The organism is Nodosilinea sp. FACHB-131 (genome assembly GCF_014695395.1).
Lineage (GTDB): Bacteria > Cyanobacteriota > Cyanobacteriia > Phormidesmidales > Phormidesmidaceae > Nodosilinea.
Genome location: NZ_JACJOF010000032.1, coordinates 1 through 114,307, shown reverse-complemented (window position 1 = coordinate 114,307; position 114,307 = coordinate 1). Strand labels below are relative to the sequence as shown.

The following is a 114,307-nucleotide window of genomic DNA, read 5'->3' as shown; positions in this document are numbered from 1 at the left end:
AGCGACGCGCTAACTCATCTACTGCTAGATGGGCCACAACTTGTACTTGCTTAGGCATTGCACAGTTCTGATTGCAATTCCTCTAATTATGCTCCTCCAGACGGACTCGATATAACTTCTATTTCCGGCCGAAAAAGCCGAGTACGACCTGCACCAGAATCACAGACCTTTGATTGGCTGGCTGTCCGCTAGCGGGTAAAACTAACAATTTTGGGGCAGGACATAAGTTCACTGCGTAAGCAGTAGTGAGCCTGCGGTGGCTTTCTCCTTTAGAGACACGGGTGAACAGCTTCAATCAGGGTGCAGATTGAGAGGCTAACCCACCACCGACTCCACCTTGGCCGCTTCATCCTCTGCCGCTGCTAGCAGCTCAGGGGCGGCGGGTTCCCGGTGGTCAAATGCCAGCTTCCCATCCTGCAAGTTCACGGTGATGGTCGCGCCCTGGGCAAAAGTGGTCTCTAGAATCTTGGTGGCGATCGGGTTCTCCAGCAGCCGCTGAATAGCACGCTTTAGGGGACGGGCACCATACACTGGGTCATAGCCGCTCTCGGCGATAAAGTCGATCGCCGGTTTGGTAATTTCCAATCCAATGGTCTGGTCGGCCAAGCGGCGCTGCACCCGACGGATTTGCAGGGCCACAATCTTGCGCAGCTCGCTCTTGCGCAGCGAGTGGAAGAGGATGAGGTCATCCACCCGGTTGAGGAACTCAGGGCGAAACTGCTTTTGCAGCGCCTTGAGCACCTGGACGCGCATTTCGTCGTAGCGATCGTCGTCGCCCGCCAGCTCGAGAATGTGGTCGCTGCCCAGGTTGCTGGTCATGATTACCACGGTGTTGCGAAAGTCGACTCGGTGACCCTGGGAGTCGGTGATGCGACCGTCGTCGAGCACCTGCAAGAGAATGTTGAACACGTCGGGGTGCGCTTTCTCTACTTCATCGAGCAGCACCACTGAGTAGGGGTGGCGACGCACCGCCTCGGAAAGCTGGCCGCCGTCCTCGTAACCTACATAGCCGGGGGGGGCTCCTACCAGCCGCGATACGGCGTTTTTCTCCATGTACTCCGACATGTCGATGCGAATTAGCGCATCTTCGGTGTCGAAGAGAAACTCGGCTAGGGCGCGGGCCAGTTCGGTTTTGCCTACCCCAGTCGGCCCCATAAAGAGGAAGGAACCCAAGGGACGACCCTGGTCGTTCATGCCAGCGCGGGCGCGGCGAATGGCGGCGGCCACGGCCTCAACAGCTTCATCCTGGCCGATTACCCGCTCGTGCAGGTGGCCTTCGAGCTGGAGCAGCTTTTGCCGCTCCGACTCCATCAGTCGATTGACGGGGATGCCCGTCCACTTGGCGACGATTTCGGCAATGTCGGCTTCGGTGACCTGTTCGCGCAGCAGGGTATTGCCCTTGGCCTGTAGTTCGACTAGCTGGGCCTCTAGGGTTTCGCGATCGCGCTGAATCTTCTCTAGACTGTCGTACTTGAGTTTGGCGGCCTTATTGAGGTCATAGGCCCGTTCGGCCTGCTCAATTTGCAGGCGAATCTGATCCTCTTCGTCCTTGAGGGTATGAATGGCGTCGAGGGCCTGCTTTTCGCTCTGCCACTGACCGCTGAAGGACTGCTGCTTGGTCTGGAGTTCGGCAATCTCTTGCTCAATGCGGCTGAGACGTTGGCGCGAGGCTTTGGTCATGGAGCCGTTTTCGGCCTCTAGAGAGAGCTTTTCCATCTCGATCTGCATGAGGCGGCGCTCGATGCCCTCCAGCTCCTCGGGCTTGGAGGTGATTTCCATTTTGAGCTTGGCGGCGGCTTCGTCAACCAGGTCGATGGCCTTGTCGGGCAAAAAGCGATCGGCAATGTAGCGGTCCGAGAGCACCGCCGCCGCCACCAGGGCGCTGTCGGCAATATCGACGCCGTGATATGACTCGTAGCGTTTTTTCAGCCCCCGCAAAATGGAGATGGTGTCTTCGGCGCTGGGCTGGCCCACGTACACCTGCTGAAAGCGACGCTCTAGGGCAGCATCTTTTTCAATGTGCTTGCGGTATTCGTCGAGGGTGGTGGCCCCAATGCAGCGCAGCTCGCCCCGCGCCAGCATCGGCTTGAGCAGGTTGCTGGCATCCATGGTGCCCTGGCCTGCCCCGGCTCCAACCACCGTGTGCAGCTCATCAATAAATAGCACCACCTGCCCCGCGGAGTCGGTGACTTCCTTGAGCACCAGCCGCAGCCGTTCTTCAAACTCGCCGCGAAACTTGGCCCCGGCAATTAGCCCGCCGATGTCGAGGGAAATCAGCGTGCGGCCCTTGAGCGATTCGGGCACCTCGCCATTGATGATGCGCTGGGCTAAGGCTTCGGCGATCGCAGTCTTGCCCACCCCCGGTTCGCCAATCACCACGGGATTGTTTTTCGTGCGCCGCGACAGCACCTGAATCACGCGGCGGATTTCGTCGTCACGGCCAATTACGGGGTCGAGCTTGCCGTCGCGGGCGAGCTGGGTGAGGTCGATGCCAAATTTCTCTAGGGCGTCGTACTGCTGCTCAGGGTTTTGGTCGGTGACTTTTTGGCTGCCGCGCACCGCCTGCACCGCCGCCATCAGCTCGGGACCTTCAACGTTAAAGCCCCGCAGCAGTCGCCGCCCAATTCGCTCGTCTTCCTGAAAACCCAGCAGCAGGTGCTCGACCGAGATGAATTTGTCTTTGAGGGTTTGACGCGCCGCCTCGGCCCCATCGAGCATGCGATCGAGACTCTGGCCCAGGTAGAGGTTGCTGTCGACACCGGGGCGCACGCGGGCCTGGCGCTGGGCAAATTTCTCTAGATCGTCGAGAATTTGGTCGCTGTCGAGGCCTGCCTTGTCGAGAATCTTGTGGGCCAGCCCGTCTTCTTCCTGGTCGAGCAGCGCGATCAGCACGTGCTCGACCTCCATATATTGATGTTTGCAGCGGCGGGCCACATCCTGGGCCTCAACGATGGCGTCCCAAGCTTTGGCGGTGAACTGATCCGGATCGGTTGGCTGCATAATCTCCGTGGGCGGGCAGGCTGCGCTTTGCTTTTTGTAACGGTTGGACGTTCAGTATATCAGTTGGCGCTTGGGGTGGCTGTGCTGTCCTCTGGGGTCAGCATAGAGTGATTGCCCGCCGCAAACTGTTCAGTCTTCACGACTCCTGGCCCTCTGTCCGATAAACCTCCAGGGCAACTCATGGCGTCCTAAAGGCTAACTCAGGGGTGGTAGGGCAGACTTTGGCTCGGGGTGAGACATCGTCGGATCAAACACCACCGAGCGATTGCGTCCCTGCTGCTTGGCTCGGTAGAGGGCTTGATCTGCCTGCTGAGTGAGCACCGTGGAGGTTGATTTCTGGGAGGGGATAAGGGTACTGATGCCTAAACTAATTGTAATCTGGGAACCCACCGCTGAGGCACGGTGGGAGATGGCTAGAGCCGCGATCGCTTGATGGATGTGGCGAGCTACCGCGATCGCCCCTTTCTGAATCGTGTTGGGCAAAATGATGGCAAACTCTTCGCCGCCGTAGCGAGCCAGCAGATCGGTGGGGCGACCTAATACCTTTTGGGCCGCCTGGGCAATGGCGTAGAGGCAGTCATCGCCCGCCTGATGGCCGTAGGTGTCGTTGTAGTACTTGAAGTAGTCGACATCAAACAGCAGCAGTGAGAGGGGCAGGCGATCGCGGCTGAGGCGAGCCCACTCTTGCCCGAGGCGATCGCTAAAGCGGCGACGGTTGGCTACTTGAGTCAGCGGGTCGATGTGGGCCAGCTGATCCAGCAGCCCCGTGGCGCGGCGCAGTTCAGCGTTGATCTGAGTCATGTGAACCTCGGCCCGCTGGCGCTCTTGCAGTTCAGTTTGCAGCCGTTGAACCAGGTCGGCTTGGTGAATGGCGATCGCTAGCTGCGCCGCAATATCTTCTACCAGTTCGATCTCAACCCCCTGCCAATAGCGCGGCCCTGAGCAGTGATGGATGACAATCAGCCCCCACAGGTGGTGCCCCTTTTGCAGGGGCACCACCAGGCTGGCCTGTACCTGAAACTGGCTGAACAGCTGGCTGTGCTCATCCAGCAGCCTCATTTCGTGAATATCGCGAATGGCCAGGGTGCCAGCGTTGTGGCGAATGCCCCGATAGTGATCGCCGAACCCCTGGTGCGGCATCTGGGTCACCATAACCGAGTCAACCCCCGGGGCTACCGCCTCCGACACAAAATTACCGCCCGCTGCCTCATCGGCGGGGGTGAAGCGGTAGACACCCACCCGGTCAGCGGCCAAGCACTGGCGAATTTCCTGGGCTGCTACGGCGAAAATCTGCGTCAGGTCAAGGGATTCTCGAATGTGTTGGGTAATTTGCCCCAGCGCTATGGCCCGCTCGTACTGATGCTTAAGGGTGGCCTCGGCCTGCTTTTGGGCGCCAATCGCCGCCTCGGCCTGCTTCTTGGCCCGCAAAATTTCGTCTTCGTACTGCATGCGCTGGCGAATGGGAATCACCACACAGTCGTTGATGGCGTCTCCCTGGCGCTGCCGCCGCACCCCATTGGCCAAAATGGGAATGTCTTGCCCCGATCGCGATCGCAGCGAAAAGTAAATTTCCGTCACCGCTCCCTGCACTCGCAGCATAGGAAACACGTGGGTCTGATAAAAAATGCGGCTGGCCACCGGCAAAATAGCCACAATATTTTGACCCTGCAACGCCGTTCGCTCCCAGCCCAGCAGGGTCAGCAGCGTGGCGTTAGCGTACTCAATCACGCCGTCGTCGCGTACCGACAAAAACCCGCAAGGAGCCTGGTCGAGCAGGGGGTCTACGCCCTGGGGCGCAGATCTTGGGGTAGAACTTCGGTTAACCATAGGTTGGACTCAGACTGGCCGCCTCTAAATAAGTTTTGATTAGCTGAATGGTTTCGTCTGGATGGCTCATGTGGGGGCAGTGACCCGTCGCCGCCATCAGGGCCAGAGTGCTGTGGGGTAAATGCTGATGCAGGTACTGCCCCACTTCAGCCGGGGCGATCGCATCGTCTTTGCACTGCAAAATTAGGGAGGGCACCGGCACCTTGGCCAAATCGTCGCGGTTGTCGCTATAGAAAGTAGCTTTAGCAAACCGTGTGGCAATGGCGGGGTCGGTGGAGCAAAAGCTCTCCTCTAGCTCCTGGGTGAGCTGGGGGCGATCGGAGTTCTGCATCACCACCGGAGCCAAGAGGTGCGCCCAGCCAATGTAGTTTTTCTCCATGATGTCGAGCAGCTGATCAATATCCTGCCGGTCAAAACCGCCGACATAGGATTCGTCGTTGATATAGCAGGGCGATGGGCCAATCATCACTAGCCGCTCAAAACGCTCGGGGGCCGCGATCGCCGCCAACAGGCCAATCATGCTGCTCACCGAGTGGCCCACAAAGATCGCCTGCTCCAGGTTCAACGCCGCACAGATGTCTAAAATATCTTGGGCATAGCCCTGAAGGTGGCTGTATCGTTGCGGCTCGTAGGCGGCCAAGTCTGACTCACCAAACCCTACATAGTCAAACAAAACCAGTCGATAGTCGGCGGCAAAGGCAGGGGCGACAAACCGCCACATCTTTTGATCGCAGCCAAAGCCATGGGCCATCACCAAAGGTCGCTGCCCTTGGCCCATGACCTTGACGTTGTTTCGGCTTAAAACATCCACTGACATGATCTACCTTTGCGCTGAACCCCCGTATCGGTTTAGCGTGCCCAATTGCCAAAGCGCAAAAGAAGACGCATCAATCTCTAAACTTGTCTTCAGAAGACGTTAACTATCGTTGATTGTCTCAACAATTAGTTATCAATCTTGCGGCCAAGGGTATTAAAAAACACGTCCTCTCCTCACTGTCTTACCCCACTATTCCTAGGCTACACCTCGGGTTACCCAATGGGGTAAAACGCCCAAAATAGAGGGTTATAGCAAAAGAACGGAAACTCAAGAGCGAAAGATGGAAAAAATACCCGCTAGGCTTGAATCACGGCATTTTGAAGTGGAACAGCCCAGATTTTACTGTCTACAGCTAAATGTTGGATTAGCCGAATGGTAGAACAGCTAGAGGACTGGCTAGGACGATTGGGAAGGTGCAGTTCATATCGTTAAGCCCTCCACACTTCCAAGGGTCAAAGCCAAGCCCTTTGTCGTTCTTAACACTTTTTCTTTTGCTAGGTTGCGATCGCAGTCATCAGGCTCCTAGCTAACCTCAGTTCGGGTTAGGCATAGTTAGCGATGTTTCTCGGCAGCCCTCTCCCCAAGCCCCTCTCCCACGAGGAGAGGGGAGCCAGAAGCGCTCAAAGTCCCTCTCCCTCAGGGAGAGGGATTTAGGTGTAGCTTGCTTCCCGCAGGGTGGGCCACAACGCCAGCCAAGCGAAGGCACGCAGCGGTTGCAATGCCGGGCTTATCCCGAACTCAGGCTAGCTAACCAGCCAAAGCCCAACCGCTATAGCCACGTTAAGACTTGCTCAACTCCAAAAAAAAGGATTTGCCTGAATGGGCTAACTCAGCCTATTCCATTCATTTAGTAGCGAATACGAGGATCAATATAGGCATTCAAAATATCGATCGCGATGCTGATTACCGCTACGATCATGGCAAAAAATACCATCAGCCCCTGCACCACTGGGTAGTCGCGTTGAGAAATCGCTTCATAGAGGCGATTGGCCAGCCCTGGCCACGAAAACGTCACCTCCGTAAGCACTGCGCCTCCCAGCATTGAGGCAAAGGTCAGCCCCAAAATTGTAATCACCGGAATCATGGCATTCTTTAGCGCGTGCACCAGCACAATGCGCCGCTCTGGAATGCCTCGCGCTCTAGCCGCCTCCACATAGTCTGCTGTTAAGGTCTGCTTCAGGTTGACCCGCACCATGCGCTCAAATACCCCGCTGATTAAAATCCCTAGGGTAAGACTGGGCAGAGCCAGGTAATACAAGGTGGTAAAGAAGGCTTCCAAATCCAACGACAGCAGGCTATCTAGCAGATACAACCCGGTTGGCCCAGTTGGGGGCGCGGCCCGTAGCGGGTAGCGAGTGCCAATAGGGAACCAGCGCAGCTGCACCGCAAAAATGAGCTGCAAAATCATGCCAAACCAGTACATGGGAATGGCGTAGGTAATAATGCCAAACAGCCGCCCTCCCGCATCCAGTGGCGAGTTGGGTCGCGAGGCCGCCAGGGCACCGACGCCGACGCCCACTACCGTGGCGACAATCATGCCGCACACCGTCAGCTCTACCGTCGCCGGAAAGTGGGCCCGAATAATTTGCCACACCGTTTGTCCCTGGGTTGCTAGCGACGATCCCAAATCCAGTCGCAGCAGATCCCCCAGGTAGCTCAGGTACTGAATGAACAGGGGCTGGTCCAGGCCGAGCTGTGACCTGAGCGCATCCTTCGCCGCCGCCGGAGCCCGTGCTCCCAGCAGCGCATCTACCGGATCGCCCGGTGTCGCCCGCAGCAGCAAAAACACCACCGTAGTGATGGTCAAAATCATCAGCGGGGCCAGCAGCAGCCGAGTGAAGATGTAGTAGCGCAGGGCGGCAGAGCGAGAGGCCATGGGGAGTAGGAGGAGATGGGAAAGAGAAAGTTTTGAAGGTTTAGTTTTGAGTTTTAACTGAGGCTTGAATTCAAAACTCAGAACTCAAAATTTAGAACTCACGGTCTTCACCAGCTCATCCTCTCGAAATTTTCCATAGCAAAAACTGCTGGGTTGGCTCCACGGCCACGCCTTCTATGCCGTCTTGGGCAAAGACGTAGTCTTTGTTTTGCCACAGGGGCACGTAAGGCACATCATTGACCATCATCTGCTGGAGGTCGGCGATCGCCTGCTGGCGGGCGGCGGGGTCTTGCTCGGCCTGCTGTTTGGCCACGAGCTGATTGGCTTCGGGGCTGTAGTAAAACGAGCCGTTAGCTTGAGAAGGCCCCTCTTCACAGAGATTGTTGCTGCCTTTCTCACAGCTCATAAAGGGTTGAATAAAGGTGTCGGGGTCGTAGTAGTCGGGGTACCAGTTGGACAAAACGATGGGGTAAATGCCTTTGCCCACGTTTTCCCAGAGGGTGGCCCCTTCGGTATTTTGCACGCTTACCGTCACCAGCCCCGGCAAGCCCGCCTCGATCGATTCTTTGAGGGTGTTGGCGACAATGCTGCGGGTAGTAGAAGCCGAGGGATACCAGATTTCTAAAGTTAGCGGATTAGCCTCTGAGAAACCAGCTTCGGCGAGCAGGGTTTTGGCTTTGTCAAAGTCGCCGTCGCCGTAGGCGTCCTTAAACACCGGCTTAGCAATTTCAAAGCTGGCGGGAATCAGGCTGTAAAGCGGCTCGGCCTGACCTTGAAAGACGCGCTCGTTGAGCAAAGGGCGATCGATCATGGCGGCGATCGCCTGCCGTACCTTGACATCGTCTAGCGGCGCAATCTTTTGGTTGAGCGCCATGTAGTTAATCACGTTGGTGCCTGCCTCGATCACCTGCCAGCCGCCGGAGCTTTCTTCCCGCTCTAGGGCCGCCACCTGCTCGGGGTCGAGGGTTTGGTAGGCGATATCGAGGCCGCCAGTTTTGAAGGTGTTATAGAGGTTGGCGGGGCTGGTAAAAATTTGAATATCGATGCCCTGGTTGGCGGGAGCATCGCCCCAGTAGTCGGGGTTGACGTCGAGTTTAATCGAGTCGCTGGTGAAGCCCGACAGCTTGTAGGGACCGGTGCCCACAAAGCTGTCGGGCTTGAAGCTGCCGGTGCCAATCTCGTAGCTTTCGGGTGAGATCGGAGTGACGCCCGAAAAGCTCAGCAAGGCCGGAAGCGCCGCAAAGGGCGTTTTGAGGGTCAGGGTGAGTTCGGAGTCACCGGTGGCCTCGACGGTAGCAATTTTGTCAGACAGCAGATAGGCGGGACGGCCACCGTTTTCCATAAACCGCTGGATGGAAAAGGCCATCACCTCGGCATTGAAGGGGGTGCCGTCGTGGAGGGTGACGTCGTCCCGCAGGGGGATCGTGTAGGTTAGGCCGTCATCGCTGACAGTGGGTAGCTCGGTGGCGAGCTGGGGTACCAGGTCGGTGGTGCCGGGCTCATAGGTGTAAAGGCGATCGCCCAGGTTGTAGAGCAAAATGCCGGGGAAGGTCTCGTAGGCGTCGGCGGGGTCGAGGGTGCGGGCGGTGAGGGTGGTGCCAATGGTAATGCGGCCATCACCACTGTCAGCAGGGGCATCGGCAGCGGGTTGGTCGTTGCCGGCACAGCCCAGGGCGATCGCAAATACTAGTCCAAACAGCCCCACAAACTGCACTATCCGGCGCCAAGGCTGCCGTGCCCAAATTCCCTTGCCTTTACCCATCCACGACACCAAAGAACTCATCAGGTTTTATTCAACTAACTGGCCAACACTGGGATAGTTGTATCACCCTTTGGGGACTAGGGGGAGTGGGGAAGTGGATGGGTAGGGGGTGGATGGGGAGGTTGCCCTCTTTGCTCCTTACCCCTCAGTCCCTACGGCCTCACTGACCTTGCCAGTTGCAAACCGTTGCCACAATGCGTCTGTGACTAGGTGCGACAGCAGCCCCAGGGGGCCAGCAAAGAAACACAAGGCGAGGGAATGGCGGGTGAAGACGCCGCTTTCCTGGCCTTGCCAGTAGATCCAGCGACCAACAAATAGGTCGAAGGCGAGAAAGTGTACCCAGCCGGTGGCGGTGACGTGGGGCTGGGCAAAGACAGCTGCTAAGCCGCTCAGGCTGAGGTTGGGGTCGGAGAGGGCTTCGATACCTTCGACGTTGGTAAAGCTGGTAACAAAGAGGAACAGGTACAACCCCGCTAGGGCAGCAAAGGGGAGCAGGGAACCCATGACGGTGCGGGTGAGTTTGGTGTTGGGCACTAGTATCATCAAAGTCCAAAAGGGCAGCACGAAGAGGTTGGCACCGCTAAACAGTAGCTCTAGCAGGTTGGCATCAACGGTCATAGTGGAGATATGGCTTAAAAGAACTGCCTTCTAGTGTAAGCAGTTCCCGTAGGGTGCATTCGCGCAGCAATGCACCATCCACCTGAGCTATGAGTCCCTAGGGAACCCAGCTATTGGTAAGGTGGGCACTGCCCCCCACGCTTGGGCGGACGGTAGACCTAGGACAAAGCCAGATTGACCGCTGGGGACATTTCGATTGTCCCCAGACCCCGCTCGACCAGGGCCGTGCCGCCGCCCTGAACCCAACGGAAAGGAGCGGTTGATTATTGGTTTAAACCTCTGTTTTGCAAATGGGCCTGCGGGCAACCTTAGACCTTGTAGTTACAACCCTCAGCCTCACTCTTTCTTCCTCATCTCCCTCACCTTCCCCATCTCCTTATCTCCTCACCCACTCCCCTACACCATCTCCTCGATCTCCTCGGCCTGGGGATGAAAGTACTCATAGATCTGCTGGGCCAGCTGGGGGCCAATGCCAGGGACGGTGGCGAGCTGTTGGGGACTGGCTTCGCGGATGTAGTCGATGGAGCGGAAGGCAGCGAGCAGCTCTTTTTGGCGGTGCTGGCCCAGACCGGGAATCTCGGAGAGGCGCGATCGCCGCATCCGATCCGTCCTTTTCTTGCGGTGAAAGCTGATGGCAAAGCGGTGGGCCTCGTCGCGCAGGCGGCGCAACAGCTGCACACCGGGCTGCTCGGCTTCGGTAGGCAGCGGAATGGATTCGCCGGGCAGGAAAATCTCCTCGCGCTTTTTGGCCAGGCTGACGACGTTAATGTCTTGCATTAGGTTGAGTTCCCGCAGCACTTCGACCACGGCGGAGAGCTGGCCCTTGCCGCCGTCGATCATCACTAGGTCGGGCCAGTCTGGGTTGCCCAAGCGCGGTTTGGTGGGGTCGGTGGCGTAACGGCGAAAGCGGCGGCGAATTACCTCGGCCATGCTGGCGAAGTCGTCGGAGTGGCCCGGTTTGACCTCGGGATTCTTGATTTTGTAGTGGCGGTAGTGCTGCTTGGCGGGCATGCCATCGACAAACACCACCTGGGAAGCAACGGCGTCGGACCCCTGGATGTGGGAGATGTCATAGCCTTCGATGCGCTTGGGCAGGTCGGGCAGGTCGAGGGCGATCGCCAGATCTTGCAAGGCCTGAATGTTGCGATCGGCGGCGGCCTGGGTTCGAGCTAGCTCGTACTGAGCATTGCGCTCGACCATGTCGATCAGCTCAGCTTTAGTTTGGCGCTGGGGCACTTCGACGGAAACTTTGCGGCCCCGCCGCTGGGTGAGGTATTGGGTCAGCATGTCGCCCTCGGGCAGCTCGTGCTGAGCGAGAATCAGCGCCGGAATTTCGACCGCTTCTACAGTCTGGTAGTGATCCTCTAGCACTCGCTGGAGAATTTCGCCCGGTGTGCCCGACTCAGCATCGGCAGTGAAGCCCAGGCGGCCCACTAGGCGACCAGCCCGCACCTGAAAGATCTGCACGCAGGCGTGTTTGTCATCGGCAGCTAGGGCGATCGCATCCCTCGACACCGTATCGTCGGGCAGGGCCACCTTTTGATCGGCACAGAGCCGCTCTAGTCCCCGAATTTGATCCCGCAGCCGGGCTGCCAGCTCAAACTTGAGGTCTTCCGCCGCCTTCTCCATTTGGGCGGTGAGAATATCCACCAACTCGGTAGTGCGGCCTTGAAAGACCATGACGACGCGCTGAAGAGTCTTGTGGTAATCCTCTGGTGAGATGAGCTGCTGGCAGACGCCGGGGCAGCGGCCAATGTCGTAGTTGAGGCAGGGGCGATCGCGGTGCACTGGCTGGGGCCGCTGCCGCAGCGGAAAGATGCGCTTGACCAAGTGCAGAGTGCTGCGCAGCAGACCGACATCGACATAGGGGCCGTAGTAGCGATCCTTCAGGCTCTTGCGCCGCTTGCGGGTAATAAAAATACGGGGATAGTCCTCTGACCAGGTGACGCAGAGGTAGGGATACTTCTTGTCATCCTTCAGCAGCACGTTGAAGTGGGGCTGGTTCTGCTTGATCAGGTTGGCTTCTAGCGCCAGGGCCTCAGCCTCGGTGTCGGTAACGATAAATTCGATATCGACAATCTGCATCACCATCACGGTAATGCGCGGCATGTGGCCATGAAAGTCGCGAAAGTACGATCGCACCCGGGTGCGCAGACACTTCGACTTGCCGATGTAGAGCGTCTGGTCGCGGCCGTCCTTCATAAAGTAGACCCCCGGCTCCTTAGGGATCTCTTTGAGCCGGGCCTCGAGGCGCTCGGGGTCGTTAACCAGAGTAATGGGTTGAACCGAAGTCACAGGCGCTAGGGGCTAAACCTCTGTACTAACCAGGATAGCGGCAATTTCATGCCGCAAAATTCTCCTGGGCAGACGGTTTTCCGCCACAAGAAGGAGTGATATGTTTGGATGACATGTCGGCCCGTTGTCGGCCTCAGTATATGTGCGTATTCGAGCAGGTTGTTTATATACCTGCTTCACGGACACTTGCGATCCCGACCAGAACTGTAAAGATTGATTTTGTAAGCGATTCTTTCTGGAAACCTCTCACCCTTGATGTAGTTAGTATTACATCTTGTTCCTGATCGTTCCCGTCACTATATCTTGCCTACATGACTCCCCAAGAATTTGAAACTCGCTATCGCGAGCAAATTAAAGATATTCTCAATCAGCTCCAGTCCGCCATGGCGACCTCGTCCCAGCTTGAGCACACCATCACCGATATTGGCGTCGCCGTTCAGCTGTTAAGCCGAGATGTAGAGCGCTATCTGGCCGAGCAACAGTCGGGGTCGGGGGGCGGCAGCCTGTCGTAGCGTCGGTTCGCGTTTAAGAAAGAGTTGAAGGTGCTAGGAGAGCGTTGGCGGGTCGAAACGTTGAAAAACTAACGTTCCAACCCGCGAGCCTTTCAACTATTAGGTCACTAAGCTCGGCTTCAATTCGGTTGCTCACTCTGACTGGGGCGATCGCAAAACTGTGTGAATCGCCTGGGTGAGTTGCTGAAGGGCAATGGGCTTGACCAAGTACTGCTGTGCCCCCAATGCCAGGGCGCGCTGCTGGTCTTCGGCGAAGGCATAGCCCGACACAACGATGACGGGCAAATGTTGCCATAGAGTAGACGATCGCAGCTGTTGGAGCAGGGTGTAGCCATCAATTTCGGGCAGCCCTAGATCGAGCAGCAGCAGATGGGGTTGAAACTCCTTTAAATGCTGCTGTAGGTCTAGCCCGTGGGGCAGCGCCAGCACCCGAAACCCAGAATAGGTCAGGTAGTCTGCAAAAAACAGACGGTTGCCCCGGTCGTCTTCTACCACAACGACACGAAGCTGACCATCAGCAGTGCTGAATGGAGATGTCACCATTACCCTTAGATCCTACTCTGAGAACTGGCACCACCAGAACCGTGAGTCGTTCTGATAACCCAATGAGTTGCACCCTGGATACTAATGAATGGCGTAGCCCGGCATGAGAACAAAGCCGGGCAAGTTAATGCAATCCTTAACTCGGTTACTCCCATCTTAATGGGTGCTTTACTGGTGGCTCAGTTGCTGTAGCGACTTCTGTAGGTTTATTTACAGCGTTACCCCAGTTTTGTATCAAATGTGAATTCAAACATCGCCGCTTCGGGCGAGGTATCAATGCAACTCGTTGGAGGTATTGGCGCAGCCCCAGTTGGGCCGTAGTGTGTTTGTCCTAACTGGTCGACGGAACAAAGAGGATTTAACCTCGTGCCGAGATGAGACTACCCACCTCACCGGATCAAATGCTTAGGGGGCGCCTGGCAAAAACTCAGCGATGCGATCGATCGCCGCTTCTAGCACATCTGGCGAATGCACGAGGGCAATGCGCACATAGCCCTCGCCCGCCTTGCCAAAGCCTATGCCAGGAGCCAGGGCCACTCCGGTCTGCTCGACCAGTCGCAGGCAAAACTCTTTAGAGCGCTCACCCCGGGGGTCGGGCAGCTTGGCCCAGAGATACATCGTGGCTGCGGGCTTGGGCACCGCCCAGCCAATGCGATTTAACGCCGCCACCGCCGTGTCGCGCCGCTGGCGAAAGGTGGCAACCATATTGTGCACGGTGTCTTGGGGGCCGGTGAGGGCGGCGATCGCCCCCCGCTGAATGCCGGGATACTGATTGAAATCTACGTTGGCCTTGATCTGGCGCAGAGCGGTAATGATCGCTGCGTTGCCGATCGCGTACCCCACCCGAAAGCCGCCCATGTTGTAAGACTTCGACATGGTGAAGAACTCGATGGTGCAGGTCTTGTCGGGGTCAGCCTGGAGAGCCGATACTGCTGGCTTCCCAGTAAAGGTCAAGTCAGCGTAGGGAAAGTCGTGGGCCAGCACTAGGTTGTGCTGCTGGCAAAAGGCCACTGCCTCTTGCCAAAACTCAAGCGAGGCGGTGGCAGTGGTGGGGTTGTGGGGATAGCTCAGCACCATCAGCCGCGACTGCTCCAGCACCGCCAGAGGAATGTCGGCAAAGCGGGGTAAGAACCCATCCTCCGCATGCAGGGGCATGGGATAAATCTGTCCGTTGGCCAGGTACACGCCCCCGGCGTGGGAGGGGTAGCCGGGATCCATCAGCAGAGCAAAGTCGCCGGGATTGAGCACCGCCAGAGGTAGGTGGGCGGTACCCTCCTGAGAGCCGATCAGCAGCAGCACCTCGGTTTCAGGATCGACAACGACATCAAACTTATCGGTATACCAGCGCGCGGCGGCTTCACGAAACGCTTGGGTCCCCGAAAACAAGCAGTAGCCGTGGGTGCTGGGATCGCTGAGGGCAGCGGCGATCGCCTCTAACACGTGAGGCGGCGTTGCTAAATCTGACGACCCCAACGACAGATCGACAATCGATTGGCCCGTCGCTCGAGCCGCTGCCTTAGCCCGATCCATATCGGCAAACACGTTGGCCTGTAAAGGCCCCATCCGCTGGGCAATTTGCATAGTGCTGGGGAAGTTAGGTCAGTCTGTCGCTGGTGAGACAGAGTTAATCGGAACAAATTGATTGGGGAATACTCATTATAAAACCTTTGTTTTAGCCCCGGTCTTTAGGAATTACTGAAGGGATTCCTGGATCAGTCCTAGTCAAATGTCACCTCCCATTTCGCCGAGGGCGGCAGCTCAAATCGATCTGCATAATACAGTCATCGGAGATCAGGTCCTCTACAGCCTTTTTATAATCTTTTATCCTGGTGGTCTCTCTACCATGAACCAAGTTCAACCTACGTCTTTAGGAGATGCCTACCCAGCCCTGTGCAACTTTTTGCGGCTCACCTCACTGACCCTGTCTGCCCCTCAGCTAGCACTAACAGTCCAAGTAGGCGACGACTGGCGCCACGGCGGGGTGATGAACTACGGTCAACTGCCCGCTGCCACTCTGCGAGAGGTGCTGTCGAGCCAGCCGATGGAACCAACATTTCTCGAATGCGATCAGCTTTCCCTGAGTACCCACAGCCAATCCGGTCTACATTCCGAAGCCAACCCGATACCAGTGCTGGTAGGGCGTCTACACAGCACCGACGACCGGTATCACTTTACGATTTATGTGCCTGGGCTGACCGTAGATCGGCTGAGTGAGGTGCAGGTTAAAACCCTCCAGTACCTCACCCAGCAGATGCTTTTGTGCCTGGCTCTAGCCCAACCCGCTACCCCATCACCTTCGCTGGCGACGCCCAAACTGAAAGCGAGTGAGCCCTCTGACGGCGTCGATTTTCTATCGCGAGTGGTGGCGCTAAACCCCAGTGGCGCTGTCTACGATCGCGTCCAGCACGGCCATCCTCGCTTGGCAGATCTGGTGGCTCAGCTCCAGTCGTGCCTGTCCTACAAACAGTTGGGTCAGCTGTTGGGCACCTACTTACCCTATTTCTTCCCACATCAGTCGGGGCGGCTGGTGCTGTTTTCGAATCCCCCTGAAAGCTTTACAGTGCTCACTGAGTGGGGCGATCCTAAGCCCTTAACAGCGGTAGAACAACAGTGCTGCTATTCTCAAAGCCAGCTATCGGCTCCGCTGCCTAGAGTTGGTCAAGAGTGCCACCAGTGCCAGGTGACCCACTGCCCTCAACAGGTCACCAAATGCATTGTGCTCGGTATGGTAAATGACACCACCTGTATTGTGCAGCTGGTGCAGGCAGAGGCAGCACCCTTTACCTTGGTGCAAACGACGCTGCTAAAAAAGCTGTCGGAGCAAATTTTGTTTGTGATGCAGCGGCTGCTTCTACTCGAAGATTTACAAGATCAAGCGCTCAAGGATCCGCTGACGGGTTTGCTCAACCGTCGCCATGCCGAAACCGTGCTCAACAGCCTGTGCCAGGCCGGCAAACAGCAGAATATCAGCATCATTCTGATCGACATCGACCACTTCAAAGCCATCAACGATACCTACGGCCACCAGGCAGGCGATGCCGTGCTCAAAAATATCGGCATGCTGCTGCGGGGCCACGTGCGCGCTCAGGATATTGTCTGTCGCTATGGTGGTGAAGAATTTTGTATGGTGCTGCTCGACACTACCCCTGAAGTCGCTCTAAAACGAGCCGACAAAATCCGTCGGGCTGTGAAGTATGTCACTAATTCCTTTAATGGCCAGGCGCTACCACCGATCACGATTTCCCTGGGTGTAGCGAGTTTTCCTCACCACGGTGAAACCCCGCACACTCTAGTTACCCTGGCTGATAAGGCACTGTATTGGGCCAAAAACCACGGGCGCGATCGCGCCATCAGCGTCGACCACATGCTCTCTGGCGCTGAGTGCTCTTGAACCCCTGGCTCTGGTTTGAATTAGGCATAGCAGGTACAAGGTTTAGGGTTCAAGGGGCTACCTTTGACCCTAAACCTTGTACCCGCCTAAAGGTCTAGTCAAGCTTGTCAATCTGCGATCGCAGTTGCTCTAGCTCGGCATCCACTTCCGTCGACTCGGTGGCGGGGATTGCTGTTCCAGCAGCGGGCAACTGCCCCTGGTCAACGGTGCCACCCGCCAGCTGGGCCTTCATTGCCTCCAGCTCTAGATCGACATCGCCACCGGCTTCTAACCTGGCAAACTGGCTTTCTAAGTCAGACCCAGCTAGCTCTACCGCCGCTTGGGATCTAGCCTCCATTTGCAGCACCTTTTCTTCCATGCGCTCAAAGGCCGCCATAGCGCTGCCGGTGTTGAGACTGCTGGTGGTGTTTTGCAGTTGCTCGTTGGCCTTGGCGGCACTGGCCCGTGCCTTGAGCATATCTTTTTTGGTCTTGGCCTCAGACAGCTTGCTCTCTAAGCCAATCAGGTTGCGTTTGAGCTGATCCACGGTGGCGCTTTGGCCATCTAGCTGAGTCTTGAGGGCAACGGCGGTTTCGGCCTGGGTTTTCTTGCGCAGCAGCGCCTGTTTGGCCAGTTCGTCATCGCCCTTTTGCAGGGCTAGCTGAGCCCGCTGCTGCCAGGTGTTGGCTTCACTGCTAGCCCGCTCATACTGCTGCTGCACCCGCTTCTGGCTGGCGATCGCGCCCGCCACCGCCTGGCGCATTTGCACCAGGTCTTCCTGCATATCGATGATGGCCTGGTCCAAAATCTTCTCTGGATTCTCCGCCGAACTCACCGCCGCATTCAGGTTAGAGCGAACCACTCGGCTAACGCGATCAAATAACCCCATGACGTGCTGCTTCCTTAATCTATGGTGTTGCGATGGTCTCTACCTAGTTTACAGAAAGTGAGGGGAGATCGGGTTCAGGTAGGGGGATCGAGGTTTAAGGTTTAAGGTTTAGAGCCGCCCCTGTGAACCTTAAACCTTGAACCCCAAGCCCTTATCCCTCCAAATTCTCCGCATCCCACTTCAACACCGACGCATTAACCCCCTGCTCACGCTTGAGCTTGGCATCTTTTTCAAACCACTGGATAATCTGTACGGCGGTTAGGGCCTCAATTGGGGTATTGGTATCGGCGGCAATGACTCGTAGTAGCTTGCCCGTGGAGATGGTGAGCCGGGCCAAAAATTTCTCGGGGGATGACAGCAGCGCCTTGTCGACTTCCGCCGATTCTTCTGGGGTGAGAAACTGGAGCGATTGGTCAAGCATGGTTCAAGGCGAGGAAATATTAAAGGACAACTATAGCGATCGCACTGCCTCCTCGGTTTTTGCCGAGGGTAAGGACTCCCCTAAGCACGGTGGTCACTATACATTCATAGTGTCAGACCCTACTGAGGTTGGCAAAAGCCCTGCAAAAAAGAGAAAAGCGGCTGCCAGGAATGTCCCAGCCGCCGCCTTTATTTGGAGAGGGTTGTTCTAGATCTACGTTTCGGGCAGAACTTTGGATGCTTCTAGATCTCAAACTGCTGAGCCAGGCCCCCAGCTAATCGCCCACCGTACGCAGCAGGCCGCATACAATTTACCCTCCGAGCCACGGCGTACTGCCCGCTGACGGTATTTACCAAGGCTAGGAAGACGGGGTACCAATGACGTTTTTGGCCAACCACAGTCCGCCAAACATCTCTGGTCGGAACGCGAGGTGAAAGCTCAAGGCACCGGCTTTGGGCAAAAAGGCCAGGTGAAAGATGCAGGTTAACCCTATGGGACCTCAGTTCTAAGAGACAAAGCCCCGCCTTGAAGCTCGTACGGCTTAAATCTCCTAGTCGCGCCCCTGCACCAGGTAGCCGCAGCGATGCTCACCTCTCACCAGCCAGTGGGTACGCTGCACCGTGCAGTCGGTCAGCGCCACCTGAAACATCTCTAGCTCATGGCCGCAAACGCTAGGGAACGACTCCGCAATGTGAGAAATAGCGCAGTTATATTCGGTGATGATGTAGCCAGGGCCGGTCTGACGCACATCGCCATCGCTGACCTCGTGCCACTCAGACATATAGCCCTCGGCCTGGCGAATCTGCACCAGTCGAGCCACCCGTTCGCCTAAGCTGCCGGTGCCGACGCGATCGCGATACTCCAGGGCCTTGCGCTCCCACTGTTTGCGCAGCATGGTGCCCACCTGCTCCTGGCCCATGGTGGCAGACAGGGTATCGAGCAGAGAAATCGCAAATTCATCGTACTTAGCGGGGTAGCGATCGCGCCCCTTGGCGCTGATCTGATACAGGTGGTTAGGTCGTCCCATGCCCTCCTGCACCGCTCGGTGCTCGATTAGCGCTTCTGCTTCCAAATCCTTTAGATGGCGACGAATGGCCTGGGCACTCACCTCAAAGTGCTCTGCCAGATCATGGGCTGTCGCTTCGCCCTGCCTGAGCAGGTACATCAAAATGTCGTCTTTTGTAGAGGTAGAGGGTTGCTGCACAGAGGTCATGGCGTTGGCCCACAGTAAGACTTATAGAGGACATAGTCACAGGAGACTATACCTACCTAGACCAGGATTATCCCAGTCCATCGGACGATAATCTACTTTGACAACCTTTATGTTGTTAAACTAGTCTAAGATTCAGTTAGACAACTTAAAAGTTGCTTTAATTGTATAAAATTATTGGGCTGTGTAGCGTACCAATCCCGTAATGACTGACCTCAAACCCAATCAGGCCACCGACAAGAACCTAGAGCTCATGCGCAACTTTGCCCAGAGCTACGCCAAGCGCACTGGCACCTACTTTTGCTCCGATGCTGGTGTGACTGCGGTGGTGCTTGAAGGTCTAGCCAAACACAAAGATGACCTCGGCGCGCCCCTGTGCCCCTGTCGCCATTACGAAGACAAAGGGGCTGAGGTTAAAGCCATCTACTGGAACTGTCCCTGCATCCCCATGCAGGAGCGCAAAGAGTGCCACTGCATGCTCTTTCTCACGCCCGACAACCCCTTCGCGGGCGAGCAGCAAGACATTACCTTCGAAACCATTCGTGCCGAAACCAACAAGTTTTAAGCTTCTGCCCGTCCCGCCAGATTCCTGTCTAACCCCGATTGTGCAGCCCGTTTACAGAGTCGCGTCATGAGTGCTTCCGTTCAAACCCTTGTTAGCCAACCCTATAAGTACGGCTTCACTACCAATATTGAGGCCGACGCCATTCCTCGCGGCCTCAGCGAAGACGTGGTGCGCATGATCTCAGCCAAGAAGAACGAGCCAGCCTTCATGCTGGAGTTTCGGCTGAAGGCCTACCGCAAGTGGCTGACGATGAAAGAGCCTGCTTGGCCCAACGTCAAGTATCCGCCCATCGACTACCAGAACATCGTCTACTACTCGGCCCCCAAGACCCAGCCCAAAAAGCTCGGCAGTCTGGACGAAGTAGACCCTACTCTGCTCGACACCTTCGAGAAGCTGGGCATTCCCCTCTCGGAGCAAAAGCGGCTGGCCAACGTAGCCGTTGATGCCATCTTTGACAGCGTGTCGGTGGCCACCACCTTTAAAGAGAAGCTGGCTGAATCAGGCGTTATCTTCTGCTCGATCTCCGAGGCGCTGCAAGAGCACCCCGACCTGGTGGAGAAATACCTGGGCAGCGTCATTCCCATCGGCGACAACTACTTTGCGGCGCTGAACTCGGCGGTGTTTAGTGACGGGTCGTTTGTGTACATTCCCAAAGACACCCAGTGTCCGATGGATTTGTCGACCTACTTCCGCATCAACAACGGCGACTCGGGCCAGTTTGAGCGCACGCTGATTGTGGCCGAAGCGGGCAGCTCGGTGACCTACCTGGAGGGCTGCACCGCCCCCATGTATGACAGCAACCAGCTCCACGCTGCGACCGTCGAATTGGTGGCCATGGATGACGCGAGTATCAACTACTCCACTGTGCAGAACTGGTACGCCGGGGATGAGAACGGCAAGGGCGGCATCTACAACTTCGTCACCAAGCGTGGCCTCTGCGCCGGGAAGAATTCTAAAATCTCCTGGACCCAGGTAGAAACCGGCTCGGCCATCACCTGGAAATACCCCAGCTGTGTGCTCGTGGGCGACAACTCTGTGGGTGAGTTTTACTCGGTGGCGTTGACCAACAATATGCAGCAGGCCGACACCGGCACCAAGATGGTGCACGTGGGCAAAAATACCCGTAGCACCATTATCTCCAAGGGCATTTCGGCGGCGAACTCAAAGAATAGCTATCGAGGCCTGGTGAAAATTGGGCCAAAGGCTACTGGGGCGCGCAACTACTCCCAGTGCGACTCGATGCTGATTGGCGATACTTCCAGCGCCAACACCTTCCCCTACATTCAGGTGCAGAACAGCACTGCTCAGGTTGAGCATGAAGCCTCGACCTCTAAGATTGGCGAAGACCAGCTGTTCTATTTTGCCCAGCGGGGCATTTCGCCGGAGGATGCGGTGTCGATGATCATCAGCGGGTTCTGCCGCGATGTATTTAACAAGCTGCCCATGGAGTTTGCCGCTGAGGCGGATAAGCTGCTGGCGCTGAAGTTAGAGAACTCGGTGGGGTAGATGGATGAACTCCCTCACCCCCAACCCCTCTCCCTTAGGGAGAGGGGAGCTGAAAATCCCGGTAGGGTGGGCACTGCCCACCACTTGAGAATCCTTACAAGCGGGAAATTCACCAACAGGGAATCTCCAAAGTCGACAGAGGTAGATGGTGGGCAATGCCCACCCTACAAAAACGAAAGTTCGAAACTTCATCGCGCAGGAGCATGGTGGGCGGTGCCCACCCTACGGGAAAGGAACCATGATTAACGACAACAGCGAAATTATTCTCTCGGTGCGCGACCTCCGTGCCACTGTGGACGGCACCGAAATTCTCAAAGGCCTCAACCTGGAGGTGCGGGCTGGAGAAATTCACGCCATCATGGGTCTCAACGGCTCGGGTAAGAGCACATTTTCTAAGGTGCTAGCGGGTCATCCCGACTATGAGGTGACGGCGGGAGAGATCCACTTTAAAGGACAGGACGTTCTTGAGCTAGATCCCCACGATCGCGCCACCGCCGGTATTTTTCTCGCCTTCCAGTACCCGCTAGAAATTCCTGGGGTGAGCAACCGCGACTTTTTGCGGGTAGCTTTCAATGCCCACCGTAAGGCTCGGGGCGAAGACGAAATTGACGTATTTGACTTCGACGACCTGATCGAAGAAAAGCTGGACGTGGTGAAGATGGATGCGTCTTTCTTAGATCGCAGCGTCAACGAAGGCTTTTCGGGTGGCGAGAAAAAGCGCAACGAAATTCTGCAAATGGCGCTGCTAGAACCGGCCCTGTCCATTCTGGACGAAACCGATTCAGGGCTTGATATTGACGCGCTCAAAACTGTGGCCGGTGGGGTAAACCAGCTGGCCAACGCCGACAACGCCGTAGTGCTGATTACCCACTACCAGCGGCTGCTCGACTACATCGTGCCCGACTTCGTCCACGTGATGGCTGATGGTCGCATTATCACGACCGGCGGCAAAGACCTGGCTAAGCAGCTAGAGTCGCGCGGCTACGAATGGGTGCTGGAGGAATTTCGCGCGGGGGTGACGGCGTAATGGCGACTGTGTCTGACGTGAGCGTGTTAAGAACGGCTGATCAGCGCGATGCTTACCTGAAGGGGCTGGTGCAGATTGCCCAGGCAGCTGTGCCCGAGAACCTGGCTCTAGAGGAGGTGCGCTCGCGCGCCGCCTCCTTCCTCAACGAGCAAACCTTTCCTTCGACTCGACAGGAAGACTGGCGCTTCACCGACCTATCGGCAATGTTGGCCATCGACTTTGCCACCACTGGAGAGGCTTCTGTCACCGAGGCTGATATCGCTGAGCTGCGCCTGCCAGAGACCGCTGGCGCTCAGGTGGTGGTCGTTAATGGACGGGTGAGTCGCGAGCTGTCTCAGCTTGGTAGCTTGCCAGAGGGGGCAGTTGTTGGTTCGCTAGGCGATCGCCCCGAACTTCAGAGCCAACTGGCTGACCGCCTCGCCCAAGCCAGCGGCAACCACGAAGTGTTTACGGCTCTAAACACCGTGGGCTTTACGGATGCTGTGGTGGTTTGGCTGCCCCGCAACCAGGTGGTTGAAACCCCAATTCAAATTATCTATGTGTCTCAGGCCCAGGGCGATTCCCTGCTTGTTCAGCCCCGCTGTTTAGTGGTTGCTGAGTCGGGTAGTGCCCTCACCCTGGTAGAAGATTACTGGGGCAACTCAACGGCAACCCACTTCACCAATGCCGTCACTGAGCTGTGGCTCGACGCCAACGCCCAGATTACCCATAGCCGCATCGAGCGAGAGGGCACAGGTACCTTTCACATCGGCAAGACTGTAGTGACCCAGGCTCGCGATAGTCAGTACATTGGGGTTGCTGCCGGGTTTGGGGCCAAACTGGCCCGCCACAACTGGGAAATTTACCAAACCGGCGAACAAACTACCACCAGGATCTATGGGTTGGGGGCTATCTCCGCTACCCAGCACGCTGACACCCACAGCCTGGTGGCCCTGAGCCATCCCCACGGGATTGTGGAGCAGGAGCACAAGGCGATTGTGGATGGCAAAGCCCACAGCGTTTTTAACGGACGCATGGCTGTAGCCCAAAAAGCCCAGCTCACCAATGCCAGCCAGCTCAACCGCAACCTGCTGCTGTCTGACCAGGCGCGGATAGATACTAAACCCCAGCTCGAAATCGTGGCCGATAACGTCAAGTGCGCCCACGGAGCAACGGTGAGCCAGCTTCAGTCGGACGAGATTTTTTACCTGCAAAGTCGCGGCATTAGCGCTCCCCAAGCCCAGCGATTGCTGATCTATGCTTTTGCTATGGAGATTTTAGACAGGATACCGGTTGAGACGCTGCGATCGCGCCTTGCCGAAGCAATCACCCAGTGGCCCTGACCCCCTACCCATCCACCCCCTCACTCCTATGACCGTCGCCCAGGAACTCACCCTCGCCGCTAAGGTTCGTGCCGACTTCCCGATTCTGCATCAGGAGGTGAATGGTCAGCCGCTGGTTTACCTCGACAACGCTGCCACCTCGCAGAAGCCCAAGGCGGTGCTAGATGCGCTACAGCACTACTACCAAAACGACAATGCCAACGTGCATCGAGGGGTGCACAACCTCAGCGCTCGGGCCACTGAGTCCTATGAGGGCGCGAGGGATAAAGTGGCTGCCTTTGTTAAGGCTACCAGCCGTGACGAGATTGTCTTTACCCGCAATGCCAGCGAAGCCATCAACTTAGTGGCCTACGCTTGGGGCATGAGCACGCTGAAAGCAGGGGATGAAATTATTCTCTCGGTGATGGAGCACCACAGCAACCTGGTGCCCTGGCAGTTTGTGGCCCAGCGCACTGGAGCGGTGCTTAAGTTTGTAGGGCTAACTGCCGACCAATCCTTTGACCTCGATCAGTATCGTGAGCTAGTCAACGACAAGACCCGACTAGTGGCCGTTAACCACGTTTCTAACACCCTGGGCTGCATCAACCCAGTAGAAGAGATCATCGACCTTGCCCACCGCCACGGGGCCAAAGTGCTGATTGATGGCTGTCAGAGCGCGCCTCACCTGCCGCTCAATTTGCCTGCCCTAGGCTGCGACTGGTTCGTTGCCTCGGGCCACAAGATGTGTGCCCCTACCGGCATTGGGTTTCTCTACGGCAAGCTGGAAGTGCTGGAGGCTATGCCTCCATTTATGGGTGGTGGCGAAATGATCGCCGACGTGTTTTTAGATCACTCCACCTACGCCGCGCTGCCCCACAAGTTTGAGGCAGGGACTCCGGCAATCGCAGAGGCGATCGCTCTTGGGGCAGCCGTAGACTATCTCTCGACCCTGGGCATGGACAACATCGCTGCATACGAGCATGAGCTAACGGCCTATCTGTACCAGCAAATGCAGACCATTCCTGAAGTCACCCTCTACGGCCCGCTTCCCCAAGCCGACGGCGGCGGACGGGCAGCCCTAGCTACCTTCACCGTTGAGGGCGTCCACGCGCAGGACTTGTCTACCCTACTAGATCAGTCGGGCATTGCCATTCGCTCGGGCCATCACTGCACCCAGCCTCTGCACCGTGTTTTGAACGTAGACTCTACCGCTCGGGCTAGCCTCTATTTTTACAACACCAAAGCCGAGATCGACAGCTTTATCGCTGTGCTCAAAGACACTATCGAGTTCTTCAAAAGCGTGTTTGAAGAACTCGATTGACCGCTACTTGTAGGTCGCCAAGGAGTCTGTTTAAGCTATGTGAATTTCATCAGTTCTTCTGGGCATGCTAAAAGCCAGATTGAACGCATCACAACTTAGACAGGCTTCAAACTTCTTCCCATCACCCCTCCAGAATGTGTAGGGCCCAAAATCATCCTTCTCACCTCTTAGTAGGGTGGGGTTAGAGAATTCATTTGAGCTGCTCTTCGTCACTAGCGTTGCAGCTTTTTCCTCGCAGGTATTCCTAGCTAAATATCTTGTGAAACAACATAACGTGACTATATAGCTTTCTAGTCACAAGCGTTGGAGCTTACTTCACAAATCAGCGTTTAGACTATGGAGTTGGTGAAAATTTATTCCTGTCAAGAAATCCGTTCTCCTTCGTCCTATAGAATATGTTGACTAAAACCAGCTGTCACATTTCATCAGATCCTAACTATGAGTGTAGAAGAAATTTCGGGAGAGGTGTTTGAGTATAAGAGCTACCCTAAAAACATTTTTTATTTGCTGAATATTTTCGCTCTTCTAAAAGTGGCTACAGAAGCCATGATCAAAGTATCAAGAGTTAGTCTGAGTGAGGTGTATAGTATGGTCGCCCATCCTTTTAGGGATGAGGGTGGCCGCATCAGTGGCGTTGTTGGGTTGTCTTATCCATTTCTGTTGTTGGCTAGCCTGATTTTTATATTTGCTTTTGAGAAATTTGAATTTGGCATATTTACTGGGTTCTGCATTTGCTTTTTGTTAGACAATTTTATGTCTAAAAATCTGATTAGAAAGGCCTCGACATATTTGCCTTTAGACGTCGAGATTTTAAGCTTGAATATTCAACCAGAAGTTGTTAGATCTCAAGTGTTTAGAAATAGTCTATTTACGGCTTGGCGAGTTGTCCTGCTTTATAGGAGTAAAGTAACCAAAGATTGCCCTGCTCTAGATGAGGCTGAACAAGATATTGAAGGAACTATATTCTACGAAAGTGAAAATTTGCAGCTTACCTACAGTAAAGCTTTAGCTCTGTCTAAAGCCTACGGTGTCTCCATATGCTTCCAAGACAGCGACGGGGCAAATCCAGAACTCGCTCTCAAGAGCCATGACTTTGAGGAGTATAAAACTTTAAGGCGCAAATTTAGACAAGTTATCAAAGACTCTGAGATTGCCGAATGCCGTGATCTAATCGTAGTTAAACATAAAGCAATTCCATATACGATTGAATCTCATTGGAACTTGCAGAGCTACATGCAAATGACCTGTGAGATTTTTATTATTTTGGTGAAGTCTTTTGTTCTGGTTATTGGTATTAATTTTTTGAGCTTTATAGGTGAACTGGCTTGGGGGTTACTAGGGTCAAGCCCTGTTCAAAATATGGGTCAAAGTTTACAGAGCATACAGGGAACCCTATTTTTTTGGAATTACTCTAATTTTCTTCTCGGCAATTTTGTTGACGTCTTCGAAATGCTAATTATTAGTGGGTTTTTGCTTTCGAAGTCGTTAGATGTAAGCATGTCCGAGATTTTTAGGATAAACAATGAGAGATTGATTTATTCTCTGCGTTTTAGTTTTTGGGGGCGTGAAAGACACCAAGGCTCATTGGCAGTGCGTGAAATTAAAGACATATTTTTTATAAAAAATCCTTACTCCGCAATCATTATTTCTGACTCTAAAAATGTAATAGAGATTACTGGCCTGCAAAAGATTTCTGAATTTAAGGTTTTGCTTATGCGTCTAGCAGAGGCCATAGGTTTTATGAGATACAAAAGCCGCAACTCTACGCCATAGAAATTGCTTTAAAGGTTTTGCCAACGCAGAAGGAGTTGAGACTTTTCTTGGATTCTCCTGCTCTGCGGAAGCTATAGACGTCTGTGAGAAGCACTTTGAGCTTGAAAACTTACCCTTTAAGCGGCAGAAGGGGTCTCAAGCCACGACAAATCTTTTTCAAGCAGCTTCTTAAGCTATGAGCTAAAGTTTGAGTTTTGCGCGTTGAAGCGAATCAAGCGAGATGTTTCAGTAAATTTAACTCTGAAGCAGATTTGGTATTTATTATTAGCCGTCTAGCTAAGACTAGGAATTCAAGGGTTTTGTTGCCGCATAGGTCTAGCCGATGGGAATGCAGTAAAGCAGCCGTGAGCTGGGGTTGGCAGCGAATCGGTTGATCCTCTTGTACCTGTCTAGCCTTAGGGACATTGTGAGTGTTGGGGCGGATCTGATTGCTCAAAATGAGCCCAAACTTCTGGCCATGCGGTACTTTGAGGATAGGTGAGCATTTTACGCTGTGCCCACTAGGGCTTGAAAGAGACGTTGGGGAGAAACCGCCGTGGCCAGCAAAATCGTTAACCAAGCGCTTCAGGCTTACCGGGCCGATTTGGATCATCTGCTGGAGCGGGTGCAGGCCCTGGCTACCAACATTAACAATCCTGATTTGCAGCGCACCACCCACAGCCTGCGCCGCAACATCAACGAGCCATTTTTGTTTGTGGTGGTGGGCGAGGTCAAGGCGGGCAAAAGCAGCTTCGTCAATGCCCTGCTCGACGCTGAGGTGTGCGCCACCGATATTGAGCCCTGCACCGACTCGATTCAGCAGATTATTTATGCTGAGCAAGAATTCGTCGAACAGGTAGAGCCTAACCTGCGCAAGATTGGGCGGCCCATCCCCATCCTGCAAGACATCTCGATTGTGGATACGCCGGGCACCAACACGGTGGTAGCCGAGCACCAGATTATTACCGAGCGCTACATTCCCAATAGCGACCTGACGTTCTTTGTGCTGTTTGCCAAAAACCCCTACCAGAAGAGCGCTTGGGACTTTTTAGATTTCGTCAGTGCTGAGTGGCGCAAAAAGGTGGTGTTTATTCTTCAGCAGGCAGATCTGCTGCGCCCCGCTGATTTGCAAACCAACATCGATCGCGTTAAAGAATACGCCTACCAGAAGCAGATCAAAGCCCCGATCATCTTTCCTACCTCGGCAGCGCTAGAGAATGAGGGCGACACCGCCAATAGCGGCTTTGAGCCGGTGCGCCAATACATTCAGGCGATGGTGTCGTCGGGGGAGAGCTACAAGATTAAGCTGCGATCGGTGAGCCAGACCACTCAGCAGATTATTGACCTGCTAAATAGTGATGTGGAAGCGCTGAGCCGTCAGCTGGTCGCCGATCGCGCCACATCCCAGAGCATTCGCTCTAAGATTGACGCGGGCCGGGGGCGATCGCGCTACGAAATCAACACCCTGGCCGACCGTCTGGCGGCCCGCTACGAAATCATTTCGGCTCGCATCAAGCGCGACTTTCGCGAGAGCCTGTCGGTACTGATGGTGATGCGGCGCTCCTTCGTCGGCATCTTTAACCAGAACGAGTCGATGCAGGCCTGGGTGGATGACTTTCAGGAGCGCTGCGCCCGCGACCTGCGCGAGTCGCTGGAAGAGGCCTCGAATGAGGGAGCGCAGCACTTTGTTGACGGCATTCGTCAGCTGTTTGACGGGCTCAACCAAGACCTGGAGAGCGTTAAAACCCAGCGCATTGAGAGCAGCCACATTTCGCTTAAGGTGCTGGAGCGTCGCCAGGAGGTGATCGAGAGCGTGATGGCGAAGGTTAAGAATCTGATGGCTGACCAGGGCCTAGGCGATGTGCTGTCTACCCAGGCGGGCGACATGGCCAACGAAATTGTCGGTGGGGCAATTATGGCGGTGGCGGGCACCATTCTGCACATCATTGAGTTTGCGGTCGCCGAGGCCATTCTTAGCGCCATTGGCATTGCCTTTGCCGGGGTGGGGGTGGTGGTGCTGGCGATCGGCATTCTCTGGCAGCGCAACCGCATTGTTGCCAAGTTTGAGCAGGCGCTAGACAGTGAGAAAGATCGCTTTCAGCAAGAGGTGGCCAGCCGCCTAAACGAAAAGCTGGGGCTGATCTACGAAGAAGTGGAGCGCATCTTTACCCAGTTCTATGACTATGTAGAGCGCGAGGAAGAGGCGGTGCAGCCGGTAATAGACCAATACACCGCGATTAAGCAAGAGGCGGCGGGGCTGTTTAGCTCAAAGGTGCTGGGTGAAGCAGGGGCAGAGAAGCGGTGATGACATCTGAACCCTCAAACTCCGTCGATATGGAAGCCTATGTGGACCTGATGGCCGCAGCGCTAGGACTGAGCCTCCCCGACGAGCTCAAAGCAGGGGTGGTGGCGAATGTGGAGCATATTTTTGCGATCGCCCAGCCCGTCCTCACGTTTCCCCTACCCGACACCGTAGAGAGCGCCGCCACCTTTGAGCCATGACCCAACCGCCTGATGCCCTGGCCTTGGCCGCTGCTATCAAAGCTGGGAGCCTATCTGCTGTGACTGTGTTGGAGGCAACTTTGGCGGATATTGCCCGGCGCAATCCAGCGCTCAACTGTTTTACGGCGGTGACGGCGGCAAGGGCGCGATCGCAGGCTCAGGCCATTGACGCTGCGATCGCCGTAGGCGAAGACCCCGGTCCTCTGGCCGGGGTTCCCTTTGCGGTCAAGAACCTGTTCGACGTTGAGGGCATCACCACCGTCGCCGGGGCCAAACTCAACCAGAGGAATCCCCCAGCGGCGCAGGATGCCACCGTTATTGCGCGATTGGAGCAGACCGGAGCAGTGCTGGTCGGCGCGCTGAACATGGATGAATACGCCTACGGCTTTGTCACCATCAACGCCCACTTTGGCACTACCCCCAACCCCCACGACCCTAGCCGGATAGCGGGCGGATCCTCGGGTGGGTCGGCGGCGGCGATCGCAGCGGGCCTGGTCCCCTTTACCCTGGGGTCCGACACCAATGGCTCGATTCGGGTGCCCGCCTCGCTGTGCGGGGTGTATGGGCTGAAGCCTACCTACGGCAGGCTGTCGCGAGCCGGAGCGTTTTTGTTTTCCAGCAGTTTGGATCATGTGGGGCCGCTGGCGCGATCGCTCTCCGATCTCGCCACCCTCTACGACATCATGCAGGGACCAGACCCCGTTGACCCCGTCTGTACCCAACGGTCCCCAGAACTCGTCGCCCCGTGTCTCAGCAAGGGTATTGAAGGCCTGCGAATCGCTCAATTGGGGGGGCACTTTGCGCGGGGAATGGAACCTCTCGTCCGGGACGTACTGGCTGAGGTAATCCAGTCCTTAGGAATTTCTGAGGTGGTGGAATTTCCTGAGACCCATCGGGCCAGGGCTGCTGCCTATATCATCACCGCCTGCGAGGGCAGCCAGCTGCATTTGGAACGCCTGCGGCAGAGCCCGATGGATTTTGATCCAGCGACGCGCGATCGCTTCCTCGCCGGAGCCATGCTTCCCACCGCCTGCTATGTGCAGGCTCAAAGGCTGCGGCGGTGGTACCGCGATCGCGTCCGCGAGGTCTTCCAAAACTACGATGTCCTCATCACCCCCACTACTCCCTGCGTGGCCCCGCCCCTCGACCAAACCACCCTGGAGATTGACGGCGAACTCTACCCCCTGCGGCCCCATCTAGGCTTCTACACCCAACCCCTTTCATTTATTGGCCTGCCGGTATTGTCAGTGCCTATTCACCGTCCGGGACAACTTCCCGTCGGCATTCAACTGATTGCCGCACCGTATCAAGAGGCGAATTTGTTTCGGGTGGCCGCGTGGTTGGAGAGTGAGGGAATGAGGGGATAGGAAAGATGAGGAGGTGAGGAAGAGGGAGTTCAAAGTGCAAAATTTTGAATTCTCAATTTTGAATTTTGAACTCATCCATCCCAGCCTTCAAAAAGCCACTCCGCGTCTACACCCTTTCTACTCCTCACCCTCCAACATCACCCTCGCCTCATGCAGCCGCTCCATGTGGTTATCCTCTAACACAGGAAAGGCCAGGTTGAGGGACTTTAGTTTTTGGCACACTAGGCTGGCCACCGCCAGACGGGTAAACCACTTGTTGTCGGCCGGAATAATGTGCCAGGGAGCCCAATCGGTGCTGGTGTGGCTAAACATGTCTTCGTAGGCGGCCATATAGTCTTTCCAATGGCCCCGTTCTTGCACATCAGCGATGGAAAATTTCCAGTTTTTTTCGGGGCGATCGATGCGTTCTAGAAACCGTTTTTTCTGTTCTTCCTTTGAGACGTTGAGAAAGAACTTCATCACCACGATGCCGTTGTTGACCAGGTATTTTTCGAAGTTGTTGATCTCCTCAAAGCGCTGCTGCCAAATATCTTTGCCCAAAGTGTTCTGGGGTAGCTGCTGCTGGTCTAGCAACGCAGGGTGCACCCGCACTATCAGCACCTCTTCGTAGTAAGAACGATTGAAAATGCCAATGTTGCCGCGCTCGGGCAGGGCTTTAAACGATCGCCACAGGTAGTCGTGATCGAGCTCTTCACTAGAGGGCTGCTTAAAGCTAAACACCTGGCAACCCTGGGGATTAACCCCCGACATCACATGTTTGATGGTGCTGTCTTTACCTGCGGCATCCATCGCCTGAAAAATCAGCAGCAGCGCGTAGGTGTTTTGGGCGTAGAGCACGTTTTGGTAGTCGGCCAGTTCTTCAACGCTCTGCTGCAAAAGCTCTTTAGCCGTTTTTTTACTAAATTCGCCCGTAAAGCTGGGGTCAAAGTCTTTGATCCTGACCCGGTGGCTGGGCTTAACCATCATCGAGTCTGGGTTGAGGGCAGCTAGAAACAATTTAGAGTCCATGGACAGGTGACCTAGTGGTAGTCTTTCCCAGAAGATGTGGTCTAAAGCATAACTAACCTGGGCTGAGCCCGCCCTCTATCTGTCTCAACCCTTAACCTATCGACTTGCACTGCGCCGCTGGTCTCATCCTGTCTTCCCAGGGATGGCTGGTATTACGTCAGAATTGGAAGACAGCAGGTAATCGGGGGTGACAGCAATGGCGGGGGCTTACTTTACCGGGTGCGCGGTGTGGGCGTTTAAGGACTGGGTCGGCAGCTTTTACCCGAAGGGCAGCAAGGCGGGGGATTTTTTGCGGCTGTACGGCGATCGCATGACCGCTGTCGAGGGCAATACCACCTTTTACTCCATGCCCGATGCCAAAACCGTCGATCGCTGGGCTACCACCATGCCCCCCGGCTTTCGGTTCTGCCCTAAGCTGCCCCGCGCTTTCTCTCACCAGGGCAAGCTGATGCCCTTTGTAGACGAGGCGCACCGCTTTCTACAAACCTTAATGCCTCTCGGAGATCGGCTGGGGCCACTGTTCATTCAGCTACCACCCACCTACAGCCCTGAGCAGCTGGCCGATCTGCGAGACTTTCTCACCCGCTGGCCTCGGCAAACTCATCCGATTGCTGTAGAAGTGCGCCACCTTGACTGGTTTGCCGAACCCCACAGCACCCGCCTAAACCAAATGCTGAGCAGCCTGGGCGTAGGCCGCGTGCTGCTAGATACCCGTCCCGTCTACGACTGTATCGACACCCTCGATGACGACCCCCAGATTGGCTCCGAGCGTAAGAAACCCAGGGTGCCGCTCCAGCCCGAGGTGACGGCTCCGTTCACAATCGTTCGCTACATCAGCCATCCCAACTTGGCTTATAACCAAACCTATTTCGATGAATGGGTGCCCCGGCTGCGCCAGTGGCTAGAGGCTGGTACCGACATATATTTCTTTGCCCACTGCCCCCAAGAGGCCAAGTCGCCAACGGTGGCCCGCGAGGTCTACCACCGGCTTCAGCAGGCTGGGGTTGCTTTACCCCCTCTGCTGTGGGATGTAGCCGAACAACAAAAAGCCGAGGAAGACAACTCCTCGGCTCAGCTCAGTTTGTTTGGATGAATAAATAAATGGCCCTGATTAGACGACAGCCCTAGCTATGGCTAGTCATTTTCCCAATCTTCGCGGCCCATGAGGTCGCCAACGCGATCGCGCAGCAAAAACCCTGAAGACTCTAGCTCGGTTTCCACCACGGCCCATTCGCGGGCGGGGATGTGGCGGCAAAGGGTATAAATCGGTTGCTGACGGCTAACCACACCCTTTTGAACCAGCTGTCGAGCTTCGTCACGAATAATATCGATGGAATAGTGGAGGGACTGAAGCATAGCTAAACCCAGTAACGACAGAGGAGCTGCAAAGGTAAAAGTCAAGTAAGCCAGACAAGAATCTTTAGATTCTGTGTTCTAGTTTACTGATACTTTTAAGGATTTGGCTAGCAGCTCTCACTTATTCTCGCCTTAATCCTCCACCGGCACCATTAACAAATGCTGTAATTTTCCCCTTAGCACACTCTCCAAGTGTGACGAGGCTGTAACATGCGATTTTTGCTTGGATACTATGCAGATATTGCATAGCGCGCTGCTAGCCTCCCTCTAAGCCTTCCCTCAGACCTGGCTTGAATTGCAGTGCCAGCGGCGTGACATTGCGACCCTTTAAATTTTCGGCATCGTCCGGCTCGGTTCGGTAGGCTAGATCTAGGGTCGCTACTGGCGGTGCCTGGGTTAGCGGCTGACCGCTCCCTTGCCTTAACCCAAGTCGTCGCTGGTGCTACCTGCGCCATCCACCCTCTACCGGGAGAATAGGTCGTGAGCGTAACCGACGAACTCTTTCACCGGGCCAACGATTTATGCCGCCGCCGCGCCTTCGAGCAGTGGCATCGGCGGCAGAGCAAGCAGCAAATTTTGCGATCGCAGGTCGGCTTTCAATCTTTGCCGCCCACGCGTCCTCAACCCTGCCAGGGCTGCACCAACTACCACGGCATCGCCTACGGCACCAGCCGCGCCAAGCGCTGTATGCTGGTGTGCGCAATCCATCCCCAGGGGTGGCAAGGGGGTGGGGTTTGTCCTGACTGGCGGGGGGAGTAGGGGCGTAGGGAAAGTTTTGAATTTTGAGTTTTGAATTTTGAACTTGGTCGGATGCAGCAACTCAAAACTAAGCACTCAAAACTCTCTACCTCTCCCTCAACACTCCCCGCAGCCGCTGACTCACCCCATCCACAGCAAAAGTCAGCACCACAAAAACGCTTAGCGTTATCATCACGCCGCTGTAGTCGAAGCTGCTGATCTGCTCGGTGAGCAAACGGCCTAGACCGCCGGCCCCCACCAGGCCCACAATCACGGTTTCGCGCAGGCAGACTTCCCAGCGGTAGAGAATGTAGGCCAGAAAGCGGCCCAGGTTTTGGGGCAAGATACCGTAGGCCACAATCGCACTGGGGCTGGCTCCTAGGGTGCTAAGGGCGCGAACGGGGCGATCGTCGAGATTTTCGTTCACCTCGGCCATCAGCCGGCCAAGAATGCCGAAGTTGTGCAGGGCGAGGGCTAGTGCTCCCGGCAGCACGCCAGGAAACAGCATGTAGAGCAGCACCAGCGCCCAGATCGGAGCGGGGATGGCGCGGCTGACCAGTAGCACAAGCCGACTTAAGCCCAGCAATATATAGGCCACCCAGGCAGATTCCCCCTGCTGCCCAACGGGACGCAGCAGCCCCCCCGGCAGCAAAAAGTTCTGGGCAGCGGGCAGCGAGAAGAGCATGCCGCCGAGCCCGGCCAGGGCGATCGCCACCATCGACATCGCCACCGTCAGCCAGGAGAGCTGAGCTAACTTCACCAGCTCAGCCCAGGTTGGCAGGGGCGGCCAGCCGGTGCTCAACAATTCACCCAAGAGGCGCTGGGTGCGGGCCGACCCCAGTACCCCCACATCTAGCCGCAGCCACCACCAGCTCAGCGGGATCGCCGCGATCGCCCCCACCCACGACAGCTTTAAGAATCCGTCTTGTCGCGGGGCTTGATGGGCAAGCCGAGAAGCAACTCCCGGTTTGCGGTTGATGTTGAGGCGGCTGGTGAAGCCCATGCGGCGACGCACTATGGCGCTCCAGGCATCGACTGCGCCATTGAGCACAATCAGCGCGTAGAACCCCGTCCACAGCTGCTCATAGCGCAGAGATTGCAGGCTGAGAAAAATCTCGTAGCCCAGGCCTCCGGCTCCGATAATTCCCAAAACGGCGGATGCCCTGAGGGAACATTCAAAGCGGTAAAAGGTGTAGGAGAGGAGGTTGGGTAGCGCCTGGGGCAGTAGCCCGTAGATAAAGGCGGCCAGCGGCGGCGTGCCAGCATTGAGCAGGGCGTGGAGCGGTTCGGGGGGCGTCTCATCCAAAATTTCTGAGAAGACTTTGGCGACGATCGCCCCAAAGGGAATCGCGATCGCCAACACCCCCACCAATGGGTTTAGCCCTAGTACTTGCAGCAGCACCAGCCCCCAGATCAGCTCGTGGATGGCGCGGGGAAAGGCCAGCAGCCCCCGCACCCCTAGCCACATACCTCGCCGCAGCCCCTCAGCCTTGCCAGGGAGAACCAACTGCCACCATACGGCTGAGGAAAGCAGCCCGCCTACCATCCCCAACCCCACGCTGAGGGTCGTGCCCAGCACCGCGTAGGCTAGGGTGACCAAGGCGGCGCGGCCCATGAGCACAACAAACTCGGGGCTGAGGTCGGGCTGCAGGCTGGCGGTCAAAAACTCTTGTAGCTGGGGCCACCCGCCCAGATTTATTAGGTCTATTCCTGGTCGCCCTAGCCCCGCCTGGTAGGCAGCCAGGCCCAGAGTCAGCAAAACCCCCAGAGCGCTGGCGGTTTTTGGGTTCCAGAGGCTCGGTCGCAGCGGTATGGTGATAGTCTGTTGGGTGTTAACCATGCTCAGGTCGTCACCCCGCTATGGATGTCATGTTCCAGACCCACGGTTTTCTTTCGCAAGATGCTTCTCTGCCCTCTGTAGACCAGCTGCTGCGCCCCATTACCTTGGGCGATGGCGACAGTTTCAGCGGCTATTTTACCGGAGTTGAGCTACCTGCCGTGGCCGGAGTGACCGGATTTACGGTAGATACAGAGGCGCTATCCCCAGTGCTGGCCCAGCAGTTCGACCAAGACATTTTGGGGGATATGGTCGAAATTTGGAACAATTTTGTCGAGTCAGGACAGTTGTGGGCGCTGCTCTTCGGTATTGTGCTGGGATATTTCATCCGCAACCTGACTGCTTTCTAAACCAGACCGCACAATAATGCAAACGCCCTCTCCCCAAACCTGGAGCCAGCGCTTTGAAACAGCGCTGCATCCTGCGATCGCGCTCTTTAACGCCAGCATTGGCTTCGACATCCAGCTGCTTGAGTACGACCTCACCGGCTCAGAAGCCCACGCCAAAATGCTGGTTAAAACAGAGATCATCAGCCCTGAGGAGGGTGAACAGATCGTCACCGGTTTAGAGACCATTCGCCAGGAGTACCGCCGGGGCGAGTTTAAGCCTGGGGTCGAGGCGGAGGACATCCACTTTGCCGTGGAGCGGCGGCTGACGGAGCTGATTGGTGATGTGGGCAAAAAGCTGCACACGGCCCGCAGCCGCAACGACCAGGTGGGCACCGACCTGCGCCTTTACCTGCGCGCCCAGATCGAGGCCATTCAGGGACAGCTGCGCCAGTACCAGCAGACCCTGCTGAGCATTGCCGAAGAACATGTGGAAACCCTGATTCCGGGCTATACCCACCTTCAGCGGGCGCAGCCGCTCAGTTTGGCTCACCACCTACTCGCTTACTTCGATATGGCCCAGCGCGACTGGGAGCGGCTCCACGACCTGCAAAAGCGGGTGAATATCTCGCCCCTGGGCTGCGGTGCTCTGGCGGGGACGACCTTCCCCATCGATCGCCAGTATGCCGCTGAATTGCTGGGGTTTGAGAAAGTCTACGGCAACAGTTTGGATGGGGTGAGCGATCGCGACTTTGCGATCGAGTTTGCCTGCGCCGCCAGCCTGATCATGGTGCATCTGTCGCGCCTCTCGGAAGAGATGATTCTCTGGGCGTCGGAGGAGTTTAGCTTTGTCACCCTCAACGACAGCTGCTCCACCGGCTCCAGCATTATGCCCCAGAAGAAAAACCCCGACGTGCCCGAGCTGGTGCGGGGCAAAACCGGCCGTGTCTTTGGCCATCTGCAGGGGCTGCTGGTGATGATGAAGGGTCTGCCTTTGGCCTACAACAAAGACCTGCAAGAGGACAAAGAGGCAATCTTCGATACGGTCAACACCGTGCGCGGCTGTGTGGAAGCCATGACCATCTTGCTGTCCGAAGGGGTCAACTTCCGGGTGCCCCGCCTGCGCCAGGCCGTGAACGAAGACTATTCCAACGCCACCGACGTAGCCGACTACCTAGCCACTAAGGGTGTGCCCTTCCGCGAGGCCTACAACCTAGTGGGCAAGGTGGTGAAGACGTCCCTGGCGGCAGGCAAGCTGCTGCGGGAGCTGACCCTGGCAGAATGGCAGGCCATTCACCCCGCCTTTGCAGACGACATCTACGCGGCGATCGCCCCTCAGCAGGTGGTCTCGGCCCGCAACAGCTACGGCGGCACCGGCTTTGACCAGGTGCACCAGGCAATCGCACGGGCAAACCAGACCCTAGGAGAAGGCTGATGATTAGCCTCTGCATGATCGTGAAGGACGAGGCCGCCACCCTGGCCCGCACGCTTGAGTCTGTGCAGGGCGTGGTGGGCGAGATCGTGGTCGTCGATACCGGATCGGTGGATAACACTGTGGCGATCGCCCAATCCCACGGAGCCAAAGTTCACCGCTTTGCCTGGGAAAACGATTTCGCCGCTGCCCGCAACGAATCGCTGCGCCATGCCACAGGGGACTGGGTGCTGGTGCTCGACGCCGACGAGGTGCTGCTGAGCGCAACCGCCCAGGTGCTGCAACAGCTCGACCAGGGACAACCTCTGGGAGATATTGCTGCCGAAGACGTGCTGGCCGTGAACCTGCTGCGCCTGGAGCTGGGTGCTCCCCAGGCACCCTACACGCTGATCACCCGCTGCTTTCGCCGCTTGCCCGAGATCACCTTCAACCGCCCCTACCACGAAACTGTGGACGACAGTGTAGCGGCGCTGCAAGCGCAGGCTGCTCGCTGGCAGGTGGTTACCCTGGGCGAGGTAGCCATTCACCACACCGGCTATGACCCGGCTGTCGTCGTAGAGCGGGGCAAGTTCGATCGCGCCCGCACCGCCATGGAGGGCTACCTGGCAGAGCATCCCAACGACGGCTACCTGCTGAATAAACTGGCGGCCCTCTACGTCGAGTCTAACCAGGCTGAACTGGCCCTGCCACTACTCAACCGCGCCCTAGCTCAGGCCGACACCTTGGACGAATTGACCTGCTACGAGCTGCACTACCACCGCGCCCTAGCTCTAGCCGACCGACCCACCCAGGCCGCCAGCGACTACGAAGCCGCCCTAGCCTTGGCCGTCCCCCCCATGCTCAAGCTGGGCGCTTGGATCAACTACGGCAGCCTGAAAAAGGCCCAGGGCGATCTAGAGGGGGCAATTGAATTGTTTCAAAAGGCGATTGAGGCCGACCCCACCCTGGCGATCGCCCACTATAACCTGGGCACCGCCCACCGCAACCGAGGCTATTTAGATGAGGCGATCGCCGCCTACCGCCAGGCGATCGCCCTCAACCCCAACTATGCTGAAGCACACCAAAACCTGGGGGTAGCCCTGTTTAAGCTGGGGCAGTTGCCTGAGGCGCTGCAGGCCTTTAAGCAAGCGATCGCCCTTTATGAGGTTACCGACCCTGCTACGGCTGCCGGCCTGCGCAGAGGAGTCAGCGCTTTGGGCATCTCACCCCTATTGCTGGCTCAGGCGGGCTTTATGTAGGTGTAGCGCCACTGAAAATTCGCTGGAGTGAGTACCAAGAGATGAAGAAATTGCCAGCACAGAGGTGACTTTGTGCTGGAGTGTAGGTTTGATCTGGAAATCACGAACGCCTAGCGGCGATCGCCGGCTTCGTGCCATTTCTACTTGGAGTAGCGGTTGTCGTTCCAGTCAAAGTTAGGGCCTGCCTGGGCTGAGCCAGGATTGTGGGTTTTCTTCCACGAGACCTCAGAGCCGTAGGTGCCGGGCCGCCAGTAGTGGCTATGGTCAGGGTCAGCGGTGGCGGTCACGTCAGGAGCATCGTTGCGGTAGCGGGTGCGGTGCGATGTCTCTTGAGCCGGGGCTGTGGGTGGTTGGTCGCCACGACGGCCAAGCAGGGACCGCAGGCGATTGATCGCTCCATCCCAACTGAGGTCGGGTTGCTTCAGCAGATCGCGTAGGGCATTGAGGGCAACACTGGCCGCGTCGTCTTGCTTGTTGTGTAGCGGCTCAGACGCTCGAATCGGATCGACCTGCACAGCAGCAAAGGCTTGGCGAACTGCGCTTTTAATCTGGTTATGAAGTTCTCGCTTGGCCTTTTCATACTGAAGCTGCCGACCCTTCTCACTGGAAGCGTAGAGCGAGGGCAAGCGGTTAAGGGCATAGGTTTCAACTTCTACCCGCTTGAGATACTTCAGCATGCGGGGCTGCATGGTTTTGACCTGCTTTTCTACCTCTTCGGTGACGAGCAGTTCCATCACATTCATGTAGGTATGTCTTGGAACGTCGTGATCAATTTTCATAGGGAACCACACTTGCTATTGAATGAATCGGTGCAAAGCCAGAAAACTCTGGTTTGCCATAAAGATGCTCCTGCTTAGTCACTCGTTGCCGAAACCACAAATCAAATTAGGTGTGACAGATGATAGCTGCACTGAATGGCGTACCGCCCTAGCAACAGTATGCCCAAATAGATTCCGGGAACCTACTGAAGAATATCTGAGCCTCTATACTAACCTTGCCAGTGAAAATGCCCATAGGGCTATATTGCCAAACCCCGATAAAGCCGCGCAACCGTAGCCCTTCAAAATGTTGCGGCTTGTTTCAAAGGTTTATATCCCAGGGAAAGGGGAGGGCCGCTTTCCCTGGGTGTTGGGTAGCCTAGACCTTTAGCAGGTCGGCGTTGAGTCGTTTAAAGGCGAGCCGCTCATTCTCGACATCCACATAGATGGTGTCGCCTTCGCCAAACTCACCTCGTAGGATCGACTTGGCAATTTGAGTTTCGAGCTCGCGCTGGATGGCGCGCTTCAGCGGGCGCGCTCCGTAGACGGGGTCGTAGCCCACTTCCGCCAGAAAATCGAGGGCCGATTCGCTCAGCTTCACCGCCATCTTGCGGTCTTCGAGCCGGACTTCAAGCCGAGCAACTTGCAGTTTGACAATTTCCCGCAGTTGCGACTTGAGCAATCCGTGGAAGATGATCATTTCATCGACTCGGTTGAGAAACTCGGGCCGGAAGTTGCCTCGCAGGGCATCCATCACCCGCGATTTCATCTCGTCGTACTTGGCGTCGTCGCCGGCCACGTCAAGAATGAACTGAGAGCCGATGTTGCTGGTCATGATGATGATGGAGTTTTTGAAGTCCACCGTGCGACCTTGGGCATCGGTGACGCGGCCATCGTCAAGAATTTGCAGCATGACGTTAAATACGTCGGGGTGAGCCTTCTCGATCTCGTCGAACAGAATCACCGCAAAGGGGCGGCGGCGAATCGCCTCGGTAAGCTGACCGCCTTCGTCATAGCCGACATAGCCCGGAGGCGCACCGATCAGGCGTGAGACGGCGTGCTTCTCCATGTATTCAGACATGTCGATGCGCACCAGGGCCTCTTCGGTGTCGAACAGGTAGGCGGCTAGAGCCTTAGCCAACTCGGTCTTGCCGACGCCGGTAGGGCCGAGGAAGATGAAGCTGGCGATCGGACGGTTGGGGTCGGCGAGGCCAGCCCGCGATCGCTGAATCGCATCAGCCACCGCCGTTACCGCTTCCTCCTGGCCGATTACCCGCTGGTGCAGTTCGTCTTCGAGCAGCAGGAGCTTCTGCATCTCCGACTGCACTAGCTTGCTGACCGGAATGCCCGTCCACTTAGAGATAATTTCAGCGATGTCTGCTTCAGTCACCTCTTCGCGCAGCAGGGTTTTGCCGGTGGTTTGGGTGTCAGCTAGCTGGGTTTCAGCGGTTTCAAGCTGGCGCTGCAACTCGGTGAGCTTGCCGTACTTGAGTTCGGCGGCCCGGTTGAGGTCGTAGTCGCGCTCGGCCTGCTGAATTTCAATGTTGACCTGGTCAATCGCTTCTTTGATCGACTGAATGTTGTCGATGGTGTCTTTCTCCGACTGCCATTGAGCATTCAGGGCGCTCTGCTGCTCCTTGAGGTCGGCCAGCTCCTTTTCAATCCGCTCCAGGCGCTCCATAGAGGCCGCGTCGACTTCTTTTTTCAGCGACAGCCGCTCCATTTCGAGCTGAAGAATTTTGCGATCGACCTCATCCAGCTCTTCGGGCTTAGAGGTAATCTCCATCTTCAACTTGGCGGCGGCTTCATCCACTAGGTCGATGGCCTTGTCGGGCAGGAAGCGGTCTGAAATGTAGCGGGTCGAGAGGGTGGCGGCAGCTACCAGGGCGCTGTCGGAGATTTTGACCCCGTGGTGCACCTCGTAACGTTCTTTCAGGCCGCGCAGAATGGAGATAGTGTCGGGCACAGTGGGCTGATCGACGTAGACCTGCTGGAAGCGGCGCTCTAGGGCAGCGTCTTTTTCAATGTATTTGCGGTATTCGTCTAGCGTCGTCGCGCCGATGCAGCGCAGCTCACCCCGAGCCAGCATAGGCTTGAGCAGGTTGCCCGCATCCATAGCCCCCTGAGTGGCCCCGGCCCCCACTACAGTGTGAATCTCGTCGATGAAGAGAACGATCTGCCCTTCGGAATCAGTGACTTCTTTGAGCACCGACTTGAGGCGTTCTTCAAACTCGCCGCGATACTTAGCCCCGGCAATTAGGGCGCCCATATCGAGGGCGATCAGCTGGCGGTCTTTGAGGGATTGGGGCACGTCGCCGCTGACAATGCGCTGGGCTAAACCTTCAGCGATCGCAGTCTTACCCACCCCCGGTTCACCGATCAGCACCGGGTTATTTTTGGTGCGCCGCGAGAGAATTTGGATGGTGCGACGAATCTCATCGTCGCGGCCAATCACCGGGTCGAGCTTGCCTCTCCGGGCGGCGTCGGTGAGGTCGCGCCCATATTTCTCAAGGGATTGATACTTGCCTTCGGGATTTTGGTCGGTCACTTTTTGGGTGCCTCGAATATCTTGAATCGCCTGCTTGAGCTTGGCTTCGCTCAAGCCCAAATCTTGAAACAGCGCTTTACCGAAGCGGGTGTCGCCAGGGTAAGCCAAAATCAGGTGCTCGATAGAAATATATTCGTCACCGTAGTCTTTTTTGTAGCGGTCGGCGCGATCGAGCAGGGCATCGAGGGATTTGCCCAAGTATACCGATGAGCCACTGCCCGAGACCTTAGGCTGACTGTTGATAAAGGCTTCGGTGCGATCGCGCAGCACCTGCCCGTTCATCCCCAGCTTGGCAAAAATGCTGCTGGCCAAACCATCTTGATCGAGCAGCGCCAGCATCAGGTGGTCGCTCTCGATCTGCTGCTGCTGGGCCTGCTTGGCAATATCCTGCGATCGCACAATGGCATCCCAGGCTTTTTCAGTAAATTGGCTTTGGGTGGGTTGCATAGGCTTCGCTCTCTCGAGTTACTCCATAGGAATCTCTGTATGGTTGCATTGTATGAAGAGTGGCCCATCCAGCAGGATCGGTGTTCACGATTGTTCTCAGGCGGGTTGCCGTCTCCAGCTTGAATCCCAGCTTCTATGTAATCCCAAGTGAATCGCAAAAATCTGTAGGGTAGGCATCTTGCCTGCACGGGCAAGATACTTTTGTTCTCGGATCTGTGTTCCTCAAAAAAACTAGGGTTCAGAATCTTGAGCGATTCTGAACCCTAATGAGCAGTGCCGTTCAAGGGCGACTAGCTTCGGTTAATAACTGGCGCGATCGCCCTACCAGGGCCGCCAGTTGCCCCAGTCTTCGTTAAAGATCGAGGTATTCGGGAACTGCACCGGGTTGCCGCTGCTCTGCAACTCGGTCCGCAGCTGGTCGAGCAGGGGCTCGTAGCTGGGTAGGTCATCCACTAGCTCGTAGGGCAGCACCCCGTTGCGCAGCGAGAAGTCGATGGAGTGAGCCGCAGCGGCCCCTACCGACCATTCAAAGGAATGCACTCGGTAAGCGGCGGCGGCGCTGTAGCTAGCGGCGATGCTCTTGCTGGCTACCAGCATGTTGTCTACCCGCTGGGGAATCATCGCCCGCAGGGGAATTTGGGCAGGGTAGGCCTGGCCGTGGGCCTGACGCACGCCGGGGCGCTCGATGTTGCCGGGAGCCTCTGCCGGGTAGTCAGCCATGCAGGGGTGAAAGTCGATCGCATACTGGGCAATGCCCACGGTGTCGGGGTAGAGGCGCGATCGCGCTCGAATCGGGAACGTATTCGGGTCAGCATCGGGCTCAAAGGTATCTATCGTTCCTAGACCAGCCAGATAGCGACGCAGGGACGTATAGGTATCCTCATCCAGGTTCTCTCGGTAGAACTCAGCGGTAAAATCGTTCCACGAAAAGTCGACCTCGCTGATCATGAACCCGTTTTCGTAACCGTAGGAGGGCCGACCAATAATCCGCCTCGCCTCGCGAATGTAGGGATACTTCGACAGGCCGTGGGCCGTATTCATTGGCGAATCTAGCCCAGTCAGGTAGCGGTTATAGGGCTCAGGCTCCTTCCAAGAATCGTCAATCTGCGAGTCGGTGGTGCCGGTGGTCAGCCAATAGAAAAAGCCGATCGCATTCTCTTCACCCTTGCGCAGAGTGTCGGCCCGCAGACCCCCCAGCCAGCCGCCCGGCTCTAGCTGACCACTGGCCGCCAGCTGGTCTTCGGTCAAAATCAGGTTATCCAGCTCGGTGCCGGGGCGGTAGTCGTTACCCCAGGTCCAGTTCTGCATCGAGATGTCGCCCACACCTGGACGAGGTACCCCAGAGATTTTCGCCTCAGTTTGGGGCGAGGCATTCCACAGGCGGCGGTAGGTAAAGACAAAGTCGAAGTGGTCTTGGGCCGTTTTCAGCGAGTCGCGCTCGCGCTCCCAGCTGTAGTAGGGCGCATAGGTGCTGTAAAACTCAGGAATATCGTAGGTCTGCGGCTCGGCGGTGCGCTCCATGGCAAAGGTGTAGGTAAAGCCCTGGGTGCAGTAGGGGTCGCGCTCTTGCACGGGCGACGAAGGGTTGAGGGGCGACCTTGGGTCTAACCCCAGCTCGTAGGGCACATTGGCCAGGGCGATCAGCTCGCCGGTCTCGGTGGCCTCAACCACAAACCAGTCCACTTTGCTATCGGGGGCATTTTCTACCCGCTCTAGCTCGATGCCAGCGGGCACAAACTGAATAATCTCCTTTGACAGGCGGGCTGAGTCGTCGTAGGTGTAGGCGTCTTCAATAATTTCGGAGAGAAAGTCGGTGTTGAGGGGTGCGGTGCCCGGTGCGGGGCTGTGGCGAATCGCGACGACCTCTTCAATCTGGGTGCCATCGGCGCTCAGGCTCAGGTCTTTGACCACCGTATTGGGAAACCACTTGAGTTCGCCGCCGCCCTTGCGCTCGGCTTCGGCCAGCATTTCCATCAAGATGGCGTTGGCATCGGCGGGCAAGAAGCAGGAGGCACTCACCCAACAGCCGCCGGGGTTGAGCTTGCCGTATTTGCGCTCGACGCGATCGCGCAACTCCTTGTACCCCCGCGAATAAAACAGCTGCCGCCGCTGCTCCCGTGACTCATCCAGTGCCGTGGTGCCCTGGGATGAGATCTGCCCCCCTACCCAGTCGGTCAGCTCGGTCATGCAGACCGTGTGGCCCATCATCAGGCTTTCGTAGGCGGTTGCGGTACCGGCGAGGCCACCGCCAACAATCAGCAGCTCGCACTCTACGACCTCGTCAGGAGTTTGGGGCAGCTGGGCCACGCGGGGCGACACTGACTCCTGGGCCTGGGCGTTGCCGATTGGGAAAGGAATGGAACCGGCAACCAGCGTTGAGGCTAAAAGGGGAGCCGTTAGGGCGCGAAAAAAGCGTTTCATAGCAAACCAAAGGGGGCGTATCGATTGCACCCTCTAGCTTATCGGCTGTTTGTAAGGTTCGGCTATAGGTGGCGAGAGGTTCGGCATCGATAAAGGTGAATGTAGAGATGTGGCACGCACCTAACTGTAGACAGATTTCATTTTGTAGAGATATTACGTGTTGCAAAACACTTTTACCGTTAGCCCCCTAGAGCAGTTTTGCTTGATTAAGCTTGCAGTATGCAAACTCGTAGTGAGTATGACTTAATACCTACTCAAGTTTGTGAACCCGACTAGTACTCAGTCAAACTCCAGCCATGCTGGGCCAACTCGATAGATTTGACCGTTTTTGCCAACGTCGTGCGCAAGTCGTTGGTTAACGAGTCAGTCACTCTACTCATCAATCTCTTAGTTAAGAAGGGCCTAACTGATATTGAATGCGAGTAAGGAGCTGGGCACATGTTTTTCAGCTATGAGGGCCAGCATGTCCCTCAAGTCACCTTTCGAATGTTTGCAGAGGTAGGCGGGTACGAGCTTTCGACGGCGGATCTTTTTGATCACAAAACCGTGGTGGCATTTGCAGTGCCGGGAGCTTTTGCCTGCCCACATTCTCCGGTTCAACTGTTAGCCTACAACGAGTTTGCCACGGTTTTTCGAGCGAACGGCGTCGACGAAATTCTTTGCATTTCGGTAAATGATCCGTTCTCGCTAGCGGCTTGGGCCCAAGCAGAAGGAGCCGATCAGGTGCGCTTTATCCCCGATGTAAATGGTGACTTCACCCGCCAAATGGGGATGATGGTAAACCTTTTTGACAAAGGGATGGGATACCGATCTTGGCGCTATTCCATGCTCGTAAAAGATAGCGTGATCGAAAAGATGTTTGTCGAACGAGAGGGCTTTGAGGCGATGCCGATGGTTTCCAATGCTGAGACGATGTTGAACTATATCAATCCAGAAGCTAAGCAGCCGGAGCAGACGGCTGTGCTGATGCAGATGTGGCGAACGATGCTTTCTACCTAAAAAAAGATAGTTACGCAGAGAAGAAACAAACTCACCTAAACCACAATCAGGAAAGGAATTATGACGAGTAGCCAAATGAGATGTCCGTTCCCAATGAGTGGCAAGCTAATGGAAATTTGGCGAGCCATATCATCTGTCCTGGCATCGAGTAGCGCAGAAAAGATCGAGGCCAGTACGCCCCAGCCGACGACATCCGATGCCGTCAGTAGCACCAGCAAATGCCCTGTCTTGTCTGGACCTCGAACTCGGATTGGCACTTCGAACCAAGAGTGGTGGCCGAATGCTTTGAATTTGAACATTCTCCATCAGCACTCAGCCAAGGCCAATCCGATGGGAGAGGACTTTAACTACGCTGAGAATTTCAAAAGTCTTGATTTAGCGGCCGTCAGGGCAGATATCTATGAGCTGATGACCACGTCACAGGACTGGTGGCCCGCCGACTATGGTCACTATGGGCCGCTCTTCATTCGGATGGCGTGGCACAGCGCCGGCACCTATCGGATTGGCGATGGCCGCGGTGGGGCGGGTTCGGGTAGCCAGCGGTTTGAGCCGCTCAACAGCTGGCCCGACAATGCCAACCTTGACAAGGCACGCATGCTGCTTTGGCCAATTAAGCAGAAATACGGCAACAAAATTTCTTGGGCCGACCTGATGATCTTCGCCGGCAACTGCGCCCTGGAATCGATGGGCTTCAAAACGTTGGGCTTTGCGGGCGGGCGCGTGGACGTCTGGGAACCAGAGCTAGACATCTATTGGGGCTCCGAAAAAGCCTGGCTCGGCAATGAGCGTTATGAAGGCGATCGCGTGCTGCTAAACCCCCTCGCTGCCGTTCAGATGGGCCTGATCTACGTCAACCCAGAAGGGCCTGATGGCGAGCCTGACCCGCTGGGCTCAGGGCGTGACATTCGCGAAACCTTTAAGCGGATGGCGATGAACGACGAGGAGACCGTCGCCCTCACTGCGGGTGGCCATACCTTCGGCAAATGCCACGGGGCGGGCGAAACAACCCACGTCGGGCCTGAGCCGGGGGGGGCTACCATCGTCGATCAGGGCCTGGGTTGGAAGAACGCTTTCAACACGGGAGTCGGCGTCGATGCGACCACTAGCGGTATCGAAGGTGCATGGACCCCCACGCCGACGCAGTGGGACAACAGCTACCTCGAAACTCTGTTCAAATATGACTGGGAGCTGACTAAGAGTCCCGCTGGCGCGTGGCAGTGGAAGCCCAAGGGCGATGCTGGCGCGGGTACGGTGCCCGACGCCCACGATCCGTCGAAGCGGCACGCTCCCATGATGACCACCGCAGACATGTCCATGAAGGTGGACCCCACGTATAACCAGATTGCCCAGCGCTACCGCGACAACCCAGACGAGTTCGCAGAGCAGTTTGCCAAGGCCTGGTTTAAGCTGACGCACCGCGATATGGGACCGCGATCGCGCTACCTCGGCCCTGAGGTGCCCCAGGAAGAGTTTCTGTGGCAAGACCCTGTCCCCGCCGTTGATCATGACTTGATTGACGAGCAGGATATCGCCGCGCTCAAAGCTAAAATCCTTGAATCAGGGCTGTCGGTTTCCCAACTGGTTTCTACCGCCTGGGCGTCGGCATCCACGTTCCGCTGCTCTGACATGCGCGGTGGGGCAAACGGGGCCCGCATTCGTTTGGAGCCTCAGAAGAATTGGGAGGTCAACCAGCCCGAGCAATTGGCCACGGTGCTGCAAACCCTGGAGCGCATTCAGCAGGAGTTCAACAACTCACAGTCGGGCGGCAAGCGGGTTTCGATCGCAGACTTGATCGTGCTAGGCGGCTGCGCCGGCATTGAGCAGGCGGCGAAAACCGCCGGTCACGACGTGACGGTGCCCTTCAAGCCAGGACGCACCGATGCTACCCAAGAGAAAACGGATGTAGAATCCTTTGCTCCCCTGGAGCCGACCGCAGACGGGTTCCGTAACTACACGAGCGGTAGGCACAGCGAATCCCTTGAAGAATTGCTGATCGATCGGGCGCAGTTGCTGGGCCTGTCAGCTCCTCAGATGACGGCTCTTGTCGGTGGCCTGCGCGTTTTGGGGGCAAACTTTGGCGGGTATAAGCATGGCGTCTTCACCGATCGCCCTGAAACTCTAACCAACGACTTCTTCGTCAACCTGCTCGACCTGGGGGTGACCTGGAAGGCAACCTCTGAGAATGAGTATGAATTTGAGGGCAGCGATCGCAAGACCGGCCAACAAAAGTGGATCGCTACTCGCGTTGACCTGATCTTTGGCTCAAACTCGCAGCTCCGCGCCCTGGCGGAAGTCTATGGAGCTTTGGACTCGCAGCAGAAGTTTGTGAATGACTTTGTGGCGGCATGGGACCAGGTGATGAACCTCGATCGCTATGATCTGCGCTCAGTCTTAGCGGAAACCTCTACGCGCGGTTTCTAACCCTAGCGTGAGGCTGCGCTAGCTAGAGGTCAGAGGCAGAAATGAGAGCTGCGTTTCAACTCGTCTTGAAGCGCAGCTCTCTCTTTAAGGCTTGACGCCAAAGCTGCCTACAGCCCTGACTCGCGGCTAAAAAAATGATGGGATTGCCGGACTTCAACCCGTTAAGCCACATTCAGAGTAGAGCTAGCATCTCGATAAATTTCACTACTTGCCTTTAAGTGTAACGGGTCAGTTCAGCGGCACGAAGCAGCCCTCGAGACTTCACCGGAACGCTGTGCACTGCAACTAAGTAGTTAGGTACAAATACCGCGTTACTACTCCCTTAATTACTGTAGTAATAGCTCTTCGGAATGATGCAGAAGCTATAAACTTAGCCGAATATACTCTGGTAGAGTAAAATAATAAACCTGCATGACGACAGCCTTGATTACCGGAGCCTCTGCTGGCATTGGTGCAGCATTTGCCCAACAACTAGCAGCACATCAAACCGATCTTGTGCTGGTTGCTCGTTCACAGGACAAATTACAGGAACTTGCTCATTCCCTCAAGCATCAACATCAAATTCAAGTAGACATTATCGTCCAAGACTTGACAGCACCAGACGCGACAGAAATTATCTTTCAAACCGTACAGCAACTTGGACGATCGATCGACCTATTGGTCAACGATGCTGGCATTGGAGATTACGGTGATTTTGCTGAAAGCGATCGCAATTTTCAGCTCAAAACGGTGCAACTCAATATTGCGACAATTGTGGATTTGAGCCATCGCTTTTTGACTGGAATGCGGCAGCGTCGAACTGGAGGAATTATCAATCTGTCTTCGGTGGGTGCGTTTCAGTCTATGCCCTACTTCTCTATCTATGCGGCAACAAAAGCCTTTGTTCTCAGCTTTAGCGAAGCGTTGTGGGCAGAGAATCGCAGCTATGGAGTGCATGTGTTAGCTGTTTGCCCAGGACCAGTTGGCGTCAAGTTTTTTCAAGAAGCAGGGTTTCCATCGACCCTGGTTGATGTGGCTATAAAATTCGACACGCCGATTGAAACTGTTGTACGAGATGCCTTAAAAGCTTTTGAAAAGCGAGAGCCCATCGTGATTCCTGGCAATCCAATCAATCCCATTCTTGCTACGCTACCTAGGTTTGTGCCAAGAGAGTGGATTCCTAGCTTTTGGAAGTTGGTATTGGGATATAATTTCGAAAGATAATAATATTCCCACTTTCCATCTGTGGCTTAATAGAACAAACCAACTCTGATAAAGCAAATGAAACTACACCTTCATTTGCAATATCTAGTGCCTGAATTGTGCCCTAGGCAGGTTGTCGTGATGGACAACGCCAGACTTCAGCAAGATTAAAAAAATCTGGGCTCCGCTAAAACACCATTTTCGCGAGATGCTCAGCGATTTCGATATCCTCTGGAACGCCGTCGATGATGCCTTTAGAAACCTGTCCTAACTATCCCGTGCACTGCAATAGCTAAGCCGCTCATGCATCCGCTCCGAAGAGAAGCCTGCTCATTCGGGTCGGTTTGAGCGCATCGTTGGGCTTCCCCGCAGGGCAAAGCTAATACCTGTACACCTCAGGACTCTTGGCCGTATAAATCTCCCCATACACCATTACCGACTCTTCCCCCGGCAATAGCATTGGACGTGAGCGCCTCCCCAATAGCAGATTCCGCGCCGCCTGATTGAAATTATCACCTTCAAAACAGAACGTATCATGCAGCCCCAGGCTATAGCATTTCCCGGCGGCGTCTATAAATAGTTCTCCGTGCGAGTGGTGGTACTCTGCGATTCCAATGAGTTTCGTTTTAAGCAAATCATTCCACTTCCCCACGGCATCTTCACTGTCCTCGATTAAGCCGAAGATGATGTCGCTCGCTGCACATTCTTCGCCCAAGCCGACACGACCGACCTTCAAGCCACCGAATGTAGATAAGATCATGGCTGCCGGGTGCCCCTCCGGAATTAAACTTTGCGCTTTGTTCGGCAACGCAACGCTGTGCTCTGGGTACCAACCAGCGCTCTGAAAAAAAGGAAGTATGTCATTTGGAATTTCCATCACGCATATTTACTTTTGCTAAATGGTGGCGCTTTCTAGCCCTCCCTCGCTGCCGGGTTTAATTCACACAGAGAGGGGAAGCGTGCATTTTTGTTCGTTACTTTGCATTGCTAGCTCGATGATACGAATGGTGTCTCGCGACTCTTCGGGCTTGACCGCTAACTCAGCGCGTCCGGCGATCGCATCAGCTACGTTTTGATAATAGGCTTGGTAGCTACCCGCCAGCGTTTCCACCTGCCCTTCCACGTGCAGCCCGTCGATTTGCGTGTCGAGCATTCCCCAGCGCTCCTTTGGCTCCTCACCCCAGCCGGGTTCAGCCGGGGTGAGGCCGCGCTTTAGCGCCTCCTCTTGTGGGTCCATGCCATATTTGACGAAGGAGCCTGCCGTGCCGTGCAGAATGAAATGGGGTTCCGGCCCGCGCACCAGCATCCCCCCTTTGAGAATCACCTTCAGCCCGTCGTAGTGCAGTGTCAGATCAAAATTGTCGATAGCCTGGGCAAAATCGCGCTGCACTCTCAGGTCGGCCGTCACCATCTGCGGCAGGCCAAACAAAACCTGCGCCTGATCGATTAGGTGAGAGCCGAGATCGAAGAGGATGCCGCTGCCCTCGCCGGCTTCTTCTCGCCAGGCGTTAGGTCGGGAGAAATTTCTGAAGCGATCGTAATGGGCTTCATATTCAACCAGACGGCCCAGAAGATTGGTGCTCAATAACTGCTTTATGGTCTGAAAGTCGCCGTCCCATCGCCGGTTGTGGTGAACGCTGATCAGCCGGTTTTGCCTGTGCGCTAGATCGATCAACTGCTGGGCCTGAGCCGACGACGTGGTGAATGGCTTTTCGACCACAACGTGCTTGTTGGCAAGTAGGGACTGGCTGGCGAGGTCGAAATGGGAGCGGTTGGGGGTCGCGATCACGACTAGGTCAATCATTTCGTCTTGCAGGAGGGCGGCGGCATCCTGCACCACCTCGACTGATGGGTTGCGATCGAGCGAGGGGTCTTGGTGGCGCGTTACAACTTTCGTTAGCTGTAGGTGAGGAACTGACTGAATAACCGGCACATGGAAGGTGCGAGCCGCCATGCCATAGCCAATCAGCCCGACGCGGATTTCGTTCACCATCTAGCCACCAGAAGTATGTGTCACTGGGTTGCGCTTTACAAAAACGTTCAACGACCCGATGCAACGGCCGCATGAGTACCCGTAGTTCTGCGTCCGTCTGCTGCTATCGGTGGTTAGACCGCGATCCATATTGCAAGTGCTCTTGAATAGCAGCCGCTGCTGTTTGCATAGGGAAATGCCCCTGCTGGAATTTCCAGATCAAGCGAGCGGCACAGCGGATCCCAGCCGTCACTTGCTTCTCATTTTAGTAGTCTGTGTCCTAAAAACTCCGACTGATAACCTCTGCTTTGTCGGTACTAACGAAAGGTTGAGCTGCTTGGCTACTACTATAAAAGCTTTTCCATAAACACATTGCATGAACCATTGTTGTACCTCTCAATTGAGTAGAAGCCTAGTCTTTTGTAGAGTTTGATTGCCTGTAGTTGGCGCTCCTCATCGACGAGGTCTAGCCTCACTTTCTGGTAGCCTGACTGTTTGGCAAAGTCAAAAAGCCTCTGGGCCATTTTCCAGCCCCACCCTTGTCCTCGATACTCTTTGAGAAACCACATGCGCTTAAGTTCGCAAATTTCATCATTAAGTTTTCGGATTGCTCCAGTCCCTACAACTCGCTCGTTGTCTACCAAGACTAAGAACACACCGCTATTGTCAAAATAGTGCGCTCGCACCTGCTCAATGTCAGACATAGGGTCATAGCGCTTCAACTCCTTCTCGGTCATAATATCTTGCCAAACCTCTAGGCAAACCGTCGTGATGACTTGCTTGGCTTGTTCAGCCTGGTGTTGCTGAATGGGTCTGATCTCAACCACTGATCCTGTAAGTGTCAACAACTTTACAGAACTGAACCCGGCAACAGCTTTGTCTTTTTCATGCCATCGAGAGTGGTTAAATGCTAGACGAAAAGGCGCTGCATGTCTGCTCTGACCGAATTGTTGTGCGATCGCCATTGAATATTATCAAGCAGCACTTGCGTTTTGAATAATATCCATCCTCTTATTGTTCACAGTGCGGTAGTACCATCGACGAAACCTCAGTGAGGGTTCATCGGTAGGTACGTGGCATCCTTCATTTGTATTGGGAACTTCACTGGCTTGTGACTCAACCATTATGCGATCGTCGAGAGATGCGGCAAAAAACTGATCAAAATCAAAGTTACTTTGATCGACTCCGGGGTTGGGCAGCGCAACCTGCATAAATCGCATTTGTTGAGCATTGATAGGAATCGCAAACAAATGAGGACGTAGGGGCAGGCCACCTAGATCTAACTTGAGAACAACGTTGTTGGGCTGATGCCAATCAATCTCAACCCCGTAGGGCAAGGTGCTGAGTTGGTTTGTGACGGTCATGCCATCTGCTGTCGTAGTAATGCTAATTTGGGCGATCGCATCCTGGTGGGCTGGGTCATGAAATTCGCTACCAAATGAATCTCGATGGACAAAAGGGATGTGGAGATAGTCTAGCGAGATGTCGATCGCTCTTGTCCAATGGGCGTTCCAAATTTCGTGGTGAATCACGTAGCGATCGTTTGGCTCTAATAGGCTTGAGGGCAACTGTGGCTCTGGCACGTTTTCGGTTCCCGTAAAGACCCACAACATCCCTGCGATCACCCTGGTTGGCAACCTTGTGGCTGATAGCTTTGAGCGTTGAGCTGGGTTAAGCGAGTTAAACGGAACATGGGTACAGGCACCATTTAAGGCAAAACGCCAGCCGTGATAGGGGCATTCAAGGCAACCGTCTTCTGTGACTTGTCCGCGAGAGAGAGGCACACCGCGATGGGGACAACGATCGAGGAAGGCCGCAAACTGCTCGGCTGAATGACGGAATAGAACCAGCGATTCGCCAGCTAACTCAACGGCAAGGGGAGCCGATCCAATCTCAGCAGCGGGCAATACTGGAGTCCAGAAGTTCGGAAACATTTCAAACACAGCCAAAGTAGCTCCTTAAATTCTTGGGCGCTACCCAGCATAGAGGCCTGCTCCTGACAACGTTCTGTCACTGGAAGCCGGATGATTTTATTCGCTCCAGCTGAAACTCTGTGTAAAGGTCAAGACTGATCTCCTGGTCTGGACGTTCAGTATCTAAAGCAAAATCGAGCTGTTGGATGCGATCGACCCGAAAGTCTCTATAGGCTTTTCTAAAGATGCACCAGGTGCCAACGGTCCATTTCTCACCCCAGTAAAATAGCCCTAGCGGGAAAACAACCCGTTGAGACAGTTGCTCATTCAAGCTTAGATACGTAATTTTGACGGCTTGTTGCTGTTGAATGCTTTGATAAAGGTCGTTCCAGTGTCTTAAGCTTTGGTCGTTTAGAATCTCACCTAGCGCCCGAACGGGGGTGCGCGTCGGATCAAAGCTGCTTGGCGGCAGCACGGCGCCGATTTTGCTCAACAGTGTTTTTGCTGCTGCTGCTAAGTCGGTGCCGGTCGATTTTGACAGCATCTCAACACCCAGCATTAAAGCGGCAATCTCGTCTTGAGTTAGCGTTAGGGGTGGCAGCTCGAAGTTTTTATCCAGGGCGTAACCGACTCCAGGTTCGCCATAAATAGGAATGCCACTCAAGGAAAGATCATCGATATAGCGGTAAATCGTACGCACGGAAACACCAATCCGTTCAGCCAGGCGATCTGCTGTAATGGGTTGGTGAGATCTGATGAGATTTACTAATTGAAAAAGACGGTCAGCTTTCCTCATTCTATGCGTTGAATGGTCTTAATCTTTGAGTAGTATAACGTTCAAACCAACTGTGCATTGGGCTTGCAACACGCCATATTATATGCAGGAGATCGTGCGCTTAGGGTTAATTTGTTTGGCAAGAAAACTGTTAAGGAAGTTAGATTACGCTGGCGCTTTTCTCAATTTGAAGAGACTCAGTCCTCGATCGCCTCAATACCAAGCTGCTTAAGCTGCTCAAGGTTATCCGTTTGGGTTACTAAGTCTATCGTTCCAAATCAACAACTGGCACAAACATCGCCATGGCTGCGATCGCAAATACGTCAATTATAGTTAGGGCACCTCGACTCATTTATCTTATTTGCAGAGTATGTGATCTAAATCCCTTGACTCCTCGTGCTTGCTTCTAACAGATTTTGAATTTTTCGAGATTTTCTTTATACATTCGATCACAGGGTTTTGTAATGTTTCTGTTTTCTCAAGGGTTGAAAACGCTGAGTGCCGTCGTGTGTTTAGTGACGCTTTGTCCGGCTGCTGTGGCCGTTCAAATTAGTCAAGCTACTGCCCCAGCAGTAATTCCGACTGAGAGCAGTGCGATCGATTGTGCAACAGAGCTTGCTCTGTTGGAGCAGTCTGCTGTAAATGGACTGGTTGATCAGGCGCGGCAGCATATCAATGATGGTCAGACCGAGGCAGCCGCGATCGCCCTAACTCAAGCGTTTGAAGCGATCGGGCAAGTGGAGAATGTTGCAGCCAAAGTTACGTTGCTTGATCAGATTATCAATAGTTATGAGGCTAGTGCCGATCGCAGCCTGTTGGAGCAACTGGTCAATCAGGCTAATCCAGCGCAGCGGCAGCAGGTTGCCGCCGTTTTGCCGCAGGCGGTGCAGGTCACGCAGAGCTTAAGCAGCGGCTATAGTGTCATAAAAACTCGAACTCTCACCTCGATCGCCCGTTACTACGGCATCTTGGAGCAGCCGCAGCAAGCTCAACCCGTTTTGACTCAGGCCTTGCAAGCCAGCCAGTCGATTCGCGGCGCAGAGTTTCAAACCAAAGCGTTGACTGACATTGCTCAAGTTTATGTAGCGACTCGTCAACTGCAAGCGGCTGTTCCTATCTTGGCGCAGTCGCTTCAGTTTGCTCAAGCTGCCACCTATTCCGATGCCAACCGCAGGGCATGGGCGCTAGAGCCAATCGCTCGACTCTATGCTCAGCTTGGCGAACCCGATCGCGCCCTGCAAGTCGCGCAGCAAATTGAGGATGCTCCTTACTACCAGTCCATCGCTATGATTGCTGTGATCGATGAATACTTGAAGGCTGGACAGCTCAATCAAGGTGGACAACCCAATCAAACTAGACTACTCGATCGCGCTGCTTCGATCGCCTTAGATATACCGGCGGATGACCAGAGAGCGATCATTCTCGGTGCGATCGCTGGTCGGTATGCTGGAGCCAGACAACCTGATCGCGCCGCCGACCTGTTGGGTCAGGCCCTAGAAATTAGCGCTCGCACTCGCACCACCGTTCCCGAACGGGAGCAGGCCGCCGTTGCGACCATAGTGCGATATGCCGCAGCGGGGCAACTTGATGATGCCCTGCGTCTCCTTGGCGATTTTGATGACCCAACGGCGAAAGCAACCGGGTACGGCGCGATCGCCTTGCTCTATGCCGAAGTCGGACAGACCGATCGCGCTCAGGCTACCTTAACTCAGGCAGTGCAAAACACTGCTGCGATCGCAGACATTAGTAGCCGTAACCTGGTCAGACAGCAGTTGATCGATCAGGCGGTGCAGAGCGGACAGTACGATCTGGCGTTGCAGGTGGTGCAGACGGTCGATCTGGCAGAAGAACCAGAACAGACATCCGTATCCTATAGTCGCGCTCAGGATCTTACCCAGCTTGCCAATCAAGCGATCGCCGCTAACCGCTATGATGATGCTCTGAAAATTGCGCAGGCCATTTCACCAACCTATGTTGAGTGGCGCGATCGCCTGTTTTTGCAGATTGCTCGCGGTTTTGCCGAGGCTGGAGATTTTGATCGTGCTCAAGCTATTGCCGAGCAAAATGTTGATCCTGGCTTTCAGGCTCAAGTTTTTGCGGTTGTTGCGGCCCAGGTTCAGCTGGTTGCTCAGCAGATTGATCCGGCGACTGAACTGTTCAATCAATCTGTTCGGCTGGCCAACACAATCGATTCTGCTGCTGCCAAAGCCGAAGTACTCAGGGCGATCGCCGATGAACACTTTAGGGTCAATCAGCCCGAAGCCGCGACGCAACTTTTGAATCAAGCGGTTGAGCTGGTGAAAACGATTGAAGATGAGGAAAGTCGTCTTTCTACGCTACAGGCAATTTCTGCCCAATTTTCCGCTGCCAATCAACATCAAGCCGCGGTTCAGGTGACGGACGCGATTCTTGATGCCCCCGTGCGTCGTGATGCAGCAATCGCTGAGGCGATCGCTGCAGCCATTGAGGGTGAGGATATATCAACTGCACTCGCCACGCTGAGCCGTTTGGATGACCCAGCCACCAAGACAACCCTGCTGCTTAAAATTGCCGATCGCTACATCCAGCTAGGTCAGCGATCGCAAGCGGCAAATTCTTTGGCTCAGGCCTTTCAGATGGCGCGAACCATTCCTGGTGAGGAGTCGCAGACCATTAACGTTCGAGGGGGTGAAAATCCGTTATCCGTTGAAGATGAGCAAGACCGGGGCAGCTTGTTGGCGGCGATCGCGCTGAAATATGCTCAGATTGGCCAGGAGCAGCAGTCGCTGCAAGTCGCTCAAGCGTTGCAAGATTCTGATGGCCGTGATGCCTTGCTTCTGCGACTGCGTTGTTATGGTGCTACGCCAGCCCAGTGAGTGTTGTTAGGCGCCACGCCACATTAGGGCACGCGCGCGTCGGTATTGGCGGACTCAGTTGCCACGCGGCGATAGACCTGGAAGTTACGCGTTCGGCGGCCGGTGGTGTCTGTCTGCTCTTGCACAACCGCTAGCAAGGCTCCGTCTTTGGAGGCGACCCGGCGCGCTGACGCGATCACGACACCACCGGCTAGTGCGGTGCTGTCGAGGGTGTGCGCATCGACCCGCGTCAGCGTGTGCGCGTCGGGTCCGTAGGCGGGGGCGTCGGGCAAGGCGGGAAGCGGGTGTGGTACTCCGTCTGCCTTGCCGCCAAAGGTGACTTCGCGCACTGGGCCATCGGGTTCGGTCTGCCAGCGCACGTGTAGGGTGAGAACGCCGGGCGCTGACTCGGCGATCGTATATTGACCACTCGCTGGCGGTGTGGCGGCTTCGTACAACGACAGTTCGGGCACGAGTTCCCATGTACCGAGATATTGGTCGATGGGCATCACGGTCTCCAATGCGGCAAGTGTGGTGCGCTCTAACTATAAATAACTATTAGATCTGCCAGCTATCTTTTCCGTTAGGTGGTCCCTGGGAGTCGGGTGCGGCGATCGCGCATGGATGGGTAAAGGAATTTATGTGCTTAAGGCAGATTGTTGTATGAGAAAACTATCTAAGGAGTTGGGTTACGCTGGCGCTTCACCCAACCTACAGTAGCTGTTGGACGGATATGGCTTAAAAGACTTAATTAGATTGCCCTACGGGTTTTTATCTACCCTTAGGGGGTGGGTTCGCTAATCTCAAAATTTGACAATCAAGCGTAATGCAGTGGATTTCACACGTCATGGCACGATCGCTGACGCTCTGGTTTATTTGGCTTGGTTTCATCATTTGTGTGCTGTTTTTTGCACCGCCCTTACAGCCCGATACGTTGCAACCTCTGCAATCGCTACTAGGGGGGCAAATCCCTTATATCAATCCAGTAATTTTGTCGCTGTTTAGTCTGGTGGGTATTTGGCTGTTAATTTATAGCTGCCTTATTTTTGCAGATGGAAGAATGCAGGGCTTGCCGGCCTGGATGTTTATGCTGGCTGCGATCGCGTCGGGTGTGATTGCTCTAATTCCATATATGGCATTGCGACAGCCCAATCGATCGTTCTCGGGTGAAAAAGATCCCTGGATTGCGATATTAGATTCACAGATGACTGGCGTGATTTTAACTATCAGCACGATCGTTTTGGTTCTTTACGCGGTCTTGTGGGGCGATTGGGCTGCTTTTGCCCAAGAGTTTACGACGAATCGGTTTATCTATGGAATGACTATTGCGTTTTGTCTGTTCTGTGTGTTGTTTCCTTACCCAACTTTGTTGCAGGATGACATGGCGCGGCGGGGGCTAGAGCGTGATTCTCAGCTATTTCACATAGCAGCATGGATTCCCCTATTTGGACCGCTTGCCTATTTGTGTTTGCGTCCTTCACTGCTGGCGTTTCGGTTTCGCGACTCTGACCAATCGTTGATTTAATCGGTGCGAAGTTGCTGTTGAGGGAATGTATTCTGTCAAATTTGAGATTTCACTTGGGAGAAATCTTTAAATGCCGCTATTGCGTAGAAAGTTGAATATTAGCGTGGCACAAGTTGACAGTAGGCAGGTAAACGTTAAAGCCATGCCAGATACTCGAAAGCGAAAGTTTTCTTTGGTTTGGCTAACACCGTATGCGTGCAGGATTCTGCCAAGTAACAATCCTATGCTGAGAAGATGTAGGATTGCTGGCAGCGTTCCTTGAAGTTCAGCGAATCCGAGTAGGATGAGGCAAAGCGGTACATATTCGGCAAAGTTTGACTGAACACGCATTGCCCGGAGCATGATTGGGTCGTTGTTGTCACCGATACCAATTTTTAGAGAGCGTCTCAAACGTACTATGCGGATACTTACGATAAAGAAGATTATTCCTAAGAGAGCAGCGTACGTTGGAACTATAGTTATGTTGCTTTCCATTGTGTGGTGTAGGTTGAAAGTCAATTAATAGCATCTCAAAACTGTCTATTTGTGTAATTAATGAACAGACAGTTTTTGATTAACTCTGTATTAAGGGTCAGATCTGTTGGATAAGACTCTGTATTCTGCGTCGTCAAATACATTGACAGAATAATAACTCAGGTTTCGTACACAACGGCGTGATTCTTCGCGGTGCAGTTTTGATAGATGCCGTCGTTGTGCATTCAACTAGCCGATGTAGTCGATGTAGGTTGGGTGAAACGCAGTGGAACCCAACACCTTCAACCAAGCTTTTAGCCTCTATTCCATTGAGGCGGAATAGGGGCTGTCAATTGCAGGCGACAGTGATGAAGGAGTAGATGGCTCCTGGGATTTGGGCGCGGGCGATCGCGCACGGATGTTGTGAAGGAATTTTTGCGGTTAGGGCAGGTGGTTGGGCGAGAAAACTATTAGGGGCGTTGGGTTACGCTAGCGCTTCACGCAACTTACAAACTCAACAGAGAACTTTACAATTGGGAGTTTGGTTCATTGTCGATATCTTGAAAGGATAGTAGAATCTGCTTGAAGCCTGTAACGGCTTCCCTTTTTAACATACAAGCAGCTAATAAGAATAGGAATTTCCGATATGGCTTTAGATCAACTTGAGGCATTTTTAAAGAAAATGAAGTCTGACCCTACACTTAAAAATGAGGTGCTCGGGGCATCAACTGCAGATGATGTTGCGCGAATAGCGCTAAAACTTGGTTTTGAATTTTCAGGTGATGAATTACTGAGAATGTCAGGAAAGAACTTTGGTGGAGTCACTGTTGTGAAAACCGTTCTTCCTGGGGAGTATAATTAAATTCTTTTTCAATATCTGATCATACAAGTTAGTTAGTAGGTTGGGAATAAAACTCTGCTGGAATTTTTGGGTTTTATTCGTTAACCCAACCTACAAGAGATCTGCGCTCGCACTCAACGAAATCACTTCAAGAGTAGTTAGTTCATCATTGAGATTCTTCTGCACCCTCCAACATAATTTGGGCGATCGCATCAAAGGTATTGGTCCAGGCTTGCTTGACCTCCGGTGTCCAATCTTCTTTAAGGTATTGCTCAAAAGTTTGCAGCAGGGTGCCGCCAATAGCCGGATAGTGCTCCTCGATTACCCCATAGCCTTTATGTCTGGCTCCTAAATCTCGCAGCATGGGAACCAGCATATCGGGAGCGCGGACATTACTAACTAGCAACACCAGCGCGCTCACCAGTTTTTGCTGCTGCTTCTCCATATCGGTTGTGCTGAACATCGATCGCAATTTGGGGCTGCTTCTAAACAAGTTTTTGTAGAAACTGGCTGAAAACTCAGCTGCATGGGGTTTAATTTTTTCAAAGCTGTTCTCAACCAGCTCAACCTGAGTTGAAGCTTTAGATTGAGCAAGTTTTGGCGGAGAGATGAGTGGTTGCGGCGGTTTCGATGCGGTTAGATGCTGATCTTGGTCTGTCTGAGGTTTGCTTGACGCAGATCCCAAATAAGTTAGAGCTTCAGAGGAGTGAATTTTAATGTTTGCCAGGGTTTCTAGCTCAATGCCTTCTGCTTCAAATGCCTTCCATAGGCTGCGATAAATCTTGTCCCGCAGAGTGTTGATTGCGAAAGGATCATCCGTCCAGAATTTGAGTTTGTAGAACACGCCATCTTGCTTGAAGCCACCAATCTCAACTTTTGCGGTTAGCCCAGTAGAGAGTTTGGAATTTTTACGAACTGCATCCACCAAAATGGTCGTTACGGTGTCTGGCGCGTGGTCATATCCAACTATTACCTCAATTTCAAATCGAGTGATGCGGCTTCTGCGTGTATAGGAGATGAGGCTGGCATTCCAAAACAGTTGGTTAGGAATCACAATTTCTATGTGATCTCTGGTTTTGATGGTTGTCGCACGTAGGTTAATTTCTTCCACCCGTCCCATTTTGCTGTTGAATTCAATCACGTCACCGGGACGCAAACTGCGCTCAAACAGTAGGATGATGCCACTGATAAAGTTGATTACAATATCTTTGAGTCCGAAGCCAATGCCCACCGCTAACCCACCAGAAATGGCGGCGATCGCCGTAGAATCAAGCTTTAATTCGCTAAAGACAACCACCAGCCCTAAGCCGATCAAAAAATAACGCAATAGGATCAGCGAAGCATCGATGGTTGCCTCTTCCACATACAGGCGATCGTGCAACAATCGACGTAAAAATTGCGCCAAACTCGTGACTCCGGCAAACCAGAGATATAGCCCGATTGAGGCAATAAATAAACTGCGTAAGGTGATGGTTGTATTGGCAACTGTGAATAGCTGAATGTCACCCAAAAGGGAAATGTCTTCAAACAATCCCAGAAACTGAAGCACAGCGTAGGTGATAAACAGCGGCAGCAAAAATCGCTGTATCAATGAGGTGTATACCTCTTCCCCAAACGTCAACAATACAATTGCTGCGATCGCTCTATAAGCAATAAACAGCGTGAGCAACGGCAAAACAAACGTTGTAATCAAATTCAGGTTCCAGGGCCCTGAACGGGGAAAAACTAGCACCAGTAGACAGAGCGTTACCCACAGCAGTAACGGAAACAGTAGTGCCTGTGATAGTTCCTCAACGGTTTTGACCCACTGGTAGGACTGGCTACGCAAATACTTGATTAATCGTTGAACCGCTGTATGAAGGTGCTGATTAGGCGATTCAGGCGACGAGCGATCCACCATATTAATACTCCTACTACTGTGCAGAGAATGACCTGTAACCAGATAATTGGGCGACGCAAGGTTTGAAGTTGAATCTGACCGAGCTGAAGCAAGTAATCCGTCCTAGGCGTGATGTTGCCCTGAAGTTGTGCAATGTTGCCCTGAAGTTTATTGATTTCTGCTTCGCTGGGCACTGAAAGTGACTTCTCAATGACTTCGTCACTCACCGGCTGGTTGATTTGATCAATAAATTGACGTGCCCCCTCGGTTGGGGACAGGTCGCCCTGCATAACCTGAGCATAAATCGGATCTCCGTAATGAATCAGGCGATTGGTGCGATATTCTGCTTGAGCAATCGGGATCGGAAAACTATTTTGTACCTGATCAATCAAGCTGCGTTGAATTTCTAACAGCCGTCGATCGACCAACACTTTAGGGTTTGTCGGGACAACAAAGGTGTTCTCAACCGATTGAAATGCCAACTGTTGCTCACGACGGGTGATAAACATTGCAAATTCTAGTGCTAGCCTCTTTTGGTCAGCTCTCGCGTAAGCGTTTACTACCAAGGCATCGGTTTCTAAGACTGGAGCGGCACTGTCTAACTCCCCCGGCAACACAGCAATGCTCAACTGATTACCCAATTTCTTCTGCAATGCTGATATTTCAAATGTCCAGCACGGGAAGTAAGCTACATTTCCTGCTGCAAACAGGTCAAAGAGAACCTCACGCCGACTATCGATATACACATTCGGAGTTTGCTGGGCATTTTTTAGCCACGATAACCACCGACTTAATGGTTGTTCTTCAAGCGTAAAATGGTCAATGGAATTAAAGAGTGCGCCGCTCATCGCGCTAATACCCCAAACGCTACTCAAAAAACCGGCATCAATGGCGATTCCTTTGCCTTGACTGGCTTGATTCAATACTGTATTGAGCGTAGTCGGTGGGTCTGTTGTTTGGGCACGGTTATAGCAGAGCGCCATGATTTCAAACCCAAAGGGCACACCATACAGGTGTTGGTTTTCTGCCCGCAAAGAGACTAATGCTTTGCCATAGAAGTTAGAAGTATCTAGCTGATAGGGTTCTAAATCTTCAATTAGTTCCTGCTCAATCATTGAGGGCAATACGGGATCAGGCACGATCGCCATATCTGGTCCTAACCCCTGAGCCATTCGTTTCTTTAGAAAGGAGAAATAATTGATCAACCCGTGAGTGGTATGGATGATGTCAACATCGGGGTGAACGGCTTGATAGTTTTTGATCAGGATCTCTACATCTTGATCGGCGTAGGGCGACCAGACTGTAAGCGTCTGCCGTCTAGGCATTGTCGCTCCTGCGCCGCACGCGGACAGCAGCAGGGTCAAGGCAATGAGTAAAAAGGCTAAGCTACTTCTAGCAGAGACATAGCTACAGATCGCTTTAATCACAGGTTTTTTCAAGAGGACGTGCGGACAAGAGAATCTTTAAACGGACTTGTCCAGGTTAAAGTTCCTCAACATTATATGGAATAACTATCCCTATCCGATGTCGGAAGTAAGACAGTTAGCATGATTCAAGCAATCTCCAGACCCGTCAGTTTTGATGAGTTAATTGGCTGGTACCAGAGAAATCAAAACATCGCCACAAACTATACGATATGGACATTGGTTTGTCCACTTCACGCTCGCAGGTGACAACAGTAAAGAATTAGGTAACCTCTAGGGTTTGGGCGCGGGCGATCGCGCATGGATAAGTGAAGAAATTTGTACGCTTAGGGTAGGTTGCTGGGTAGAAGACTATCGGGGTAGTTTGGTTACGATAACGCTTCACCCAACCTACAGTACTAATCCACTCCAAGCAATTTGTTGTGTTGTAATACCGTAGATAGCGATACAGTATTACTCCTCATTCTCACTATAAATTTGACGCCAATAATAGGGTTGCACCTCTCGTAACTTTAGAGAATGGTATTGAGTTGGGTCTGCTTTGTCAGGAACACCTACTTCAACGTCTAATCCCCAATACGCTAATCGCTCTTGACAAATACCACAGGGCGTCAGGATGACGAATGGTTCTACTGTCTCTTCCTTAGATACGCAAACTGACGCGCAGATTCGCTCATTCAATCGATGTGCCTCACAAATTGCTCCAGTTTCGTGGCATAAGCAAGCTGCTGCATTGAGAGCATCGACGTAAACACTCGTAAGAATACGTCCTGTTTCTGTGTACATTGCCGCAGCTCCAGACCATCCTTCTGGAAATCGTTTCAGAGCTTGTTGCTTTGCTGCGTTGACTAATTGATCATCGACTTGGTATGGCTTCATTCTTAATCACAATACTCGATTTAGAGAACTCTTCGTCAATTAAGAGATCTGCGATCGCACTGAGATTTGGGCGCGGGCGATCGCGCATGGATAAGTGAAGGAATTTGTGTGTTCAGGGTTAGGCTGTTGGGTTAAGCAAACTATTAGGGGGTGTATGCTAGCGCTTTACCCAACCTACAGGAACTCCAACTACCAAATTAAGAATTGTGTTTAAGACTAAATTGTATTAAGTCTATGTTGTATTTGCAGAAGTAATTCATCTATTAGGTAGTTATCATTCTGCTTAAGAGCAATTTCGATTAAATTTTTTTCACTAAAGCTTGAAAACCTTCCGCTTTTTGACAAAAACCTTGACAGCATTTGAAAAAGTTGTTTTCCTCGAACATTGAGATTATATTCCCTGAAAACATAATCTAATGCGACTTCATCCGGTTCTGAATACTCAATTTTCTTTGAGAAATTTGGACAGATAGTGTTTAAGCCAGGAGGGGATACAACATTAATATGTACAGCCACTCTTAATGTAGGCTTCGAGCACATAGATGTTTCTTGCTTGTATTTATTAACCTCAAAAGCAAACCATTTGCCAATTACTTCCCGCAGTAGCTCATGATCAAGTTTATCTTCTTCATCTATAAAGCCTTCAATGTTTGAACCATGATATACGTCGTTTTCAATACAGTACCCAGAAGTAAAAATAATATCCCTTCGTTCCTCGGGAATGCCGTCGAATCGATATGCATCTTTATCTGCTATAAAAATAATATTTTTTCCTGCAAGTTCCGAGCAGCGGTCGTGAATAGAAAATAGATTAGGCCTGCCTCCACATGGTTGCAATGCAAGAGTAGAACCTAATTTAGATTTTAGATACCTGTATATAAAGAGGTCATCTGTTCCTTCAACTAAAACCGTTGGAATAAATGACCTCTTTAAAGTACTTACTATCTCATCGACCGTAGGCAATGACTTATTCTGCAATGCTATTACCTCTTTCGAAACCTACCATGATTTCCTTGTCCTCATATTGTGTGTAAATAAAAGGAGAATGCGTCGCAATAAAAAATTGATTATTTGTCTTCTGTTCAACCATTACACCAATCAAAATGCGTTGCCAGTCAACATGCAAACTAAGTTCTGGTTCATCTATAAAAAATGGACAATTGCTATATAGTGCGTTATAGCACAGGAAACTAAGCATTTGTTTCTCGCCAGCAGATAGCGAATCAGAACTGATATTTTGTTCAATATCCCCCAAAATAATTCTTGGATTTATTCTGATTCCTTTATGCTTAAATATTGTAACGATAATCTCAGATAAAACAGTTAATGACTTAAATGCATCTTCTCTAACTTGTTCTAACTCGGTTACATCTTGGTTTATTTTATCTAAGGTGGAAACTGCGTCCTTCAAAGCATCTCTTTCAGGAGATTGTGTTGAGCGGTAGTTTTTAATTTCTAAGAAAATGTTTTCAGACAAAACTTTTGAAAATTCATTGACCTTTGTAGTTGCATCATTGTGCTTTCGAACTACAAGCTGTTCGATGTCAACCGTGGATATTGAAGAGACAAATTTATGCTTTTTCACCGAAAGTTTGTTGGCATGATACTCTAAGGCTTCTTGAATATTAGGTCCATAACTGTAGCTACCACTGACAAAAATTTCTTCTGAACCTTTAACGACTCTCCTGGGTCTATAATCTTTTTCTGGCATCATGGAAAATCCACCCTCTATCCTTCTAAAAGTGGGGAAGAAGATGGAGGTGTCAAGTAATTCAACCGTTATTTGATTGGCTTCTTCAACTGCACTTTCGCGGTGAATAGGCTCTTTTTTATCTAACAATATTTCGCCAGAATTTGAATTCAATACAACATGAACAACTCCCTTGCTTTTCGAGCCCGATTTTTCTATTGATAGAACGTATTCGGATGTTGTGATAATTACTCTCTTGAACGGTATTTCTCTTACCGCTCTCTCTATGTTTGCACTTATGCAATACCAGATAAGCTTTAAAATAGTGGTCTTTCCAGAGCCATTTTGACCTGTAATTATATTAATGTCATCGTTGAATGCCAGGCAGATGGAGTTCTCAAAGTCATTTAATCCAATGATTTCAATCTTGCTTATCTTCATGAGAAAACCTTTGAGAAGAATTATTTCTTAAAATCCAGTCAATTAGTGCTAGCAATCCTAGGGTAACAGCAAAACAATATTAATGTTGTTTTAGATTTTGCGGAATACCACTTCTAGTGATAGAAGTTTCAGCCATAAAAATTAAATCTTTAACACACTCAATAGGGTGAAATTTTTTCAGATAAAGTGCTTAAATGGTTGCAGGCTTTTGACTCTTAACTATGGCGGATTTTCTACTTATTGAATCTATCAGAGTGCTTAGCTAGATGTAAATACGTCAAGCTAATACTCTTCATGCCATAGCAGTTGAGGTTAGGAAGCATCAATATAATTATCTCATTGCTGTGAGTTGCGATCGCACAACTCTTTCCCACAAGCCAATCCTTTGTTCTACGGTTGACGGAAAGCGATCGCCCCATTATCCTCTTACATTAAGCCGTTCAGCCAGAGCGGTGACCACGCAGAACTCGAAAATCTTAGCGCTGCCTGAAGGTGCCGTTAACACCAACAGACAGCTAACCCCGCAAATCTTGCACGCAGATTGCGAGGCTAGGCCCATCGTACCCTAGCCCCCTCAGTTTGCACTTCAGCTGCGGGTGGCTGGGGTTTTCGCGTTCTGTTTCTTTCCATCATCAAAAGGAAACAGAACCCATGTTTGAATATCTCGACCCAGATGCCAGCGGCGCATCTCATCTTCCGCCGTCTTCACCCAGCACCCCCCAAATTCGCCCAGAGCGGGTGCGTCATATGCTCTACGGCAGCCTCGCAGCCATAGACCGCACTATCAAAATCCTCCACGCCCTCGGCTACACCGACCCCAACGACTGGAGCGACCCCATCCCCGTGCCGCCCACCAGCGACACCACCGGCGCAACCTCCCCAGCAGGACCTGTCTGGATGGCGATCGCCACCAAAACCGTGCTGATTGAGTAACGCACCCCTTGCCCCCGACGGCATACCCATTGCTGTCGGGGGCTGCGATCGCCAATATCAAACCCACTGCGATCGCAACTTGGCATACTGAGCAGCCCGTTTAACAATTCGAGGCCGCAATGAAGCATGTTGCCTCCGCTGTGAAGCATATCGGCACTGCTGTGAAGCATATCAGCACCGCTGTGAAGCATATTGACCTCGCTGTGAAGCATATCGGCACCGCAATAAGCTTTACTGGCACAGCTGTGTAGCAAAGTGGCACAGCTGTGTAATGGTTTCAGGTGTCAACTTGCCAATTGCACGCTTCGTTGTGCCAAATTGCCCCAGCAATGTGGCTTTGCCTTGCTGCAACACACCTCCGCCACCGTCATAGCGCTAAGCCATTTGACGCAAGTTTGCTAACCCGTTAAAGCATTTGTCGCGATCGCAGCCTCAGCGGGCAACTCTGTTGAAAGCAACGCAATGCCCCGCTCAGCCCAGAGTCTGGCTCTGATGCTGATCGCCACTAAAACCAATCCCCCACCGTTGCTAAATCGCCAAAATCGCTAAATTTTGTTCTTTATAGAGGTGCACTCTATGGCCATCGTCGATACCAGCCGCCGCCTACCCAGCCGCTACATTCTGCAAGATATTGAGTCGTTCGAGGGCATTGGGGCCGTCCCCGACTACCCCACCGCCCGCCGCGAGGCCACCCCCGAATTTTTGCAAGCCGCCCGGCAAACCATGCAGGCCATGCAGCAACAAGAAACCGAACTGTTGACCAAGGCCAAAGCCGCCGCCGACAAAGCCCGCCAGGCCGAGTGGGAATTTCACAACGCCGTCATGGCCATGAAAGAGGCCGTCCGGGGCCACTTCGGCTCCGACAGCAACGAAGCCCAAGCCATCGGCTACAAGAAAAAGTCTGAGCGCAAGCGCCCCCGCCGCCGCGCCGCTTAGTCTGCCAACAAAGCTACCGAACCTTAAGCCTCCTGGGGTGTTGTCACCCTGGGGGGCTTTTTTGTGGCGTTGCCCATCGGCATTTTGCCTACCCCTGGCTCTAAAATGCCTGCATGCATAACCCCATCGAGCTGGCAAAACCGCCCGTGACCACCGAACTCTGGATCGACACCCTGCCCTCTGCGATCGGCGACATTCTGCTGGTGTCCGACGGTGCGTCGCTCTGCGCCCTCGACTTTGCCGACTATGAAACTCGCCTGCTCACCTTGCTCCACAAGCGGTTTACGGCAGTCACCCTCACCCCCTGCGCCAACCCCCAGGGCTTTAGCGATCGCCTCAGAGCCTACCTAGCCGGCGATCTGCACAGCTTCGACTCAGTGCCCGTCAACCCAGGGGGCACCGCCTTTCAGCAGCAGGTGTGGCTAGCGCTACGCCAAATTCCTGCTGGCACCGTGGCCACTTACGGTGAACTGGCGGCGAAGTTGGGCAAACCCACGGCCTACCGCGCAGTGGGCATGGCCAACTCACTCAACCCCGTGGCGATCGCCCTGCCCTGCCACCGCGTCGTCGGCACCAACGGCCAGCTCACCGGCTACGCGGGCGGCCTAGAGCGCAAACAATGGCTGCTGCACCACGAAGGCGCAGATTTGGCTAACCGAGGCGCGATCCAGCAAGAACTAGCGCTGGAGCTTTAGCTGTTGCGTAGGTTCAGGCGATCGCGAAGTCCTGACCCTCTCCCCCAACCCCTCTCCCAGGGAGGAGAGGGGAGCCGGAAAACCTTTCAAAGTCCCTCTCCCAAGTTGGGAGAGGGATTTAGCGATTATCTTGATTGTCAACCACTTGTGGCTGGCGTAGCTGTCTGAGCGAGTTCTGTATCCTTCGGGTTTCGCCAAGCTTGACCTTGGGTAACCAGCGCATTGAGGACGCCTAGCAACTTGTGAGCACAGGCAATCAAAGCGACCTTCTTGGGTTTCCCGGCGCTTAACAAGCGTTGATAGAACGCGACGATGACAGGGTTGTGTTGAATGGCGACTAACGCCGCCATGTACAACGTGGAACGCACCAGGGCACGACCGCCCACGATGTGGCGTTTGCCCCGCAGCTTACCACTGTCAAAATTGAACGGGGCGACACCCACCAGGCTAGCCAGCCGTTTCGTCGAGAGTTGGCCCAGCTCCGGCAGTAGTGCGAGCAGGGTCGTTGCCACGACTCGCCCGACACCTGGCACACTGGTCAGCCACTCGTAGCGTTGCTGGCGGGTCTCATCGGCCTGACAGAGTTGAGCGATCTCCCCATCGAGGGCTTTGACCCGCTGCTTGAGCCAGTCAATGTGAGCCTCAATATCAGCCTGGGCTGTACGGTTGCGGGCGCTGTGGCGACGGCGCTGCTCACTGTTGAGCATCTCAATCACTTGAGAGCGTCGATGTACCAGGTCAGACAACGCTTCCTGATGCTCGGAGGCCAAGGGCTTCGGTAACGGCTGCAACGCCTCGCCAAAATGCGCCAACATCGACGCATCAATGCGATCCGTTTTTGCTAAGCGCCCTGACGCTTTACTAAAGTCCCGCGCCCGCTTCGGATTAATCACTGCTACTGCAAGCTCATGGCGCTGCAAGACCTGAACCACGCCCCGTTCCATCCCACCCGTAGATTCCACGACCACCAGCGCAACGGTGACGGCTTGGAGTTCACTCAGCAGCCTTTGCCATCCCAACTCATCGTTGGCCACTTGCCAGTAGCACCCCGCTGGCCGCAACGCCACGTCCAACTTGGCCTGACTCACATCAATGCCCACCCACTGCCGTGCTTCACTCGTCCCCATGACGCACCTCCTGAGGAAACTAGAAGGACCATTCATCACTCGACCTTGTTCGATGCGGGTTCGGGACCCTGGCGATTTTTCGAGCTGTTGACCAATGGCAGAACGGCGACCTCGACTAAATCTCGGTTTCTAGAACCGGGGAGACATCGGTCTACCGTCCTGGCTCTCAAGATACAAGGGAGAGGGATAGATTTTGCGCAGTAGCAAAACCCAACAAAACTGGTGCCACTACGCTTCACCAACCTACCTCTGACCCCAAACGTCGCACTTCATAGATTTTCCCCAGAGTTCTAAGCGAGAATGCCAGCATCCTTTGCGGCCCCTTGCCCTATGCTGCTCCGCCACCGCCCGTTAAAGCTATTCTTCGCCCTTGCCCTCGGCCTGGGTGCAGCGTTGGCCACCGCCTTGCCGCTCCGGGCCGCCGAAACCCTAGTGCTGGAGTTTGGCCCCTTCAGCCGCTCCATCCCCACCGAGTCGTTAGTCACCTTTGCCGAAACCGGCACCATTAGCCCCCAGCTCGCCCCCTTCTTGCGGCGGCTAACCCCCACCCAGCAACAGGGATTGCGCCTCATTATGACTCGGGGGCGAGCCGTGAACGTGGTGCCAATTTCGCAATGGTTTAATAGCCCGATGGGCGATCGCAGTCTGCAATTTTTGGGCAAGCTGGCCCAGACCGAGGCCGGGCTCAACGGTCGTCAGGCGCTGCGGGCGGCGATCGTCGCTGCCGCCGCTGAGGATGGCGACATTTCGCTGCTCGATATCGTGCGCCATTTCCCCACTAACAGTTTGCGAGTTGATGTCGCCCAAAGCATGACCGTAGCCCGCCAGGTGCGTGCCGAGGCCGGGGCCACCCGTGCCATCGTCGCCGCCATCAAGCAGCAGTCAGAAACCGCTGCCCTGGAGCAGCCCGTTGACCTCGCCACCCTGCCCGACCTCACCCAGCCCGGCCCCTACGGCAGCCGCCAGGTATCGCTCACCCTGGTGGATGCTAGCCGTAGCCGCACCTACGCCGCCGATGTCTTCTTGCCCCAAAACCTAGCCGCCGTAGACAGCCCTCTGCCCGTAGTGGTGATCTCCCACGGGTTGGGCGACAGCCGCACCACCTTCTTTGAGCTAGCGGCTCACGCAGCTTCCCACGGGTTTGCGGTGGCCCTGCCCGAGCACGTGGGCAGCAACAGCACCCAAAAGCAGGCCCTGCTCACCGGGCTAGACCGCGAAACCTTTAAGGCCAGAGATTTCCTCGATCGCCCCCTCGACATCAGCTTTTTGCTCGACGAGCTAGAGCGCCTCAACGCCACCACCTTTGAGGGGCGGCTCGATGTCAGCCGGGTGGCGGCGGTGGGGCATTCCTTTGGCGGCTATACGGCGCTGGCTGTGGGCGGGGCTACGATCGATTTTGAACGCTTGGCCCAGCGCTGCGACCCCGCCGCCAATCTGCTGCTCGACGCCGCCATGGTGCTCGAGTGCCGCGCCCTAGAGTTGCAGAGCGATGCGGCGGTGATGGAGCGCCTGCGCCAGGGCACCAAAGATGATCGCATCAAGCTGGTGATGGCCTTTGCCACGGTGTCTAACCTGTTTGGCTCCAGGGGCATGGCTCAGGTCTCGGTGCCGACGATGCTGTTTGGTGGCGAGGTCGATCTGCTGGCCCCGGTGGTGCCCCAGCAGGTGGCGGCGTTTAGCTGGCTGCAAAGGTCAGACCGCTACTTATATCTGGGCGAAAACACCTCCCACGGCCCCGATTTCACCAAGCTAGCCAGCCGCTTTTTGTATCTCGACGCCGCCCTTGAGCAGGGGGTTGAGGAAGCGATCGCCTCGACCCGAGGGGTGAATAAGTCGCTGGTGGTCGCCTTTAGCCGGGTGTATCTGAGCGAGCAGGAGGAGTATCGCCCCTTTTTGAGTGCTGCCTACGTCGAGGCGGTCAGCGCCGAGCCCTTTCGGCTGCACCTCACCCGCGAGCTACCGCCTCCGGTGATCGAACAGCTATCGGGACCCGGCCTGGAATAATGGGAGATGGCCGTCTCCCTTGGCATACCCCATGACTATGTCTGCACCGGATCTGCGATCGCCCCTCACCCTGCCCGAGATGGGCTGCGGCACCTGGGCCTGGGGCAACCGGCTGCTGTGGGGCTACGACCCCGCCATGGATGGCGAGCTGCAACAGGTGTTTGACCACTGCCTTAGCCACGGCGTTACCCTGTTTGACAGCGGCGACTCCTACGGCACCGGGCGGCTCAACGGTCGCAGCGAAGTCTTGCTGGGGCAGTTTGCCCAGAGCTACACAGGGCCAAACCGAGATGCTCTTTGCCTGGCGACGAAGCTGGCCGCCTATCCCTGGCGACTCACCGCTGGGTCAGTGGTGAAAGCCGGGGCCGCCTCCGTCGAGCGGCTGGGACGCCCCATCGACCTGGCCCAGATGCACTGGTCTACCGCCAACTACGCCCCCTGGCAAGAAGGGCCGTTTCTCGACGGGCTGATGGAGCTGTGCGCTCAGGGAAAGGCGCGGGCAGTTGGCCTGTCAAACTTTGGCTCCAAGCGGCTCAAGCTGGCCCACCAGCGGTTTCAGGAGCGGGGGCTGGCGCTCGCCACGCTGCAAGTGCAATATTCGCTGCTGTCCACCTACCCAGTCACCGAGCTGGGCCTGAAAGACCTCTGCGACGAACTGGGCATTCGCCTGATCGCCTACAGCCCCCTGGCGTTGGGATTGTTAACGGGCAAATACTCGGCTCAGGGGCCATTTCCCTCCGGCCTACGGGGCCTGTTGTTTCGCCGCCTGCTGCCCAAAATTCAGCCGCTACTGGATGTGCTGGGGGCGATCGCCGCCCACCGCCAAAAAACTTCCGCCCAAGTGGCCCTCAACTGGTGCATTTGCAAAGGCACCATGCCGATTCCAGGGGCCAAAACCCTAGCTCAAGCGCAGCAAAACACCGATGCCCTGGGCTGGCGACTAGACAGCGGAGAAATTGAAGCGCTAGATCGAGCGGCCAGCCGTAGCGAGGGTCGCATGGTGCAAAACAATTTTCAATCTCGTTAGCCTTTCAGCATGGCTGAACGTTGGTACGCATTTAGGCAAGGGCAAACGACCGTTTGCCCCTACGAGAGACGTTGAGTTTTGGATTTATGCCAAATTCGAATCGCATAACCCTAATGCCCAAGCCAAACTGTAGAGGCAAAGGGCGATCGCCCTGTTCAATCACAGGTCAGCAAGAAGGGTTTGGCATCACACTTGTACCCAGCAACCCTGTCTCTCTATTGGGATAGATATCGGTCTTCTTTACCTACGCTGTTAACCAGAGATCAAGAGTAACCGTAGGGGAGATGCGCGGCATTTCAGCGATCTCGATAATGGTCGCATCAGCCGAGACAATTGAGTTCCTGTCCCCAGTTTTGGAGAACACCCATGCTGCGTTACGCGTTGATTTTCCTGGTCGTAGCCTTGATTGCCGCGTTCTTTGGGTTTAGTGGCGTAGCGGGCACCGCCGCAGGCATAGCCCAAATTTTGTTCTACATTTTCCTGGCCGTTTTTGTCATTTCTTTGGTTATGAACCTCCTCAAGCGTGCCTAGGCTCCTGAGTCCACGCCTACCTAAAAACAACCTTAGTCTTGCATTGGAAAATCCCCTTTTCTTCAGTTGAGAAAAGGGGATTTTTTTGTATAGCCCTATCTCACTGCGATTCAGTCTGCTTTTCTATAGCGTCAAGAACAACAGACCAGTCATCGCGATGCAGTTCATGCCCTGTGCCGACTAACGGTAGTAACACAGCCCCCTGGATCTCGGCTTGCAATGCCAAGCCATGGGCATAGGGTAAAACACAATCTTCTGTGCCATGAATAATCAGAGTGGGTACAACGATTTCGTGAAGGCGGTTAAACCATGGTTCTCCACCTTGAAGCAAGGCATGGTTGAAGGTCGTCATGAGATTGGGGGTGCGATCGAAGTCAGCCCCAGCTAACTCGTGGATGGCTGACTCATCGAATGGATGGGCTGAACCAGAAAGCAGTCGCCACGCACCAATTTGATAGTCAATTACGGCCTCACGGTCTGCCCAATCCAGTTCACTGGCTTTTGTATGGTATTCAAGGACAGACGGAGCGATTCCCGGCATTGTTGGATCGGTGTCAGCCAAGCGTTCCGAGGCAACCAACGTCAAACTTTTAACGCGTTGAGGATGCTTGAGCGCCATGAGTTGAGCCAAGAAGCCTCCTAACGACATCCCTACTAAATGAGCGCTTTGAAGTCCATAGCCATCGAGAACACAAAAAGCATCGTCCGCTAGATCTTCTACAGAATAGTGAGTTTGCCCCGGCTCGTAACTGGTCGATCGCCCAGTATCTCGATGATCGTAGCGAATCACGTAGCGTCCTAAAGCAGCTAACTGAGAGCAAAAATCCTCTGGCCACCACACGGCTGAGGCCATTGCTCCCATGATCAATAAGATGGGTGGATCGTCTGGAGTACCGAAAGACTCGGAGAAAAGGCGAACTCCGTTACGGCTAATCCATTTACTTTCCATATCTTTTTACAGCTCGGCTTTCTCCCAGTTTAGGCAGCCTCGATTCCAGCATTTCTCCAATGTAAAGAGCTGATTGTTTGGCCTTCTACAATTGCCATCGTTCGCAGCCTAGCAAGGGGCTTACGCCCCTTGTGGTAGCCTCACTACTTCGCCCCTCGCAGGGCCACCATCCACCGGTTGGGCTTGCTCTTGGTGCGGGCGGTGACCCGCCAAACTCGGCTGCCGCTGAGATGGTTAACCACCGCCACCATGCCAATCAGCGCCTTGAGCCAAAAGTAAACCGGCGACAGCAGGCAGTAGAGCACACCGTGGCGACGGGTATAGGCCGACTCCTTGGGACGCAGCAGCATCGCGACCGCGACTTGCAGCACCACGCTCAGGGTCAGCAACCCCATCAGCACCAAGTTGAGGTTTTCAAAATTGAGGTCGCGATCGCGGCCGCTGAGGTGAATGCTGAGCAGCATCGGCACCACCTGCCACACCAGCGGGTAAAAAAACTGGCTAAAGAGCAGCATCAGCACCCAATAGGGCTTTTGCACGGCGTCTAAACGGGGCGATCGCGCCACCCGACCCAGGTGCAAACCCGCTACTTCCAGCCAACCCTGGCTCCACCGCTGGCGCTGAAACCACAGTCCGCGCAGGTTGTCGGGGGCCAGCTCGGTAGTGACGATCGCCGGGTCATGCACTAGGCGACAGCCCCCTAACAGGCCCCGCACCGTCACGTCGATGTCCTCGGTCAGGCGGGTGTGGTGAAAGCCCAGGTGGCGCAGGGCCGAGGTGCGCCAGTAGCCGTTGGAGCCACCAAATAGGGCTGTGTCAGCTAGCAGCGATCGCCCGTAGTGGCTAATTCCGTAGATGCACTCAAACTCCACCGCAATCAGCTGGGTCAACCAGCTATCTTGGGCGTTGCGAATAATGTTGCGCCCCTGCACCACGTCATAACGGCCCTGGTACAGCCAGGCCCAGGCCCGACTGAGACAGTCGGCCGCCGGATGATGGTCGGCGTCAAAGATGCCCGTCATCTCCCCCGCCGCCACCTGAAGGGCGGCGTTGAGGTTTTCGGCCTTGGAGTGGCTGTGGGGGACGGGCAGCAGCACCAGGGCCGGGTAGCGCCGCGCTAGCACCTGCAAGCGGTCTTCTACCGGCAGCCGCGTCGGGGTGTTGTAGGCCAAAATAATTTCCCATCCCTGGGCCGGCGGCGTCACCTGGGTCAACCAGTGCAGCAGGGTGTCTTCAATGATGTCTTGCTCGTTGGGCAGGTAAGCCGCCACAATCACCGAGACAAAGGGCACCGAGACAAAGGGCGTTGAAACCAGGGGCACCGAAACCACGGGCAGGGCGCCCTGGGGCGGCAGCGACTCCGGCACCACAGACGACAGCCGTTGCTGCCGCACCCGGCACCAGCGCTGCAGCAGTCCCCGGTCAAACCAGGGGTTAGACCGACGGCTGCTGTAGATCACAACGGCGGTTTCGGCGTTGATAATTACCAGACCAATCAGTGAAACGGCCAGTAGGGCCCATTGCAGTATCCCCAGGCTATGACCGTAGTCAAGAGCAGCGACGTATACCGCCATCGGTATGCACAGCAGCCAGAGGCTTAACCACAGCAGCCGTCTGGCGTTAGCCAGAACAGGCTCAGCAAACAGCGCCAAGCTCGACTTCATAGGCGGGGATTAACTCCTTTGATTAGGTGGAAAAGCCAGCAAACCGACGACATATCTTTGCCGCTAACAACCATGAAACACTGTACCAGCCCAGCCAGGGTGAGCTGATATAGGTGCCATAGATACCTGTAAATCCCTCGTAAGCAGCTTGCACCTGCTGATTGTCCCAAAAAAAAGTAAATTTTGGATGACCCGTTGGAGCGATTGCTAGCACTGGCACCCTCGGTAACCGGAACAAAGTTGAGGTACTAGGAGTCACAGCTTAGTCTCGCAGGTTGCTTTCCTGGCCATCGCGGCGGTAGCGAGGGTCGCGCCAGGCACCGCCGACCCCGCGCAAAATGCCTCGGCCAATCAGCCCAATGCCCCGGCCAATCACGTCGGTCAGCACATATACGATACCGCTGCCCACCAGCGAAACTGCGGAGCGAAATCGAGGGGCGATCGCATCGCGAGCCTCCACCGCCAGGGTTACCGCCCGCTGCAAGCCCGAGAGCTGCTCTAGCTCCTCCCGCCGAGGCGCATAGATCGTCTGGTGCTGAATGCCCCGCTCGGTAAAGCCAAACAGCCGATGCTGGCTCTCAAAAATCGCTCGGGGTTCATTGATTAGCCCGTCCCAGCGGTAGCGCCAGGAAAGGTCATTGCGAAAGCGCTCAATATCGCGGCTGGTCATCATGCGGCGGTGGTAGAGGTTTTTCTTCATCAGCTCCACGTCGGCGAAATGGTTGAGCAGCGGCTGCACCACGGCGTTGGCCAGCTGAATCACCAGGTGCTCTAGCAGCTCCTGGCTGCGGGCCATCGCCTCGGGGGCCGCGGCCTGGTAGAGGCTGCCGTCAACCACTACCGACTCGTTAAACAGCAGATGCCCTAGCAGCATCGGCACCAGGGGCAGCCGGTCTAAAATCGCCGCCTGCACTACCGGGGCCTCGGTCAGCAGGGTCGGCACCACGGGCTGCTCCAGGGTATCGACCTGGAGGGTGTAGTAACGACCAAAGAAATCGGTGACGGTGGCCTGCCACAGGTCTTGCAGCACCAGGGGGCTTTTCTCGGTCATCTGCCCTGGCAGCACCTGTGCCTCGCGGAGATGGGCCAAGGCGTCTTCAACCTTGCGCAGCACCAGATAGAGCAGCTCCCGCTTTTTGTCGTCGCGCAGAATGTCAGACTCCAGCGGCACATCGCTGGTGTTGTCTAGCAGCCCCTGCAGCTTGCGAAACACGCGCTCAAACACCAGGGTAGCCAGATCGCCCTGGCTCAGGGCCAGGCGCTCGGCGGCATCGGTTTGCGCAGTGTTCGGAAACTGACTCGGAACGGGTATCCGTCCCGGAATCACCCCTACACCCCCCGGCCCCGACCCAGGACTCCCCCTACGGATTAGGTTGGACGGCGTCTCGCTTCGGCGAGCAGGAGCTAGTTCCCCCGACTCTAGGGGGGAGCGAGTTGGGCGGTCAATCGGTGACCCCTGGTCAGAGAAATCGGGGGTGGCCAACAGCCGCCGCACCAGCCAGCGGGCCGCCCGCAGTTCGCGGTAGCGCCCAGCCAGCACCGCCTCTGTCAGCAACGAGCCGCGCCCGCGCCGCTGCTCGGCTTCGATCTGGGCCATCACCGCTTCAATTTGCTGCACCGACGACCGCCGCAGATTGATGCGCAGTGCGATCAGGGCTTTGGGCACCGCTGGGATTGTTCCAGAAACTTCGGCCTCCCACATCGTCACAGGAGGACGCTGACCGCCTGCGATCGAGCGTAGGCCCCTGGCTGGCTGAGGTCTAGACGCGATCAGTTGCTCAATCAGCCGACCCAAATCGGCTACGGCCATGCCACGAGCGCCAAACCCATCGGCCCCCAGCTGCCGGGCCGCAGCCGCCAGCACCGGTTCGGTCTGGGCGCTGAGCACCAGTACCGGCAAAGTCGGATAGCGTGCTTTGATGTCGGCACAGAGGCGCAGCCCCGGCAACTGGTCGGGACGCCCCGCCCCCAAACCCAGATCGAGAATCACCAGGTCGATGTCGGGGCGACGGCTAGGGTCTTCAGTGGCCCAATCGTCGGCCCAGTCAGGGGCAGGTTGCGGAGTCCAGTCGGGAGAGACGTCCGATCGCGTCTTCAGGCTAGCTCGACTGGCCAAGATCGCTAGGGCATCGTTGGCTTGAGTGGCTTCGGCCACCACGGCGTAGCCAGCGGTTTGCTCCAGCCAAATGCGTAGGCCCAGGCGAAACACCGGGTCTTCGTCTACCAGCATGAGTCGCAGGGGGGCCGTCGTCATTGGGGCTCGGTGGAGGGACTGTCGTCTGAGTCGCTACCGCCGCCGGGCACAGGGCGACCCTCAGCTTCCCAGATCGACCAGATGTAGGCCCGCTCGGCTGTCCAGAGGGCGATCGCCGCTCTGGCCTCATCGTAGAGCGCTCGCCCTGGCCCAATCTGGCTAGCCAAGTTGATCGCCGCCGACAGGCTGCCGCCGTAGGCCAGATCCTTGGCTTCATCCAAAATCGGCTTATCCTCAGCAATTTGAATGGTGGACGTCCACTCCTGGATCAGCCCCTGGGCACGGCTGTAGAGGGCGCGGTCGGGCTTAATTTTATTCGCTTCGGCGATCGCCTCTGGCAGCTTGTCCTGATTGGCCAGGGCCACCGCTGCATCGAGCAGGGGTCGGTCTTCGATCACCTGAATTTCTTGCTGCCACTCAGCGACCAGAGATTGGGCCTCCACCCGCAGGGCGCGCCCTAGCTCAATCTCACTGGCTTTGGCAATGGCGGTTTGCAGCGCCGCAATGGTGCCGGGCCGGGCCAGGCTGCGGGCCTCGAGCAAGATGGGGCGGTCTTCAATGCGCTGCAAATTGAACTGCCATTGGGCAATCAGCGTCTGCCCTTGAATGCGTCGGGGTCGCCCCGTCTCTACCCGCTGGGCCTGGCGGATGGCCCATTCGTAGGTGGTGCGCTGCCCTAGCCTGGCTACCATATCGCTAAACTTTAGCTGTCTCAGATCGGTGAGCTGTTCGCTCCACTGCTCCTCTGAGGATAGGTCAGCCTCTGCGTAGGGACTGTTTGCGGGGAGCTGGCTGACGGCGCTGATAGCCTCCATTAGCCCGAATAAGTCGCTGTAGCGCGGGGTTAGGCCTTGACCTACGGGCTCCACCTCACGGGCGATCGCTTGGGCATGGCTGAGGGATAGCAGCGCCTGGGCATCGGGGCTCAGATCGGGGGTGGGAGGCACCACGCTGGCCAGCTCTAGGGCACCGGCGCGATTGCCCACGTCCCAGCGCTGGAGCGCCACATCTAGCACGGTCTTGCTCCAGCGATCGACATCGCTTTCTGCCGCCTGCCACACCTGGGTGCGCAGGTCGATGGCGCGGGCCAGCACCACCGCCTGCCGCAAATTCTCAATCTGATTCGTCTTCGCTAGCTCGCGAGCCTGCAAGAGCTGATTCCACCCCTGCTGCTCCACCTGAAACTGCCGCTGCCAAAACACATACCGTGTGGTCAGCCAGTAGTCGGTCTTGAGGTTTTTGAACTCTTGCAGGTGGGTCTTGGCCAGCTCCCAATCGCTGGCGGCTAGGGCAGGCTTTAGCTTAGCCTCGATGGCTCGGCCCTGCTCCCAGTCCTGTCGCCACTCAAAGATCACCGACTGGGCTGGCTTGCGCAGCGGCGTATTCAGAGGGATTTGATCGGCCAGGGCCACCGCGTCGTCGAGCTTGCCCGCCTGGGCCCAGCGGTTAGCCAACACCAAAATCTGCTCTGAGGCATCCTTTAAAGTTTCCTCAGCGTCATCGTAATTAGCATGGGTTTTGGGCCAGTTGGCGGTCAGCAGCACCGACTGCACCAGATTGTTGGGCTCACCCGTGCGGGCCTGAGCCTTGGCGCAGTAGAGTAGATCGCTGGCCGAATGAAAGGGCGTAATCTTCTCACAGTCGGGCAGCGGCGGAATCCGCGTTAGCCAGAGCAGCGCCCAGCCGCAAAATATTCCTGACCCGGTGAGCAAGAGCACCCAGGTCGTTAGCCAAAACCATTCCCAGGGTTTAACCTGGCTAGGCCCAGGGCGCTGCCGATGTCGAGAACTCAGGGGCGATGAAGCCGGTGTCGATGCCATGACGTCAAACTAACCGAGAGCGAGCAGCAGCATCTCGACTGCCTGGGCGTTAATAACTAGCATGCTCACTGGCTTTGGGAACCAGGGAAGCCAGAAGATGCTGACACATTGTAGAGGCAATCTATAAACTTGATCGTAGATCTTTAAGCCAAACCTATCGGAATTGCACGCTATGGCATACCACACAGACCTACGCCGAATTCGGCCCACGGGGGTAGCTGCAGCGTTTGGCCTCGCCCTGGCCCTGGCGGCACCCGGTGTCGCCAACGACCCCCTGCGTCAGCTGCTGATCAGCCGCATCTGCATTGCCTGCGACCTCAGCGGCGTCGTGCTTACTCGCGCCAATCTCGAAGATGCCGACTTGACCAACGCCAACCTAGCGGGGGCCAACCTGCGCCAGGCCCGCCTACCCCGCGCCCAGCTAACCCAGTCCGACCTGAGCCAGACTAACCTGCAACAGGCGGTGCTCAGCGCCGCTGACCTGACTGGAGCCAACCTGGCCGGAGCCAATCTCAGCCAGGCTACCCTCACCGGCAGCGAACTCCAGGATGTAAACGCCGCTGACGTCAATTTAGAGCGTGCCGAAGCTCGCAACAGCAACTGGTACGGCAGCGATCTCAGCAACAGCCGCCTAGATAGAGCCGTGTTCAACCATGCCAGTCTGTCGGCAACCGATTTGACCAATGCGACCTTTACCCACAGCCAGCTTTTTCGGGTCAACTTTATTGGTGCTCAGCTAGCGGGGGCCGACTTCACCGGGGCCGACCTGCGCCAGGCCCTAATGCGCGATACCCAGCTAGCGGGGGCCATCTTCACCGACGCCGACCTGCGAGACGCTAATCTCAACCGCACCGATCTCAGCACTGCTCGGTTTTGCAACACCCGCATGGCCAATGGCGACATCAGCAACGAGCACTGCGCAGAGCTAGGGCTGAGCCCCGATCGCTCTACTCCCTAGAGCGGAGCCGAGGCACTGTCAGGTTGGTATTGCCGCCGTCTAAGCCTGTGTAGTTCGGCGGTAACTTGGCTTGGTCCAGAGCCGCCGCTTTCAGAGAGGCTTCAAACTCGGCCACGTCGAGCTGGTAGGGGTTGGTGGGTAGCCATTGCAGAGTCTTAGTTGAATGCTGAGATATTGCTCTGCCTCAGGTAGGGTGTGCTTGAGGCGGTGAAGCCCTCGCCGCAGTCTAGTCTTGCCCTGGGCTTCAGGTAGTCGGGTCAGAGCGCAGCGGCAATGGGCTGGCGCAGCTGAGGGGTGTGGTGGAGTAGCAGGTAGGCCAGATCGCTCTGCCCCCAAGACAAGCTCCTCGGCTTAGGAGTCAACCAGGCGAAATGTGCCACCCAATCAGAAGACAGTGCCACCCTATCCCAAGTATCTGTCATCTAAATGTTGATGGCCCAAGGACAAGGTATCTAACGATAGTAGCGCTGCTCTAACCACTGTCGTAGCTCATCTTCGCCGGTAAAGTAGGTCGTCTGCCTAGAGACCGGGTCGTAGGCTTTCCAGCTTAGAGGCCTATCCCGCAGCAGCCGAATTTGAGGGGCAGTGCTGCCCGCTATGGCCGCAATCAGAGTTTTCCAGCGCTGCCACAACCACTCTCTCACCCAGGTGGGCTGAGGTGTTTGCTGGCTAACTGGATCTAATGGTGAATATGGGTGTTGGGGCAGGGGGGTGGATGCTTTCATCGCGGTTTCCTCAACGGCAATCAATAAAAGATGAAACGCAATCGTGCGAGCGCGCAGCCCGCACGACTACTTCGGGCAGACCGACCTGAGCCAGGTCTAAGCTTCGACCTGGAGGGATGGCACGATCTTGACGGGGTTGGCCAGGTTCCAGAAGTTGGGCGAGGAGGCGATCGTCGCCTCGTACATCTGCTGGAATTTCTCAGGGGTAGCGTCGCCTTTTACGGTCAGCGTCCAGCGCATATCCTGGTACCCGGCCTGGATTGATTCGTCCAGCTTGAGCAAGCCGCGCACGTCGAGGGTGCCGGTGCTGTGGATCTCCACTTTCTCTAGCCGAATGCCTTCTAGAGAGCAGTGTTCTACGAAGGTAGTCAGAATGCAGGAATTTACGCCCGCCAGCAGCACCTCTTGAGGGTTCGGTCCCATGTTGGTGCCGCCCAGTTCCTCGGGCTCGTCGATGGTGAGCGAGAAGTTGCGGGCGTAGGGCTGCCCAGCCCAGTCGAAGGAGGTCATGCGGGTGAGCGATCGCGTGCCATCTACCCAAGCCGTAGTGGCATGGAAGGCCATCTGCGCCTGGGCAGCATCTTGCTGAATGGCAGCAACTAGCTCGGTGACGCCGCTGGGGGCAAAGCCATTGATGGTGTAAGCCTGCTCGGTCGTAGTCATAATCAAACTCCTTGATTTTGGGAATAAAAACAGTCAAAGCCGTGAAATGACCGCAGCCATTTCGTTGTGTTATGGGTCGTCCGACAAAAACTCGTGGGCCAGGGCCGCAATTTGAGCAGATCCTGCCGCGCTTATGGCCTGCACGCTCTGCTCAAAGTTGGGATGGGTCATGCCCGCGATCAAAAATGCGTTCTGGTATGACCGCTCTTGAATGCGCTGCATCTCATCCCGCTCAGGGGCAGAAAAGGTGTGCGCAGTGGCCTGCACCAGGCTGGCGATGTCGAGCTGCACCTGGGCTTTAAGGCCCTGGTCGAGGTAGCGAATGATAGCGATGTAGTCGTCAATGGCGGTAGCGATGCCGCTGTCATCCATGGTTTGGGCCATCGACTCGACCATCAGAGCATCCAGTCGGGCGTGCTGGGCCTCCTCCTGCCAGTGGTGCTTCAGCAGGCTGCAAAACTGCGGGTCGAGGGCATCCTGCTGGTGACGAACGCTCTCTAAAAAGTGCCGCTGGCTCATCCACTCAATGTGCAGGGTCACCAGGGCCACACCCAGGGCGCTGTGGCTGAGCACAAAGTTGGCGATCGCCTCAGGTGGCCCAATCACCTCGCACCGGTGGCCAAATCCGGCCTCAAAGGCCGTCGCAAACTGGCGAAACAGGCGAATGTGCTTGCTCTCTTCGGCGGCAAAGCCCAGGTAAGCCTGGGTGGCCACGATGTCATAGCAGCCCAAGGCTTTGGCATGGTCAACCACCAGGGGCAGAATGAACTCTTCCACCAGCCCAAACAGGTGCAGATAGCTGTTGCTGCGGATGTGGTTGAGCGCTAGGGCCGCCTTAGCATCGAGGCCCGGAATCGCCTTGGCCTGCACCAGCGCTTCGGGCAAAAAGGGCCGAGTAAAGTCGAGGGGGCGATCGGGGCCAATCAGGTCTTCCACCTGCCAGGCTACCCGCGCGGCATCTTTGAGAATTGCTTGGTAGCTATATTTCGGAACGGTTGCTGCGGTCATTCAGATCTCCTGAAATAAACGGGGGCTGGCCATGGCTGGTCGGGTCGGTGCCCTCGGGCCGTTGGTTTAACTTGTTCTCAGGTTAGAAAAGGGGCCGTCGCCAGACCGTCGCAAAATCGTCCCGGCAGCGTCAAACGCAGGCAGGCCAAGTTCTCACCGGTAAGAACAACCGGCTCCCTAGGGTCTAATTGCCGCTGAAGTCAAAGTGCTGGCGGTGATAGCTGAAGATTCTTGTGCCCGATGGGGTGAGGCAAGTTGAATGTAAGGGCGGGCGATCGCCTAGCATCTCCCCCTGTTGCCCCCTCACCGTAGACTTCCTAGCCGACTACGTTCGCTGCGTTTAAAGGTGGCTTTGTAATGACAAGAGGGCTTCAAAATCCCACTTAGCTGACCTACTACCGCAACTCCATAGTTGCGGTTTGCTCCCAGTGCTTAAACCTCAAACCGGCTAGGAGGAAATGGCATGACTGCTACTCAACACCTGGCCACCGGCTTGAGTGGCAAAGGCGATCCCGAGCTAAGTGACCTAATCTGCTAGTATCTTGCTCTGATGTCATCCCCAGCCAACATCCGGTCTGCAAAATCGTGAAAGCTACTCAGTCCCTAGTTCGGGTTTTTCAAAGCCGCAAGATGGCGGCCATTCTGCTGTTGGGCATTGCTTCGGGGTTGCCCTACGCCCTGATGGATGACGCCTTTCGGGGCTGGATGACCAAGGCTCAGCTCGATTTGAGAACCATTGGCTGGTTCAGTCTGATTAGCCTGCCCTACTCCCTCAAATTTTTGTGGTCGCCCTTTCTCGATCGCTTCGTTCCTCCCCGGCTGGGCCGACGCCGGGGCTGGATGGTGATCGGGCAGCTGGGCCTGGTGGTGACGATCGCAATTCTCGCCCTACAGATGGCCGCGATCGCTGCTGACCCCTCGCCCACGCCAGCCTCGGTGCTGCAACTCGTCGCCCTGATCGCCCTGGGGATTACCTTTCTCAGCGCCACCCAAGACATCGCCATTGATGCCTACCGCACCGATGTGCTGGAGGAGCGTGAAATGGGGGCTGGAGCCGCTACCTACGTTTTGGGCTACCGGATCGCCATTTTGTTAACCGGAGCGATGGCTTTTATCCTGGCCGATCGCATTACCTGGCCCTGGGTCTATGGCGTGATGGCCGGGCTGATGGGGCTGGGGGTGCTGGTCTCGCTATGGGCACCGGAGCCGGTACGCACCGTGCACCCGCCCGACTCGCTGCAACAGGCGGTGGTGCAGCCCTTTGCCGAGTTTTTTAGCCGCCTGGGGGTACAGCGGACGAGCGCCGTGGTGCTGTTCATTCTGCTCTACAAGCTGGGCGACAACCTGACGGCGAAAATGGCCATTCCCTTTTTGGGCGACCAGGGGTTGGGCTTTTCGGATACCGACATTGGCACCATTCGTCAGGGGCTGGGGCTCGTGGCCACCATCGTCGGCACCCTGGCGGGCGGAGCTGCCCTCAGCCAGCTGGGCATCAACCGCTCTCTGTGGATTTTTGGCGGGCTTCAGGCTCTAAGCAATTTGGGCTATCTGATATTGGCGATCGTCGGCAAAAATTACCTGGTCATGGTGCTGGCCATCAACGTCGAAAACTTTTGCGCCGGGCTAGGGACGGCGGGTTTTGTCGGCTTTCTGATGAGCCTGTGCAATGCCCGGTTTTCGGCCACCCAGTTTGCCCTGCTCTCTAGCCTGATGGCGGTCGGGCGGGATCTGATCGCTGGCCCCGCTAGCGGCGAGATTGCCCAGCGCTTACAGCAGTTTGTGCAGAGCAACCCCAACATTGCTGCAATACCCGCTTTGGCAGGGGCTACTCAGCAGGGTTGGCCCCTATTTTTTGGCATTACGCTGCTCGCCGCCCTCCCCGGACTAATGCTGCTGCCCGTGTTTGCCCCCTGGCACGATCGCGAGGAGGTTGACTAAGGCAGTACGCTTGAAGCAAGCCGTTGCTGAAGTGCGAATATGCTCTTTCTGATCGTTGCGATCGCGCCCTGGGTGCTCTTGCTCTACGCCGTGCTGGTCATAGCGGGGGGCGTGATGGGCTATGTGAAAGCTCGCAGCAAACCCTCTCTCATTTCTGGGCTGATCAGCGGTGCAGCCTTGCTGATCGCCTGGTGGATCACCCTGAGCAACAGCTACAACGCGGGTATAGCGCTGGCCACCTGCCTGGCGATCGTGCTTCTGATCGTCTTCGGCCTGCGCTTCCGCAAGACCAATGCGTTTATGCCCGCCGGATTGATGGCGATCGTGAGTTTATTTTGCGCGGTTGTATTTGGCATTGCGCTGGCCGTTTAAGCCTGAGCTTGAGCTCAGGCTCAACTGCGATGGGGCAAAAGTGAGCTAAGGCTGACAAGAAAGGACGCTAACGTTCTGCTGAGCCAACCTACCAAGCTGTTAACGACTGGTGGACTGTGCCGCTGGATTCTTGTGGGTGTAGACTAAGGCCCATATTTTAGAATCCTTGAGAAAGTATGACCGTTCGTTGGTCAAAGACCGGCCCAATGGGGCGATCGCGCCCATGTCGTCTCTCCCGGCGGCGATTTCTGCAATTCTCAACGGCTACGGTGTCTAGTTTGGCCCTAGCGAACTGCCGACAGCCGGGTGCTAACCCCCCCGAGGCAGGCAGTAAGAAACCCCTCTACATCTACACCTGGTCTGACTACGTTGACGATGAGGTCTACGATCGCTTCACCCAGGCCACCGGCATCCCCATTGAGGTGCAGACCTACGACTCCAACGAGACCATGCTGGCGAAAATCCAGGCGGGCGGCGGGCAGCAGTTCAGCATTCTCTATCCCTCCGACTACATAGTGCAGCAGATGGTTGAGCTGGGGCTGCTGGCCACCCTCGATCACAGCCAACTGGTTGGTCTAGACGACCTGCGCGGCCCCTGGCAAAGCCCCACCTACGACCCCAACAACGCCCACAGCATCCCGCTTAGCTGGGGCACCACCGGGCTGATCTATGACACCACTCAGCTCAGCCCACCTCCCACCGACTGGGCTTATCTGTGGGAGCAGCAAGCCGCCCTCACCAGCAGGCTCACCCTACTCGACGACGTCCGCGAAACCCTGGGGGCAACCCTGGCCTCGCTGGGCTATTCCTATAACACAACTGACCCTGGGCAGATTGAAGCCGCCTTTAAGCGGTTGCAGGAGCTGAAACCGGCGATCGCACAGTTCGCTAGCTTTGGTTGGGAAGACTCGCTCATTGCTGGCGATCTCGCCCTCTGCATGACCTACTCGCACCTGGGCAACGCCCTCCCCGCCGAGCACCCCAACCTGCGCTACGTCATCCCCACTTCTGGCAGCTCCCTCTGGACCGATACGATCGCGATTCCCAAAGATGCACCGAACCCAGAGACCGCCTACGCCTGGCTCAACTTCATGCTGGAACCTGAGAATGCCGCCTTTGCCGTGCAGAAGCTCGGCTTTGCCACCCCTAGCCAGTCGGCGTTTGACCTGCTGCCCGCCGAACTGCAAGATAGCGAAACCCTGTTTCCGCCAGAGTCGGTCCTTGCCAGCTGCGAGGGCATTGTCCCCTTAGATACGGCCACCGCTGATCTATTCGATCGCTACTGGACTGAGTTGACGAGCGCTTAGCGGTGTATTAAGACCGGTGCCTTTGCAATGCCAAGCCATCGGCTACAGGCAGAAGGGACCGGGCCTCTCCAAAAGGGATTCACGCGCTGATCAGCGGCGTCGCCTTGGCCTGAAAGTTCGCATTCACCAGCGCATTCACCGCCGCCTCAGGATCTTTGACGCGAAACTGCGCCCCCAGCCGCACAAACTGCCGCTGCTGGTTGCCGCCAATCACCGCAATCACCGGCACCCGTGCATACTTAGGGTCATCGCCCTGGTTGTTGCGAATCACGTTGCGCAGACGGTGCTGCTGCTCGATGTCGCCCGCTAGGCGCGGGTCTAGCTCCACCATCACCATGCGCACATCTTCGATCGATTCAGCATCGTCAATGATGAACTGGACGCGATCGTCGCGGCGATCGACCTTGCCCCAGATCATCAACCGCTTGTCGGCGACAATGTGCTGCCCAATGCGCTCAAAGGATTTGGGAAAGACCACAGCTTCCGACTGCCCGGTGAGGTCTTCGAGCTGAACGATCGCCATCCGGTCCCCCTTCTTCGTCACCACCGGCTTGACGCTGGCCAAGATCACGATCGCACTCAGGGTCACGTTATCCGGCTGCTCGTGCAGCTCCGCTAGGTTGATCGGGGCCAACACCCGCGCCGAGCGCTGCACCGACTTGAGCGGGTGGTCAGAGATGTAGAAACCCAGCAGTTCTTTCTCCTGCCGCAGCTTTTCCTGGGCCTCAAAGTCGGCCACCAGCGGTGCTTTAGGCGCAGTTTCGTAGCCCGCCGAAGGCGTAGGGCTTTGGGTGTCGCCGCCGCCCATCATCATGTCAAACAGGTTGCCCTGGCCAATTTCGCGATCCTTCGCCCGGCCCTGGGCCCAGTCGATCACCAGCTCTAGATCCTGCATGAGCTGGTTGCGGTTGGGGTCAAGCTTGTCGAGAGCACCGGCTAGAATCAGCGATTCTAAAGCGCGACGGTTGACGGAATGCAGGTCGACGCGATCGCACAGTTCCGCCAGCGATTTAAACGGCCCCTCTGCTTCGCGGTTCTTCAGAATGCACTCGATCGCCCCCAGGCCCACGTTGCGCACCGCTGAGAGGCCAAACAAAATGCTCTTGCCCTCGGGGGTGAAGTCGACCAGCGATCGGTTGATATCTGGCGGCAGCACCTCAATGCCCATGGCGATGCAGTTGCCGATGTGCATCTGCACCTTGTCCTGATCGCCGCTGTTGGAGGTCAACAGCGCCGCCATATACTCCACCGGGTAGTTGGCCTTCAGGTAGGCGGTCTGAAATGTGACGAACCCGTAGGCGGTGGAGTGCGACTTGTTGAAGCAATATTCGGCAAACTTCACCATCTGGTCCCAGAGTTCTGTCGCCACTTTTTTGCCGACGCCTTTCTGCATCGCGCCGCTGACGAAGTTCTCCTGGTGCTTGAGCATTTCCGACATTTTCTTTTTACCCATGGCCCGCCGCAGCAAGTCGGCCTGGCCGAGGGAGTAACCGCCCATATCCTGGGCAATTTTCATGATCTGCTCCTGGTAGACCATGATGCCGTAGGTCTCGCTCAGAATCGGCTTCAGAATTTCGTCGGCAAAGTCGATTTTCTCGCGCCCGTGCTTGCGGTTGATGAATTTGGGAATCAGCCCCGCATCTAGCGGTCCCGGCCGGTAGAGAGCTAGTACTGAGGAAATGTCCTCTAGACCCGAGGGCTTGAGGTCCTTCACGATCTGACGCATGCCGGAAGATTCCAGCTGAAATACACCGCCCAAATCGCCGCGCTCCAGCAGCTTATAGGTGGCGGGGTCATCCATGGGCAGATCGTCGGGGTCAATTTTGGTGCCGTGGGTCGCCTCGATTAGCTCCAGGGTTTTTTGGATCATGGTCAGGTTGCGCAGGCCCAAGAAGTCCATCTTCAGCAGACCCAGCGCTTCCACATCTTCCATGTAGTACTGGGTGATCACCTGGCCGTCGTTGTTGCGCTGGAGGGGGACGATTTCGTCGAGGGGGTCTTTAGAGATCACCACCCCGGCGGCGTGCATGCCGAAGGTTTTGTTGGTGCCCTCGATGCGCAGGGCCATGTCGATCCAGCGGCGGGTTTGGGGGTCGTTGTCGTACTTTTCTTTGAACTCTGGGGCGGGGGTGTCGTCGGAGATCATCACCTTCAGCTTGGTGGGCTTGCCCCGGGCGACAGGAATCAGCTTCGCCATCCGATCTGACTCGGCGTAGGGAATATCCAGCACTCGCGCCACATCCTTGAGCACCGCCTTAGAGGTCATGCGGTTGAAGGTGATGATCTGGGCCACTCGCTCCTCGCCGTAGCGGCGGGTGACGTATTTGATCACCTCGTCGCGGCGATCGATGCAGAAGTCGGTGTCAATATCCGGCATCGACTTGCGCTCGGGGTTCAAAAAGCGCTCGAACAGCAGGCCGTGGTGGATGGGGTCGATGTTGGTGATTTCCATGGCGTAGGCCACCAAGGAGCCCGCCGCCGAGCCCCGACCAGGGCCAACGGGAATGTTGTTGTCGCGAGCAAAGCGGATGTAGTCCCACACCACCAAAAAGTAGGTAGGAAAGCCCATCTGGATCATCATCTCGATTTCGTATTCGAGGCGATCGCGGTACTCCTGCTCAATTTCCTCGTAGCGGGCCACTTTCATCCGTTTAATCAGCCCTTCCTTGGCCACATGCCCCATGTATGCCCCCGCGTCTTCGTTGAACTCAGCGGGAATGGGGAAGTCGGGAATGCGCGACTGGCCGAGGATGCCGGTGTAGTCTTCGATTTTGTCGGCGACTTCCAGGGTGTTGGCGATCGATTCCTCAATTACCTCCGGCTCAATGTGGTCGCGGAACAGCTGCCGCATCTCATCGGCGGATTTCAGATACTCAGTGCCGCTGTAGCGCAGCCGCTTATCTTCGGTCAGCAGCTTGCCGGTCTGAATGCACAGCAGGGCGTCGTGGGCCTCCACATCGTTGCAGGAGATGTAGTGAGAGTCGTTGGTGCAGATGACTTTTATATCCATCTCGCGGGCGATCTTCAGCAGCTCCACGTTTACCACCCGGTCCTCGGGGGAGCCGTGGTCCTGAATTTCGAGGTAGTAGTCTTCGCCGAAGAGGTCTTTGTACCACTGAGCCACCTTGCGGGCGACATCGGGCCGCTTCTGCAAAATTGCCTGGGGCACCTCGCCACCGAGGCAGGCGCTAGTGACGATCAGCCCCTCGTGGTACTGCTCTAGCAAATCTTTGTTGATGCAGGGGCGCGAAAAAATGCCCTTGCCCTGCACCCCCTGTAGGTGGGAGATCGTGGTGAGCTTGACTAGGTTTTTGTAGCCCTGAGTATTTTTGGCCAGCACCACCTGGTGGTAGCGGGGACGGCGCTGCTGCTGTGAAATGTCACCGTTGATCAGATACATCTCGTTGCCGATGATCGGCTTGATGCCCGCCCCTTTACAGACCTTGATCAGCTCGATCGCGCCATACATGACGCCGTGGTCGGTGAGGGCGATCGCGGGCATGCCCAGTTCCTTAGCCCGCTCTACCAGCTGGGGCAGCTGACTGGCCCCATCGAGCAGGCTATAGGCACTGTGGACGTGAAGACCAACAAAGGACATAGCGCCGCGATATAATAGTACAATTTTACTGTATTGGGGGCCTGTGGGCTAGATTTTTCTAACCTGAGGTCGTCCAAGCTGCTCCTAAGGTTAGCGGATTTGCGGATTTTATAGAACTACATCTAGCGAATTTCTAGGAAATACAGAAATCTAAACCGCCATATGTGGCGTGTACCCGACGGGCTGGCGGAAACAGGTTACAGGTCAATATTGACTAGGTTGGCTGTGACAATCCCTAGCGGCTGAGGGTTTGAGGTGTACGGTTCAGGGCCGGTTGGAACCCGTAACTCTGAGTCCTACTCACCTGTCATATTTGGCCTGGCTGACCATTAGCTGAGATAACCCAATTGTCTCAACCTCGTCTGACATCCCTAGAGATGCTCTTGAGGAAGCTGCCTAAGGTGTGTCCAAGGCAATGGCATCTAGTTTGAGTCCTCTTAGGGACCGGCTTGCGATCGCTACTTTTGTCGCTGCAACAAATAAAGCTAGCGGCAAAGGCTCAAGTTTGCAGCTAGGTAGATAGACTTGATTCTGAAGTCCATTTGAGTAGAGAGACTAATTTGATCAGCTCACAGACTGATATGGCTTGGCTGGCACAGCGCTTCAATGGGTAATGTCAAGCTGATACTAAAGCTTTTACAGGGCTTGGTTCGTTTAGCACAACGGCAGCTCTCAAAGATTTTCAGACGGTCTTGGGTGCGGTGGTATATGCGTCTGGGCCATGGCACTAAAGGTGCGTTCTATGGCTTGATCGGTCTGTTCGCCCTCAGCGATATTGTTCACGACCGGCCAATAGTATCGGGTAGCGAGGCGGTGCTTGCTGATCTAGAGCGTTGGCCTCTAGGCAGCGCGATACTTGGGCTACTGTCGTTTGGTCTTTTCGGATACGCCCTGTGGCGTCTGATACAGGCGAGTATCAACCCGGGTGAGGCAGAAGCGTTGAGCGTCCGCCAGGTGCTACAGCGCTGCGGCTATGTTGTCAGTGGTCTAACCTATCTAGGCGTTGCTCAGAGCGCTGCTAAACTGGCCCTCAACTTAGCTGTCGATTTTGACGACACGATAGAGGATTTGGCCTCCGTTCTGTTTGAGCGAGAAGTGGGGCCCTGGATGCTTTTGGGCGTTGGTCTTGGGGTCATAGCGGTGGGTTGCCTCTATATTTACGGGGCAGTTTCCGGTGGCTACATCAATGACTTTCATCGAGACCTCTCTCGCCCCATCCGGCGATGGGCCATAGTCATCGGCAAAGTTGGCATCACGGCTCGCGGGGTTGGTTTCGTTTTAATTGGGGCATACCTGATCAAAGCCGCCTATCTGGTTGACGATAAGTCTGCTGGTGGGCTTGGCAATGTGTTCGACGAGCTAGACGAAGAATTTTTAGGCGAATATTGGCTGGGCGCGATCGCATTTGGCTTTTTGGCCTACGCCGTCTATATGCTGATTGCAGCCTGTTATCGCCAGTTTCCGACGTTCAACCCTCCCGCTAGGATTAAGAGGAACTAATCTCTGCGAATTGTGGATATCATCAATCTTCAACTCTGCGGAAGCTTGCTGGCGATCGCTGTAGATATGCCCTGACAAACAATGCTATGAACTGTCACCACAGCACATTGCCTGAGTTGACTTTACTGCACGATGTTGAGCGATAAAATCTTTTAGAAAAGCTAGAAGCATCGACCGAAAAGGTCGATATACAAATACGCCTATGGGTAAGCAATTAGCTATGCTACGGCGACGCGGATGGAATAAGCGGTATTGGCTGGCGCTCCTGCTGTTAATAGTTGCGGGTCTGCTCACGCACATTAGCTTTTGGTTTATACCCGCCGCCGATTTGATGGGCCAAGATATTTACTACATTTGGCTAGAAGGCAAGAGAATTATTGCTGGAGAAAATCCCTACGCCAGAGTTTTGGCCAGCGACATGAGGGATAACGACAAATACGCCACCTACTTTCCCTTAGCCTATCTCTTCTCCGCATTAGTCCAAAAGCTTGGGTTTCCGGAATTTTTAGACTGGCTCTATCTGTGGCGACCTCTTTCGTTTGCGTTTCACCTGGGCATAGTCGCCTTAGCACTGAAATATTTCTATGCGCGAGGTCTGTGGCTGCTCGGCTTTGCTGCCTCCGCCGTTCTCCTACTGGGCCGTTGGAGCGTCTACATCACAAGGGTTCACCACCTTGAATTCGCAGCCGTCTTTTTCTTATTGCTCTCTTTAGTTCTCTTAACAGAAAAACCAAGGCTGTCATTACTGTCCTTTAGCATTTCCCTAGGGATCAAACAGATTGCGATCTTTCTGCTGCCTCTTTACCTGGTTTATATTTGGAGAAATAGCACTAAAGGTAAGCGAATTCAAGAGGTGGGCCTGGGCCTTTTAATTATTTTAAGTGTTCCAGTTTTAACTTCGCTGCCGTTTCTACTTTGGGACGGGGAAGGATTTTTGAAATCCATTCTTTTTTCGGCCACTCGCGCGGGAAGTTCACACATTGAAGGTGCGCCTTCCCTGGATGTGATTTTCTCTCAGAGCTTGCCTTGGCTAGTGGGCCTGAAGGCCAAGCTGCTGATGTTGTTGTTGATGGGTCTTGTTTATTTAAGCTTTTGGAAAGAAAGGATTACTATCTTGGCTTCCTGCGCTGTGGTAATGATGGTATTTCTTTATTTCAACTCAGTGCTATTTCTACAGTATTTTCTGTGGCCTTTGAGTTTGACGCTGTTGGCTTTGGTTGAACTAATACCACCTTTGCCACCACAAAATCCTGCGAGAATTGATAGCAACAACCTCTAGAAAACGACATTCAGGAAATAGCTATTCCGCCTTTGAAACTGCTCCAGAATTGTAGGCAGCCCAAGTTTGGCGCAGCCAGGGAAGAATCTCGCGCGGGTAGAGTAGCCAGGTGCGTTCATAGGGCTGGCTAAGGGCCTGCACCAGGGGCGAAATATCTTTGATGTCTGTAAACACGTTGTCGCTGTGTAAGCAAATGCCTTCGTTGTAGGTGGTGTACCCTCGGCTCCAACTGCGGCGCAGGCCGCTGTAGTTTTCGCCGCTGTAACCCTGCTGCTCTAAATGGGTGCGCAGGGTGTGGAGCAAGTCATGCTGCTGCTCTGTCGAGAGCCGGGTGATCTCCAACGTCTTGAGCAGGTCGCGATCGAGGTAGCGGCGGCACAGGTCAGCTAGCAGCGGGTCGGGGCTGTGCCGCCACCGTTGGAGGTGATACGTAAACACAATATCGTCCCCGGCCAGGTAAGTCTCTAAAGACAAAGGCCGATCGGGAGTGAGCAGCCAGGCGGTCACCGTCGGATCGGCCTCTAGCTTGCCAACGAGCAAATCGGCTCTGGCCCGCTCAAAGGCCCGCTCTAGTAGCCAGGTGACGGAGATATTTTTGGGGTGGTTGTATACCTGCACATACATAAAGTGGCGCACCACCAGGTAGTGCTCGATCGCAGATAAGCCCTTGTGGGCCACCACTAGACGACCGCTCTGGGACTCAAACCGCAGGGCCATGAGAATGCGATCGAGATCGAGCTGACCGTAGCTGGCCCCAGTGAAGTAGCTATCGCGCAGCAGGTAGTCGAGGCGATCGCAATCCAACTGACTCGACACCAGCTGCCACACCAGCGCGATCGGATGCTCGTGGGTGTAAACCTGGTCCACCGCCGCCGCCAGTCCCTCCGAGTGTGCCTCTAGGGCATCGTGAATCTCCGGCAGCTCGCGAATGATGCGCCGAGTCCACTGCTCGTGCTGAAGGCCAAACACCTCCTCGGCGGTGTGGCTAAAGGGGCCGTGGCCAATGTCGTGGAGCAGAGCCGCCACCAGCACCGTGGCCCGGTAGGGAGCCAGATCAGGGTAGCGGCGCTGGATCTGGTCAAAGGCACGACGGGCGATCGCCATCACCCCCAGGGAATGGGTAAAGCGCGAGCTTTCGGCCCCGTGGAAGGTGAGGCTGGCCGGGCCAAGCTGGCGAATCCGCCGCAGCCGTTGAAACGCTGGGGTATCGATCAGCTGGGTCAGCAGCGCCTCATCAGGATCGCTAGCGTGCAGCGTAATCGCGCCGTGGAGCGGGTCGTGGTACGAGCGGCTAGCCTTAAGTGGCCCTTCCTGGGGTAAGGATTTAGGACGCACTGGCTAGGACCGTGGCTTGACTTAGCATTTCTAGCGCGGCCTGGTACTGGGGATCGGCGTCGGTAGCTACGGTGTCGCGGTTGAGGGGCACGCTGGCGACGATGCGATCGGGCTGAATACCCAGTTTGTTGATGTCGTGGTGGTCTGGGGTTTCGTATTTAGCCACAGTCACCGCCAGCCCCGCCCCGTCTGATAGGTCAAACAGCGACTGAATCAGCCCTTTGCCAAAGGTGGTGCTGCCCACTAAAGTAGCCCGGCCATTGTCCTGCAGCGCCCCAGCCAAAATTTCGCTGGCGCTGGCAGTGCCCTCATTGACCAGCACCACCAAGGGGGCATCGGTAATCGCTTGGCCAAACGCCTCGAAGCTGTCTAAGATGCCCTGACGGTTGACTGTGTAGACAATCGTGCCCTGGGGCAACCATAGCCGAGCAATTTCGATGCCGGCCTGCAATAGCCCACCGGGGTTATTGCGCAAATCGAGCAGATAACCCTCAGCCCCTTGCTCGGCCAAGGTTCGAATCGCGGCGGCTACCTTCTCAGACGCATTGCCGTTGAACTGACTGAGCCGCAGGTAGCCCACCTGCTGGCCCGCTGGCGTTGTCTTAAGCGCCGCTACCACGGGGTTGAGGGTAATCACATCGCGGGTCAGAGAAACCTGACGAGCCGTGGTCTCATCGGGGTGGCGCAGTTGCAGGGTAACGGTGGTGCCACGCTGACCCCGCATCCGAGCGGCGGCCTCGTCCAGCGTCAGCTCTGTGGTGGCCACACCATCGATCTCCAGTACCACATCCTGAGGTTGAATGCCCGCCTGCTCCGCCGGAGACCCTTCAATGGGGGCAATCACTCGCAGCCAGCCAGGTTGCTCATCCTTAGAAATTTGCAGCCCTACTCCAGTCAACGCTCCAGCGGTGCTGGTTTGCAAACTGCGGTACTGCTCGGGGGGCAGCAGCCGAGTGTAGGGGTCTTCTAGCCCAGCCAGCATATCTTGAATGGCCTGGTAGGTATCGTCTCGACTGGCTAGGGCGCGATCGAGGGCTCGCTGGCGAGTAAACCACCAGTTTTGGTGGTTGAAGGTGTCGTCTACGTAAGCTCGGTTCACAATGCGCCACACCTCTGCCACCAAATTCTGCTCCTCGGTGAGGGCAAAGGCAGGGCCTGCTGACACCCCGCCGACCACTAGCCCCATCAGGCAAAGGCTAAGAATAGAAAGACGCAATAGGGGTTTAATCATAAACGCAGGCAGAGGCAGGCAATGGATTGCAGATGAACGGACTGTGGTGTTGACCGGCGTTTCTAGCTCATAGAGAGCCTGGGTTAAGGATCGACGATATCCCTAGCCATTCAGTCAGCGCTTCACATTAGTTTATTCTGATCATTTTTTTACTGATTGCGCCTAACCGGCAGAGATAGCGTTTCCTCACCGGGTTCGTCGAACTTCGTAGGGAGCAGTTGTTTAGCTGGCTCTACGTCACCACTGAGGCGATGTAACGGAATATTGCGAAATTATGACAGGAGTCTAATTTATCTTCCAGAGCTGGCGTGGGCCTGGGGTGAGCCTTTTGCCCTAGTTGCTTATTCCGGGGATGGCAGGAAGCGCCCTAGGCCTTAGAATTTAAGGCAGAGAATTTAGCGTTGCCATTACGGCTATGTTACATTTTTCATTGACGGCAATTATTGAATATATAGAGTTACCCGCTTCATGTTTACTAAGCAAGTTACCGACTCTAAGGCCTTCCAATGGTTTAACGAGCGGCTAGAGATTCAGGCCCTGGCCGATGACATCTCTAGCAAGTATGTGCCGCCCCACGTCAATATTTTCTATTGCCTGGGTGGCATTACCCTGACCTGCTTCCTGATCCAGTTTGCCACTGGGTTTGCGATGACCTTTTACTACAAACCCACGGTCACTGAAGCATTCAGTTCTGTGCAGTACCTGATGACCGACGTCAACTTCGGTTGGCTGATTCGGTCCATCCACCGCTGGTCCGCCAGCATGATGGTGCTGATGATGATTCTCCACGTGTTTCGGGTGTACCTCACCGGCGGTTTTAAGAAGCCCCGCGAGCTGACCTGGGTAACCGGCGTGGTGCTGGCCGTCATCACAGTTACCTTTGGCGTCACCGGCTACTCCCTTCCCTGGGATCAGGTGGGCTATTGGGCGGTGAAGATTGTGTCTGGGGTGCCCGGTGCCATTCCTGTGGTGGGCTCTACTGTGGTTGAGCTGATGCGCGGCGGTGAAGCCGTTGGGCAATCGACGCTGACCCGCTTCTACAGCCTGCATACCTTCGTGCTGCCCTGGGCGATCGCGGTGTTCATGCTGCTGCACTTCCTGATGATTCGCAAGCAGGGTATTTCTGGCCCTCTCTAGGGTCTAAGAGACGAGTGGAGCCGTTGCTGAGGCAGGCTCCTGGGCAAATGTTTTGAGGGCATGACGTTTGGTTTCGGCTACACCGATTGCCCTGAATGAATAGTTTAGACTTTGGGCCTGGCCCAACTGGCTGTAACAGGAGAAGTTTTTTCAATGGCGACCATTAAAAAACCGGATCTAAGCGATCCTAAGTTAAGAGACTTGCTCAAGCAGGGCATGGGCCACAACTACTACGGCGAACCCGCCTGGCCCAACGACCTGCTCTACATCTTCCCCGTGGTGATTTTGGGCACCATTGCCTGCTGTGTTGGGCTGGCTGTGCTAGACCCTGCCCTGGTAGGTGAGCCCGCTGACCCCTTTGCCACCCCCCTAGAAATTCTGCCTGAGTGGTATCTATACCCCACCTTCCAGATTCTGCGGATTGTACCTAGCAAGCTGCTGGGTATTGGCGCGATGACCGCCATTCCCCTGGGACTGATGCTGATCCCCTTTATCGAGAGCGTCAACAAGTTCCAAAACCCCTTCCGCCGTCCTTTGGCCACCACGCTGTTTCTGTTGGGAACTGCGGCAACCCTATGGTTAGGCATTGGGGCGACCTTCCCCATTCAAGAGTCGCTGACCCTAGGCCTGTTCTAGACGGCTAGCTCTAGCCATCGTGCAAGACCTGCGTAGAACTGTATCGTTTTACGCAGGTCTTTTTGCTGGGGGTGTACTCTTTCGCTAAGCTACGTTTAAGGAACTCTGGTAGGCGTTGATACAGGAGTGGCTATGGCACGGGTGGGCACCAGACAAGAACCCAGACAAGAGCATTTGCAAGTGGCTAGCAAGCTGGATGTAGTGGCCCAGGTGCAGCGTTGGTTTCACGATACCTGTCGATCGCTAGAGGGGGAGTCAGCATGGGTGAGTAACCACTGCGATCGCCTCGCCCTGGCCCTCACCGAAGGCTTTACCAACGCGGTGCGCCACGCCCACGCTCACCTGCCCGCCGACACCGACATTGACATCGACCTTTCTTTAGCCGCTGACTGCGTTGAAATTCGCATTTGGGACCATGGCGACCCCTTCAATCCAGAGCTACTGCCCGAACCCCAGCCCGGCGAACTGCTAGAGAGCGGCTACGGCTGGTTTTTGCTGCGCCGCTTGGCCGACAAGGTCACCTACCATCGGTCTAAGGATGGGCGCAATTGTCTGTCTATCGTCAAGTACGGCACTTTCCCTACCTACTAAGCCACCTTAGAAAATCGTTTGCCGCTGCCAGGGGCAGCGTTTTGGGTAGCCTAGGGAGACTTGGCTGTTGTTGTGCTGTCTGCTATGGGTTCTTCCGCTACTGATCAGCCCATGGTTCAGGGGTCCACTGAAGACGGGCTTACTGAAATTGCTACGGTTTCTAACTCAGGGAAACAGGGGGCTTTGGTATTTGTCTTCCTTCAAGTTTTCTCTTGGGAGGGCGGTATTCAGTCCTACGTTAAGGATGTTTTGACGGCTTACCTGGAGCAGCCTAGTCCTGCCCCCGCCGATGTTTTTTTGCTGCGGGATGGGCCAGATTGCCACAACCCCTACGATCGCTCCCCCCTACGATTTCACTACCTGGCATCGGCGTCGCCAGCCCTAGGGCGAGCCAAGTTGGTGACAGCACTGCTACAGCATTTGATCATCCAGCGACCGCGCCAGGTAGTCTGTGGCCACGTGCTGCTGCTGCCGCTGGTCTCGACTCTCTGCCGCTGGCTGAGGCTGCCCTACACCGTGATGATTTACGGTAAGGAAGCGTGGGAACCGTTGCCTAAGCGAGAGCAGATGGCGCTGCGCCAGGCCGACTGGATTTGGGCCAACAGCCGCTACAGCCGCGATCGCGCCTGCACTGCCAATGGTCTAGACCCGGCTAGGGTGTTCATGGTTCCCTGTGCGGTAGATGGCGATCGCTTCAGCCCTGGCCCCGCTGACCCGGCGCTGGTAGATGCCTACGGTTTGGCCAACTGCCGGGTACTGATGACCGTGGCCCGCCTGTGGTCGGGGGATATTTACAAGGGCGTGGATGTGACGATTCGGGCGCTGCCCGCCATTGCCGCCGCTGAGCCCACAGTGAAATATCTGGTGATTGGCCGGGGCGATGACCAGCCCCGACTGGTGGCTTTGGCTGAGGAGCTGGGGGTGAGCGGTCGCGTTGTGTTTGCCGGGTTTGTGCCCACCGAAGCTCTGGTCGCCCACTACCGCTTGGCCGACGCCTACGTCATGCCCTCTCAGGAAGGCTTTGGCATTGTCTATCTGGAGGCAATGGCCTGCGGTTTGCCAGTGCTCTCCGGCGACCAGGATGGCTCCGCCGACCCCCTGCAAGACGGGCGGCTCGGCTGGCGAGTGCCCCACCGCAACCCCGATGCAGTAGCTGCCGCCTGTATCGAGATGCTGGCCGGCCGCGACCCTCGTTGCCAGGGGGCGTGGCTGCGGCAGGAGGCTTTGGCTGCCTTTGGTACCCCAGCTCTGGCCAGTCACCTGGAGCGAGCGATCGCCCGCTATTTAGTAGCGTAGTAGCCGCAGCGCTAGAATACAGAGTTAAGGCTAGGGCCTAGCCAATCGGTCTAATCCCCTGCCTGTGCCGTGCGGAGAATGCCCCTGTGAACTCAAATCGCTCTAAACAAGTTCAAGTCAACTTTTCGGGCCTGGGCTGCTGGCTCACCCTGATTGGGGTGGTTTGGTTGCTGGGAGCGGTGGGCCTAGGCTGGCTGGTGAAATCGCTAGCCGTGCTGGTAGTGCTGCTGCTGGCGGCCCCAGTGCTGGGGTTCATTGGGCTGCGGTTTTGGCTGCGGCGTAACCTGGTGCAGGGTGCCTGCCCGGTGTGTGCCACCAATCTGACCGGGATCAAGGGTGCTGAGACGAGCTGCCTCAACTGCGGCACTCCTCTACATGCTGAGCTGGATGGGTTCTCGCGGGTGGCCGAAGAAGGCACCATTGACATCACCGCGGTGGATGTCACCGTTGAGGCAAAGCCCGTCTTGCCCGAGGGAGACTAGTACTTGATCAGGGTGATGGCGACAGGCTCCAACCCTTGGAGGTTTAAGGTCTAGGGTATCGGGTTTAAGGCAAGTCACACACCCAAGACCTTGTACCCTGCACCTTAATACCCCCACTCACCCATCACCTTTGTCTTAGTAGACTAATACCCGGCGGCGGTTAACCGCTATGTCGAAGTGAGTCTGTGTTGTTAGGATAGATACATAATCCTAGATCACCCTGGACCCCATCCCTATGCCCGCCGCCATTCAAGTTGAAAAAACCAAGCTCAAGCAGCCGCCTTTGGAAATTCACACCCTGGGCGATCGCGTGCTGCGTCAGCCCGCCAAACGGGTGGCCAAGGTCGATGATGAAATTCGTGCCCTGGTGAAGGAAATGCTGCAAACCATGTACAGTGCCGATGGCATTGGTCTGGCGGCTCCCCAGGTGGCGGTTAACAAGCAGCTACTAGTCGTTGATATCGACCCTGAAAACGCTGCAAACCAGCCCTTGGTGCTCATCAATCCCCAAATCGTCAAAGTTTCTAAGGACATCGCTACCGGGCAAGAGGGCTGTCTCAGTATTCCTGGCGTTTACCTTGACGTAGTGCGCCCTGCGGCGCTCGAAGTTTCCTACAAAGACGAGAACGGTCGCCCCAAAAAACTCCAGGCCAGTGAGCTGCTGGCCCGCTGCATTCTCCACGAGATGGATCACCTGGCTGGGGTGCTGTTTGTGGATCGGGTAGACAACGCCCTGGCCCTCAACCAAGAGCTAAAAAAGAACGGCTTTTACGCCAAAGACGTGCAGCCAATCACAGCCCATTAGTTGCGTTAGGGCGCTGTAGGGCCGTGGTATGCTGCCTCGTTAGGGCCAGGAAATTGGCCCCCTTAGCTGTTTAGGAGAAACCCTGTGACCCCCAAGAGTGGCCTGTTGTTGGCTGGTTCCTGCGTTGCTGCGATCGCTGCAGTGGGCTCTATCTTTGAGCTATCCTCCGGTAGCCCCGACTGGGGCACAGTGCCTACCACCGTCATCCTCGGTCTTTGTGTGCCGCTGGTGGGGGTTTTGTTTTACGCGGCTGTCAAAGACGCCAAAGCTAACCAAGAGTAATTCAGCGATAGAAGGATGGTTCGGGCCGTCTGTTCTGGACAGTTCCGCTGATTTTTGGCATCCTTCCTCTCCCAGCAGCGTCTACTATAGAAACCATTGAGAGAGGACGGAGCTATGGAGCCGAACCGAGACACCCCTTTGCTGACCCGGCGATCGCTGCTGGCGGCCACTGCTGCGGGCTCTATAGCCGTGCTGCTGAGCCGCCCGGCCCAGGCTTACGAGGTTGTGCTCAACCCCACGGCTCCAGAGTTGGGCGACACCATTTCTGTCATTGTCATCCCTAGAGATCCGGCCGCCACGACGCCCCCTAAGGTGACGGTCAACGACAGCCTTGAATACCCTACTTTTCCCATCAGCGGTAACCGATTTCGAGCGCTGGTGCCCACTAGCCCGCTGAATCCTCCTGGTCGCATGGTGATTCGGGTAATTGGCACAGAAGAGACCCGCAACCTGGCGGTGGGGCTTAAAAACCGCGAATTCCCCACTCAGCGCATTACCCTGTCGCCTAGTCAGAGCGACCTAGGTACCCAGCACGAGTTCGATCGGGTTGCGGCATTTAAGAACATTGTCAGCCCCGAGCGCTACTGGAATGGGCCGCTGGTGCGCCCTAACGAAGGCCGCACCAGCACCCAGTACGGCGTGCGCCGCTACTACAACGGCGTCTTTGCCCAAGACTACTACCACCGGGGCCTCGACTACGCTTCTCCCACTGGCTCGCCAGTGATGGCTCCTGCCGCCGGACGAGTTGCCCTGGTAGGGCGTGTTTCTGACGGGTTCGAGCTGCACGGCAACACCGTCGGCATCGACCACGGTCAGGGGGTGCTCAGCATCATGATTCACCTCAGCCGCATCGACGTCAACGAAGGGGCTATGGTGCAGCCGGGGCAGGTGGTTGGGGCCGTAGGCAGCACCGGAGCATCCACAGGGCCACACTTGCACTGGGGGCTGTATGTCCACGGGGTGTGTGTAGATCCAACTCCCTGGCGCGATCGCGGCTTTGAGTAGAGCCGGTAGGTGAATATGCCGCCGTAGGGTGGGCACTGCCCACCACCCGAACCGGAGTTTTCAAACGATCGCCTCAGGAACAATCCGATGAGCATCTACGAGATCTTGGCCCAAACCCAGCGGCAGCGGGTGAGCGACGGTGAGACGGTGGCACTGCTGAACGGCTGTGAAGGGTCAGCCCAGATTTTGGTGCTGGTGTGGCCCCAGCTAGGCGACTTCGACAGCCTGGAGTACGCCTGGTGGTTGCAGCGAGAGGCCGACACCCTGCACCAGCGAGGGATCGCCGTGCGGGCAGTGGGCATCGGCGATCGCGCCTCTGGCCAAAAATTCTGCGCCTATACCGGCTTCCCTGCCGCATCTCTGTTCGTCGATGAAACCGCCGCTCTGCACCGCGAGCTAGGCCTATATCGGGGGCTGACCCTCAATCCACCGGGCTTGCCGCCTGGGCCAGCCGCTTGGCTGAATTTGATGCTGATGTGCGCGGGTATTGCCAGTCCAGGGACACTGAGGGAGGTGCTGCGGGGCTATACAGGCGATCGCCGCGCCCCTCAACTCATCGGTGACGACGAAGTGGTCAAAGCCGGACCACTGCCACCGCTAACCGGCAAAGCCTTTGCCATCGTTGGAGGAAGTGGCTTTCAGCGACCCATAGAACTGGCCACTCTACGCCTGCGCAACATGACCGAAGTGCTAAGTAACTGGAGCACCTACGTGCCCAACGCTGCTTACCTGACCCAGCGCGGCGGCACCTTTTTGTTTGACGGACAGGGGAACTTGCTGTATGAGCATCGCGATCGCGGCATTCTTGGCTTTGCCGAGACTATGGCTAATCCCCTCACCTTTCTGAACGATCAAGTACCTGCTGATACCCAGGCTTGAGGGCGGCTATGGCATGGCTTGAATCTATAGAAACGCTGCTCGAAGACATCGTCTTAGTCGTCACCTTTTGCCTAGAGGCAATCTCGGTGCTGTGCGTGGTAGCGGGACTATTTGAAACTGCTCGCCTAGCCTTCACCCTCAATCGCCATCGCCGGGGAAAAGAGTTTCCGTTTAACCAAGTGCGGCTGCGGTTTGGCACTTGGCTGGCTTTGGCCCTAGAGTTTCAGCTGGGGGCCGATATTTTAGCGACCACCGTGGCACCCACCACCCAAGACTTGATCAAACTGGGGGTCATTGCCGTGATTCGCACGTTTCTCAACTATTTTCTAGATCGAGAAATGGCCTCTGAGCTAGCCCTGGTAAAAGAGCAGAAGACGTTAGACAAAGACGCCATCAAAGGCCGGTGAGTCAAGTATTGGAGCAGCGCGAATAGCTCGTTAGCTTATCTCGCCATGTCCTCATTTTCCCCGAAGGACGACGTCAGCTCCGATCGCGGCGGCAAATTTTGCAGCAGCACCTTATCCACTCGGCGGCCATCCATGTCGACGACTTCAAACCGCAGCCCTTCCCACTCAAAAAAGTCACCTGCATTGGGAATGCGGCCCATGTGCCGAATGATAAAGCCCGCCAGGGTGTGGTAGTTGTCTTCGTCTTCACTCAGTTCTTCGCGGTTGAGCAGGTCTTTCAGGTCCTCCACCGGCAGCAGCCCGTCGAGCAGCCAGGAGCCATCATCCCGCTGGGTCATCATGGGGTCCTCGGCATCTTCTAGGGAGGGCAAGTCGCCCACAATCGCCTCTACTACGTCGTTAAGAGTGACTAGCCCCTCAACGCCGCCATACTCGTCAAGCACCATGGCAAAGTGGGTACCCGAGGCTTTAAACAGCTCTAGCACCTTGAGCACATAGGTGCTCTCGGCCACAAACAGGGGCGGTTGCACCAGGCTGAGCAGCGTCGTCGGCTCAGTGTTTTGACTGCGGTAGTTAGGCAACAGGGCCTTAAGCGACACCACCCCCACGCAGTCGTCAATGCTGTTCTTGCATACCGGAAAGTGAGAGTGGGCGCTCTGCATGACCAGCTCGCTGTGTTCGGCAAAGGAGGCGTCTACATCCAACCATTCAATGTCGGTGCGGGGGGTCATGATCGAGCGAATCGGGCGATCGCCCAGTTGCAGCACCCGCCCCATCATTTCTTGCTCAGCTACCTCAAAGGTGCCAGCCTCGGTGCCCTGGTCGATCAGCAGGCGCAGTTCTTCTTCAGTGATAGCGGCATCAGGGCGTTCCTTAAGCCCCATGAGATTGACAAGAAAGCTGGTGGACATGCCCAGCAGCACTACAAAAGGAGTTGCCAGTCGAGACAGACTCTTCATAGGGCCAGCCACCTGGCAGGCAATGGCTTCGGGATAGCTGAGGGCAATGCGCTTGGGCACCAGTTCGCCCACCACCAGCGATAGGTAAGTAATGAGTCCTACCACAATTGCCAAACCAAGCACATCGCTGTAGGGAGCGAGGACGGGCACCCGATCGAGGATTTGACTTAGGCTGTCGGCCACTGTGGCTCCCCCCAGGGCACCGCTGAGAATGCCAATCAGCGTAATGCCAATCTGCGCGGTCGATAGAAAGTCGTTGGGGTTATTGGCCAGCCTGAGGGCCAGCCGTGCCTTGGCGTTACCTCGCCGAGCCTGGTGTTCTAAGCGAGCCTTGCGAGCCGACACCAGGGCAATTTCTGACCCTGAAAATACCCCATTGGCCACAATCAGCAGAAAAATGAGCACACTTTTGAGGGCAATATCGGACATAGGGGGAGGTTAACGACGAAAAAGGAAAGACAACAGTGAGCTAGCCTAAACCACAAAACCGTATGACATCTATAACAGGTTTACTACCCTGTATTGAACGGCATATCCGCCTGCTGTGGTAAAACGATTTAGTTGCTGGCTCCCTATCCTATCTCTGAGCTGTTTTGCTAACTGTCAATCGTATACTGCCCCCCGATAGGGCTGCCCCTGTGGTAGCCACCCTATCGCTGACCGCCAGCGATCGCGCCAAGTCGCGCCACCGCTTTGTTGCAGACGATGGCACTGCCGTCTACCTCAACCTGCCGCGCGGCACCGTACTGCGCGGGGGCGATCTGCTGGGGGGCGACGCTGAGACAGTGATTCGCATTGTGGCTAAGCCAGAGCCAGTGGTAGTGGTCAAGGCCCCCTCCAGCTTTGACCTGATGCGGGCCGCCTACCACCTGGGCAACCGCCACGTCTCGTTAGAGCTAGCCCTAGACAGCCTCAAACTAGAGCCCGACCCCGTACTCGAAGCCATGCTGCAACAGCTGGGTAACTTAGAACTCACCCCCGCCACCCTGCCCTTTGAGCCTGAGGCTGGGGCCTATCGCACTGCCGCCCCTAGCCCCTACGGCCACAGCCATGACCACAACTAAGCCTCAGGCCCTGCTGCGGCTGCTACAGCTCACCAGCCCAGCTTTGCCTGTAGGGGCCTACAGCTATTCTGAAGGGCTAGAAACCCTAGTCGAGCAGGGGGTGATTGCAACCTCTAACGACATGCTGCACTGGCTTACCCAAGAGTTGACCTACGGCCTAGTCGTTCTTGACGGTGCCGCTGTGGGACTAGTGCACAGCGCTGCCGCTCAAGCTAGTTTGGGGGCTCAACCGGAGTTCTCTGTGGCTGAGGCGATCGCCCAGCTCAATCACCAGCTCTCGGCCCTGCGCGACAGTGAAGAAACCCGCCAGCAGAGCTGGGATATGGGTCGCGCCCTAGTGCGCATGGGCACCCACCTACACCCTGATCTCAAGCCCTGGTTTAGTGCGGCGGGCAGCCCCTGCAACTTCGCCGTGGCCTTTGCCCTGGTGGCCGCCCGGTGGGACATTGATGCCTCGTCGGCGGTGCTGGGTTACCTGCACAGCTGGGCTGCCAACCTGGTGACCAGTGCCGTCAAGCTGATTCCCCTTGGGCAAACCGTGGGGCAGGAGATGCTGCTGGAGCTGTACCCCGTGCTGGAGGCGGCAGGCGATCGCGCGATCGCCACCCAGGCTCTAGACCAACTCTCCCTCAGCAGCTGGGGCACATCGCTGGCCACCATGCAGCACGAAGTCCTTTACACGCGCCTGTTCCGGAGTTAGAAGCAGTTTCAGGGGCAGAGGCCAAAGCTCAATGTCTCACCTGAACCCCTGAACCTAAACCTTTACCCCCCTAAACCTTGGCCTCCGGCTCTACCCAGCGCCCATCGGCCTTGATCAAGTTGATCAGCTCCGCCACGCCCTGATCCTCCGGCACCTTCTTAATCTCGTCGCGGCCCCGATACAGCGAAATATAGCCGGGGGTTTTGCCCACGTAGCCATAGTCGGCATCGGCCATTTCACCCGGCCCGTTGACGATGCAGCCCATCACCGCAATGTCTAATCCGGTGAGGTGCTTGGTGGCCTCACGCACCTCGTGGAGCACGTCTTCAAGGTTAAACAGGGTGCGACCACAGGAGGGGCAGGCCACATACTCCACCATGGTTTTGCGCAGCCCCAGCGCCTGCAAAATGCTGTAGCAGACGGGAATTTCCTTCTCCGGCGCTTCCGTCAGCGAGACGCGAATAGTATCGCCAATACCTTGGGCCAGCAGGGTGCCAATGCCAGCGGTGGACTTGATCCGTCCATACTCGCCATCGCCCGCTTCGGTGACGCCCAGGTGCAGCGGGTAGTCCATACCCAGCTCGTCCATGCGGTGGCACATCAGCCGGTAGGCGGCCACCATTACCGGCACCCGCGATGCCTTGAGCGAAATTACCAGGTTGCGGAAGTCAAGGGACTCGCAGATGCGGATAAACTCCAGGGCGCTCTCCACCATGCCCTCAGGGGTGTCGCCGTAGGTAAACAGCATGCGCTCGGCCAGCGACCCGTGGTTGACGCCGATGCGCATCGACTTGCCCTGATCGCGTAGGGAGACCACCAGGGGCTCTAGGGTTTCGCGAATCTTGATGCCAATGTCTTCAAATTCGGTCTGAGAGTAGTCGGTGCGGCCCGCCTGGGGTTTTTCGAACACGTAGAGGCCGGGGTTAATGCGCACCTTGTCCACATGCTTGGCCACTTCGAGGGCGATCTTCATGCCGTTGTGGTGCACGTCAGCCACCAGAGGCACGGGCTGATAGGTGTCTTCGAGAATCTTGCGGATGTCGGCCAGGGCCTTGGCATGGGCCATGCTGGGCACCGTCACCCGCACAATTTCGCAGCCGATTTCGTGCAGGCGGCGAATGGCGGCCGCAGATCCTTTGATATCCAGGGTGTCTTCGTTGATCATCGACTGCACCACCACCGGGTGGCCACCGCCAATGGTGATACTGCCCACGGGCACCGGGCGGGTTTTGCGGCGGTGAATGGTGGTGTCGAAGGGATCAAAGGCGTTAGCAGAAACCTGAGAGACGGGATTGGGAAGCGTTTGCATAGCCTGGGCTCAATGGTTGCCGGTGCTTAGTTGTAGAGAGTTGAGGCGATTATCTGGGCCGGTGCTGACCCTCGCACATCCACCTCCCAGAGTGCCACAGAATGGCCGCTAGGGGATGCTAGAGCGGCAAAAACGGCCCCAAAATTGTAGAGAAATGTGCTGCTTGCTGCTTTGAGATCAAAGCAGCGGCTGCACCCCTCGATAGGTCTCAATGTCGATCGCCTGAAGCCGTTCGTAGGCGCGATCGATGGTGCGCTGCCCGCGCAAGAAGCCTGTGCTGGCTCCCGGACAGATGTGGGCCAGCGTTTCCCTCGAAAAGCGAGTTTTCAGCGCCTCCACGTGCTTGAGCTGGCGGGGCCAGTGAAAAGTTTTAGACAGACGCAGCGGCTCAGGCTCACCCGTTCGGCTGGGCAGCAGGTGCCGCCCGGTAAACAGCACGCCGCCGTAGGCGCGGTAGTAGAGGCAGGCCGACCCCGGCGAGTGGCCCGGCGTCCAAAAGGCCTCTAGCTCAGGGCTAAATTCAAAGCTGTGGTGAAACGTAGTGGTATGGGTATCGGGCAGCAGGTAGGCCTCCTGCTCTTGAATCACCACCTCGCAGCCCAGGGCTTTTTGAATCGCGACGGCCCGACCAAGGCTGCCCCGGTGGGTTATAAATAGCTGTTGCACTCCACCCTGAGCCGCCAGCCAGGCCCGATTTTCCTCATCCCAGGCTGGGGCATCAATCAGCAGATTGGCGGGCCGCCCTTCCGCTGTGTTGTTTACAATGAAGTAAGCAGTAGCTCCCTGGGTGTCGCGGTTGGGAGCGAAAGCATAGACGGTGTCAAACACCGGGCGCGGAGCTTTGGGGCTGGAGGATGAAACCGGTGCTGAAGCTGCTGTCATGAAGGCGGGTTAAGGGGTGAGAAAAACCGTTGAGACGCCTATACTAGCTGAATCGCGCCCCCGTCGCCTGGGCTAATTTTGTTGGGTCAGCCGCCTAAAAACGGTGATTCTAGATTCGATCGTTGCACTCCACTGGCTCCTCGATGGTGTTTTTCTGGCTTATAGTTCTTGGTCTGCTGACCTATGTGCTGCTTCAGCGCAGCGTTAGCCGCATCACTCGTACTCCCGTGTGGCTGCTGTGGCTGGTGATGATGATGCCAGCGTTTGTTTTGACCGCTTGGGTGCTGGTCAACGGCAGCGAAAAACCCGCCCCCACGGCCCTACTGCTGGGTCTGTTTATTGCCTGCCCGATTCTCTACTGGGCGCTGATTGAAAAAGGGCGCATTGCTCTACCTAAAGCGGCTGAGGCCGAGAGCGCCGCCGCTGATGCTAAGCCACTGGCACCACCCAAGTCCGTTCCGCGCCCTATTGATAAAGACGAAGAAGCGATGCTTCAGGGCTGCTTCCCTTGGTCAGTGTATTATCTGCAAAATATTGAGTATCGCCCTCAGGCAATGATTTGCCGAGGACAACTGCGGTCTACGCCCACCGTGGCCTACGACACTGTGCGGGAGAATATTCGCCGCCACTTTGGCGATCGCTTCCTAGTCCTCTTTCAGGAAGGCCTTCAGGGCAAACCGGTGTTTGCTCTGGTGCCCAACCCTCAAGTGGAGAAGGGCGATCGCAGCAACCAAACCCTGACCCGCCCAGGTCTGGCTCTGGGCCTGCTGCTCGTTACCCTGTTTACCACCACCGCCGTGGGCACCTACCTGGCGGGCGTCACTGAAGAACAGCTCCAGGCCACGCCCGCGCTAATCTTGCAGGGCTTACCCTACGCTCTGGGGCTGCTGGTCATTCTCGGCTGTCACGAGATGGGCCACTACCTGGCCGCCCGCCGCTACAAAATGCGGGTCACGCTGCCCTACTTCATTCCGGTGCCGTTTTTCTTGGGCACCCTGGGAGCGTTCATTCAGATGAAGTCGCCGGTGCCCAACCGCCGTGCTCTATTTGATGTGGGCATCGCTGGACCTTTGTCGGGGCTGGTAGTAGCGGTGCCGCTGCTGCTGTGGGGGCTTAGCCAGTCCACCATCGTGCCCATTCCCGAAACCGGCTCTAGCCTGCTAAATTTTGAGGCCCTAGACCCCAAGGCGTCCCTGATGCTGACCCTGCTCTCGAAGCTGGTACTGGGGTCAGCGGTGGCAGCTGACGAGGCGATTCACCTGCACCCGATCGCGATCGCGGGCTGCTTGGGTCTGGTAGTCACTGCCCTCAACCTCATGCCCGTGGGTCAGCTCGACGGTGGCCACATCGTCCACGCCATGTACGGCCAGCGGATTGGCAGCATTGTGGGCCAGGTGGCTCGGCTGCTGGTGTTTGGTCTGGCCCTGGTGCACCCGGAGCTAATGATCTGGGCGATTCTGCTGTTCTTTATTCCAGCGGCAGACCAGCCCGCCCTCAACGATGTCAGCGAGCTAGATGACCGCCGCGACATGCTGGGGCTGGTGGCCTTGACACTGTTGGTTATGATTGTGCTGCCAGCGCCGGGCATTCTTACCCGACTGCTGTATTAGCCCCAGGGCTGCCTGTTGTTCTGGTAACCGCCATGTCCCAAGACCTGACTCAGTGGATTACGGAGGTGCGTACCCTCCAGCGGCAGCTAGCCGACACCCAAAAAGAGCGCGACCAGGCCTACAACAGCGCCGCTAACTGGCGTCGTCTCTACGAAACCGAAGCCCGTCAACGGCGCGAAGAGGCCGCAGAGTTTCAGACCCAGATCGAGATCCTGCAGCAGCGCCTCGATGCCGACCCAGGAGCTGTGCTGGAAAAAGATTTGTCTACTGTCAACTCCTTGCAGGGGTTGCAGGAGCGGCTCGATGGATTGGTGCAACAGTGCCAAGACCTCACCCAAAAATTGCAGGCTGAGCAAGCGGCCCACGCCCAGACTCGCCAAACCCTGACCGCCGCCCTGGGCGACACCTTCGACGCCCTAAAGTAGGGGCGCACAACCGTGCGCCCTTAGTACCGTAAGAACTTGGAATCTATCCCTAGCCCCCCGCCACAAAGATGTACCGCAGCACGAAGATGGCGGCCAAAATCCACATGCCGAGGGTGGTCTGCGAGGTTTTGCCCTGGAAGGCTTTGATCAGCGGATAGGCAATCAGCCCCATTGCCAGACCTTCAGCAATAGAGAAGGCCAGGGGCATCATGATGATGGTCAAAAAGGCTGCGATCGCATCGGCGGGCTCATCCCAGTCGATATTCTTGGCCGCCGACATCATTAGTACTCCCACAATAATCAGTGCTGGAGCGGTGGCAAAGGCCGGAATGCCCTGCAATAGAGGAATAAATAGCACCGACGCCAAAAACAGGGCCGCGACCACCAGAGCCGTAAAGCCGCTGCGCCCTCCTTCAGAAATGCCCGAGGCCGACTCAATGTAGGTGGTCACCGTTGAGGTGCCCAACACGGCTCCGGCAGTGGTACCAATGGCATCCGCCATAAACGCCTTTTCGACCCCAGGGAAATGGCCCTCACTATCGATGTAGCCAGCCTTAGAGCCCAACCCAGTTAATGTGCCAACGGTGTCAAACAAATCTACAAACAGGAACACAAAGACAATGCTCACCATCTGCCAAAAGTTGATGCGGAACAGTTCCCCTAGCCCCACAAAGGCCTGACCAAATAGATCGACCGGGGCCGGGGGCACCGCCATCAGCCCCGTTGGCCAGGGCGACACCCCAAAGATCCATGCCAGCACCGAGGTACCCAAAATGCCCCACAGCAGTGCCCCGGCGACCCGACGGGCAAACAGGGCTGCGGTGATAGCCAGACCAAGGAGAGCCATGGCCGTTTGAGGCGATCGCAGATTGCCCAAGGCCGTCAACGTCGCCTCCGACGGCACAATAATGCCCGCACCCTTTAGGGCAATGTAGGCAATAAACAGACCGATTCCCGCCGTAGTGGCGTGCTTCACTGCGTCGGGAATGGCCTCTACGATCTTGCTGCGCACGTTGGAAATGGTCATGAGGATAAAGATAACCCCCTCAATCAGCACCGCCGCCAGGGCAACCTGCCAGTCAATCCCTAGGCCCAGCACCACTGTAAAGGCAAAGTAAGCGTTGATGCCCATCCCAGGCGCTAGGGCAAAGGGCAGCTTAGCGTAAAGCGCCATCACCAGCGTGGCCAGCGCCGCAGAGAGGCCCGTGGCCATTACCAGTTCTCCAAACAAGTCGCCCGACTCGTCGAGAAAGATCGCGTTCGACAAAATGGCTGGGTTCACAATCAAGATGTAGGCCATCGTGACGAAGGTGGTTAACCCCGCCAGCGATTCGGTGCGAAAGTTGGTGCGATGGCCCGCAAAATCAAAAAACTCAGCAACTTTGTTTCCCGGCGCCAAATTTGGCGGTGCTTGGGGCCGTTGTTCAGTGGGTAGGGTCACGGTAGATCTCCTTCTAAGTGGATAGGCAACTGGCCAATATAGACCCACAAAGCCAATAGACTCAGCCCTAGTCCACGATATCTACCCCATTGGATCTGCTATCAAAGCTACAATCTCTGTTTTTTGTGCAGTCGCGTTCCCAAGCTTCGTGCTCAAAGCTGGACGCTGGGCAGTTTTGAGCGAGGCATCATTACTTTCGCCAGGGCCAGCGAGTGCCCATTTCTGTAGCCGCTGACCAACCCAGGTACAGCACTAGTAGGGCAACGCCCAAAAGAAAAGGGCCAACATCATCGGGCATAGATAGGGGGTTCTAGGGTAAACAAAGCTGCCTTTAGAGGCTAAACCATGGCGATTGCTACTGATGATAGCTAAATGTAGCCAGGCCCAAAGGCTACGGACATTCACGCCGCCCCAAATACCCTGGGCTTCTAGGAGCGATCGCCATTGGCATAGGTGCGAAAGCCTTGACCCCCTTAGCATCATCAGCTCGTGGGAGCTGCGTTTTGGGCACTATAGGTCGGTTGCTTTTGGTATTAGAGCATGGATGCCTTCGACCTTTGGGCCATGGCCCCTAACTACTACGGTGAGTGGGACAGTATTGCAGTGGCCATGGTGCTTTCCCTCATATTAGGTTGGGTGCTCGCGGGCTTCCCAGGTATTCCCCGCACCTGGCTCAACGATGACTGGCGGCAGTAGACAACAACTGCCCCTAGCACTGGGGCAGGGGCAGCAAATGACCAAAGATGAGACATAAAGCCACGATAGGAGAGGGTAGGATTCGAACCTACAGACCTTGCGGACACCCGATTCCAGCTGGGTAGGTCAAGAGGGCTCGAGATTGATTTGTCTCCAGAGATTCGCTAAAGAACTCGCAATAGGTTGGACTACAACCCTACTTTTCCAGTACTCGTTATGACACAGAGGATTCCACCGCGTTAACAAGTTGCCAACCTGAACTTCCCGCTCGTCTAACACCGCTTTGTCGTAAAGCTCATTAATACCTTTAATTGGATAACCTAACAGGTCATTACGACTAAAGAAATTTATCCATTTTCCATTGGCTTTGGGATAGTGCATAGATAGTTTTGGAGATGGAACTTGAATTGGCTCTCCAAATTCGTTAAATCGCATTGACCAAAATGGAATCTGACTGCCAAATGTGTAAAACGAAGAAAAAGTCTGTCCTCGTTCTAAAGGGTTATCCCTAGCAGGAGAAGGAAATCTATCCTCTTGGGCATCCCAGATATAGTTGCTCGCCACCGCCGCACCCATACTGTGAGCAATAATGCATAAAGGAGCATTGTTTCCTGCTCTATCAGCTAACCTACCTAAAGACTGAGCAAAAATTTGATGCACTTCTTCGTAGATATTCGATGCGTCGATTGGAGATGTTGGTTGATAGGCGATACTGTCAGCTAACGAGTGAAAAACAAATTCACGCAAGCCAAAAACTTGGCTAAACTTATTAATGCCAAGTTTGTTGTACAGCTTGTTTTGCGGCTGCTGCACTACATCAGCCCAATAAACTGGCTCAAAAACCAGTTCGCCTTCCGCAGAACTAGTGTAATCCTTCAACTCACGAGAAAACTCCTTTTGAAGGCGTGGAACAATACCGCTTAGGAAATTAGGGTGCTGTGGATTTGCAAACTCTGGTCGAGCTTGCCCAATGCCGTGGATAACAGCGATCGCTATTTTTTGGGTCATAGTAGCGGAAATTCAGCGGTGAAAGATGAGGAATGTAGACCCATGATGGCAAACTCAAGGCAACCAGCCTATTACCCTCAAGGGTTATTTTGCGACTTCTGCGATGGCCCCGAGCAAATGTCCTCCCAGCCAGCACACTACCTGCCTTCTCCGCGCCTGATTAGCCTATGGTGAGGTTGTACTTTGATGAACTCCTATGTCTTCAATCCTTGCCTGCCTTTTGGCGATCGCGTTGTGGGCCTTCCCAACTTGCTCAGCTTTTGCGATCACAGCGCCTGCCCCTCAATCTCTAGGTGCGATTCCTGGCTTATCAAAAGTATTTGCAGGAAAGACGCCCGAACTCGGGATTCAGGATGGCAAGCTGTTTCCCTGCCCGTCAACGCCTAATTGTGTCGTTAGCCAAGGTGCTGACCAAGACCACACAATTGCGCCGATTACCTATACAGGCAGCCGGGAGAAAGCTCGTGAGCTACTGACTAAAGTGCTAGGAGTTGTGCCACGTACTGAGATTGTGACTCAGCAAGAGAACTACATCCGAGTCAAGTCCATCAGCCGCCTTATAGGGTTTGTAGACGATACTGAGTTCTACTTGCCGGAGGGTGAGCCCGTTATTCACGTTCGAGCAGCAGCCCGACTAGGAGAATCCGATTTAGGGGTGAATAGACGGCGGTTGGAGCAGGTCCGCTTCGCCTTGCTGGACTTAGGTGTTTAGCCAGTCATATCAGGGCAAAGTACTAGGTGTTTTTGTCTAGCCTAGTTCGTCTGGGGTAGCAGTTCCTTGGAGCTGTGACCCCTTTTTTGATGTCTCTATTGTAAGCATGCAAAAAGCGCCCCTCTTTCGAGGAGCGCTCTTTGCTCAATCAATCAGCGGGGTAGTCACTTGCGACTAGCCGATGATCTCAGGCGCTTCAGCCGTCGCCAAGTCGAGGGGGAAGTTGTGAGCATTGCGCTCGTGCATCACTTCCATACCCAGGTTCGCCCGGTTGATCACATCCGCCCAGGTGCCAATCACACGACCCTG

Annotated in this window: 96 protein-coding genes and 1 pseudogene; 50 read left to right on the top strand and 47 right to left on the bottom strand. The window is 55.6% G+C overall.

Translation table 11 applies throughout. From position 1 onward, the window contains the following. Nucleotides 1-315: 315 nt before the first annotated feature. The 7 genes from clpB (H6F75_RS21995) to uvrC all read right to left on the bottom strand — a co-directional run bounded on the left by clpB (H6F75_RS21995) (nt 316) and on the right by uvrC (nt 12,195). A complete protein-coding gene (gene clpB / locus H6F75_RS21995) occupies nt 316-3,000 on the bottom strand; it encodes an ATP-dependent chaperone ClpB (protein WP_190754580.1) in 2,685 nt (894 codons plus the stop codon). A gap of 195 nt (nt 3,001-3,195) precedes the next feature. Continuing rightward, nucleotides 3,196-4,827 carry a diguanylate cyclase gene (locus H6F75_RS21990; RefSeq protein WP_190754579.1) on the bottom strand — a complete coding sequence of 544 codons (1,632 nt, stop codon included), beginning with the start codon at nt 4,825-4,827 and terminating at the stop codon, nt 3,196-3,198. Then, nucleotides 4,820-5,644, bottom strand: a complete 825-nt coding sequence (locus H6F75_RS21985; protein WP_190754578.1) for an alpha/beta hydrolase — start codon at nt 5,642-5,644, stop codon at nt 4,820-4,822. Before H6F75_RS21985 ends, H6F75_RS21990 begins: the two co-directional genes overlap by 8 nt. A gap of 847 nt (nt 5,645-6,491) precedes the next feature. Continuing rightward, nucleotides 6,492-7,520 (bottom strand): ABC transporter permease, encoded by a 1,029-nt coding sequence (locus H6F75_RS21980; RefSeq protein WP_190754577.1) that lies wholly within the window; start codon nt 7,518-7,520, stop codon nt 6,492-6,494. 115 nt (nt 7,521-7,635) lie between these two features. Then, nucleotides 7,636-9,303, bottom strand: a complete 1,668-nt coding sequence (locus H6F75_RS21975) for an ABC transporter substrate-binding protein (RefSeq protein WP_190754576.1) — start codon at nt 9,301-9,303, stop codon at nt 7,636-7,638. 117 nt (nt 9,304-9,420) lie between these two features. Continuing rightward, nucleotides 9,421-9,900: an ABA4-like family protein gene (locus H6F75_RS21970; protein WP_190754575.1), complete on the bottom strand. Its 480-nt coding sequence runs from the start codon at nt 9,898-9,900 to the stop codon at nt 9,421-9,423. A gap of 396 nt (nt 9,901-10,296) precedes the next feature. Beyond that, complete coding sequence (uvrC, locus tag H6F75_RS21965; protein WP_190754574.1) at nt 10,297-12,195, bottom strand: excinuclease ABC subunit UvrC; 1,899 nt, start codon at nt 12,193-12,195, stop codon at nt 10,297-10,299. 311 nt (nt 12,196-12,506) lie between these two features. On the opposite strand from uvrC, the gene H6F75_RS21960 reads away from it, so the two are divergent. Next, nucleotides 12,507-12,707, top strand: coding sequence for a hypothetical protein (locus H6F75_RS21960; RefSeq protein WP_190754573.1), 201 nt, complete (start codon nt 12,507-12,509; stop codon nt 12,705-12,707). A gap of 132 nt (nt 12,708-12,839) precedes the next feature. Here the strand turns inward: H6F75_RS21960 and H6F75_RS21955 are convergent, their stop codons facing one another. Continuing rightward, the gene (locus tag H6F75_RS21955; RefSeq protein ID WP_190754572.1) at nt 12,840-13,250 is read right to left on the bottom strand and encodes a response regulator; all 411 of its coding nucleotides are present in this window, start codon (nt 13,248-13,250) and stop codon (nt 12,840-12,842) included. A gap of 405 nt (nt 13,251-13,655) precedes the next feature. Then, on the bottom strand, nt 13,656-14,831 hold the full coding sequence (locus H6F75_RS21950; RefSeq protein ID WP_190754571.1) for an LL-diaminopimelate aminotransferase: 1,176 nt from the start codon (nt 14,829-14,831) through the stop codon (nt 13,656-13,658). A 262-nt stretch (nt 14,832-15,093) separates the two neighbouring features. Between H6F75_RS21950 and H6F75_RS21945 the strand changes: the two genes are divergently transcribed. Further along, nucleotides 15,094-16,641, top strand: a complete 1,548-nt coding sequence (locus H6F75_RS21945; RefSeq protein ID WP_190754570.1) for a GGDEF domain-containing protein — start codon at nt 15,094-15,096, stop codon at nt 16,639-16,641. 94 nt (nt 16,642-16,735) lie between these two features. Here the strand turns inward: H6F75_RS21945 and H6F75_RS21940 are convergent, their stop codons facing one another. The 3 genes from H6F75_RS21940 to sufR form a co-directional block, all read right to left on the bottom strand. Further along, nucleotides 16,736-17,509, bottom strand: coding sequence for a PspA/IM30 family protein (locus tag H6F75_RS21940; RefSeq protein WP_190517288.1), 774 nt, complete (start codon nt 17,507-17,509; stop codon nt 16,736-16,738). A 151-nt stretch (nt 17,510-17,660) separates the two neighbouring features. After that, complete coding sequence (locus H6F75_RS21935; protein ID WP_190754569.1) at nt 17,661-17,930, bottom strand: hypothetical protein; 270 nt, start codon at nt 17,928-17,930, stop codon at nt 17,661-17,663. 550 nt (nt 17,931-18,480) lie between these two features. Then, nucleotides 18,481-19,143, bottom strand: coding sequence for an iron-sulfur cluster biosynthesis transcriptional regulator SufR (gene sufR / locus H6F75_RS21930; RefSeq protein WP_190754568.1), 663 nt, complete (start codon nt 19,141-19,143; stop codon nt 18,481-18,483). A gap of 202 nt (nt 19,144-19,345) precedes the next feature. On the opposite strand from sufR, the gene H6F75_RS21925 reads away from it, so the two are divergent. The 9 genes from H6F75_RS21925 (at nt 19,346) to H6F75_RS21885 (ending at nt 30,481) form a co-directional block, all read left to right on the top strand. Continuing rightward, the gene (locus H6F75_RS21925) at nt 19,346-19,705 is read left to right on the top strand and encodes a ferredoxin-thioredoxin reductase catalytic domain-containing protein (protein WP_190517277.1); all 360 of its coding nucleotides are present in this window, start codon (nt 19,346-19,348) and stop codon (nt 19,703-19,705) included. A 66-nt stretch (nt 19,706-19,771) separates the two neighbouring features. Next, on the top strand, nt 19,772-21,211 hold the full coding sequence (gene sufB / locus H6F75_RS21920; protein ID WP_190754567.1) for a Fe-S cluster assembly protein SufB: 1,440 nt from the start codon (nt 19,772-19,774) through the stop codon (nt 21,209-21,211). A 238-nt stretch (nt 21,212-21,449) separates the two neighbouring features. After that, a complete protein-coding gene (sufC, locus tag H6F75_RS21915; RefSeq protein WP_190754566.1) occupies nt 21,450-22,238 on the top strand; it encodes a Fe-S cluster assembly ATPase SufC in 789 nt (262 codons plus the stop codon). Continuing rightward, nucleotides 22,238-23,560, top strand: a complete 1,323-nt coding sequence (gene sufD, locus H6F75_RS21910) for a Fe-S cluster assembly protein SufD (RefSeq protein WP_242020271.1) — start codon at nt 22,238-22,240, stop codon at nt 23,558-23,560. The genes sufC and sufD overlap by 1 nt, the downstream gene beginning before the upstream one ends. A 28-nt stretch (nt 23,561-23,588) precedes the next feature. Next, nucleotides 23,589-24,860 (top strand): SufS family cysteine desulfurase, encoded by a 1,272-nt coding sequence (locus tag H6F75_RS21905; protein ID WP_190754564.1) that lies wholly within the window; start codon nt 23,589-23,591, stop codon nt 24,858-24,860. A 438-nt stretch (nt 24,861-25,298) separates the two neighbouring features. After that, on the top strand, nt 25,299-26,633 hold the full coding sequence (locus H6F75_RS21900; RefSeq protein ID WP_190754563.1) for a hypothetical protein: 1,335 nt from the start codon (nt 25,299-25,301) through the stop codon (nt 26,631-26,633). A gap of 535 nt (nt 26,634-27,168) precedes the next feature. Beyond that, nucleotides 27,169-28,917, top strand: coding sequence for a dynamin family protein (locus H6F75_RS21895; protein WP_190754562.1), 1,749 nt, complete (start codon nt 27,169-27,171; stop codon nt 28,915-28,917). Then, nucleotides 28,917-29,114, top strand: a complete 198-nt coding sequence (locus H6F75_RS21890) for a DUF4089 domain-containing protein (protein WP_190754561.1) — start codon at nt 28,917-28,919, stop codon at nt 29,112-29,114. The genes H6F75_RS21895 and H6F75_RS21890 overlap by 1 nt, the downstream gene beginning before the upstream one ends. Continuing rightward, nucleotides 29,111-30,481: an AtzE family amidohydrolase gene (locus tag H6F75_RS21885; RefSeq protein WP_190754560.1), complete on the top strand. Its 1,371-nt coding sequence runs from the start codon at nt 29,111-29,113 to the stop codon at nt 30,479-30,481. Before H6F75_RS21890 ends, H6F75_RS21885 begins: the two co-directional genes overlap by 4 nt. A gap of 117 nt (nt 30,482-30,598) precedes the next feature. Here H6F75_RS21885 and H6F75_RS21880 read toward each other — a convergent pair whose 3' ends face one another. Continuing rightward, nucleotides 30,599-31,489 carry a polyphosphate kinase 2 family protein gene (locus tag H6F75_RS21880; protein WP_190754559.1) on the bottom strand — a complete coding sequence of 297 codons (891 nt, stop codon included), beginning with the start codon at nt 31,487-31,489 and terminating at the stop codon, nt 30,599-30,601. Nucleotides 31,490-31,685: 196 nt separating this feature from the next. Here H6F75_RS21880 and H6F75_RS21875 point away from each other — a divergent pair, with 196 nt between their 5' ends. Then, nucleotides 31,686-32,582 carry a DUF72 domain-containing protein gene (locus H6F75_RS21875; RefSeq protein WP_190754590.1) on the top strand — a complete coding sequence of 299 codons (897 nt, stop codon included), beginning with the start codon at nt 31,686-31,688 and terminating at the stop codon, nt 32,580-32,582. 41 nt (nt 32,583-32,623) lie between these two features. On the opposite strand, the gene H6F75_RS21870 is transcribed toward H6F75_RS21875, so the two are convergent. Continuing rightward, complete coding sequence (locus H6F75_RS21870) at nt 32,624-32,845, bottom strand: DUF4327 family protein (protein WP_190754558.1); 222 nt, start codon at nt 32,843-32,845, stop codon at nt 32,624-32,626. A gap of 480 nt (nt 32,846-33,325) precedes the next feature. On the opposite strand from H6F75_RS21870, the gene H6F75_RS21865 reads away from it, so the two are divergent. Further along, entirely contained in the window at nt 33,326-33,604 is a 279-nt protein-coding gene (locus tag H6F75_RS21865) for a hypothetical protein (protein WP_190754557.1), read from the top strand. 85 nt (nt 33,605-33,689) lie between these two features. Here the strand turns inward: H6F75_RS21865 and H6F75_RS21860 are convergent, their stop codons facing one another. Next, complete coding sequence (locus H6F75_RS21860; RefSeq protein ID WP_190754556.1) at nt 33,690-35,423, bottom strand: ABC transporter permease subunit; 1,734 nt, start codon at nt 35,421-35,423, stop codon at nt 33,690-33,692. A gap of 20 nt (nt 35,424-35,443) precedes the next feature. On the opposite strand from H6F75_RS21860, the gene H6F75_RS27815 reads away from it, so the two are divergent. From H6F75_RS27815 to H6F75_RS21845, 3 genes are read left to right on the top strand one after another with little or no spacing between them, the layout of a single operon-like run. Further along, nucleotides 35,444-35,770, top strand: coding sequence for a hypothetical protein (locus H6F75_RS27815; protein ID WP_199304071.1), 327 nt, complete (start codon nt 35,444-35,446; stop codon nt 35,768-35,770). Between the two features lie 16 nt (nt 35,771-35,786). Then, a complete protein-coding gene (gene argH, locus H6F75_RS21850) occupies nt 35,787-37,181 on the top strand; it encodes an argininosuccinate lyase (protein WP_190754555.1) in 1,395 nt (464 codons plus the stop codon). Beyond that, nucleotides 37,181-38,416 (top strand): tetratricopeptide repeat protein, encoded by a 1,236-nt coding sequence (locus H6F75_RS21845; RefSeq protein ID WP_190754554.1) that lies wholly within the window; start codon nt 37,181-37,183, stop codon nt 38,414-38,416. Before argH ends, H6F75_RS21845 begins: the two co-directional genes overlap by 1 nt. Nucleotides 38,417-38,556: 140 nt before the next feature. Here the strand turns inward: H6F75_RS21845 and H6F75_RS21840 are convergent, their stop codons facing one another. The 3 genes from H6F75_RS21840 to H6F75_RS21830 all read right to left on the bottom strand — a co-directional run bounded on the left by H6F75_RS21840 (nt 38,557) and on the right by H6F75_RS21830 (nt 44,590). Then, nucleotides 38,557-39,195, bottom strand: a complete 639-nt coding sequence (locus tag H6F75_RS21840; protein ID WP_190754553.1) for a late competence development ComFB family protein — start codon at nt 39,193-39,195, stop codon at nt 38,557-38,559. Between the two features lie 358 nt (nt 39,196-39,553). Beyond that, nucleotides 39,554-42,169, bottom strand: a complete 2,616-nt coding sequence (gene clpB, locus H6F75_RS21835) for an ATP-dependent chaperone ClpB (RefSeq protein ID WP_190754552.1) — start codon at nt 42,167-42,169, stop codon at nt 39,554-39,556. A gap of 321 nt (nt 42,170-42,490) precedes the next feature. Continuing rightward, the gene (locus tag H6F75_RS21830; protein ID WP_190754551.1) at nt 42,491-44,590 is read right to left on the bottom strand and encodes an FAD-dependent oxidoreductase; all 2,100 of its coding nucleotides are present in this window, start codon (nt 44,588-44,590) and stop codon (nt 42,491-42,493) included. A gap of 438 nt (nt 44,591-45,028) precedes the next feature. Here H6F75_RS21830 and H6F75_RS21825 point away from each other — a divergent pair, with 438 nt between their 5' ends. The 3 genes from H6F75_RS21825 (at nt 45,029) to H6F75_RS21815 (ending at nt 49,213) form a co-directional block, all read left to right on the top strand. Continuing rightward, nucleotides 45,029-45,589 carry a redoxin family protein gene (locus tag H6F75_RS21825; protein WP_190754550.1) on the top strand — a complete coding sequence of 187 codons (561 nt, stop codon included), beginning with the start codon at nt 45,029-45,031 and terminating at the stop codon, nt 45,587-45,589. 93 nt (nt 45,590-45,682) lie between these two features. Then, nucleotides 45,683-48,010, top strand: coding sequence for a catalase/peroxidase HPI (katG, locus tag H6F75_RS21820; protein ID WP_199304064.1), 2,328 nt, complete (start codon nt 45,683-45,685; stop codon nt 48,008-48,010). A gap of 411 nt (nt 48,011-48,421) precedes the next feature. Next, nucleotides 48,422-49,213 (top strand): SDR family oxidoreductase, encoded by a 792-nt coding sequence (locus H6F75_RS21815; RefSeq protein ID WP_190754549.1) that lies wholly within the window; start codon nt 48,422-48,424, stop codon nt 49,211-49,213. A gap of 358 nt (nt 49,214-49,571) precedes the next feature. Here the strand turns inward: H6F75_RS21815 and H6F75_RS21810 are convergent, their stop codons facing one another. From H6F75_RS21810 to H6F75_RS21785, 5 genes are all read right to left on the bottom strand, one after another. Beyond that, nucleotides 49,572-50,069 (bottom strand): SUKH-3 domain-containing protein, encoded by a 498-nt coding sequence (locus tag H6F75_RS21810; protein WP_190754548.1) that lies wholly within the window; start codon nt 50,067-50,069, stop codon nt 49,572-49,574. 63 nt (nt 50,070-50,132) lie between these two features. Next, nucleotides 50,133-51,185, bottom strand: coding sequence for an oxidoreductase (locus H6F75_RS21805; protein ID WP_190754547.1), 1,053 nt, complete (start codon nt 51,183-51,185; stop codon nt 50,133-50,135). Nucleotides 51,186-51,511: 326 nt separating this feature from the next. Beyond that, nucleotides 51,512-52,129, bottom strand: a complete 618-nt coding sequence (locus tag H6F75_RS21795; protein ID WP_199304063.1) for a GNAT family N-acetyltransferase — start codon at nt 52,127-52,129, stop codon at nt 51,512-51,514. Between the two features lie 9 nt (nt 52,130-52,138). Further along, the gene (locus H6F75_RS21790; protein ID WP_347710690.1) at nt 52,139-53,107 is read right to left on the bottom strand and encodes an aromatic ring-hydroxylating dioxygenase subunit alpha; all 969 of its coding nucleotides are present in this window, start codon (nt 53,105-53,107) and stop codon (nt 52,139-52,141) included. Nucleotides 53,108-53,174: 67 nt separating this feature from the next. Continuing rightward, a complete protein-coding gene (locus tag H6F75_RS21785) occupies nt 53,175-53,873 on the bottom strand; it encodes a YafY family protein (protein ID WP_190754545.1) in 699 nt (232 codons plus the stop codon). A gap of 443 nt (nt 53,874-54,316) precedes the next feature. Between H6F75_RS21785 and H6F75_RS21780 the strand changes: the two genes are divergently transcribed. Continuing rightward, on the top strand, nt 54,317-56,707 hold the full coding sequence (locus H6F75_RS21780) for a hypothetical protein (RefSeq protein ID WP_190754544.1): 2,391 nt from the start codon (nt 54,317-54,319) through the stop codon (nt 56,705-56,707). A gap of 23 nt (nt 56,708-56,730) precedes the next feature. Here H6F75_RS21780 and H6F75_RS21775 read toward each other — a convergent pair whose 3' ends face one another. Beyond that, nucleotides 56,731-57,195: a hypothetical protein gene (locus H6F75_RS21775; RefSeq protein ID WP_190754543.1), complete on the bottom strand. Its 465-nt coding sequence runs from the start codon at nt 57,193-57,195 to the stop codon at nt 56,731-56,733. 338 nt (nt 57,196-57,533) lie between these two features. On the opposite strand from H6F75_RS21775, the gene H6F75_RS21770 reads away from it, so the two are divergent. Beyond that, the gene (locus H6F75_RS21770) at nt 57,534-58,211 is read left to right on the top strand and encodes a hypothetical protein (protein ID WP_190754542.1); all 678 of its coding nucleotides are present in this window, start codon (nt 57,534-57,536) and stop codon (nt 58,209-58,211) included. 66 nt (nt 58,212-58,277) lie between these two features. On the opposite strand, the gene H6F75_RS28895 is transcribed toward H6F75_RS21770, so the two are convergent. Then, nucleotides 58,278-58,685 (bottom strand): MAPEG family protein, encoded by a 408-nt coding sequence (locus tag H6F75_RS28895; RefSeq protein WP_199304062.1) that lies wholly within the window; start codon nt 58,683-58,685, stop codon nt 58,278-58,280. A gap of 625 nt (nt 58,686-59,310) precedes the next feature. Between H6F75_RS28895 and H6F75_RS21760 the strand changes: the two genes are divergently transcribed. Then, on the top strand, nt 59,311-59,526 hold the full coding sequence (locus tag H6F75_RS21760) for a Nif11-like leader peptide family natural product precursor (RefSeq protein ID WP_190754541.1): 216 nt from the start codon (nt 59,311-59,313) through the stop codon (nt 59,524-59,526). Nucleotides 59,527-59,671: 145 nt separating this feature from the next. Here the strand turns inward: H6F75_RS21760 and H6F75_RS21755 are convergent, their stop codons facing one another. The 5 genes from H6F75_RS21755 to H6F75_RS21735 all read right to left on the bottom strand — a co-directional run bounded on the left by H6F75_RS21755 (nt 59,672) and on the right by H6F75_RS21735 (nt 65,818). Then, complete coding sequence (locus H6F75_RS21755) at nt 59,672-61,405, bottom strand: mechanosensitive ion channel domain-containing protein (RefSeq protein ID WP_190754540.1); 1,734 nt, start codon at nt 61,403-61,405, stop codon at nt 59,672-59,674. After that, nucleotides 61,342-62,811, bottom strand: a complete 1,470-nt coding sequence (locus tag H6F75_RS21750) for an ABC transporter substrate-binding protein (RefSeq protein ID WP_190754539.1) — start codon at nt 62,809-62,811, stop codon at nt 61,342-61,344. Before H6F75_RS21750 ends, H6F75_RS21755 begins: the two co-directional genes overlap by 64 nt. 450 nt (nt 62,812-63,261) lie before the next feature. Beyond that, complete coding sequence (locus H6F75_RS21745) at nt 63,262-63,687, bottom strand: cytidine deaminase (protein ID WP_190754538.1); 426 nt, start codon at nt 63,685-63,687, stop codon at nt 63,262-63,264. A gap of 216 nt (nt 63,688-63,903) precedes the next feature. Beyond that, nucleotides 63,904-64,650: a DUF4435 domain-containing protein gene (locus H6F75_RS21740; RefSeq protein ID WP_190754537.1), complete on the bottom strand. Its 747-nt coding sequence runs from the start codon at nt 64,648-64,650 to the stop codon at nt 63,904-63,906. Nucleotides 64,651-64,654: 4 nt separating this feature from the next. Further along, the gene (locus tag H6F75_RS21735) at nt 64,655-65,818 is read right to left on the bottom strand and encodes an ATP-binding protein (RefSeq protein WP_190754536.1); all 1,164 of its coding nucleotides are present in this window, start codon (nt 65,816-65,818) and stop codon (nt 64,655-64,657) included. A gap of 651 nt (nt 65,819-66,469) precedes the next feature. On the opposite strand from H6F75_RS21735, the gene H6F75_RS21730 reads away from it, so the two are divergent. The 3 genes from H6F75_RS21730 (at nt 66,470) to H6F75_RS21720 (ending at nt 68,382) form a co-directional block, all read left to right on the top strand. After that, nucleotides 66,470-66,751 (top strand): hypothetical protein, encoded by a 282-nt coding sequence (locus H6F75_RS21730; protein ID WP_242020270.1) that lies wholly within the window; start codon nt 66,470-66,472, stop codon nt 66,749-66,751. Between the two features lie 576 nt (nt 66,752-67,327). Further along, on the top strand, nt 67,328-67,687 hold the full coding sequence (locus tag H6F75_RS21725) for a hypothetical protein (protein WP_190754535.1): 360 nt from the start codon (nt 67,328-67,330) through the stop codon (nt 67,685-67,687). Nucleotides 67,688-67,800: 113 nt separating this feature from the next. Continuing rightward, the gene (locus H6F75_RS21720; RefSeq protein ID WP_190754534.1) at nt 67,801-68,382 is read left to right on the top strand and encodes a methylated-DNA--[protein]-cysteine S-methyltransferase; all 582 of its coding nucleotides are present in this window, start codon (nt 67,801-67,803) and stop codon (nt 68,380-68,382) included. 137 nt (nt 68,383-68,519) lie between these two features. Here H6F75_RS21720 and H6F75_RS21715 read toward each other — a convergent pair whose 3' ends face one another. Then, nucleotides 68,520-69,509 (bottom strand): IS110 family transposase, encoded by a 990-nt coding sequence (locus tag H6F75_RS21715; protein ID WP_242020268.1) that lies wholly within the window; start codon nt 69,507-69,509, stop codon nt 68,520-68,522. A gap of 330 nt (nt 69,510-69,839) precedes the next feature. On the opposite strand from H6F75_RS21715, the gene H6F75_RS21710 reads away from it, so the two are divergent. From H6F75_RS21710 to H6F75_RS21700, 3 genes are all read left to right on the top strand, one after another. Further along, the gene (locus tag H6F75_RS21710) at nt 69,840-71,513 is read left to right on the top strand and encodes an alpha/beta hydrolase (protein WP_190754532.1); all 1,674 of its coding nucleotides are present in this window, start codon (nt 69,840-69,842) and stop codon (nt 71,511-71,513) included. Nucleotides 71,514-71,544: 31 nt separating this feature from the next. Beyond that, complete coding sequence (locus tag H6F75_RS21705) at nt 71,545-72,540, top strand: aldo/keto reductase (protein WP_242020267.1); 996 nt, start codon at nt 71,545-71,547, stop codon at nt 72,538-72,540. A gap of 366 nt (nt 72,541-72,906) precedes the next feature. After that, nucleotides 72,907-73,071, top strand: coding sequence for a DUF1328 domain-containing protein (locus H6F75_RS21700; RefSeq protein WP_190754531.1), 165 nt, complete (start codon nt 72,907-72,909; stop codon nt 73,069-73,071). A 100-nt stretch (nt 73,072-73,171) separates the two neighbouring features. Here H6F75_RS21700 and H6F75_RS21695 read toward each other — a convergent pair whose 3' ends face one another. The 4 genes from H6F75_RS21695 to H6F75_RS21680 form a co-directional block, all read right to left on the bottom strand. Continuing rightward, on the bottom strand, nt 73,172-74,020 hold the full coding sequence (locus tag H6F75_RS21695; RefSeq protein WP_190754530.1) for an alpha/beta fold hydrolase: 849 nt from the start codon (nt 74,018-74,020) through the stop codon (nt 73,172-73,174). Nucleotides 74,021-74,163: 143 nt separating this feature from the next. After that, complete coding sequence (locus tag H6F75_RS21690; protein WP_190754529.1) at nt 74,164-75,684, bottom strand: glycosyltransferase family 2 protein; 1,521 nt, start codon at nt 75,682-75,684, stop codon at nt 74,164-74,166. 262 nt (nt 75,685-75,946) lie between these two features. After that, nucleotides 75,947-77,938 (bottom strand): DUF3685 domain-containing protein, encoded by a 1,992-nt coding sequence (locus tag H6F75_RS21685; protein ID WP_190754528.1) that lies wholly within the window; start codon nt 77,936-77,938, stop codon nt 75,947-75,949. Next, complete coding sequence (locus H6F75_RS21680) at nt 77,935-79,758, bottom strand: hypothetical protein (RefSeq protein ID WP_190754527.1); 1,824 nt, start codon at nt 79,756-79,758, stop codon at nt 77,935-77,937. Before H6F75_RS21680 ends, H6F75_RS21685 begins: the two co-directional genes overlap by 4 nt. A 172-nt stretch (nt 79,759-79,930) precedes the next feature. Here H6F75_RS21680 and H6F75_RS21675 point away from each other — a divergent pair, with 172 nt between their 5' ends. Then, nucleotides 79,931-80,716, top strand: a complete 786-nt coding sequence (locus H6F75_RS21675) for a pentapeptide repeat-containing protein (protein WP_190754526.1) — start codon at nt 79,931-79,933, stop codon at nt 80,714-80,716. 452 nt (nt 80,717-81,168) lie between these two features. On the opposite strand, the gene H6F75_RS21670 is transcribed toward H6F75_RS21675, so the two are convergent. The 3 genes from H6F75_RS21670 to H6F75_RS21660 all read right to left on the bottom strand — a co-directional run bounded on the left by H6F75_RS21670 (nt 81,169) and on the right by H6F75_RS21660 (nt 83,112). Next, nucleotides 81,169-81,441 carry a hypothetical protein gene (locus H6F75_RS21670; protein ID WP_190754525.1) on the bottom strand — a complete coding sequence of 91 codons (273 nt, stop codon included), beginning with the start codon at nt 81,439-81,441 and terminating at the stop codon, nt 81,169-81,171. Nucleotides 81,442-81,537: 96 nt separating this feature from the next. Then, complete coding sequence (locus H6F75_RS21665) at nt 81,538-82,104, bottom strand: OsmC family protein (RefSeq protein WP_190754524.1); 567 nt, start codon at nt 82,102-82,104, stop codon at nt 81,538-81,540. Between the two features lie 69 nt (nt 82,105-82,173). Beyond that, a complete protein-coding gene (locus tag H6F75_RS21660) occupies nt 82,174-83,112 on the bottom strand; it encodes a hypothetical protein (protein WP_190754523.1) in 939 nt (312 codons plus the stop codon). Nucleotides 83,113-83,697: 585 nt separating this feature from the next. Here H6F75_RS21660 and H6F75_RS21655 point away from each other — a divergent pair. The 3 genes from H6F75_RS21655 to H6F75_RS21645 all read left to right on the top strand — a co-directional run bounded on the left by H6F75_RS21655 (nt 83,698) and on the right by H6F75_RS21645 (nt 86,729). Continuing rightward, a complete protein-coding gene (locus tag H6F75_RS21655) occupies nt 83,698-85,050 on the top strand; it encodes an MFS transporter (RefSeq protein WP_190754522.1) in 1,353 nt (450 codons plus the stop codon). 39 nt (nt 85,051-85,089) lie between these two features. Next, complete coding sequence (locus H6F75_RS21650; protein ID WP_190754521.1) at nt 85,090-85,422, top strand: TMEM14 family protein; 333 nt, start codon at nt 85,090-85,092, stop codon at nt 85,420-85,422. 176 nt (nt 85,423-85,598) lie between these two features. Next, nucleotides 85,599-86,729, top strand: a complete 1,131-nt coding sequence (locus H6F75_RS21645) for a spermidine/putrescine ABC transporter substrate-binding protein (RefSeq protein ID WP_242020265.1) — start codon at nt 85,599-85,601, stop codon at nt 86,727-86,729. A 79-nt stretch (nt 86,730-86,808) separates the two neighbouring features. Here the strand turns inward: H6F75_RS21645 and H6F75_RS21640 are convergent, their stop codons facing one another. Continuing rightward, nucleotides 86,809-90,327 (bottom strand): DNA polymerase III subunit alpha, encoded by a 3,519-nt coding sequence (locus H6F75_RS21640; RefSeq protein WP_190754520.1) that lies wholly within the window; start codon nt 90,325-90,327, stop codon nt 86,809-86,811. A gap of 708 nt (nt 90,328-91,035) precedes the next feature. Between H6F75_RS21640 and H6F75_RS21635 the strand changes: the two genes are divergently transcribed. Together H6F75_RS21635 and H6F75_RS21630 are read left to right on the top strand one after the other, a co-directional pair. Then, the gene (locus H6F75_RS21635; RefSeq protein WP_190754519.1) at nt 91,036-91,827 is read left to right on the top strand and encodes a DUF1206 domain-containing protein; all 792 of its coding nucleotides are present in this window, start codon (nt 91,036-91,038) and stop codon (nt 91,825-91,827) included. A 202-nt stretch (nt 91,828-92,029) separates the two neighbouring features. Further along, nucleotides 92,030-93,106: a hypothetical protein gene (locus tag H6F75_RS21630; protein ID WP_242020264.1), complete on the top strand. Its 1,077-nt coding sequence runs from the start codon at nt 92,030-92,032 to the stop codon at nt 93,104-93,106. Between the two features lie 21 nt (nt 93,107-93,127). Here H6F75_RS21630 and H6F75_RS21625 read toward each other — a convergent pair whose 3' ends face one another. Continuing rightward, nucleotides 93,128-94,441 (bottom strand): HD domain-containing protein, encoded by a 1,314-nt coding sequence (locus tag H6F75_RS21625; RefSeq protein WP_190754518.1) that lies wholly within the window; start codon nt 94,439-94,441, stop codon nt 93,128-93,130. Next, nucleotides 94,431-95,672 carry a carboxyl-terminal processing protease CtpA gene (gene ctpA, locus H6F75_RS21620; RefSeq protein WP_190754517.1) on the bottom strand — a complete coding sequence of 414 codons (1,242 nt, stop codon included), beginning with the start codon at nt 95,670-95,672 and terminating at the stop codon, nt 94,431-94,433. Before ctpA ends, H6F75_RS21625 begins: the two co-directional genes overlap by 11 nt. Before the next feature lie 468 nt (nt 95,673-96,140). Between ctpA and petB the strand changes: the two genes are divergently transcribed. The 10 genes from petB (at nt 96,141) to H6F75_RS21570 (ending at nt 103,192) form a co-directional block, all read left to right on the top strand. After that, nucleotides 96,141-96,809 carry a cytochrome b6 gene (gene petB, locus H6F75_RS21615; protein ID WP_073608531.1) on the top strand — a complete coding sequence of 223 codons (669 nt, stop codon included), beginning with the start codon at nt 96,141-96,143 and terminating at the stop codon, nt 96,807-96,809. A gap of 153 nt (nt 96,810-96,962) precedes the next feature. Further along, a complete protein-coding gene (gene petD / locus H6F75_RS21610) occupies nt 96,963-97,445 on the top strand; it encodes a cytochrome b6-f complex subunit IV (protein WP_190754516.1) in 483 nt (160 codons plus the stop codon). A 132-nt stretch (nt 97,446-97,577) separates the two neighbouring features. Further along, nucleotides 97,578-98,036, top strand: a complete 459-nt coding sequence (locus tag H6F75_RS21605; protein WP_073608530.1) for an anti-sigma regulatory factor — start codon at nt 97,578-97,580, stop codon at nt 98,034-98,036. 84 nt (nt 98,037-98,120) lie between these two features. Continuing rightward, nucleotides 98,121-99,332, top strand: coding sequence for a glycosyltransferase (locus H6F75_RS21600; RefSeq protein ID WP_242020262.1), 1,212 nt, complete (start codon nt 98,121-98,123; stop codon nt 99,330-99,332). 86 nt (nt 99,333-99,418) lie between these two features. Next, nucleotides 99,419-99,814 (top strand): hypothetical protein, encoded by a 396-nt coding sequence (locus H6F75_RS21595; RefSeq protein WP_190754514.1) that lies wholly within the window; start codon nt 99,419-99,421, stop codon nt 99,812-99,814. 235 nt (nt 99,815-100,049) lie between these two features. Then, on the top strand, nt 100,050-100,619 hold the full coding sequence (gene def, locus H6F75_RS21590) for a peptide deformylase (protein ID WP_190754513.1): 570 nt from the start codon (nt 100,050-100,052) through the stop codon (nt 100,617-100,619). 84 nt (nt 100,620-100,703) lie between these two features. Beyond that, nucleotides 100,704-100,901 (top strand): hypothetical protein, encoded by a 198-nt coding sequence (locus H6F75_RS21585; protein ID WP_190517140.1) that lies wholly within the window; start codon nt 100,704-100,706, stop codon nt 100,899-100,901. Nucleotides 100,902-101,015: 114 nt separating this feature from the next. Then, entirely contained in the window at nt 101,016-101,906 is an 891-nt protein-coding gene (locus tag H6F75_RS21580) for a M23 family metallopeptidase (RefSeq protein WP_190754512.1), read from the top strand. An 87-nt stretch (nt 101,907-101,993) separates the two neighbouring features. Continuing rightward, nucleotides 101,994-102,785 (top strand): peroxiredoxin-like family protein, encoded by a 792-nt coding sequence (locus tag H6F75_RS21575; protein ID WP_190754511.1) that lies wholly within the window; start codon nt 101,994-101,996, stop codon nt 102,783-102,785. An 8-nt stretch (nt 102,786-102,793) separates the two neighbouring features. Then, complete coding sequence (locus H6F75_RS21570) at nt 102,794-103,192, top strand: DUF1622 domain-containing protein (protein WP_190754510.1); 399 nt, start codon at nt 102,794-102,796, stop codon at nt 103,190-103,192. Nucleotides 103,193-103,227: 35 nt separating this feature from the next. Here the strand turns inward: H6F75_RS21570 and H6F75_RS21565 are convergent, their stop codons facing one another. After that, a complete protein-coding gene (locus H6F75_RS21565) occupies nt 103,228-104,580 on the bottom strand; it encodes a hemolysin family protein (RefSeq protein WP_190754509.1) in 1,353 nt (450 codons plus the stop codon). 164 nt (nt 104,581-104,744) lie between these two features. Between H6F75_RS21565 and ureE the strand changes: the two genes are divergently transcribed. Continuing rightward, the gene (ureE, locus tag H6F75_RS21560; RefSeq protein ID WP_190754508.1) at nt 104,745-105,215 is read left to right on the top strand and encodes an urease accessory protein UreE; all 471 of its coding nucleotides are present in this window, start codon (nt 104,745-104,747) and stop codon (nt 105,213-105,215) included. Continuing rightward, nucleotides 105,202-105,915, top strand: a complete 714-nt coding sequence (locus tag H6F75_RS21555; RefSeq protein ID WP_190754507.1) for an urease accessory UreF family protein — start codon at nt 105,202-105,204, stop codon at nt 105,913-105,915. The genes ureE and H6F75_RS21555 overlap by 14 nt, the downstream gene beginning before the upstream one ends. A 70-nt stretch (nt 105,916-105,985) precedes the next feature. On the opposite strand, the gene ispG is transcribed toward H6F75_RS21555, so the two are convergent. Beyond that, complete coding sequence (gene ispG, locus H6F75_RS21550) at nt 105,986-107,224, bottom strand: (E)-4-hydroxy-3-methylbut-2-enyl-diphosphate synthase (protein WP_190754506.1); 1,239 nt, start codon at nt 107,222-107,224, stop codon at nt 105,986-105,988. 177 nt (nt 107,225-107,401) lie between these two features. After that, nucleotides 107,402-108,106, bottom strand: coding sequence for an MBL fold metallo-hydrolase (locus tag H6F75_RS21545; RefSeq protein WP_190754505.1), 705 nt, complete (start codon nt 108,104-108,106; stop codon nt 107,402-107,404). Between the two features lie 143 nt (nt 108,107-108,249). Here H6F75_RS21545 and H6F75_RS21540 point away from each other — a divergent pair, with 143 nt between their 5' ends. After that, nucleotides 108,250-109,716 (top strand): site-2 protease family protein, encoded by a 1,467-nt coding sequence (locus H6F75_RS21540; protein ID WP_190754504.1) that lies wholly within the window; start codon nt 108,250-108,252, stop codon nt 109,714-109,716. A gap of 32 nt (nt 109,717-109,748) precedes the next feature. Then, on the top strand, nt 109,749-110,141 hold the full coding sequence (locus H6F75_RS21535; RefSeq protein ID WP_190754503.1) for a hypothetical protein: 393 nt from the start codon (nt 109,749-109,751) through the stop codon (nt 110,139-110,141). Nucleotides 110,142-110,190: 49 nt separating this feature from the next. Here the strand turns inward: H6F75_RS21535 and H6F75_RS21530 are convergent, their stop codons facing one another. Beyond that, on the bottom strand, nt 110,191-111,582 hold the full coding sequence (locus H6F75_RS21530; protein WP_190754502.1) for an NCS2 family permease: 1,392 nt from the start codon (nt 111,580-111,582) through the stop codon (nt 110,191-110,193). Nucleotides 111,583-112,122: 540 nt separating this feature from the next. On the opposite strand from H6F75_RS21530, the gene H6F75_RS21525 reads away from it, so the two are divergent. After that, a complete protein-coding gene (locus tag H6F75_RS21525; protein WP_190754501.1) occupies nt 112,123-112,278 on the top strand; it encodes a hypothetical protein in 156 nt (51 codons plus the stop codon). Nucleotides 112,279-112,404: 126 nt separating this feature from the next. On the opposite strand, the gene H6F75_RS21520 is transcribed toward H6F75_RS21525, so the two are convergent. Further along, nucleotides 112,405-113,286: a hypothetical protein gene (locus H6F75_RS21520; protein WP_190754500.1), complete on the bottom strand. Its 882-nt coding sequence runs from the start codon at nt 113,284-113,286 to the stop codon at nt 112,405-112,407. Between the two features lie 196 nt (nt 113,287-113,482). Between H6F75_RS21520 and H6F75_RS21515 the strand changes: the two genes are divergently transcribed. Then, on the top strand, nt 113,483-113,998 hold the full coding sequence (locus H6F75_RS21515; protein WP_190754499.1) for a DUF1499 domain-containing protein: 516 nt from the start codon (nt 113,483-113,485) through the stop codon (nt 113,996-113,998). Nucleotides 113,999-114,172: 174 nt separating this feature from the next. Here H6F75_RS21515 and H6F75_RS28265 read toward each other — a convergent pair. After that, a pseudogene (locus H6F75_RS28265) lies at nt 114,173-114,307 on the bottom strand (photosystem II q(b) protein); the annotation flags it as partial.

Coding starts and splice junctions, on each gene's coding strand:
- H6F75_RS21925 (WP_190517277.1), top strand. CDS start 19,346: ATGACTGACCTCAAACCCAATCAGGCCACCGACAAGAACCTAGAGCTC.
- H6F75_RS21660 (WP_190754523.1), bottom strand. CDS start 83,112: ATGACCGCAGCAACCGTTCCGAAATATAGCTACCAAGCAATTCTCAAA.
- H6F75_RS21945 (WP_190754570.1), top strand. CDS start 15,094: ATGAACCAAGTTCAACCTACGTCTTTAGGAGATGCCTACCCAGCCCTG.
- H6F75_RS21745 (WP_190754538.1), bottom strand. CDS start 63,687: ATGAAGCCATACCAAGTCGATGATCAATTAGTCAACGCAGCAAAGCAA.
- sufC (WP_190754566.1), top strand. CDS start 21,450: ATGATTAACGACAACAGCGAAATTATTCTCTCGGTGCGCGACCTCCGT.
- H6F75_RS21725 (WP_190754535.1), top strand. CDS start 67,328: ATGGCCATCGTCGATACCAGCCGCCGCCTACCCAGCCGCTACATTCTG.
- H6F75_RS21555 (WP_190754507.1), top strand. CDS start 105,202: ATGACCACAACTAAGCCTCAGGCCCTGCTGCGGCTGCTACAGCTCACC.
- H6F75_RS21870 (WP_190754558.1), bottom strand. CDS start 32,845: ATGCTTCAGTCCCTCCACTATTCCATCGATATTATTCGTGACGAAGCT.
- H6F75_RS21840 (WP_190754553.1), bottom strand. CDS start 39,195: ATGAAAATTGATCACGACGTTCCAAGACATACCTACATGAATGTGATG.
- H6F75_RS21980 (WP_190754577.1), bottom strand. CDS start 7,520: ATGGCCTCTCGCTCTGCCGCCCTGCGCTACTACATCTTCACTCGGCTG.
- H6F75_RS21695 (WP_190754530.1), bottom strand. CDS start 74,020: ATGGAAAGTAAATGGATTAGCCGTAACGGAGTTCGCCTTTTCTCCGAG.
- H6F75_RS21570 (WP_190754510.1), top strand. CDS start 102,794: ATGGCATGGCTTGAATCTATAGAAACGCTGCTCGAAGACATCGTCTTA.
- ctpA (WP_190754517.1), bottom strand. CDS start 95,672: ATGATTAAACCCCTATTGCGTCTTTCTATTCTTAGCCTTTGCCTGATG.
- H6F75_RS21640 (WP_190754520.1), bottom strand. CDS start 90,327: ATGTCCTTTGTTGGTCTTCACGTCCACAGTGCCTATAGCCTGCTCGAT.
- katG (WP_199304064.1), top strand. CDS start 45,683: ATGAGTGGCAAGCTAATGGAAATTTGGCGAGCCATATCATCTGTCCTG.
- H6F75_RS21600 (WP_242020262.1), top strand. CDS start 98,121: ATGGGTTCTTCCGCTACTGATCAGCCCATGGTTCAGGGGTCCACTGAA.
- H6F75_RS21825 (WP_190754550.1), top strand. CDS start 45,029: ATGTTTTTCAGCTATGAGGGCCAGCATGTCCCTCAAGTCACCTTTCGA.
- H6F75_RS21805 (WP_190754547.1), bottom strand. CDS start 51,185: ATGGTGAACGAAATCCGCGTCGGGCTGATTGGCTATGGCATGGCGGCT.
- H6F75_RS21875 (WP_190754590.1), top strand. CDS start 31,686: ATGGCGGGGGCTTACTTTACCGGGTGCGCGGTGTGGGCGTTTAAGGAC.
- H6F75_RS21970 (WP_190754575.1), bottom strand. CDS start 9,900: ATGACCGTTGATGCCAACCTGCTAGAGCTACTGTTTAGCGGTGCCAAC.
- H6F75_RS21645 (WP_242020265.1), top strand. CDS start 85,599: ATGACCGTTCGTTGGTCAAAGACCGGCCCAATGGGGCGATCGCGCCCA.
- H6F75_RS21880 (WP_190754559.1), bottom strand. CDS start 31,489: ATGGACTCTAAATTGTTTCTAGCTGCCCTCAACCCAGACTCGATGATG.
- petD (WP_190754516.1), top strand. CDS start 96,963: ATGGCGACCATTAAAAAACCGGATCTAAGCGATCCTAAGTTAAGAGAC.
- H6F75_RS21670 (WP_190754525.1), bottom strand. CDS start 81,441: ATGAAAGCATCCACCCCCCTGCCCCAACACCCATATTCACCATTAGAT.
- argH (WP_190754555.1), top strand. CDS start 35,787: ATGCAAACGCCCTCTCCCCAAACCTGGAGCCAGCGCTTTGAAACAGCG.
- H6F75_RS21755 (WP_190754540.1), bottom strand. CDS start 61,405: ATGGTGGATCGCTCGTCGCCTGAATCGCCTAATCAGCACCTTCATACA.
- H6F75_RS21815 (WP_190754549.1), top strand. CDS start 48,422: ATGACGACAGCCTTGATTACCGGAGCCTCTGCTGGCATTGGTGCAGCA.
- H6F75_RS21715 (WP_242020268.1), bottom strand. CDS start 69,509: ATGGGGACGAGTGAAGCACGGCAGTGGGTGGGCATTGATGTGAGTCAG.
- H6F75_RS21650 (WP_190754521.1), top strand. CDS start 85,090: ATGCTCTTTCTGATCGTTGCGATCGCGCCCTGGGTGCTCTTGCTCTAC.
- H6F75_RS21705 (WP_242020267.1), top strand. CDS start 71,545: ATGACTATGTCTGCACCGGATCTGCGATCGCCCCTCACCCTGCCCGAG.
- petB (WP_073608531.1), top strand. CDS start 96,141: ATGTTTACTAAGCAAGTTACCGACTCTAAGGCCTTCCAATGGTTTAAC.
- H6F75_RS21845 (WP_190754554.1), top strand. CDS start 37,181: ATGATTAGCCTCTGCATGATCGTGAAGGACGAGGCCGCCACCCTGGCC.
- H6F75_RS21985 (WP_190754578.1), bottom strand. CDS start 5,644: ATGTCAGTGGATGTTTTAAGCCGAAACAACGTCAAGGTCATGGGCCAA.
- H6F75_RS21780 (WP_190754544.1), top strand. CDS start 54,317: ATGTTTCTGTTTTCTCAAGGGTTGAAAACGCTGAGTGCCGTCGTGTGT.
- H6F75_RS21890 (WP_190754561.1), top strand. CDS start 28,917: ATGACATCTGAACCCTCAAACTCCGTCGATATGGAAGCCTATGTGGAC.
- H6F75_RS21540 (WP_190754504.1), top strand. CDS start 108,250: ATGGTGTTTTTCTGGCTTATAGTTCTTGGTCTGCTGACCTATGTGCTG.
- H6F75_RS21770 (WP_190754542.1), top strand. CDS start 57,534: ATGGCACGATCGCTGACGCTCTGGTTTATTTGGCTTGGTTTCATCATT.
- H6F75_RS21565 (WP_190754509.1), bottom strand. CDS start 104,580: ATGTCCGATATTGCCCTCAAAAGTGTGCTCATTTTTCTGCTGATTGTG.
- H6F75_RS21975 (WP_190754576.1), bottom strand. CDS start 9,303: ATGAGTTCTTTGGTGTCGTGGATGGGTAAAGGCAAGGGAATTTGGGCA.
- H6F75_RS21580 (WP_190754512.1), top strand. CDS start 101,016: ATGGAGCCGAACCGAGACACCCCTTTGCTGACCCGGCGATCGCTGCTG.
- H6F75_RS21665 (WP_190754524.1), bottom strand. CDS start 82,104: ATGACTACGACCGAGCAGGCTTACACCATCAATGGCTTTGCCCCCAGC.
- H6F75_RS21905 (WP_190754564.1), top strand. CDS start 23,589: ATGACCGTCGCCCAGGAACTCACCCTCGCCGCTAAGGTTCGTGCCGAC.
- H6F75_RS21675 (WP_190754526.1), top strand. CDS start 79,931: ATGGCATACCACACAGACCTACGCCGAATTCGGCCCACGGGGGTAGCT.
- H6F75_RS21990 (WP_190754579.1), bottom strand. CDS start 4,827: ATGGTTAACCGAAGTTCTACCCCAAGATCTGCGCCCCAGGGCGTAGAC.
- H6F75_RS21710 (WP_190754532.1), top strand. CDS start 69,840: ATGCTGCTCCGCCACCGCCCGTTAAAGCTATTCTTCGCCCTTGCCCTC.
- H6F75_RS21515 (WP_190754499.1), top strand. CDS start 113,483: ATGTCTTCAATCCTTGCCTGCCTTTTGGCGATCGCGTTGTGGGCCTTC.
- H6F75_RS21525 (WP_190754501.1), top strand. CDS start 112,123: ATGGATGCCTTCGACCTTTGGGCCATGGCCCCTAACTACTACGGTGAG.
- H6F75_RS21760 (WP_190754541.1), top strand. CDS start 59,311: ATGGCTTTAGATCAACTTGAGGCATTTTTAAAGAAAATGAAGTCTGAC.
- H6F75_RS21630 (WP_242020264.1), top strand. CDS start 92,030: ATGGGTAAGCAATTAGCTATGCTACGGCGACGCGGATGGAATAAGCGG.
- H6F75_RS28895 (WP_199304062.1), bottom strand. CDS start 58,685: ATGGAAAGCAACATAACTATAGTTCCAACGTACGCTGCTCTCTTAGGA.
- H6F75_RS21885 (WP_190754560.1), top strand. CDS start 29,111: ATGACCCAACCGCCTGATGCCCTGGCCTTGGCCGCTGCTATCAAAGCT.
- ispG (WP_190754506.1), bottom strand. CDS start 107,224: ATGCAAACGCTTCCCAATCCCGTCTCTCAGGTTTCTGCTAACGCCTTT.
- H6F75_RS21605 (WP_073608530.1), top strand. CDS start 97,578: ATGGCACGGGTGGGCACCAGACAAGAACCCAGACAAGAGCATTTGCAA.
- H6F75_RS21830 (WP_190754551.1), bottom strand. CDS start 44,590: ATGAAACGCTTTTTTCGCGCCCTAACGGCTCCCCTTTTAGCCTCAACG.
- H6F75_RS21960 (WP_190754573.1), top strand. CDS start 12,507: ATGACTCCCCAAGAATTTGAAACTCGCTATCGCGAGCAAATTAAAGAT.
- sufR (WP_190754568.1), bottom strand. CDS start 19,143: ATGACCTCTGTGCAGCAACCCTCTACCTCTACAAAAGACGACATTTTG.
- H6F75_RS21785 (WP_190754545.1), bottom strand. CDS start 53,873: ATGAGGAAAGCTGACCGTCTTTTTCAATTAGTAAATCTCATCAGATCT.
- H6F75_RS21860 (WP_190754556.1), bottom strand. CDS start 35,423: ATGGTTAACACCCAACAGACTATCACCATACCGCTGCGACCGAGCCTC.
- H6F75_RS21735 (WP_190754536.1), bottom strand. CDS start 65,818: ATGAAGATAAGCAAGATTGAAATCATTGGATTAAATGACTTTGAGAAC.
- clpB (WP_190754552.1), bottom strand. CDS start 42,169: ATGCAACCCACCCAAAGCCAATTTACTGAAAAAGCCTGGGATGCCATT.
- H6F75_RS21535 (WP_190754503.1), top strand. CDS start 109,749: ATGTCCCAAGACCTGACTCAGTGGATTACGGAGGTGCGTACCCTCCAG.
- def (WP_190754513.1), top strand. CDS start 100,050: ATGCCCGCCGCCATTCAAGTTGAAAAAACCAAGCTCAAGCAGCCGCCT.
- H6F75_RS21940 (WP_190517288.1), bottom strand. CDS start 17,509: ATGGGGTTATTTGATCGCGTTAGCCGAGTGGTTCGCTCTAACCTGAAT.
- H6F75_RS21730 (WP_242020270.1), top strand. CDS start 66,470: ATGTTTGAATATCTCGACCCAGATGCCAGCGGCGCATCTCATCTTCCG.
- H6F75_RS21685 (WP_190754528.1), bottom strand. CDS start 77,938: ATGACGACGGCCCCCCTGCGACTCATGCTGGTAGACGAAGACCCGGTG.
- sufB (WP_190754567.1), top strand. CDS start 19,772: ATGAGTGCTTCCGTTCAAACCCTTGTTAGCCAACCCTATAAGTACGGC.
- H6F75_RS21795 (WP_199304063.1), bottom strand. CDS start 52,129: ATGGCGATCGCACAACAATTCGGTCAGAGCAGACATGCAGCGCCTTTT.
- H6F75_RS21900 (WP_190754563.1), top strand. CDS start 25,299: ATGAGTGTAGAAGAAATTTCGGGAGAGGTGTTTGAGTATAAGAGCTAC.
- H6F75_RS21720 (WP_190754534.1), top strand. CDS start 67,801: ATGCATAACCCCATCGAGCTGGCAAAACCGCCCGTGACCACCGAACTC.
- H6F75_RS21700 (WP_190754531.1), top strand. CDS start 72,907: ATGCTGCGTTACGCGTTGATTTTCCTGGTCGTAGCCTTGATTGCCGCG.
- H6F75_RS21935 (WP_190754569.1), bottom strand. CDS start 17,930: ATGCTTGACCAATCGCTCCAGTTTCTCACCCCAGAAGAATCGGCGGAA.
- H6F75_RS21690 (WP_190754529.1), bottom strand. CDS start 75,684: ATGAAGTCGAGCTTGGCGCTGTTTGCTGAGCCTGTTCTGGCTAACGCC.
- H6F75_RS21955 (WP_190754572.1), bottom strand. CDS start 13,250: ATGGTGACATCTCCATTCAGCACTGCTGATGGTCAGCTTCGTGTCGTT.
- H6F75_RS21950 (WP_190754571.1), bottom strand. CDS start 14,831: ATGCAAATTGCCCAGCGGATGGGGCCTTTACAGGCCAACGTGTTTGCC.
- H6F75_RS21635 (WP_190754519.1), top strand. CDS start 91,036: ATGCGTCTGGGCCATGGCACTAAAGGTGCGTTCTATGGCTTGATCGGT.
- clpB (WP_190754580.1), bottom strand. CDS start 3,000: ATGCAGCCAACCGATCCGGATCAGTTCACCGCCAAAGCTTGGGACGCC.
- H6F75_RS21810 (WP_190754548.1), bottom strand. CDS start 50,069: ATGGAAATTCCAAATGACATACTTCCTTTTTTTCAGAGCGCTGGTTGG.
- H6F75_RS27815 (WP_199304071.1), top strand. CDS start 35,444: ATGGATGTCATGTTCCAGACCCACGGTTTTCTTTCGCAAGATGCTTCT.
- H6F75_RS21575 (WP_190754511.1), top strand. CDS start 101,994: ATGAGCATCTACGAGATCTTGGCCCAAACCCAGCGGCAGCGGGTGAGC.
- H6F75_RS21545 (WP_190754505.1), bottom strand. CDS start 108,106: ATGACAGCAGCTTCAGCACCGGTTTCATCCTCCAGCCCCAAAGCTCCG.
- H6F75_RS21775 (WP_190754543.1), bottom strand. CDS start 57,195: ATGCCCATCGACCAATATCTCGGTACATGGGAACTCGTGCCCGAACTG.
- H6F75_RS21680 (WP_190754527.1), bottom strand. CDS start 79,758: ATGGCATCGACACCGGCTTCATCGCCCCTGAGTTCTCGACATCGGCAG.
- H6F75_RS21520 (WP_190754500.1), bottom strand. CDS start 113,286: ATGACCCAAAAAATAGCGATCGCTGTTATCCACGGCATTGGGCAAGCT.
- sufD (WP_242020271.1), top strand. CDS start 22,238: ATGGCGACTGTGTCTGACGTGAGCGTGTTAAGAACGGCTGATCAGCGC.